This is a genomic window from Rhodococcus sp. no. 34, from assembly GCF_054589475.1.
Window position 1 is genome coordinate 94,715 of sequence record NZ_BAAILK010000024.1, and the last position, 113,587, is coordinate 208,301.

A 113,587-nucleotide genomic window follows, 5' to 3' on the forward strand; every position below is an offset into this window, starting at 1 on the left:
ACGGTGGCCGGGAATCGCGTCGGATGGGATGGTCCTCCGGGATCTGCACCATCACGATCGGTGTCCCGTCCGGGTCGGCGATCCACATCTCGTGTAGACCCCACGGTTCCTGTCTTGCCTCGCGCGCGATCTTGACCCCGGCGAGAACCAGTTCGGTCTGAACGGCAGTGAGGTCCCGGACCTGCAGCCAGATCGCGCCGCGAAAGCCGCCCTCGCCGGTGCCGCCGTGCGCAGCGACTTCGATCAGACCTTGGCCGGCGAAGAAGACTGTGCCGCCGGGATATTCACGAGCGATCGCCAGACCGAGGGTGTCTCGGTAGAAGCTCAGCGTTCGTTCGTACTCGCTCGGGCGCAATATCGTCCGACTGCTCAGAATCTCCACGTCCGACCTCCCTCTCGCACCTACTGTGTCAGAAATACCAGGGATATGGTGACCAGTCGGGATCACGCTTTTCGAGGAACGAGTCACGACCCTCGACGGCCTCGTCGGTCATGTACGCCAAACGTGTTGCCTCACCGGCGAACAGCTGCTGGCCGACCAACCCGTCGTCCTGCAGGTTGAACGCGTACTTGAGCATCCGCTGTGCCTGCGGCGACTTGCCGTTGATCTTGCCGGCCCAGTCGATCGCGACGTTCTCGAGTTCAGCGTGGTCGACAACCTTGTTGACCGCGCCCATCTGATGCATTTCCTCGGCGGTGTACGTCTCACCCAGGAAGAAGATCTCGCGAGCGAACTTCTGGCCCACCATCTTTGCCAGATAGGCGCTGCCGTAGCCGCCGTCGAAGCTTCCGACGTCGGCGTCGGTCTGCTTGAACCGTGCGTGCTCGCGGCTGGCGAGCGTCAGGTCGCACACCACGTGCAGGCTGTGGCCGCCGCCCGCAGCCCAGCCGTTGACCAGGCAGATCACGACCTTCGGCATGAAGCGGATCAAGCGCTGGACCTCGAGGATGTGCAGGCGCCCGGCGCGTGCTTTGTCGACGGTGTCCGCCGTTTCACCTTCGGCGTACTGGTAGCCGCTGCGACCACGGATGCGCTGGTCTCCGCCGGAGCAGAACGCCCAACCGCCGTCCTTCTCGCTCGGTCCGTTGCCGGTCAGGAGCACCGCTCCCACGTCGGAGGTCATCCGGGCGTGATCGAGCGCGCGGTACAACTCGTCGACGGTGTGCGGGCGGAACGCATTACGCACTTCCGGTCGGTCGAAGGCGACGCGAACGGTGCCTTGGCTGACATGCCGGTGGTAGGTGATGTCGGTGAGGTTCTCGAATCCGGGGACAGGGCGCCAGAGCTGCGGGTTGAAGGTCACCTGAGCCACGATAGAGGCACGGCTCGCGCGTCTAACGGATACCTGAGGTAGAACACGTTCCCGGGCGCGCTAACGTGCAGGTCATGAGCGAACAAACCGCAGACGGCACGGAGATCGTCACAGACGGTGAGAAGCGGGGCGGATTTCCACGGTTCCGGCACACTCCCGCAGGTCCGGACTTCGGCCGCTTCGTCGAAGCGATGCGCAGGTTGCAGGACCTTGCCGTCTCGACCAATGTTCCCGACGACGTACTCGCAGACATCGCTACGCAAGCCGAAGAGCTTGCCGATCGGTTGACTCCGTACGAGGTCCCGGAAGGCAAGTCGCCCGCGGGCTCGAACATCCAACTGCCCGGACGCGGCAGCCTCCTCATGCTCCCGTGGATGGTCGAGAAGTTCGACACCGAAGGAGTCCGCAGTACCGGCGTCTTCCGCCGCTACCACCTGGGCGGCAACGGCGCCGCTCACGGCGGTGTCCTGCCCTTGCTGTTCGACGACGTCTTCGGGATGACGGTCCACGCGGGTGGCCGTCCGATCTCCCGCACCGGCTACCTCCACATCAATTACCGCGCGATCACTCCGCTCAATCAACAACTGGTGATCGAGGGGCAGGTGGATCGGGTCGAGGGTCGCAAGACTTTTGTCAGCGCGCGCCTGACCGATCTCGACGGCAAGCTCCTCGCCGACGGTGAGGCGCTCATGATCGAACTGCTTCCGGGACAGCCCTGACATGTTCCCCTCGTTCGACGATCTGATCGCGGACGCCGTGGTGCTCGCACTACCGATGCGAGTTCGCTTTCGCGGCATCACGACTCGTGAGGCCCTGCTCGTTCGCGGCCCGGCCGGGTGGGGAGAATTCGCCCCGTTCGTGGAGTACGACGACGACGAGGCGTCGCAGTGGCTGCTCGCCGGGATCGAGGCGGCGTGGCTGGGTCCGCCGCCTGCGCTTCGTGACGCAGTTCCCGTCAACGCGACCGTGCCGGCGATCGACGCGTCTGCCGTTCCGGAATTGCTGGAGCGGTTCCCCGGAGCCCGGACAGCCAAGGTCAAGGTCGCCGAGAAGGGACAGTCGCTGGCGCAGGACGTCGCCCGGGTGAACGAGGTGCGTCGGCACATCCCGAACGTGCGCGTCGACGCCAACGGCGGGTGGAGCGTGGACGAGGCGATCACGGCCTTGCGAGCGATCACCGATGACGGTGAACTCGAATACGCCGAGCAGCCTTGTGCAAGCGTCGAGGAACTGGTCAGGGTCCGCGCCGCGGGGACCGGTGTGCGGATCGCTGCCGACGAGAGCATTCGCCGTGCCGAGGACCCGCTGCGCGTCGTACGAGCGGGGGGAGCGGACGTCGCCGTCGTGAAGGTGCCGCCGCTGGGCGGAATGCGTGCTGTGGTGGCGCTGTCGGCGCAGCTGGCGGACTACGGGGTGCCGGTGGTGGTCTCGAGTGCGCTGGACACGGCTGTGGGGATGTCAGCGGGGCTGGCTGCCGCGGCAGCGTTGCCTTCGCTTCCGTTTGCCTGCGGTCTCGGTACAGGCGGCCTGTTCATCCGGGATGTCGCGGTCACCGGAGCAGCCGTCGACGGGGCTTTATCCGTTGGTGCCGTCGAGCCTGATCCGGTTCTGCTCGAGACGCTGGCCGCGCCCGCAGACCGGCGCGACTGGTGGTTGGAGAGGGCCAGGCGCTGCCATCGGATACTCGGCAGTAGAGACCAGCCGAATTTCGTATAGTCTCGGGCGCGACCTGATGAACATCAGTGAAGAATGAAGGGATCGAAAGTGGTTGCAGCTCTGAACGAAACCCTGCTCGAGGAATCACGGGTTCCCGCGGTCGTCGCGGACGTGCAGACCTTGATCGACGCAGAGGTTTCGGATAAGTCGGGGGCCTCAGGGCTGGCTCTCAAGGGTGGCTACGGCGCGGTCAAGAAGGTGAGCCCGTCCATCGTGCCGGACGCCGTCACCGCGCTTCTGCCGGCTTTCGTGGCAAAGCTCGAGCCGTACTGGCAGGAATTCTCGGCTTCCGGCGAAGGCAGCTTCGCCGATTTCATCAGCGCCCGCGGTGACGCGGTTGCCGATTCCCTCCTCGAGGTGACGGACGAGCGTATCGAGGGCAGCGACAAGGCCGTCGTCAAGTCGATGTACTCGAAGCTGCGCGGTTCGGCGAAGAAGCATGTGACTGCAGCTCTGCCGCGTCTGGGCGATGTGATCCAGAAGCACGCTGCATAAGCGAACGTAAAACGACGAGTGGCCCGGGAGTTTCTCCCGGGCCACTCGTCGTGTTCGGTGCGTTTGTCAGTGAGCCGAATGTCCGTGGCGCCAGAAGCCGGTGAAGGTGATGTCGGTTTTGGCGAACTTCCGGTCGTTCACGAGGTGCCGACGCAGCCCGGTGGTGAGTGCCTGTTCGCCGGCGACAAAGGTGTACGACGGCCCCTCGGGCAGTTCGGCGGCGCGGACGGTCTCGAGGGTCAGAACACCCGGCGTCGCGTGTTCGTCCTCGCGAACGAGCCAATGCACGTTGACGTTCGCCAACTCCGGAATGTCTTGCTTGTCTTCGATGTTCGGAATCTCGACGAAGACCTCGGCACGCAGGTCTGCGGGCGCGGATTCCAGAATGCCGATGATCGCGGGAAGTGCACTCTCGTCGCCGACGAGCAGTTGCCACTTGGCCTCGGGTGTGGGGTTGTAGATGCAGCCTTCGTCCAAGAGGGCGACCTCGTCGCCGGCCGACGCGGTGTCCGCCCACGCGGATGCCGGGCCGATGTCGCCGTGGTAAGCGAAGTCGATGTCGATCTCCGTGGTCTCGCCGAAGAGACCGGATCCGGCGGCACGGTAGGCGCGAATCGTGTAGTTGCGCACGACGGGTCGCGTGTCCTTGGACATCAACAGGTACTGCGCATACCAGAGATTGCTGGCCGCGCTCGGCAACCGGAGTTCACTCTGGCCGACCTGCGGGATGAACATGCGGAACCACTGATCGGCACCCATCTGAGCGATGGTGGACAGCTCTTCGCCGGCAATGGTCACCCGGATGAAGCTGGGGCTGATTCGTTTGTTCGCCACGACCTGCGCCGACACGATGCTGCGTGAGGCCGGTTTCACGAACTTGGCGCGCTTGGCCATGACTGGTTGCTCCCTGATTAACTGTTACTCGTACCTAATCAGGTAACCCTAACCTGATTTACGGTCGCTGTGGAGTGGTGGGTCTGTCCTTTTCGACGACTTCGGGAGGAAGACCCCACTGCGCTCGGCCAAGTCGGCTCATCGGTGCGATTGCCGCGAAGTCCGGTAGGCCGTCGTCGGCGACAGCCTCGGGACGTACCGCGACCGCGACCACATTTCCCATCACGACAAATGAATTACCGACCTCGATCACCTGGTGGAGCGTGCATTCGATGGCGATCGGGGAGTCGGCGACCCGGACGGGGCGAACCCGCTCGCTCGGCTCGCTACGGATGTTCAACTCGAGAAACTCGTCGGCCTCGGCGTCGTAGAAGGCGGAACTCTGGTTCACCACGTCGGCAAGCCTGGCAGTCGCCAGGTTGATCACGAATTCGCCGGTCGCTTCGATGTTGCGCAGACTGTCCTTGCGTCCGACCGACGTGAACTGCACGATCGGCGGCGCCGAACTTGCCACGGTGAAAAAGCTGTACGGAGCCAGATTGCCGACGCCGTCCGCCGACAGGGTGGACACCCAGGCAATCGGCCGGGGGACCACCGAAGCGGTGAGTAACTGATAGAACCGACGGGGTTCGAGATCGGCTGGATCGAAGAGTGTGCGCACCCACACATAATGCCGCTGTCCCCGCCCCTGGGCATGCTTGCGCCCGAACATCTGACACTCTTGAAGGCGTGAATCCGTCCACTGCACAAGCCACAGCCGTCGTCGACGAACTGGTTCGTGGTGGCGTGCGTGAAGTCGTGCTGTGTCCAGGCTCTCGCAACGCGCCCCTCGCATTTGCCCTCCAGGCCGCCGATCTCGACGGCCGGTTGCGTCTGCACATGCGGATCGACGAGCGGACAGCAGGCTTTCTGGCACTCGGACTGGCAATCGCCGGGAAACGACCGGTCCCCATCGTGATGACTTCCGGGACCGCCGTCGCGAATCTCGGACCCGCTGTCCTCGAGGCCAACTACGCGCGAGTGCCGCTGGTGGTCCTGAGCGCCAACCGGCCGTACGAGATGCTCGGCACCGGCGCCAACCAGACCGTCGAGCAACTCGGGCTCTTCGGCAGTCAAGTCCGGGCCACCATCAGCCTGGGCCTGGCGGAGGACGATTCGACGCAGAACAGCCAGTGGCGCTCGGCGGTATGCCGGGTCCTCGCCGCTGCCCGCGGAACCCGATCCGGAAATGCGGGTCCGGTGCATTTCGACATACCACTTCGTGAGCCGCTGGTGCCGGACGTGCACGTGCAGGGACCGGTCCCGGAGGGCCGTCCCGGCGGTGCGGCCTGGACCACCACCCAGAACGCGACGCTCGATGTTCCGGTCGATCTGGACCTCACCGCAGATACGGTGGTCATTTCCGGACACGGCAGCGCACTTCGGCCTGAGCTGGCCGGCCTGCCGACCGTGGCCGAGCCGACGGCTCCGATGCACGGGATCGCACTGCATCCACTCGCGCTCTCGCAACTCAAGCCCAAGCAGGCGATCATCACCGGCCGCCCGACGTTGCATCGTCAGGTCTCGAAGGTGCTGGCCGACCCGGGCGTCGACGTCTACGCGCTGACTACCGGGCCGCGCTGGCCGGACGTATCCGGCAACGTACTCGCCACCGGAACCAGAGCAGTGGTCACCGGGACTCCCGATCCCGCCTGGATCGCTCGATGCGCCGCGCTGACCGAACACGCCGAAACTGCCGTCCGCAAGCAACTCGACGCCCACCCCAAGGCCACCGGCCTGCACGTGGCAGCTGCTGTGATGGATGCTCTCGCGGACGGCGACCAGCTTCTGCTCGGCGCATCCAACCCTGTTCGCGACGCGGCACTCGTGAGCTATCCCAAGCCCGCCGTGCGGGTGCTGTCGAATCGCGGCGTCGCAGGTATCGACGGCACCGTCTCGGCGGCGGTGGGCGCCGCGTTGGCGTACGAGGGCGGCCGGACCGTCGCTCTCATGGGCGACCTCACCTTCCTGCACGACGCGTCCGGGCTGCTGATCGGGACCGGTGAGCCGAGGCCGAGCGACCTCACCATCGTCGTCGCCAACGACGACGGCGGCGGTATCTTCGAGCTCCTCGAACAAGGCGACCCGCAGTACGCCGGAGTCTTCGAGCGAGTCTTCGGAACTCCGCACGGCATGGACCTGGCCGCGCTCTGTGCGGCCTACCGCGTGCCGCACGCAGCGGTCAACGTCGACGCCCTGGCAACGACGCTGGCGCAACCGGCCAACGGCATTCGTGTGCTCGAGGTCGCGACGGATCGCAGTGGGCTGCGCGAACTCCACGCTTCCGTGCGGGCACAGCTGTGACGCAAACGGTTCTGCGTCGCCTCCGCATCGGTGTGCTGGTGGTTGCGGTCGGCATTTCCGTGCTCGCGGTGATTCTGGTTCTCGGTGCCTGGCGCAACGATCGGACCATCGAATCGAACATGGGGACCGCAACCGCCGAGGTGCTCTCGGCGGGCTCGCTACGTTCGGCGATCAGCTTCGTGACACCGGACGGCGCGAATCACAACCCTGAACTCGGCGTTCTCTACCCCACCAATCTGACTGTGGGACAGCGCATCGAGGTGGAGTACTACAAGACCGAGCCCGATTTGGTTCGGGTAGCAGGACGTAACGCGACGGTGGCGCTGATCCCGGCAGGATCGGTGATCGTCGTGACGTGGCTCCTGGCCGGACCGTCGATCTGGTACCTGCGCAAGCGGGAAGCGGGAGCTCCGGGTTCGGCGCCGGTCGCCTCGAGTTAGTTCGCGCTTCGCCCGAACTTCACACGAACATGACGTGGACTTTTCCTGGCCCTGTCACCGTTCTCGGTGTGAGAGTAGCCATCGTTGCGGAGTCATTCCTGCCGAACATGAACGGCGTCACCAACTCGGTACTACGCGTGCTCGAACACCTCGATCGCACTGGCCACGACGCCATGGTCATTGCGCCGGACACCGTCGGATCCGACACCTCTGCCGCCACCGAACACGAAGGCGTTCAGGTGGTTCGGGTGCCAGCCGTCATGGTGCCCAAAGTCAGTTCACTCCCCGTCGGCCTGCCACAACCACGTCTGACGACGGCCGTGCGGACCTTCGCGCCCGACGTCGTACATCTGGCGTCACCGTTCCTGCTCGGTGCCGGGGGAGTTGCCGTCGCCAAACGCCTCGGAATCCCCACCGTCGCGGTTTACCAAACCGATGTCGCCGGATTTGCCGAAAGCTACGGGCTCGGCGTCACCAGCCGCGCCGCGTGGGCGTGGACCCGTCGAATCCACAAGAGCTGCAACAGGACCCTCGCGCCCTCCACGTCGGCAGTCGACGCCCTCGAAGAGCACGGCATTCCGCGTGTCCACCGGTGGGCCCGCGGCGTCGACGCACAGCGATTCGCGCCTTCGCGTCGTAGCTCGGTGTTGCGGCAGTCCTGGATCGGCGACAGCGACCGCTTGGTGGTCGGCTTCGTCGGCCGCCTCGCGCCCGAAAAGCACGTCGAACGATTGGCGGCCCTGGCCGGCGATCCCAGTGTGCAGATCGTCGTCGTCGGAGACGGCCCGGACCGCGAGAACCTACGACGACTGATGCCGGACGCGATCTTCACCGGACAACTGGGCGGTACCGCGCTGGCCGACGCCTATGCGAGCCTGGACGTATTCGTTCACCCCGGCGAGCACGAGACCTTCTGCCAGGCGGTTCAGGAAGCCCTCGCGAGCGGTGTGCCCGTCGTCGGACCGGACGCCGGTGGCCCGCGTGACCTGATCTCGCATTGCCGCAACGGCTACCTCCTGCCGACGGACAGGTTCACCGAACTCCTGCCAAGCGCCGTGGACGCACTTCGTCAGCGTGATCTGCGGGTGCAGTTCGGCTCCGCGGCGAGGCGCTCGGTGCTGCACCGGACCTGGCTGGCAATCTGCGAAGAGTTGCTCCGTCACTACGAGGACGTGCAGGGCCTCGGGCGGCGAACGGGTGCCAGAGCAGCCTGAACGCCCTCGCTGCCCGAGGGTTGGTAGCGTTTCGGGTGTGGCCACTACACACGGAACCCGAGCAACTCTCGAGAAGCAACCGCACGAAGTAGCGTCGATGTTCGACGACGTCGCGGAGCGATACGACCTCACCAACACCGTGCTGTCCTTCGGCCAGGACAAGGGTTGGCGCAAGGCCACCCGCGAAGCCCTCGACCTCAAGCCGGGCGAGAAGGTGCTCGACCTCGCCGCCGGAACCGGAGTCTCGACCGTCGAACTGGGGCGCTCCGGTGCCTGGTGCGTCGCCACCGACTTCTCCAAGGGAATGCTCAAGGCCGGAATCTCGCGCAAAGTTCCGATGGTCGCAGGTGACGCGATGTACCTGCCCTATGCCGACAACGTGTTCGACGCCGCGACGATTTCCTTCGGCCTGCGCAACGTCTCCGACTTCGAAGCCGGACTGCGTGAGATCGCCCGCGTTACCAAGCCGGGCGGCCGCCTCGTCGTCAGTGAGTTCTCGACGCCCGTCTTCGGGCCCTTCCGCACGGTCTACATGGAGTACCTCATGAAGGCGCTCCCGCAGGTCGCACGCACCGTCAGCAGCAACCCCGACGCCTACGTCTACCTCGCCGAATCGATCCGTGCCTGGCCGACCCAGGAAGAGCTGGCACGGAAGATCGAGGCTGCCGGGTGGAAGAACGTCAAGTGGCGCAACCTCACCGGCGGCATCGTGGCGCTGCATTACGCCACTGCCTGAACTGCTGTGCGCCTTTATCAACCCCCGGCGGTTAATAAAGGCGCACAGCACTTGCTCAACCGAACAGCGGTCGGGAGTCGATCTTTCTCGACGCGGCCCCCGACGCGCGCCAGGCCTTTGCCGTCAGATCGGCGTCGGCGTCGGTGACGAGGTTCCCCATCACCCGAACGGCGACCGTCATCAGTGCCCGTGAGCGCATCGCGATCGGACCCGACGCGGGCAGGAATTGCGGAACCGTCAGCAGGCCTGCGAGCCGGCGCGCGACCGAGAACGCCTGCCCGTAATGCTCCCGAAGCACGGTTGGCCACAGCTCCGTGAGGTCGTCGGCGCCGAGCTGTTCGACCACGAGACGTCCGCCTTCGAGGCCGTAGTCGATACCCTCACCGTTGAGCGGGTTCACGCACGCTGCGGCGTCGCCGATCACGGCCCAGTTGCGTCCGGCGATGTTGGAAACTGCTCCACCCATGGGTAGCAAAGCCGAAGCGACGGAATGTAGTTCGCTGCTCCACTGCCACTCGCTTCGGCGCTGATCGGTGTAGAGGTCCAGCAAGGGTCGCAGGGCACCTGGTGCCGGGCGCTTGGACGTCGCCAGTGTCCCGACGCCGATGTTCACCTCGCCGGTACCGAGCGGGAAGATCCAGCCGTACCCCGCCTGCAACGTGCCCTCCGCGTCCCGCAGTTCCAGATGCGAGGTGATCCACGGGTCGGCGCTGCGCGGCGTCGCGACATACGCGCGTGCCGCGACGCCGTACGCGGTGTCCCGGTGCCACTGCCGTCCCAGCTTCTTGCCGAGCGTCGAGCGAACGCCGTCGGCGATGATCAGCGTCCGACAACGAAGGGTGCTTCGTCCCGAGGGGCCGGCGAGTACGACGGCGGCTACTCGATCACCGTCGAGTTCGACGTCGACAGCCTTGGTGCCCTCGACCATGACCGCGCCCGATTCGACGGCGCACCGGCGAATGGCGTCGTCGAGTTCGGTGCGGGGGATGGCGCTGCCGATCGGCGGGAACGACGTCCCTGGCCACTCGAGTTCGAGTTCTTGTCCGAAGCCGGACAACCGTAGTCCCTTGTTCGTCGTGTGTGACCGAACCCACTCGCCGAGGCCGAGGAGATCCAGTTCGGCTACGGCGCGCGGAGTGAGTCCATCACCACAAGTCTTGTCTCGCGGGAACACGGCAGCGTCCACCAGCACGACGTCTCGGCCGCTGCGGGCGGCCCATGCCGCGGCCGAAGAACCCGCGGGACCTGCGCCGATGACCACAATGTCGGTTTCGGTCGGAAGCGTATCGACGACGGGGGACTGCTCTTCTACGGACACACTCACATCTTCCCAGGCTCGCGATCGCCACCGTGGCGAGGCCGTCCCGAGTGCGAACCGCTAGGTTCACTACCGTGGGAACCGAGCCGTCACTGACGACAGGAATGGGTACTGACATCGTGAGCACCGAAAAGACTGCTGCCGACGCAACCGCATCGAGCACCGTCGTTGCAGGCATCGACCTGGGCGACGAACAGCTCGCCGCAGTAGTGCGTGGTGGACTCTCCGATGTCGAGGAGTTGTTGGTCAGCGAGCTGTCCGACGGAGAAGACTTCCTCACCGAGGCCGCGCTGCATCTCGCGCGAGCTGGTGGAAAGCGCTTCCGTCCGTTGTTCACGATCCTGACCGCGCAACTCGGACCGGTGCCGAACGATCCGTCGATCATCACCGCAGCGACTGTCACCGAACTCGTTCATCTGGCGACGCTCTATCACGACGACGTCATGGACGAGGCGTCCATGCGGCGCGGAGCACCCAGCGCCAACGCCCGCTGGGGAAACAGTGTGGCGATCCTGGCCGGCGACTATCTGTTCGCGCACGCATCACGACTGGTGTCGACGCTCGGACCCGAGGCCGTTCGGATCATCGCCGAAACATTCGCCGAACTGGTCACCGGCCAGATGCGCGAGACGATCGGTGTCAAGAAGGAGCAGGATCCGGTCGAGCACTACCTCAAGGTCGTGTGGGAGAAGACCGGTTCGCTGATCGCTGCTTCGGGACGCTTCGGCGGCACCTTCTCCGGCGCCGACGCAGCTCACATCGAGCGCCTCGAGCGCCTGGGTGACGCCGTCGGCACCGCGTTCCAGATCTCCGACGACATCATCGACATCTCGTCCGTCTCGGCGCAGTCCGGCAAGACTCCAGGCACCGACCTGCGCGAGGGTGTCCACACCCTGCCCGTCCTGTACGCGTTCCGCGAAGAAGGGGCCGACGCAGATCGCCTGCGGGAGCTGCTCGCGGGCCCGGTTACCGAAGATGCCCTGGTAGAAGAAGCTCTCGAACTGCTCGAGCGTTCGCCGGGCATGGTCAAGGCGAAGGCAAAGCTGGGCGAGTATGCCGTCGCGGCGAAAGCTCAGTTGGCTGAGCTCCCGCAGGGACCGGCCAACGAAGCGCTCGTGCGTCTCGTCGATTACACGATCGAACGAGTCGGCTGACACCTCGGCGAATCGGGGCTACCGGGTGGAAACCCCGACAGTCACTGGGTGGGAACCCTGATGACCCTGTCCTTCGTTGACTGAACAGAACCGGTGCATACACCGGGGAGTTCGGGTGAGCCTTCGGCTCCAGCGAGGCAAGAGGTGAGCGGTTTGCACGGCTACGCGAACGGTGCGAAGACATTCGGCTTGTTGGTGGGGATGTCGGCGCTGATCGTCTTCATCGGCTCGCTGTTCAACAGCCCGTTCCTTCTGTGGGGATCCGTTCTGTTTGCCGTCGGCATGAATGCCTACGTGTACTTCAACAGCGACAAGCTGGCGCTTCGATCGATGCGCGCCCAGCCCATCACCGAGGTCGAGGCACCGGCGATCTATCGGATCGTGCGCGAACTCGCCACTACGGCGCACCAACCGATGCCCAGGCTGTACATCAGCCCCACGAACGCCCCGAACGCGTTTGCCACCGGTCGTAGCCCTCGGCACGCCGCGGTGTGCGTGACCAGCGGCATCATGCAGATCCTGAACGAACGCGAACTGCGTGCCGTGCTCGGGCACGAACTCTCCCACGTCTACAACCGGGACATTTTGATCTCGTCCGTGGCCGGCGCGATGGCCAGCGTCATCTCTGGCCTGGCCAACTTCGCGATGTACGCGAGCATCTTCGGCGGCCGAGGGAACGGGCAGGGAAGCAATCCGATCGCGCTGCTGCTCGTCTCCCTACTGGGACCGATCGCGGCAACCGTGGTCAAGCTGGCCGTCTCGCGCTCTCGCGAGTACCAGGCGGATCAATCAGGAGCCGAGCTCACCGGTGACCCGCTGGCGTTGGCGTCGGCGCTGCGCAAGCTCGAGTCTGGCGTCGCAGCCGCGCCGTTGCCGCCTGAGCCCAAGCTCGCGGCGCAGTCCCACCTGATGATCGCCAACCCCTTCAGAGCGGGGGACAAGGTCAGCAAGCTGTTCTCGACGCATCCGCCCATGGCGGACCGGATCGAGCGTTTGGAGAAGATGGCGGGGATGTAGGGGCCTTCGGCCCCTGTGAGCCTTTCTGGTCGTCGGAACTACCAAAAAGGCGCACAGGGGCGCAGCCCCTACTACCGGTAGTTCACGAACTGCAGGGCGATCCCGAAGTCCTCACCCTTGAGCAGGGAGATGACGCCCTGGAGGTCGTCGCGCTTCTTGCTGCTCACACGAAGTTCCTCACCCTGGATCTGCGCCTTGACGCCCTTGGGGCCCTCGTCGCGAATCTTCTTGGTGATCTTCTTCGCGTTCTCGCTGCTGATGCCCTGGACCAAGGTTCCGGACAGCTTGTAGATCTTTCCGGACTGCGCCGGCTCGCCGGCATCGAATGCCTTCAGCGAGATGTCACGACGGATCAACTTCTCCTTGAACACGTCGAGGGCGGCCAGCAGTCGCTCCTCGGTGTCGGCGTTCAACGTGATCGTCTCTTCACCAGACCACTCGATCGACGCTCCCGTGTTTCGGAAGTCGAAACGCGTGGTCAACTCCTTGGCAGCCTGATGCAGGGCGTTGTCCACCTCTTGACGGTCAACCTTGCTCACCACGTCGAAGGACGAATCAGCCACTTCACACTCCCGCTTTCCGGTAGTTCACGAACATCGAGTTCCGCCCACCTTCCATACCGGTGGACACCTCGACGTTATCGGGTCGGCACTGCCCGTTACCACCCGGTTTGCAAAATGGGGGTGTGTTCGTTGTATTCTTCTCACCGCACCGAGGAAGCCGTTTTCGGCCGCCGCACGTCGCGATATACTTGCGAATGCGCCGGATCGAAGCCTGGTGCAAGCACGGCAGATTGCCCGAGCGGCCAATGGGAGCGGACTGTAAATCCGTCGGCTTATGCCTACGTAGGTTCGAATCCTACATCTGCCACACCAAGTCAGCCCCGATTCTCTTTACGAGAGTCGGGGCTGACTTTTTTTGTGCTTGTTCCGAGGTCGGGTGCGCGTTGGTGACGCCGGCGTCGGCTGCGGCTCAGGGGCCTCGGGAGTGCTTCTGGGGATGGCTTCGGGGGAGTGCGGGGTCAAGTTGGTTCCCGCAAAGCCCTCGCCAGCGGCCCCGATCGGTGCAACAATGGGCTCCGGCACCATTTTTGCCCCGATGACCAGCGGATTTGGTGCTGGCGCTCGTTCGTGTGTAATCTTTCGGAGGCTTCAAGAGAGCGGCAACGCACTCCTGAGCCACGCCCCCTTAGCTCAGTCGGTAGAGCGTTTCCATGGTAAGGAAAAGGTCAACGGTTCGATTCCGTTAGGGGGCTCGCTGGATTGTGGTGCCGTGCTTTCCGCGCGACACTCGACACCGAGGCGGTGTAGCTCAGTTGGTAGAGCAAACGACTCATAATCGTTGCGTCGCCGGTTCAAGTCCGGTCACCGCTACACAATATGCATGATCCACCCTGATTGCTCGTAATCAGATACACCCGAAAGAAGGCATCCCGTGGCCTCCTCGACCGACGTTCGGCCCAAGATCACCTTGGCCTGCGAGGTATGCAAGCACCGCAACTACATCACCAAGAAGAATCGGCGCAACGACCCCGATCGCCTGGAGCTCAAGAAGTTCTGCCCCAACTGCGGAACCCACCAGTCGCATCGCGAGTCGAAGTAGTAAGTCCTTAACAGGACGACGATTTTCGCGGAAGACCCTCTCTGGGCCTGCGTCTTCGGGTCCTAGCAAGAAGAGAGTCTCACCGCGTGACAGATTTGCAAGAGAACCAGGCAGCGGCCGAGGTCCCTACGGACCCGGCCGCTCATGCCGTCCAGATGGTCGGTCACCACTATCGTGTCGAAGACTTCTACGAGGTCGGACGCGAGAAGGTGCGCGAGTTCGCTCGCGCCGTCCAGGACGCCCATCCCGCGCACTACGACGAGTCGGCAGCCAAGGGCCTCGGATATGACGGCCTGATCGCTCCCATCACGTTCGTCGCCATCGTGGGTGCCATTGCTCAGCGACGTCTGTTCGAAGAGATCGTCACAGGCTACGACCTGAGTCAGATTCTTCAGACCGATCAGCGTTTGGTGCTGCACAAGCCCATGCAGGTAGGTGACCGACTCTTCTGCGACGTCTTCCTGGATTCGTTCAGGCAGGCCGCAGGTAGCGACATCATCGTGACCAAGAACATCATCACCGATCAGAACGACGAAGCAGTCGTCACCACGTGGACGACGCTTGTTGCTCGAACGGGTGGGGAAGTGGACGAGAACATCGCCCACGCAGTCAAGGACGTGATGATGCATGTCGCTTCGTAAATTTTCCGACGTGAGTGTCGGCGAACTTCTCCCCGAGAAGTCCGTCACCCTGACGCGTGGAAACCTCGCCAACTACGCGGGTGTTTCGGGAGATCCCAATCCGATTCACTTCAGTGACGAGGTCGCACGACTTGCCGGCTTGCCGGACGTCGTCGCGCACGGCATGCTCTCCATGGGCATCGGTGCCGGCTACGTCACCGAATGGCTGGGAGATCCGGGCGCAGTGACCGAGTACAACGTACGGTTCACGAGCCCGGTGATCGTGGCAGCCGACAAGGCTGCCGAGATCGAGTTCACCGCCAAGGTGAAGTCGATCGACGAAGAAAGCAAGACCGCAGTACTGGCAATTGTGGCCAAGTCCGAAGGTAAGAAGATCTTCGGTCGTGCCACTGCCACGGTCCGTCTAGCCTGATCGCAGGGCGGATTGTGTTTGTTCCGGGGCTTTGAAGTACACTGAGATTTCTGGGATTCCTCAGCGCTGCGCGCTGCCCTGAATGTTGCAAGACATTCACCTCGGGTAGCGCGTATGTTGTGTGATCGCAGAACGGTTGATTCAGGCAGGGTCTACCTGTCGAGGTCAACCAAAGGGGCGTAGCTCAACTGGCAGAGCAGCGGTCTCCAAAACCGCAGGTTGCAGGTTCAAGTCCTGTCGCCCCTGCCCCCGGATGCCAGCGACTGAGAGGAACGACGTGAGCGAGGAGCGCGCCAAGCGCGACGCCGACACTTCGGATGCGGAGACTTCACCGTCTGCCGATTCGACCGGTGTCGACGACACTGCAGCTGACGCGACTACGCGTTCCGATCTTTCGTTGGACAAGGACGGTGCCGAGAAGGCTCCCTCCGCATCCAGTGGGGTTTCCAACAAGCCGACCGGCAAGCGCGCTGCACGCGGCGCCTCGGTCAGCGCGTCCACCGTGAAGACTCCGGCCCGGACGGCATCCCGGACATCTTCGGCCAAGCCGACTGCAACGAACCCCGGCAAGAAGCCCAAGGCGAAGAAGGACAACATCTTCAAGCGCCTGCGCAAATTCTTCCGCGAGGTCATCGCAGAACTCCGTAAGGTCATCTGGCCGAACCGCAAGCAGATGATCACCTACACCAGCGTCGTGCTGACGTTCGTGGTCTTCATGGTCGCTTTCATCAGCGGCGTCGATATCGCTGTGATCAAGGGTGTCACCTGGCTGTTCGGCTGATCGCCGTAGCAGTCGGGCGTCTTTGCCTGCGAGCGCGACAAGACCCGACCCGGGTCCGAGTAACGAGAGGAAGCGAGTGCCCCAGTGAGCACCCCCGAGAACGACACGAATGAGGCTTTGGCCGAAGAGCGTGTTTCTGCCGAGGCGGCAGCCGAAGTAGACGTCGTGGTTGCCGAAGGCACCGATGCAGACGTTGCCGAAGGCACTGATGCAGACGCTGCAGCGACCGAGGACGTCATCTCCGACGATGCCGAGAACTCCGACGAGGCCGCTCCCGCCGCCGAGCTCGAGGTCGAGGATCCCGTTGCCGAACTCAAGGCTGCGCTGCGCCGCGCCCCGGGTGACTGGTACGTCATCCACTCGTACGCCGGTTACGAGAACAAGGTCAAGACCAACCTCGAGACTCGCGTTCAGAACCTCGATGTCGGCGACTACATCTTCCAGGTGGAAGTTCCCACCGAAGAGGTCACCGAGATCAAGAACGGCCAGCGCAAGCAGGTCAACCGCAAGGTTCTGCCCGGATACATCCTCGTTCGCATGGAGCTCAACGACGAGTCGTGGGGCGCCGTGCGCAACACGCCTGGTGTCACCGGTTTTGTCGGTGCCACGTCGCGTCCCTCGCCGCTGACCCTCAACGAGGTCGTCAAGTTCCTGCTCCCGCAGCAGGAGCAGAAGAAGCAGCAGGCTGCAGCGGCCGCCGTCGCAGCAGGCGAGGCACCGTCCGAGTCCTTCGGCAAGCCCCTCATCGAGGTCGACTTCGAGGTCGGCGAGTCGGTCACCGTCATGGACGGCCCGTTCGCAACCCTTCCGGCCAGCATCAGCGAGGTCAACGGCGAGCAGCAGAAGCTCAAGGTTCTCGTGTCGATCTTCGGTCGTGAAACCCCGGTTGAGCTCAACTTCAACCAGGTCGCGAAGATCTGACCACCCCAAAACTTGCAATTTGTTCGACGCAAGACACACACCCAAGCTAGAAACTAGGAACTAGAGATGCCCCCAAAGAAGAAGAAGCTCGCCGGGCTCATCAAGCTGCAGATCCAGGCAGGTCAGGCTAACCCTGCACCTCCCGTGGGTCCCGCGCTCGGTCAGCACGGCGTGAACATCATGGAGTTCTGCAAGGCCTACAACGCGGCGACTGAGTCCCAGCGCGGCAACGTTGTGCCGGTCGAGATCTCGGTCTACGAAGACCGGACCTTCGATTTCAAGCTGAAGACCCCTCCCGCCGCCAAGCTGCTCCTCAAGGCAGCCGGCGTCGCCAAGGGCTCCGGCGAACCGCACAAGACCAAGGTTGCCTCGGTGACCATGGATCAGGTGCGCGAAATCGCGAAGACCAAGGCTGAAGACCTCAATGCCAATGACATCGAGCAGGCCGCGAAGATCATCGCCGGCACCGCTCGTTCCATGGGCATCACGGTCCAGGGCTGATAGTCCGCTCCACAGCATTACGTGGGAGGGCCGGCCAGGCCCCGACCACAACTGAACCATTCACCACTGCACAAATAATTCGCTGCAGTGACAAGTAAGGACAGAACAAATGGCAAAGCGCAGCAAGGCGTACCTCGCCGCCGCTGAGAAGATCGACGCAGACAAGCTCTACAGCCCGCTTCAGGCTGCAAAGCTCGCCAAGGAGACGTCGTCCACCAAGATGGATGCAACCGTTGAGGTTGCAGTTCGTCTGGGCGTCGACCCCCGTAAGGCTGACCAGATGGTCCGCGGAACGGTCAACCTGCCCCACGGCACCGGTAAGACCGCTCGCGTCATCGTGTTCGCTGTTGGAGAGAAGGCAGCAGAAGCCGAGGCTGCAGGCGCTGACGTAGTCGGTGCAGAAGACCTGATCGAGCGCATCCAGGGTGGATGGGTCGATTTCGACGCCGCAATCGCGACTCCTGATCAGATGGCCAAGGTCGGCCGCATCGCCCGTGTCCTCGGACCGCGTGGCCTGATGCCGAACCCGAAGACGGGCACCGTCACGGCGGATGTCACCAAGGCTGTCAACGACATCAAGGGCGGAAAGATCAACTTCCGCGTCGACAAGCAGGCCAACCTGCACTTCGTCATCGGCAAGGCATCGTTCGACGATGAGAAGCTGGTGGAGAACTACGGCGCAGCCCTGGACGAGATCCTGCGTGCGAAGCCCTCGTCGGCCAAGGGCCGCTACGTGAAGAAGATCACGGTCTCGACGACCACCGGTCCGGGCATCCCGGTGGATCCGAACCGTACTCGCAACCTCCTCGAGGATGCTGCAGACGCGTAAGCAGTCCGCATACGAACAAGAAGGCCGGCAGGGATCACTCCCTGCCGGCCTTCTTGTCGTTTCGGGAGAGGGTGATCCCTGCCGGTGGTATCGGTCCAACGGTGGTATCGATCTAACGGTGGCATCATCGGGGTATGCACGAAGCGTTCCAGTTCCTCGGAAACTTTTGGTGGCTGATCTTCGTATTCGGCGGCACCATCGGTGGGGCGCTGAAAGGTGTCGCGGTTGCCAACGAAAGGCGGATCGAGCGCCGGCAAGAGCGCTTCCGGCTCAAGCAGCAGACCAAGGTCGCCATCGCGCAGGCCAACGCGCAACATCACGCCGACGAAGAAACGCAGCGCCGAGAGCTGGCCAAGGCCATCGAGCAGCACGATGCGGTCGACGCCCGATGGTTCGCGTACGAGCTCGACCCGGTCACACTGCTCGACACCCCGATGATGACGGACATGCGCGAGCCTTTGACCGCCGAGTTTCATAGAGCCAAATATCGTGCCGATCTGCTTCGCCCAGGCAATCCGGAGACGATGATCGGCAACCAGCAGGCACAAACCGAGTACCGCGAGGCGGTGCACGCTTACGCGATCGCCTTCGAAATCGCGGAAGCTGAGGCGAAGCGCCGCCGACGGAGCGGATTCACCCTCGACGAACAAGAGCGCCTGGTAAGGGCGCAACGTCTGCTGCGACTGGCCATGGACGAGGGCGCGACGCCACAGGAACGTCAGAGTGCGTATCGGAAGGCCCACAAGGAACTCGATGGACTGCTGGTGTTGCCGGACCGAGCTCGGGCAGCAATCGAACACAAGATCGCCAGGGCCATCGGTGCTTGAAGAAACCGGGTGCGTGACGAACCCGATTTGGTTATGCAGCGAGCAGTCAGGTAGTCTTCGACGCGGAGTTCAGTGCTGGTTATGAACTTCACCCCAAAATCATGTTCTACCCAAGACCGTTGGTGATTGCACTCAGTGATGGGTGTGGTTGAAAGTCCGGGAGTGCCCGGCGGCCCACGTAGGTGAACGAGGTAGGGGGATAGCTTGATGTAGTGGTTCTACAGTTTGCCTGGTTATGCACTGCCTCGCTTTGCATCGTTACGCTGATTCGTAAGCCTCTTCTTCATGTTTCCTCTGTACGCCCCGTGCGCTTGCGCCGGGGCGTTTTGCATGTCGCGGACTGTGTCTTCTCGGGTTCACCCCGATGAGGTGCAGCGGTTCCTGAGTGGGACAACGACTGTCACGAGAGGAGGCGAAGTATGGCAAAGCCTGAGAAGGTTTCCGCAGTTGCGGAAATCACCGAGCAGTTCAAGGGTTCGACCGCCGCTGTGGTCACGGAATACCGTGGCCTTTCGGTTGGCAACATCACGACACTGCGACGCGCTCTCGGAGAAGGTGCCACCTACTCCGTCGCCAAGAACACCCTGGTCAAGCGTGCCGCCGCAGAGGCTGGCATCGAGGGCCTTGATGACCTGTTCGTTGGTCCGACCGCCATTGCATTCATCAAGGGCGAACCGGTCGACGCTGCGAAGGCTCTGAAGAACTTCGCTAAGGACAACAAGGCGCTCATCATCAAGGGCGGCTACATGGACGGCGCTGCGCTGTCCGTGGAAGAGGTCAACAAGATCGCGGATCTCGAATCCCGCGAAATCCTGTTGGCAAAGCTTGCCGGCGCGATGAAGGGCAACTTGGCAAAGGCCGCAGGCCTGTTCAATGCTCCCGCTTCGCAGATGGCCCGTCTGGCCGCTGCCCTGCAGGAGAAGAAGGCTGCAGAAGGCGGAGCCGCAGAGGCCCCCGCAGAGGCTGCCACCGAGGCTCCGGCCGAGGCCGAAGCCGAAAGCTGATCCGCACCCGCGCATCACTGCTATAACCCCGCCCGGTCGCGGATCAGCGACATGGGACTTACAGGAAGGACCGCCACAATGGCGAAGCTCAGCACCGAAGAGTTGTTGGACCAGTTCAAGGAGCTCACCCTCCTCGAGCTCTCGGAGTTCGTTAAGGCATTCGAGGAGACCTTCGAGGTCACCGCTGCTGCTCCCGTCGCCGTCGCCGCTGCAGGCGCACCGGCTGCCGGCGCAGAAGCTGCTGAAGAGCAGGACGAGTTCGACGTCGTCCTCGAGTCGGCTGGCGACAAGAAGATCCAGGTCATCAAGGTCGTCCGTGAGGTCGTTTCCGGCCTCGGCCTGAAGGAAGCCAAGGATCTCGTCGAGAGCGCTCCGAAGGCCATCCTCGAGAAGGTTGCCAAGGACGCCGCAGAGGCTGCCAAGGAAAAGCTCGAAGCTGCCGGCGCAAAGATCGTCATCAAGTAAGACGGTTTTCCCGCTGCTCTTCGCGAGTAGTAACGAAGAGGGCCACTCCCCACGGGGAGTGGCCCTCTTTTTTTGAACTTTTTTCGCGGGTGATATGCCGGAATTCATGCAGGTGGGAGGGGTGTCCGAACTAGGCTGTGATCTGAATTATGCTTCTTCCCTACTCGTTAGTAGTATTCGCAGTCACGGGTACCACTCCCATGCGATAGAGTGACCCAACCCACACGGGTGCATGCATGCAACGGACGTCGCGGAGGTAATGGTGGGAGTCGAGGTAGCGGTACAAGGACTGACAAAGTCTTTCGGGTCGCAGAGGATTTGGCAGGACGTGTCGTTGACACTTCCCGCGGGTGAGGTCAGCGCACTGCTCGGGCCTTCGGGTACCGGTAAGTCGGTGTTCCTGAAGTCCCTGATCGGACTGCTCCGCCCTGAACAAGGCTCCATCGTCATCGACGGCACGGACATCCTGCAGTGCTCCTCCAAGGAGCTCTACGAGATCCGCAAGCTGTTCGGCGTTCTCTTCCAGGACGGCGCACTGTTCGGCTCGATGAACTTGTACGACAACATCGCCTTCCCGCTTCGTGAGCACACCAAGAAGTCGGAATCCGATATCCGCAAGATCGTGATGGAGAAGTTGGACCTCACGGGTCTGGTCGGCGCCGAGGACAAGCTTCCCGGTGAGATCTCCGGCGGTATGCGCAAGCGTGCCGGTCTGGCGCGTGCACTCGTTCTCGATCCCGAGATCATCCTCGTCGACGAGCCCGACTCCGGTCTGGATCCGGTGCGTACGACGTACATCAGCCAAACGCTGATCGACATCAACGCCCAGTCGGACGCGACGATTCTGATCGTCTCGCACAACATCAACCTCGCACGCACGGTGCCGGACAACATCGGCATGCTCTTCCGTCGTCAGTTGGTGATGTTCGGTCCTCGTGAGGTGCTGCTCACCTCGGACGAGCCCGTCGTCAAGCAGTTCCTCAACGGAACGATGATCGGTCCGATCGGTATGTCAGAGGAGAAGGACGAGGCTCAGATGGCGCACGAGCAGGCGCTCGTCGACGCCGGTCACCACGCCGGTGGTGTCGACGACGTCGAGGGCATCGTGCCGCAGATGAAGGCCACCCCCGGAAACCCGGAGCGTCAGGCTGTTCGTCGTCGCCAGGAGCGGGTCCGTCAGATCATGCACACCCTCCCAGCTAACGCACAGGCGGCGATTCAGGACAGCCTCGACGAGGTTGACGGAACTGGGCAGTACGATCCCCAGTACGCCGAAGCGAGCGGCTATCAGGGGGAGTGGAACGACAACTCGCAAGACACGCAGGTCATTCCTGCATACGAGGGCGATCCCTACGGAAACACGACACACGGGCAAGGGTAGGCATATCGGATGGGGGTTACCCGCAACTCGGTTCTGAGTCCGGTCAACGGAGCATTAACTCAGGCCGGAAACATCGTCGAACTGTTTGTCGACGTCGTCAGGAATACGTTCCGGCGTCCATTTCAGTTCCGTGAGTTCATCGAGCAGGCCTGGTTCATCGCCAGCGTGACAATTTTGCCGACGGCATTGGTAGCCATCCCTTTCGGCGCCGTCGTCTCACTGCAGACCGGTTCGCTGATCAAGCAGTTGGGTGCAGAATCGTTCACCGGCGCTGCCAGCGTCCTGGCGGTGATCCAGCAGGGTAGCCCCCTGGTGACAGCGTTGCTGGTCGCCGGTGCGGCCGGATCGGCCGTGACGGCCGATCTCGGTTCTCGAACCATCCGTGAAGAGATCGACGCGATGGAAGTCCTCGGAATCAATCCGATTCAGCGCCTGGTGGTTCCGCGTGTACTCGCGATGGTGCTGATCGCTGTTCTGCTCAACGGACTGGTGTCCGTCGTCGGTATCGCGGGTGGTTACTTCTTCAACGTGATCCTGCAGGGCGGTAACCCCGGTGCCTACATCTCGTCGTTCTCAGCTTTTGCGCAGCTACCGGACATTTGGAGCGGTGAGATCAAAGCCGCGGTGTTCGGTGTCATCGCTGGTGTGATCTCCGCGTACAAGGGACTCCACCCGTCCGGTGGCCCGAAGGGCGTCGGTGAGGCGGTGAACCAGGCCGTCGTCATCACGTTCCTGCTGTTGTTCTTCGCCAATCTGATTCTGACGATGGTGTACCTCCAGATCGTGCCGGCGAAGGGATCTTGACCTAAATGACCATCGCACGAGGCCGCGGCGATCAGTTCCTGCTGAAGAGTCGCAAAGTAGCCAGAATTCCAGTGAACGCGTTGGACCGCGCGGGCGAGCAGATGTCGTTCTACGCGCGCGCCATCGCGTGGACCCCGCGCACCCTGCATCGGTATCGGAAGGAGACGCTTCGACTACTCGCCGAAGTGACCTTCGGTAGCGGTGCGCTCGCAGTGATCGGCGGAACCATCGGCGTCATCGCGATGATGTCCGGATTCACCGGTGTCGTCGTCGGCCTCCAGGGCTTCGCCGCTCTGGAGCAGTTGGGTAGCTCGGTCCTGACCGGCTTCCTCTCCGCATACGTCAACACCCGTGAGATCGCTCCGATCGTTGCGGCTCTTGCGCTCTCGGCCACGGTTGGTTGTGGCTTCACCGCCCAACTCGGTGCCATGCGTATCTCCGAAGAGATCGACGCGCTCGAGGTCATGGCAGTTCCGTCGGTGCCGTTCCTGGTCACGACGCGCATGATCGCCGGCTTCGTCGCCGTCATCCCGCTGTACATCGTGGGTCTGCTTGCGGCGTACCTCGCCTCGAGAGTGATCAGCACGGTCTTCAACGGGCAGTCGACGGGTTCCTACGACCACTACTTCAACCTGTTCCTGCCACCGCAGGACGTGCTGTATTCGTTTGCGAAAGTCCTGGTATTCGCCTTCGTGCTGATCCTGATCCACTGCTACTACGGGTTCCATGCCTCAGGTGGTCCCGCAGGTGTCGGCGTGGCCGTCGGCCGCGCTGTTCGCGCCGCAATCGTGACGATCGCCGTTCTCGACTTCTTCCTCAGCCTCGCAATCTGGGGCACCACGACGACAGTGAGGGTGGCCGGATGATCGAGGCTCCGTCAGTCCTGCGCCGCCGTGTGCTCGGACTCGTGTTCTTCGTGGTGTTGGCATTGTTCCTGGCCTTCACCATCGGAACCTTCAACAAGACGTTCAAGGACGTCGTGAAGATCGACCTCGTGACCGACACAGTCGGAAATGCGTTGCCACCCAACGCGGACGTCAAGGTCCGTGGGCTGCTGGTCGGCGAGGTGCGATCCGCGTCGACGAAAGACGGCCAGGTCACCTCGGTCCTCGCGATCGAGCCGGACAAGGCTGATCTCATTCCGTCCAACGTCACGGCGCGTCTGCTCCCGAAGACGCTTTTCGGTGAGCGCTACGTCTCCCTGATCATTCCGGAGGGAACCACCGCGACCCCGATTTCCGCGGGAACGGTGATCCACCAGGACAAGAGCGGCAATGCTGTCGAGGTCGGCGACGTTCTGGACGGACTGCTCCCACTTCTGCAGGCGATTCCGCCGCAGGATCTGGCGAACACTCTCGGTTCTCTCGCGCAGGGTCTGACGGGACGCGGCGCCGAGCTCGGTCTGACGGTCGATCGTCTCGAGGAGATCTTCCGCGGCGTCAATACCGAACTGCCCGCGGTGCAAGAGGATCTGCGCAAGTTCGCGGACTTCTCCCAGACGTACTCGGACGCTGCGCCCGATCTGATCAACGCTCTCGACAATCTGCGGACCACGGGTAACACGGTGGTGCAGAAGCAGGACCAGTTGCGGACACTGCTGGCGTCGCTCACCGTGACATCGTCTGACACCGCAGCCTTCCTCGAAGCGAACTCGTCCTCGATCATCACGCTCGCTGCGGATTCGAAGGAAGCTCTCCAGCTTCTGGCCCAGTACTCTCCGACCTTCGGGTGCACGTTCAAGGGCTTCTCGGACACCGCTCCGGAAGCTGCCAAGATCCTGTCCACCGACGCGCCCAATCCTGGTGTGCGTGCGAGTATTCAGATCGTGAACCCCAAGGGGCGCTACCTGCCCAACCAGGACGAGCCACGGCTCGTCGACAACCGCGGCCCGGTTTGCTACGACAACGTCACCGAGCCCGGTCGTCCGTTCCCGCAGTACCCCGGCGGTTCGTACGGTGACGGTTCCTACCAGGTTCCTTCCCGCAATCCAGGTCCCGCCACCATGGAATTCCTGCCTGCACCCGAGGGCTCCGGACCTCAGTTGTTCTCGACCAACAACAGCGGTCCGGCTCAGCAGGCCGGCTACGCGGGCTCGAAACTCGAAGAGGATACGTTGAAGGTGATCTACGGACAGGCCAACGGTGTTGCGCCGGACGATGTTCCGGCGTGGACCACGATGGTCAGCGCTCCGGCATTCGCAGGTGCGGAGGTGAGCGTCCAATGAGAGGACTCGCAGCTCCGCTGACAAAGCTCATCATCTTCGTTGTGGTGACGGTCCTGGCGACAGGACTGCTGGCAGCCAGTATCGCCAACCTCGGCGGCGGTGGCGGCACCAAGTTCAACGCCGTCTTCTCCGACGTCACTTCGTTGAACGAGGGCGACGAGGTCCGCATTGCCGGTGTTCGTGTCGGCCAGGTCGAGAAGATTGCCATCGTCAACGACAACCAGGCCGAGGTCCAGTTCTCGGTGTCCGACCGTGATTGGTTGCCGGCCAGTTCCATCGCCACCATCCGGTTCCGCAACCTGGTGGGGCAGCGGTACATCTCGCTCTCGCAAGGTGAAGGCAGCCAAGGCAAGAAGATCACCGGCGGCGATACCCTGCCGCTGTCTCAGACGCGCCCGGCAGTCAACCTCACGACACTCTTCAACGGCTTCAAGCCGCTGTTCACCACCCTGAGCGCGGACGACGTCAACAAGCTGTCGTACCAGATCATCCAGGTCTTCCAAGGCGAATCGGGCACCATCAGTGAGCTCGTGCGCAACACCGCGAGCCTGACCAACACCGTCGCGGACAAGGACGCGGTCATCGGCGCGGTGATCAAGAACCTCAACGACGTTCTCGACACCGTCAACGCGAACGACAAGAACCTCGATTCACTGATCGTCAACACCCAGCAACTCGTCACCGGGTTGGCCAACGAGCGTGGGGTGGTCGGTTCGGCCGTCACCTCACTCGCCGGCCTGACCGACGCGACGGCAGACCTGCTCGAGCCGACGCGGCCGTCGATTCAGGGCTCGATCACGGCGCTCAACACATTGGCGACCACACTCAATCGTCGGAGTGACGACGTCAACGCGGTGCTCGAGACCTTGCCGGTCAAGCTCGAGAAGCTCGCACGCGTAGCGAGCTACGGTTCCTGGTTCCAGTTCTATCTGTGCGGAATCGACATCGTTGCCGGTCCAGGACAGTCTGCGTCGCTGAATCTGCCCACCGGCCTGCCGACGGTCAATCAGCCGATTTACACCAACGCGGCCACGCGATGCACTCAAGACGGTATGAGGGAGTTGCAAGGTCGATGAGTAAACGTCGCAGTCCGGCAATGGCCGGAGCCATCGGTATCTTCGTGGTGTTGCTGGCCACTTTGTCCGCGTTCTTCCTCGATTCGCTTCCGTTCGTGGGAGCAGGCTCGTCCTACTCCGCCGAGTTCTCCGAAGCCGCGGGTCTCAAGCCTGGTAACGAGGTTCGTATCGCCGGCGTGAAGGTCGGCAAGGTCACTTCCGTCGATCTCGACGGTGACCGTGTTCTCGTCGACTTCAAGGTCAGTGACGCGTGGGTGGGAGATCAAACCTCTGCGTCCATTCAGATCAAGACCATTCTGGGACAGAAGTACCTCGCACTAGATCCGCGCGGAACCGACAACCTCGATCCCAAGGATCGGATTCCGCTCGAGCGCACCACATCTCCGTACGACGTCGTTCAGGCCTTCTCGGCAGCGGCAGACACCGTCGGCGACATCGACACCGACCAGTTGGCGAAGAGCATGGAGACGTTGTCCCAGGCATTCTCCGAGACACCTGGCGATGTCCGCGCTTCGCTCGACGGTGTCAGTCGGCTGTCGCAGACGATCGCGAGCCGCGATCAGGACTTGCAGAAGCTCTTCGCCGCCACCGGGAAGACGTCGCAGATTCTTGCTGACCGCAACAAGGAATTCACCCAGCTGATCCGAGACGGTGGACTACTGGTGCAGGAACTCAACAATCGCCAGCAAGCGATTTCGCAGCTGCTCACCGGAACCCAACGCGTCTCTCAGCAGCTCACCGGTCTCGTTCGTGACAACGAGGCGGCAATCGGGCCGGCGCTGACGCAGCTCAACGGCGTCATCGACATCCTGAAGGCAAACAACGAGAACCTGGACAAGGCACTGAAGCTCTACGAACCCTTCATTCGCTTGTATGCCAACGTGGTCGGCAACGGCCGTTGGTTCGACCAGGTCGTCGTGAACCTCCTTCCGCCGGGTCTACCGGACATTCCGGGCTACCGTGACCCCGTTCGTACGTTGGGAGGCAACTGATGGCTGATACTGCCGAAGCCGGAAGCGGCTCCAAGAAGCGCTCGGTCGCGATCATCGCCGCTGTTCTGATCGGGTTACTCGTAATCGGTGGCGCGCTGTGGTGGGTGTTCACTCGCGCCGGTACCACCAAGATCACCGCCTACTTCGACAAGTCGGTGGGTATCTACGACGGCTCCGACGTTCGTGTTCTCGGTGTCAAGGTCGGCACCGTCGAATCCGTCGAACCCCAGGGAGATCAGGTCAAGGTCGAGCTGCGTGTCGATCGTGGGATCGACATTCCCGCGGGTGCCAGTGCCGCTCAGATCACGCCGTCGGTGGTTGCCGACCGCTACATCCAGCTGACACCGGTCTTCACCGGCGGCGACAAGATGGCCAGCGGTGCAGTAATTCCGATCGAGAAGACGGCGACGCCCGTCGAGGTCGACCAGTTGTACTCCAGCATCGACGAACTCGCGTCGGCGCTCGGTCCTGAAGGTGCCAACAAGAACGGAGCACTGTCCGATTTCGTCGAGACAGGTGCGGCCAACCTCGAGGGCAACGGTGAAGCGTTGGGAGACAGCATCACCAACCTCTCGGATGCCGCACGGACGCTCAATGATTCGCGTGACAACATCTCGCTCACCATCAAGAACCTGGATACTTTTGTGGGCGCTCTCGCGGCCAACGATCAGCAGGTGCGCCAGTTCAACACTCAGTTGTCGGACCTGACCGGATTCTTGGCAGGTGAGCGCGACGATCTCGGTGCCGCTCTGAACCAGCTCTCGATTGCTCTCGGCGACGTCGCGAAGTTCGTGGCCGACAACCGCGATCAGTTGGTCCAGACAACCGAGGGTCTCGTCGAACCGACACAGACATTGGCGAACAACAAGGAAGCACTGGCCAACACGCTCACCATGCTTCCGCTGGCGATCTCCAACTTGGTCAACTCGTACGACGCCGAATCAGGTGTGCTGGCTTCACGTCTGGCGTTCCCTGATCTTCAGAACCCGGCCGGAGTGCTCTGCAAGTTGATGGACCTCGGCAAACTGTTGCCCGGTGATCCGCGGTTCGAGGCGTTGGGACGGCAGATGCAACCGGCCATCGACCAGTGCGCAAACGTCGCAGCGATGACCGACGCAGCCAATCAGGCTGCAGGCCTGAACCTTCCCTTCGGCATCCTTGCCGGTTCCGAACGACAGATGCAGGTAGTTCCGGGCACTGTGCCCGGCGTCGTGTCACCGCGACTGACCAGTGGAAACGGGGAGGGCGAGTGAAGCGTTCGTTGATAGTCGGCGCCGGATTGTGCGCCGTCCTGATCTCGGCAACCGCCTGCTCGTCCGAGGGGATCTACGCTGTCCCGCTTCCCGGCGGTCCTGATGTGGGTTCCGATCCGATGCACTTGACCATTCAGTTCGACGACGTGCTCGACTTGGTTCCGCAGTCCGCTGTGAAGGTCGACGGCGTTCCCGTCGGTCGAGTCGACGACGTGTCGGTCGGACCGGACGGATGGACCGCGGACGTCGGAATCATCCTCGACTCGTCGGTTGATCTGCCCGCCAACGCAATTGCCGCGGTCGAGCAGACCAACCTGCTCGGCGAGAAGTTCATCCAGCTGTCGGCCCCGCCGTCCGGACCGGACTCTGCGAAGCTGGCCGACGGTGACCTCATTCCGCTGGATCGCACTCGCCACGCCACGGAGATCGAGCAGGTTCTCGGCGCATTGTCGCTGCTGCTCAACGGCGGCGGTGTGGGCCAGTTGCAGCCCATCGTCGAAGAACTCGGTGCCGCGTTCGACGGTCGCGAAGGCAAGACGAGAAGTCTTCTGGAGCAGGCGAACACACTCATCGGTGGACTCAACGAGCAGCGTGACGACATCACACGCGCCCTCGACGGCCTGGATGTGCTCTCGACTCGCGTCAACGATCAGAACGAGAAGATCGGGAAGATTCTCGAGGAACTCCCCGTTGCGACACAGGTTCTCAACGAGCAGCGTCCGCAGCTGACGCAGATGCTCGCTCAGGTGGATCGACTCGGAACAGTGGGAACCGACGTCCTCACACAGTCCAAGGACGATCTGATCGCTGATCTTCAGGCTCTGCGTCCGACGCTGCAGGCGCTCGCAGACTCCGGTGACGACTTCGTGGGGGCACTTCCGTTCCTTCCGACGTTCCCGTTCCCGGACGGTGTCGAGAAGATTGCACAGGGTGGTTCCGTCAACCTCTTCCTGAGTGTCGACCTGCAGATCGGCAATACACTCTCGGGTCTCGGTGTCGGGCAGGGAGAACCGGAATACCGCCAGCCCAAGTTCGGCAATCCCAAGCCGGTGGTCGACCCCTCCAACCCGTACTACAACGGCAACGGGCCGCGACCGGGGTGGCCGACAGTGTCACTGCTGCCGATCGCTCCGATCCTGCCGCAGGTTCCCGTTGTCGCCGGCCTTCCCGCCACAACAGCGGGTGACCCGGCAACGCCGGCGCCCGCGGCGAACCCACTCAACCCCATCCAGGGAATGCTGGAACAGTTCGGAATCGGCGGTGATGGACAGTGAGATCAGCTCTGGTCAGATGGCAGCTCGTCGGCTTTGTCGTGGTTGCGCTCCTGGGTCTCATCTACGTCGGCGCCAAGTACGTGCGCCTGGACAACCTCATGGGGTTCGGTCAGTACACGGTCAAGACCGAATTGGCCACGTCCGGTGGAATTTTCACCAACGCCGAGGTGACGTATCGCGGCGTGCCGGTCGGGCGAGTGGGCGACATGTCGTTGACCGAGGACGGAATTCAGGTCGACCTGAAGATCGACAACAGTGCTCCGGAGATTCCCGCGTCGGCCCGTGCCGTCGTGGCCAACCGCTCCGCCATCGGTGAGCAGTACGTCGACCTTCAGCCCGATACCGACCAGGGACCGTTTCTCGAGGACGGCTCGGTGATCGCGGTGGGGGACACCACAACTCCGATCCCGATCGAGGATGTGCTGACCAGTGCCAACGGCTTGGTCAAGTCCGTGCCCGTCGACGCGCTCCACACCGTCGCCGTCGAACTCGGTGCAGCGTTCAACGGTAAGGGCGAGGACATTCAGGTCCTGGCCGATTCGCTGTCCGGTCTCTCGCAGTCCGGGCTCGACACTCTGCCTCAGACGCTCGCGCTGATTCGGAACAGTGAGACGGTATTGACGACGCAGTCGGATCAGTCCTCCGCGATCAAGCAGTTCAGTACCGATCTCGATGCTGTCACAGCGCAGCTGCGGACCAGTGATCCGGATATCCGTCGCTTGATCGACAACGGCATCCCGGCCAGCGATCAGATCGGTGCTCTCATCAACGAGGCGGGCCCGAGCCTGACGACTGACCTGACCAATCTTGCCGCGACCACCGAGACGCTTGCGCCGCGAACGATCGCGCTGCAGCCGTTCCTGATCTTCCTTCCCGGCCTGGCCGCTGCCGCACCGACGGTTGCTCCCGGCGACGGAACGGTCCATCAGGGCTTGGTGCTGGAGACCAACAATCCGCTCTCGTGCACGGTGGGTTACGAAGGCACCATGGCGATCCTGGACGAGATGAAGCGTCAGAATCCCAATTTCGACGACACCCAGCAGGACTTCCCGCTCAACACCGCCGCGTCGTGTGAGACGCCGCTGGGCAGCGAGACGGGCGTCCGCAGTGCCAACCGCGTGGTGTACGCCGATCCCGACACGATCCAGCCTTGGGACTTCAAGCCGAAGGTCGATCCGGACAAGTTGAACCTCAACCCGATCGCGACGCAGTTGGCGCCGTTGCTCGGAGTGACACCGAAGTAGACCGATCCGAATGTGGTCGAGTTTGTGCAGTTCAGGCTACTGAGTTGTGGCAGTTGACGATTCGCGGCCAGAGGCTGGGCAAAACAGGTAAGTAGGGTAGTGAGTGTGATTCAGAGAAACAGTTCCCCGCAGTCCGGCGGGCCCGAGCAAGTCGAATCGGGAGCGCCGACAACCGGTAGACCGAAGGGGCTGACAGCGTCTCTGATTGCGGTCGGTGTCTTGCTTCTGGCGGCAGTGGTTGCGCTCGGTGTGTTCGGCGTCCCGTACGTTCGGGCGCTCACCACCGACCGCACCACCGCCGAGATGCGTGACGACGCGCTTATCGGTGCGCAGCAAGTCGCGATCAACCTCAACAACGCGGATTCGGCCAATCTCGACCAGTCGATCGAGAACATGCGTTCTTCGGTGACCGGTGACGAGATGACGACGTATCTGCAGACCGTTCAGGATTCCATCACAGACGAGTTGCGTAACTCGGGCTCGAAGGCTGACACCGAAGTCGTTCAGTCCGCGCTGACCGAGCTCAATACCGATGACCGGACCGCCACGGCACTGGTCGTCGTTCGAGTCACCACGACCCAGGGCAACCAGTTCGTCAAGAATCAGCTCGGCATGCGGCTGGGCATGGTCGAGGTCGACGGGGTCTGGAAGGCTCAGTCGGCTGATCCGATCGGCTCTCGGCTCGATCTCGGCTCCGGCACCCTGCCGGCCACCGACGGCTCCACGCCTGCTCCTGACGCAACGCCCGCACCCGGTTCGGGGACCGAGGCACCTGCCTCCGGTGCTCCCGCACCGACAACCGAGGGTGGTGATTCCGGTGGCCAGTAGTTCGTCGAACCTGCACACCGACATCCCTCGAAGGAGAAGCGCGTAATGCCACCCAAACGTCGTACCGGCGGACCGTCCTCCCCGCAGAACCGTCGGCCGAAGATCGCGGGAAGCGCTCGCTCGCTCAACGTCCCCGCGGGGACGTCCGATTCGGATCCGGTCGAGCCCACGATCGAACAGCCGGAAGAAGAAACACAGGAGGCTGTGAAGCCGGAGGTTGCGAAGCCGACGCTCACGAAGGCAGAGTCCGGAGAAATCGAGCCGCCGAAGACGGAAACCGACGCTCCGGAATCCACACCGGGCCCCGATCTGACCAAACCGGCGAAAACCGTCGCAGACGAGCCCAAGGCCCCTGCTACCCCGGAGACGGGCGCGGGGGAGTCGGCGACAACACCTACACAATCCAAGGCCGGTTGGCGCCTGGTCGCGATCCTGGGGGCCGCAGCGGTCATCGTCGCGATCCTCGCCGGCATCGCCTTCTTCAAAGTCGGCGCGAAGACGGACGACATCGCCTGGGTGGACGAAGGCGCCACGGCTGAGGTTCTTCGTGTGACGCCGTCGGCGTTGGCTGCAGTCTTCACGTTTTCTCCCGACACCTTCGACGCCGATTTCGACAAGGGTGTCCAGGGCCTGAACCAGTCGATGCGCGATCAGCTGACGCAGTACAAGGACACGCAGAAGGCCGGCGTCGAACAAACCCAGACGGCAACGACCGCTGATGTCCCGCTGATCGGGATCACACGGCTCGAGAAGGACCGGGCGCAGTTGCTCGCCCAACTGAACGTCAGCTCGACGCAGAACGGCGTGGCGGCAGACTCTCGCTCCGGAATGGTCATCGTGAGTCTGGAGAAGCAGGATGGAAACTGGCTGATCTCGGAGATTCGCGACCAGTAGCTCGGAGATTCGCGACCAGTAGCACCTGCGCACCAGCGCGAAGATCTGGATCGACGCACGATGTCGGTCCAGATTTTTCGTATGTGACGCCGTTGCTGGCTACACTCCCGGTGGCAGTGTTCGAATGCGCGTCACGAATGTTCGAATGCTGCGACACGCGCTCTCGCCCTTGACGGAGCGGTCCGCAAGGTCCACTCTGATCGGTGAACATGCACGGACGAGTGATCGGCAGTCTCACGTCAGTATCTGAATTCGACCCTCAGTTACACCCGACTCGACATTTCCAGAGTAAGGGTGTACTTTTGGACGTTGCGCTGGCTGCCTCCTGTCCACCCCTCGTCTCAACCGCTGCGAAGTCAAGTACTTCTTGCTTTCTGCGACGGGTTTCGTTCGGGTTGTAACCAGCGAAATTCGAAGCAGATACAGCGGCGGTCGCAACAGCACGGAGCGGCCCGCGTGAGGTGCTGGAAGGACGCATCTTGGCAGTCTCTAGCCAGACCAAGGCAGTTTCCGGAATCCCCGGAGCCCCGAAGAGGGTTTCGTTCGCGAAAGTTCGCGAACCCCTCGAAGTTCCCGGGCTTCTTGACGTACAGACAGATTCGTTCGAGTGGCTGATCGGCGCGCAGAGTTGGCGTGAACGAGCAGCGGCACTCGGCGACAATGCAGTGTCCGGTGGTCTCGAGGACATCCTCGCGGAGCTTTCTCCGATCGAGGATTTCAACGGCACTATGTCGCTGTCCTTCTCCGACCCTCGATTCGACGAGGTCAAGGCCTCGACGGACGAGTGCAAAGACAAGGACATGACCTACGCGGCGCCGTTGTTCGTCACCGCGGAGTTCATCAACAACAACACTGGTGAGATCAAGAGCCAGACGGTCTTCATGGGAGATTTCCCGATGATGACCGACAAGGGCACCTTCATCATCAACGGCACCGAGCGTGTGGTCGTCTCGCAGCTCGTGCGTTCCCCCGGTGTGTACTTCGACATGAGCGTCGACAAGAGCACCGAGAAGGATCTGCACAGCGTCAAGGTGATCCCGGGTCGCGGCGCATGGCTCGAGTTCGACGTCGACAAGCGCGACACCGTTGGTGTCCGTATCGACCGCAAGCGTCGTCAGCCTGTCACCGTCCTGCTCAAGGCACTCGGCTGGACCACCGAGCAGATCACGGAGCGCTTCGGCTTCTCCGAGATCCTCATGGCCACGCTGGAGAAGGACAACACCGCCGGCACCGATGAGGCGTTGCTCGACATCTACCGCAAGCTGCGTCCGGGCGAGCCCCCCACCAAGGAGAGCGCGCAGACCCTGCTGGAGAACCTGTTCTTCAAGGACAAGCGCTACGACCTCGCTCGCGTGGGTCGTTACAAGATCAACAAGAAGCTCGGCCTGAACGCGGGTCAGCCGATCGTTGCATCCACGCTCACCGAAGAAGACATCGTCGCCACCGTCGAGTACCTCGTGCGTCTGCACGCAGGTGACACCTCGATGACGGCTCCGGGCGGCGTCGAGGTTCCCGTCGAGGTCGACGACATCGACCACTTCGGCAACCGTCGTCTGCGTACGGTCGGCGAGCTCATCCAGAACCAGATCCGCGTGGGCCTGTCCCGCATGGAGCGTGTGGTTCGTGAGCGCATGACCACGCAGGACGTCGAGGCAATCACGCCTCAGACGCTGATCAACATCCGTCCCGTCGTCGCTGCGATCAGGGAGTTCTTCGGAACCTCCCAGCTGTCGCAGTTCATGGACCAGAACAACCCGCTGTCGGGGCTGACGCACAAGCGTCGTCTGTCCGCCCTCGGCCCGGGTGGTCTGTCCCGTGAGCGCGCCGGCCTCGAGGTTCGCGACGTTCACCCGTCGCACTACGGCCGCATGTGCCCGATCGAGACCCCGGAAGGCCCGAACATCGGCCTGATCGGTTCGCTGTCGGTCTACGCCCGCGTCAACCCGTTCGGTTTCATCGAGACCCCGTACCGTCGCGTCGTCGACGGACAGGTGACCGACGAGGTCGACTACCTGACCGCTGACGAAGAAGACCGCCACGTAGTCGCGCAGGCCAACTCGGCCATCGACCGCGAGGGTCGCTTCACCGACTCGAAGATTCTCGTCCGCCGTAAGGGTGGCGAGGTCGAGTTCGTCGCGTCCTCCGACATCGACTACATGGACGTTTCGCCGCGTCAGATGGTGTCCGTCGCAACCGCGATGATTCCGTTCCTCGAGCACGACGATGCAAACCGTGCCCTGATGGGCGCGAACATGCAGCGTCAGGCTGTCCCGCTGGTTCGCAGCGAGGCACCTCTCGTCGGTACCGGCATGGAGCTGCGTGCAGCTGTGGATGCCGGCGACGTCATCATCACCGAGAAGACCGGTGTCGTGGAGGAGATCTCCGCGGACTACGTCACGGTGATGGCTGACGACGGAAGCCGCAAGACGTACCGGATGCGCAAGTTCGCGCGTTCCAACCAGGGCACGTGCGCCAACCAGCGTCCGATCGTGGACGAGGGACAGCGTGTCGAGGCCGGCCAGGTTCTGGCCGACGGTCCTTGCACCGAGAACGGTGAGATGGCGCTGGGCAAGAACTTGCTCGTCGCGATCATGCCGTGGGAAGGCCACAACTACGAGGACGCGATCATTCTGTCGCAGCGTCTCGTGGAAGAGGACGTCCTGACCTCGATTCACATCGAGGAGCACGAGATCGATGCCCGCGACACCAAGCTCGGTGCCGAGGAAATCACTCGCGACATCCCGAACGTCTCCGACGAGGTCCTCGCCGACCTCGACGAGCGCGGCATCATCCGTATCGGTGCCGAGGTTCGTGACGGCGACGTGCTGGTCGGAAAGGTCACGCCGAAGGGCGAGACCGAGCTGACCCCCGAAGAGCGCCTCCTTCGCGCCATCTTCGGTGAGAAGGCTCGCGAGGTTCGTGACACGTCCCTCAAGGTTCCTCACGGTGAGACCGGCAAGGTCATCGGAATCCGCGTGTTCTCGCGTGACGAAGACGACGATCTGCCTCCCGGTGTCAACGAGCTGGTCCGCGTCTACGTGGCACAGAAGCGCAAGATCCAGGACGGCGACAAGCTCGCCGGCCGCCACGGTAACAAGGGCGTCATCGGCAAGATCCTGCCGCAGGAAGACATGCCGTTCCTCTCGGACGGCACGCCTGTCGACATCATCTTGAACACGCACGGCGTCCCGCGTCGTATGAACATCGGTCAGGTCTTGGAGACCCACCTCGGGTGGATCGGCAAGACCGGCTGGAACGTTCAGATCGCGTCCGACGGCTCTCGTCCCGACTGGGCTGCGACCCTGCCGGAAGAGATGCTGTCCGCTCCGGCCGACTCGAACATCGCCACCCCGGTGTTCGACGGTGCGAAGGAAGACGAGCTCACCGGTCTCCTCGGCGCGACGCTGCCGAACCGTGACGGCGAGCAGATGGTCGGACCCGACGGAAAGGCCACCTTGTTCGACGGCCGCTCCGGCGAGCCGTTCCCGTACCCGGTCTCGGTCGGTTACATGTACATCATCAAGCTGCACCACTTGGTCGACGACAAGATCCACGCTCGTTCGACCGGTCCGTACTCGATGATCACGCAGCAGCCTCTCGGTGGTAAGGCCCAGTTCGGTGGCCAGCGCTTCGGTGAGATGGAGTGCTGGGCGATGCAGGCCTACGGCGCGGCTTACACGCTGCAGGAACTGCTGACCATCAAGTCGGACGACGTGGTCGGTCGAGTCAAGGTGTACGAAGCCATCGTCAAGGGCGAGAACATCCCCGAACCCGGCATCCCCGAGTCGTTCAAGGTGCTCCTCAAGGAGCTCCAGTCGCTCTGCCTCAACGTGGAGGTGCTGTCCTCGGACGGCGCGGCCATCACGATGGCGGACGGCGACGACGAGGACTTGGAGCGGGCCGCAGCGAACCTGGGCATCAACCTGTCCAGGAACGAAGCTGCGACGGTCGACGACCTCGCGAACTAGGTTTCGGTCCCCGGGTTGCTCTTGAGAGAGCGGCCCGGGGGCGTAGTTCACATTTGAATTGGCAGTCAGGTTGCCGGGTGACCGGCAACCGTAACCCCAACGGGGAAAGGAAGTTACGTGCTCGACGTCAACTTCTTCGATGAACTCCGCATTGGCTTGGCCAGTGCAGAGGACATCCGCAATTGGTCCTACGGCGAGGTCAAGAAGCCGGAGACCATCAACTACCGCACGCTCAAGCCCGAGAAGGACGGCCTCTTCTGCGAGAAGATCTTCGGCCCCACTCGGGACTGGGAGTGCTACTGCGGTAAGTACAAGCGTGTCCGCTTCAAGGGCATCATCTGTGAGCGCTGTGGCGTCGAGGTCACTCGCGCCAAGGTTCGTCGTGAGCGCATGGGTCACATCGAACTGGCCGCACCGGTCACGCACATCTGGTACTTCAAGGGTGTTCCGAGCCGTCTCGGTTACCTGCTCGACCTGGCTCCGAAGGATCTCGAAAAGATCATCTACTTCGCTGCCTACGTCATCGTCGGTGTCGACGAGGAGCTCCGTCACAACGAGCTGTCCACCCTCGAAGCCGAGATGCAGGTCGAAAAGAAGACCGTCGCAGATCAGCGCGACGCCGATCTCGAGGCACGTGCGCAGAAGCTCGAAGCCGACATCGCCGAGCTCGAGGCAGAGGGCGCGAAGTCCGATGTCCGCCGCAAGGTCAAGGACGGCGGCGAGCGCGAAATGCGTCAGCTCCGTGACCGCGCGCAGCGTGAGCTGGATCGTCTCGACGAGATCTGGACCACCTTCACCAAGCTGAGCGTCAAGCAGCTCATCATCGACGAGCTCCTGTACCGCGAGCTGGTCGACCGTTACGGCGAGTACTTCACGGGTGCGATGGGCGCAGAGTCCATCCAGATCCTGATGCAGAACTTCGATCTCGACGCCGAGGCAGAGTCTCTCCGCGAGACCATCCGCAGCGGCAAGGGCCAGAAGAAGCTGCGTGCACTCAAGCGCCTCAAGGTGGTTGCGGCATTCCAGACCAACGGCAACTCGCCGATGGGCATGGTCCTCAACGCTGTTCCGGTGATCCCGCCGGAGCTTCGCCCGATGGTTCAGCTCGACGGTGGACGTTTCGCGACGTCCGACCTCAACGACCTGTACCGCCGCGTCATCAACCGCAACAACCGCCTCAAGCGACTGATCGACCTCGGTGCTCCCGAGATCATCGTCAACAACGAGAAGCGGATGCTGCAGGAGTCGGTCGACGCCCTGTTCGACAACGGTCGTCGTGGACGTCCGGTCACCGGACCGGGTAACCGCCCGCTGAAGTCCCTGAGCGATCTGCTCAAGGGCAAGCAGGGTCGCTTCCGTCAGAACCTGCTCGGTAAGCGCGTCGACTACTCGGGTCGTTCCGTCATCGTCGTCGGTCCTCAGCTCAAGCTGCACCAGTGTGGTCTGCCCAAGCTGATGGCTCTCGAGCTGTTCAAGCCGTTCGTGATGAAGCGTCTGGTCGATCTGAACCACGCGCAGAACATCAAGTCGGCAAAGCGCATGGTCGAGCGCAAGCGCGTCCAGGTGTGGGACGTCCTCGAAGAGGTCATCGCCGAGCACCCCGTGCTGCTCAACCGTGCACCTACGCTGCACCGTCTGGGTATCCAGGCATTCGAGCCGCAGCTCGTCGAGGGCAAGGCCATTCAGCTCCACCCGCTGGTGTGTGAGGCCTTCAACGCCGACTTCGACGGTGACCAGATGGCTGTTCACCTCCCGCTGTCGGCAGAGGCACAGGCCGAGGCACGCATCCTGATGCTGTCCTCGAACAACATCCTCTCGCCTGCTTCGGGTCGCCCGCTCGCCATGCCGCGTCTGGACATGGTCACGGGTCTGTTCCACCTGACCCGTCTCGACGAGGGTGTCACCGGTGAGCTCGTTGCTCCGACCAACGACGAGGCAGAGCAGGGCGTGTACTCCTCGCCCGCCGAGGCTCAGATGGCAGTCGACCGCGGCGCGCTCTCGGTTCAGGCTCAGATCAAGGTGCGTCTGACGGAGCAGCGTCCGCCGCGCGACCTCGAGAACGAACTGTTCCCCGAGGGCTGGAACTACGGTGACGGCTGGACCGCCACCACGACACTCGGCCGTGTGCTCTTCAACGAGCTGCTTCCGGCGGACTACCCGTTCGTCAACGAGCAGATGCCGAAGAAGCGCCAGGCGACGATCATCAACGATCTCGCCGAGCGGTACCCGATGATCGTGGTTGCTCAGACCGTCGACAAGCTCAAGGACGTCGGGTTCTACTGGGCCACCCGTTCGGGTGTCACGGTCTCGATCTCCGACGTGCTCGTGCCGCCGGAGAAGCCTGCCATCATCGAGGACTTCGAGGCTCAGGCCGACAAGATCGAGAAGCAGTACCAGCGTGGTGCTCTGGACAAGAAGGAGCGCAACAGCGCTCTGGTCACCATTTGGCAGGAAGCGACCGACAAGGTCGGCAAGGCCATGGAGGCTCACTTCCCCGACAGCAACCCGATCCCGATGATCGTGAAGTCCGGCGCAGCCGGCAACATGACTCAGGTTCGCTCGCTCGCCGGTATGAAGGGCCTGGTGACAAACCCGAAGGGTGAGTTCATCCCGCGTCCGATCAAGTCTTCCTTCAAGGAAGGCCTGACCGTTCTCGAGTACTTCATCAACACGCACGGTGCTCGTAAGGGTCTGGCCGATACCGCACTCCGCACCGCCGACTCGGGTTACCTGACCCGTCGTCTGGTGGACGTTTCGCAGGACGTCATCGTCCGCGAGGTCGACTGTGGAACAGAGCGCGGCATCGTCACCACGATCGCCGAGAAGCAGGCCGACGGCACGATGATCCGCGATGCTCACGTGGAGACCAGCACGTACGCCCGTACCTTGGCGGCCGATGCAGTCGACGCGAACGGCACCGTCATCGTCGAGCGTGGCCACGATCTCGGTGACCCCGCGATCGATGCTCTGCTCGAAGCCGGCATCACGACGGTCAAGGTCCGCTCGGTCCTGACCTGCACCACCGGCACCGGCGTTTGCGCCACTTGCTACGGCCGCTCGATGGCCACCGGCAAGCTGGTCGACATCGGTGAGGCTGTCGGTATCGTCGCCGCACAGTCGATCGGTGAGCCCGGTACCCAGCTGACCATGCGTACCTTCCACCAGGGTGGTGTCGCAGGAGATGACATCACCGGCGGTCTGCCGCGTGTCCAGGAGCTGTTCGAGGCACGTGTGCCCAAGGGCAAGGCTCCTATCGCGGACGTCACCGGTCGGGTACAGCTCGAAGACGGCGATCGTTTCTACAAGATCACCATCGTTCCGGACGACGGCGGCGAAGAGGTTGTCTACGACAAGCTCAGCAAGCGTCAGCGTCTGCGTGTCTTCAAGCACGCCGACGGTCGCGAAAGCCTCTTGGCTGACGGTGACCACGTCGAGGTCGGACAGCAGCTCATGGAAGGTGCTGCCGATCCCCACGAGGTCCTGCGAGTCATGGGTCCGCGTCAGGTTCAGATCCACTTGGTCAACGAGGTCCAGGAGGTGTACCGGAGCCAGGGTGTGTCGATCCACGACAAGCACATCGAGGTCATCGTGCGCCAGATGCTTCGTCGCGTGACGATCATCGATTCCGGTGCCACCGAGTTCCTGCCCGGTTCGCTCACCGAGCGCGCCGAGTTCGAGTCGGCAAACCGCCGCGTTGTCGCCGAGGGTGGCGAGCCCGCAGCCGGCCGTCCGGTGCTCATGGGTATCACGAAGGCGTCGCTCGCGACGGATTCGTGGCTGTCCGCGGCATCGTTCCAGGAGACCACTCGTGTCTTGACCGACGCGGCTATCAACTGCCGCTCGGACAAGCTGATCGGTCTGAAGGAAAATGTCATCATCGGCAAGCTGATCCCTGCCGGTACCGGTATCAACCGTTACCGCAACATCCAGGTTCAGCCCACCGAAGAGGCACGCGCCGCTGCTTACGCAGTGCCGTCGTACGACGACCAGTACTACAGCCCGGACGGCTTCGGCCAGAACACCGGTGCTGCAGTTCCGCTGGACGACTACGGCTTCAGCAACGACTACCGCTAGTCGGGTAGTCGCATGTGACGACTACCGCTAGACGGGTAGTCGCATGTGACGACTACCGCTAAGCGTTAGTTCGTAGAAAATCCCCCCACTTCGAAAGAGGTGGGGGGATTTTTCATGTCAGGAGTGGGACGTTTTCAGGAGTTGCTGCCGCTGAGGTCCGGGATGACGATCTCCTGGACGGCCCACTTGTTCCCGTCGGGGTCGGCGAAGTAGATGAACCGCCCCCAGGCCTGGTCGTCGATCGGGCTGATGTCGATGCCGCGGCTCTTGAACTCGCGCTCGGCCTCTTCGATGTCTTTGACCACTACCTGCATGCCGACGACCGAGCCGGGCTCGGCGTCGGTGATTCCCTTGCCGATGCAGATCGAGCAGGCCGAACCGGGAGGGGTCAGCTGGACGAATCGCAGGTCTTCGCTGACCGTGTGATCGTGGTCGGCATTGAATCCGAGGCGGACGTAGAAGTCCTTGGCGCGGTCGATGTCGGTGACGGGAATGGCGACCAGTTCGAGCTTGATGTCCATGACGTGCCCTTCATGTGATGGTGAATTCCGGCGACAGGTCCAGTGTTGCGGGTATTGCGGTCAGAAACGGTCCTCGTTCGGCGTCCGGATGAAACTTTCCGAATTCCTTGTTGCTCCGAGGGTGCTTCTCTCACTGCTCGACCGATCCCGAACCAGGAGCGGATACCCCGACTCCGCAGCTCTGACGCATTCCGTCGAACGTGCCGCGCACGCCGACGCTCTCGGCTACCACCGGTTCTGGGTGGCCGAGCATCACGCGGTGCCCGGGATCGGGAGCGGGTCGCCGGCAGTACTGCTTGCCGCGATCGGCGCGCATACGCGCGATATCAGACTCGGCAGCGGTGGGGTCATGCTGCCGAATCACCAACCGCTGATCGTCGCCGAGCAGTTCTTGATGCTGGAGGCTCTGTACCCGGGGCGAATCGATCTCGGCCTCGGCCGATCGCTGGGATTCACAGAGCCCGTACGTCAGGCACTACGACGCAGCAAGGACGCTCCGGACACGTTTGTGTCGGACCTGGACGAGGTGAGGCGTTATCTGGACGGTTCCGCCGCAGTGACGGCACGGCCGGCGTCGCAGACTGGAGTCCCGATCTTCGTGCTCGCCACGCGCACAGGCTTGAAAGTGGCAGCGCAGCTGGGGCTTCCGGTGGTCGTGGGCGGGCCGATACTCGGAATCGGTAGCACCGACCGGGTGGATGCGTTGGACGAGTACCGCCGAGCCTTCCGGCCCACCGACGCTCATCCCGAACCCTATGTGGTGGTTTCACTCGAAGTGGCGGTTGCCGATACCACCGACGCGGCGCGTGAGTTGCTGATCCCGGAGGCGTACGCGCTCGCTGAATCGTCACGGACAGGGGAGTTTCCGCCGCTCGTGTCGCCGGACGAGATCAGGCGCGCCCCGCGCAGTGATCGAAACGCCAGGCGCATCGAGTCGTTCACGGCTTCGGCGCTGCACGGGACGCCCGTCGAGGTGAAGCAGCAGCTTCACGATCTGGCCGAGCGAACCGGTGCCGACGAATTGCTGGCGTCCACGTCGACGTACGACCGTGACGCGCTTGCACTTTCGGACCGCCTACTGCGTGAGGTGGTTTAGCAGTGTGGTTGATCTAACGAGGCACGTGAAACTCGAGCAGAGTGGCGACGGAGTCGTCGAGTTCGGTCCACGGCACCGGTACGGAGAGGACGGCGATCGCCGAAGTCGGGAACTTGTCGCGGATACGTTGCGCCGCTTCGGAGTTTTCGTTCGATGCGAGATCGAGTGCAGTCCAGGGAATTCCGGGTTCGTGTCCGACGATCAGGAGCGTCTTGACGTGGTCGGACGTGGTTCGCGCAGCTGCAATGACGTCTGCGGGTGAGCCGCCGTAGATGGACTTCTCGAACCCGGCGGGAGCTTCGATTCCCGTCGAGGCAAGGGTTTCGACGGTCCGCCGGGAGGTGGAGCACAGAACGGCGTCGACGGGCGGGACGTTTTCGCGGATCCATTCGCCGCCGATGCGGGCCTCGCGCAGGCCCCGTTCGGCGAGCGGACGCTCGTGATCACGGATGCCCTCGGGGTAGCTGGACTTGCCGTGTCGCATGAGGACGAGGGTGCGGTGGTCGGCCATGCGTTCACGGTATCCGCTTTGTGCCCGTCAGTCCGGTTACTCTGGATGGTCAGGACCTTGAAGGAGGTTTTCGATGGCCGGTAAGAAGCTCGATCGAACTAATGCCCGAACTGCACTCGAGGTGGTACGCGAAAGCCCCACCATCGCTTTCATCACCGTTGCCCCGGCAGTGGTCGTGTTCGGCGTGGTGTGGTGGCTCTTCGGTTTCTGGGCCGCGATTCTTCTTGCGTTGGTGTTCGGTGTCGCGGCTGTCGCGACCCAGAAACTGCGTTAGAGGGCGCTCACCTGCGCAACTGCGCGGAGCGCTTCGCCGACCAGGAACCAGACCGTGACGGTCTTGTCGTCGACGCGGCTGCGCAGGACGACGTCGTCGCTGGAGACGATGGGGGAGAGGTACTCGATCAGTGCTCGATGCGGAACTGTCCGTAGTTCGGTGCGAGCGCTGAGGACCTCTTCGACTGCCTGCCAGTAGACGGCGTTGTTGACGTGGTCGAACGGGTCGATATCCGTGGCGCGCAGAGCGAACGGCGTGTCCAGAACACCCGCGCCGTCCGCCTCCGGTGCGTTCTCGGCGAGTACCCGCTTCCACTTCAGGCGATGCTCGTCGGTGGATTCCTCCAGTGGCCGCATGAAGTCGTCACTCATCCGCGTGGGCATGCCCGACTCGGCGCTGATGTTGATCCAGAAGCCTTCGGTTTCCATCAGCGCGCCGTTGCTGCCGTCGAAGCGCACACGCATGTTCGCCCATCTCGTGGAGAAGCCGGAGCACCAGCGAGTCATCGTCAACTCTTCCGGCCAGATCGCCGGGCGTACGACGTCGACGACCGTACGACGCACTATCCAGAGCGGATGGGTGTCGATGGCTCCCGCGGCCTCGATGTTGTCGTTGCCGATGTCCTGCAGGTAGCGGGCGACGGCGTCGAGCCTGACCTGCTTGGCGACGTCGATGTCGCCGGTGCGGACCGGGCGGGACTTGACGAAGATCGGTCCTCGGTCCGGCTGTTGCGCGAGCGTGAGATCTGGGTTCACGTGAGATTCCTGTTCGCTGGAGTGAGCCGATTCTGTCAGGCTTTTCAGCGAGTGGCGATTATCTGCTTTCCGCAGCCGGAGCCGTCGACCATTCGTGCCACGGCGACGGCGGTGTCGGCAAGGGGATGAACGGAGTCGATCACCGGGGTGATGTCACCTGCGTCGATCATCTGCGTCAGGACCTCCAGATCGTCGGCGTTCTCCGAAGCGATGAAGGTGCCCATTTTCTGAGATATGAACGGAGACAAGCACTGTGCGCGTATTTGGCGATCGGTTCCGCCGAGCCACCGTCCGCCGTTCTCGCCGCCGACGATCACCAGCGTTCCGGTGCGTGTGAGCGCCCGTCGAAGATCTCGCAGTCGGCGGTTGCCGCCGGTGTCGATGATGACGTCGTACCGATGCGATCCGTCGGTGGCGTCGTCGACGCGGTAGTCGAGAACCTCGTCGGCACCGATGGAGCGGACGGTATCGGTTTTCGAGGTGCTGCACACGCCGGTGACGTGAGCGCCCATGGCTTTTGCCACCTGCACCGCGTAGATCCCGACGCCACCGGATGCGCCGAGTACGAGGACGGATTGGCCCGCCTGCACGCGGCCGTGGTCGCGCACGGCTTGCAACGCTGTGAGGGCGGAGACCGGCACCGCTGCTGCTTGTGCGAACGACAACCGTGCAGGTTTTGCGGCAATCTTCGTCTCGAGTGCGCGTGCGTACTCCGCGAACGAACCGACCGCGATCCCGTATACCTCCTGGCCGACTGCCACGCGGGTCACCGAACTGCCGACGGCCTCGACTCGGCCGGATACGTCCAGTCCGCGGACTCGGTTCCTAGGTCTGCGCAGCCCGAAACCCGCGAGGCGCAACGGATATGGCAGTCCGGCCATGAGATGCCATGCCCCGCGGTCGACGGACGCGGCCTCGACGCGTATCAGCACTTCGTTGTCGGCGACAGTGGGGCGCGGAATGTGGTCGAGGTAGAGAACGTCGGCCTCGCCGTAGCGATCCTGTACGACGGCGGTCATCAGTTCCTTCGGCATGCGAGTCTCCGTTCGTCGAATACTTACAGCGTAAGTATTGCACTTACGGTGTAAGTTCTGTCAACGTGGAGAAGCGCGCAAGATTGACCCGAGACGACGTCGTACACGCTGCTGTCGCGCTTGCCGATTCCGTCGGAATCGATTCGATGACCATGCGGAAGCTGGGCACCGAACTGGGCGTCGAAGCGATGTCTCTGTACAACCATGTTTCGGACAAAGGGGATCTGCTCGACGGAATGGTCGATGCGGTCTTCGCGGAGATCGATCTGCCGACGCCGGGACGCCCGTGGCGCACGGAACTTCACGTGCGAGCGGTATCGACAAGGGAAGTGTTGGGGAGGCACCCGTGGGCAACTCCGTTGATGGAGTCCCGAACGACGCCTGGTCCCGCGACCCTGCGCCACCACGATGCCGTCATCGGAACGCTACGCGCCGCCGACTTTCCCGTCGCCCTTGCTGCGCATGCCTTTTCGATCATGGATGCGTACATCTACGGCTTCGTGCTGCAAGAAGTGAGCTTGCCGTTCGAAACAGCGCAGGAAACGACGGAACTGGCGAAGGCGATCATGGGCTCGTTCGAGAGCGGTCAGTATCCGCACCTGGCCGAGTTGACCACCGAGCACGTCCTTGCTCCGGGATACAGCTACGCCGCCGAATTCGCTTTCGGTCTCGATCTGATTCTCGACGGACTCGAACGTCTGCACATCGGGAGCGAACGATGATCTGACGTGAGTACCGGGTTAAAGTCGAGAAAACCGGGTTACCGGTCCAGACTTCAGATGTCCCGAAGAGGAGCTTGCTGTGCGCGCCATGGTGGTTACGGAACTGTCCGGTCCCGAAGGAATTGTCGCGCAGGAGGTTCCCGAGCCCGCAGCCGAAGGTCTTGTTCTCATCGATGTGAAGGCAAGTGGCGTCTGCTTTCCGGACCTGCTCATCACCTACGGCAAGTATCAGATCCGCCCGGAACCGCCGTTCATTCCCGGCGCGGAGATCTCGGGCGTCGTGGTCTCCGCGCCGGAAGGGTCGGGTTTCGCTCCGGGCGATCGTGTTCTCGCGGCCGCGTATCTGGGTGGGTATGCAGAGCGGATTGCCGTCAACCCGGCTCAGGTACTCCGAATTCCGGACGGACTCGCCTTCGACGAGGCGGCCTCGCTGATCATCAACTATCAGACGATGGAGTTCGCGCTCGCTCGTCGCGCGAAGATCGTCGCGGGGGAGACTGTCGTCGTGCTCGGCGCTGCAGGCGGAGTCGGAACGGCAACCATCCAGCTGGCCAAGGCGCACGGTGCCCGGGTGATCGCCGTGGTACGACGCGAGGGCGTCGATGACTTCTTGCGTGAGCTCGGTGCCGACGAGGTGGTCGCGCTGGCTCCGGGATGGGGAGAGCGGATTCGGGAACTGACCGACGGCGTCGGCGCTCAGATCGTGGTGGATCCGGTGGGCGGCGATGCGTTCGACGACGCGGTCCGGGTTCTGGCACCCGAAGGACGACTCGTGGTGATCGGATTCGCCGGCGGCGGTATTCCCGAGGTAAAGGTGAACCGGGTGCTGTTTCGCAATATCAGCATTGTCGGCGCGGCATGGGGTGAGTTCACGCGTACCAATCCCGAGGCGGTAGCCGAGGTACACGCATCGCTGGTAGAACACGTCCGAAACGGCTTGCGTCCGCTGGTCAAGGCACGGTATCCGCTTGCCGACGCAGCAGTTGCCCTGGCTGATCTCGAAAGCGGCAAAGTTCTCGGAAAGGCCATCTTGCTGCAGGAATGATTCTTCGCAACGTGATGGTGGTCACCAAATAATAAGTTGCAACATGTTTTCATTTGGGCAATAGTTGCAACCGCACTACCATTTGCCAGGTGATCGCTTCCGATTCTGATGACCTGTATGGAGCACTCGACGAGTTGTTCACTCGCCTGATGAGCGCCGGTGATTCGGAGTCGATCGATGCGTTGATCGAACTGGATCTCTCGTTCTCTCAGGTGCGTGTGCTGTTCGTACTTGCACAACGTGATGCGGCGATCCCGATCAACGAGGTTGCCGACGAGCTTCGGCTCTCGGTGGCAGCTACGGGGCGGAACATCGATCAGCTCGTGAACATGGGTCTGGTCGATCGCCGTGAAGACGAGCGGGACCGACGCGTCAAGCGGGTTTCCTTGTCGGAGGCCGGTCGTAAGGTGACGACCAACCACATCGAGTGCAAGCGCGGCCAGCTTCGCGAATTCGCGTCGCGTGTTCCTGAGCCAGAGCGGATTCGTTTGTTCGAGGCTCTCAAGCCCATTCTCGCGGGTGACTATCTGCGAGCACTTAACCAGGAGACTTCGCGATGACATCGCCGAACGCGCCGGCACCGGCGTCCGACAAACTTGACGGGGCGGTCCTCAAGATCGCTTCCGTGGTGGTGCTCGGCGCCATCATGTCGATTCTCGACGTAACCGTGGTGAGCGTCGCGCTCACCACTTTTGCCGAGGACTTCGAAACTTCGTACGCCACCGTCGCGTGGACGATGACGGCCTACACGCTCGCCTTGGCGACGGTCATTCCGGTTACCGGTTGGGCTGCCGACCGTTTCGGCACCAAGCGCCTGTACATGACGGCCCTGGTGCTGTTCGTACTCGGTTCGGTCGCTTGTGCGATGGCGTGGGACATCACCTCGCTCATCGGCTTCCGCGTGCTCCAGGGTCTCGGCGGCGGCATGTTGATGCCGCTCGGTATGACGATCATGACCCGGGCCGCCGGTCCGGACCGTGTCGGTCGTGTCATGGCAGTTCTCGGTATCCCGATGCTGCTCGGTCCTATCGGCGGCCCGATTCTCGGTGGTTGGCTGATCGAGGCCGCGAGCTGGCACTGGATCTTCCTGATCAACTTGCCGATCGGCATCATCGCTCTGGCTGCTGCGTTCATCATTCTGCCGTCCGACAAGGCGAAGCCTTCGGAGTCCTTCGACTTCCTCGGCATGATCCTGCTGTCGCCCGGCCTGGCGCTGTTCCTGTTCGGTGTGTCGTCCATCCCTGAGGTGGGAACCGTCGCGTCCGCTCGGGTTCTGGTGTCGGCCGGTATCGGTCTGGCACTGATCATCGCCTTCGTGTTCCACGCGCTCAACAAGGATCACCCGCTGATCGACCTGCACCTGTTCAAGAACCGTCAGTTGACCACCGCCGTCATCACGACGTCGCTGTTCATCGTCGCGTTCATGGGCGCCGGGTTGCTGTTCCCGAGCTACTTCATTCAGGTCGGCGGTCACACCACGCTCGCTGCCGGATTGTTGATGGCTCCGCAGGGTCTCGGCGCTATGGTCACCATGCCCATCGCTGGTCGACTGGTCGACAAGATCGGCCCGGGCAAGATCGTCCTGACCGGTTTGCCGTTGATTCTGATCGGCTTGGGTGTGTTCACACAGGTTGCCTCGGATTCCCCGACGTGGCTGCTGATGGGTGCCTTGTTCGTCATGGGCCTCGGTATGGGTTGCACCATGATGCCGCTGATGACCGCAGCTATCGTGACGCTCTCCAACGAGCAGATTGCTCGCGGCTCCACCCTGATGAACATCGTTCAGCAGACCGCAGGTTCGATCGGTACCGCCGTGATGTCGGTGGTCTTGACCAACCAGCTTCTCGATCGTGGCCTCGACACGACGATGGTCGGTGCGGCCTCGCACATTCCGACCGAACCGGGAAGTCCGCAGGAGTCTGCTGCGAATTCGATTCTCAGTGCGGCGTCGGATGCCTTCGGTAACACCTTCCTCGTTGCCACTGTGCTGATCGTCCTGACCCTCATCCCGGCGTTCTTCCTGCCGCGGAGCAAGACCACCAGGCCGGTGGCCGAGGGCGAGACGGCAACGCCGATCGTTATGCACTGACCGCTTTTCGGTAGATCGTTCGTCCAGGTGAGGGCGGCACACATCTTGTGTGCCGCCCTCACCTTTTTGCCGTGGAATACAGCTGGATGGTTGAATGTTTGATCAGTTACATGCAAACGCATGGATCTAGTTCGCGGAGGAGCAACCATGCAGTTCGGAATCTTCACGGTCGGTGACGTCACCACTGATCCCACGACGGGGGCGACCCCGACAGAGCACGAGCGCATCAAGGCCATGACGACCATCGCCAAGCACGCCGAGGAAGTCGGTCTCGACGTCTTCGCGACCGGCGAGCATCACAACAAGCCGTTCGTGCCGTCATCTCCGACCACGATGCTCGGATACATCGCGGCCCAGACCGAGAAGATCACGCTCTCCACGTCCACGACGCTGATCACCACCAATGACCCGGTGAAGATCGCCGAGGATTACGCGATGCTTCAACACCTCGCCGAGGGGCGCGTCGATCTGATGATGGGTCGCGGAAACACCGCGCCTGTGTACCCGTGGTTCGGCAAGGACATTCGCGCCGGTATCCCGTTGGCGCTCGAGAACTATCAACTTCTTCGCCGGCTCTGGGACGAGGAGGTCGTGAACTGGCAAGGGGAGTACCGCACTCCACTCCAGGGATTCACGTCCACACCGCGCCCGCTGGACGGCGTCGCGCCGTTCGTGTGGCACGGCTCGATCCGCAGCCCCGAGATCGCGGAGATCGCGGCGTATCACGGCGACGGATTCTTCGCGAACAACATCTTCTGGCCGAAAGAGCACTACATCGAGCTGATCAATCTTTACCGCCGGCGTTACGAGCATTACGGCCACGGGTCCGCGGATCAGGCGATCGTCGGTCTCGGTGGTCAGGTCTTCGTGCGCAAGAACAGTCAGGACGCGGTCAAGGAATTCCGTCCGTATTTCGACAATGCTCCGGTGTACGGCCACGGGCCCTCACTCGAAGAGTTCACCGAGCAGACGCCGCTGACCGTCGGTTCCCCTGAACAGGTCATCGAGAAGACGTTGGCGTTTGCCGATTTCTTCGGTGACTACCAGCGCCAGCTGTTCCTGATGGATCACGCCGGACTGCCGCTGAAGACGGTGCTCGAGCAGCTCGATCTGCTCGGTGAGGAAGTTGTTCCGGTTCTGCGCCGTGAGTTCGCGGCCAGGCGACCAGCACATGTGCCGGACAACCCGCCCACTCACGCGTCGATGAAGGCGGCTCGTGAGGCAAGCAGTGTCACTGCCTGACGAGCAACTGCCTGAGGTTCCGGTCAGCACCACCGAACTCGCCACCGACGCCTGGGAAGCCTTGTTTCGCGCCCAGGTGTCGGTGCTGCGGCGGCTCTCTGCCGACGACGTCTGGGATCAGGTGTCGATGCGCGAGTACGACGTGCTGTTCACGCTGAGTCTTGCGCCGAGTAGTTCCCTTCGCCTGCATGACCTGAATCGGGAGATATTGCTGAGCCAGCCTTCGCTCAGTCGCCTGGTGGAACGGTTGGAGGGCGAAGGTCTGGTAACGAGAAGTGTTGATCCACAGGATCGCCGCGGGACGATCGTGCAACTCACCGAAACGGGTGCAGCGCTGCAGAAATCAGTGGGTCGCCGTCATGCCGCGAGCATCCGCCGCCACGTCGGACCGGCCCTGGACGCGGATGAACTTCGACTGTTGGCCGAATTGTGCACGCGTCTGCGTCTCGCGCAGTCATGACTGGAGGCAGGATGGACGATATGAGCAACCTCGAAGCGCAGCCCGTCGAGCAGGAATGCGAAGGCCATCCGGCGGAGAGCGAGATTCAGATCCTCACCCCGCGCGACGTACCGCTCGGTGGCCCGCGGGCCATGCGAGTGCGACGCACCCTCCCGCAACGCGAGCGTTCGCTGATCGGGGGATGGTGTTTTGCAGATCATTACGGTCCGGATGACGTCGGCTCAGGACCGGGCATGCATGTGCCGCCGCATCCGCATACCGGTTTGCAGACGGTGAGTTGGCTGTTCACCGGAGAGATCGAGCACCGTGACAGCATCGGTTCCCATGCGATGGTGCGGCCGGGTGAACTGAATCTGATGACGGCCGGGAGTGGGATCGCGCACTCCGAGGTGTCGACGCCGAATACGAAGGTTCTGCACGGGATGCAGTTGTGGGTGGCCCTGCCGGATGCGGCGCGCGATACCGCACCCGCGTTCGTTCACTATCGACCGGAGCCGGTGACCACCGATGGTGTCACGCTCAGTGTGTTCCTCGGTTCGCTCGCCGGTGAAACGTCTCCGGTGTCTACCTTCACCGAATTACTCGGTGCCGAGGTGATTCTCGATCCTGGGGCCGAGATCGCCCTCGATGTCGATCGTTCACATGAGCACGGCGTGATCGTCGATCAAGGATCGGTTGTTCTGCGTGGTACCACTGTCGGCTGGGCCGAGTTGGGTTATCAAGCACCGGGTTTCGGAAAACTGACTTTGCGCAATCCGGGATCCGAACCGGCTCGACTGCTACTTCTCGGCGGGAAACCGTTGGGCGAGCAGGTCATCATGTGGTGGAACTTCATGGGCCGTACACACGCAGAGATCGTCGAGTATCGACGCAAGTGGCAGGCCGAGCTTGCCTCCGGATTCGACGGCAGCGTCCCGGACCGGCGTTTCGGCGTCGTGCCGGGATACGACGGTCCGGCGCTCCCGGCACCCGAGTTGCCGAACAGTACGTTGCGGCCCCGAGGCTAGTCGTTGCTCTTGCTGCTACCGGCCGCGAGCGTCGTTTCGATCAGGCTTGTTCGATGTCCTGGTGAGCCTTCGCGAGCATGATGTAGCCGGCGCCGTTGGCGGTGATACCGGCCTTTTCGCCTTCGGAGAGTTCACGTTTGACCTTGGCGGGCACGCCGGCGACCAGTGATCCAGGCGGGATTTGCATCCCCTGAGACACGACGGCGCCGGCTGCAATCAGTGACCCCGAGCCGATGTGTGCGCCGTTGAGCACCACGGCACCCATGCCGACGAGAACGTCGTCTTCGACGGTGCACCCGTGCAACACTGCGTTGTGGCCGACCGAGATTCGTTCGCCCAGCACTGCGGGGAACGTCGGGTCGGCGTGCACGGTGCAGTTGTCCTGAATGTTGGTGTCAGCGCCGATGGAGATCGATTCTGCGTCGCCGCGGATAACCGCGCCGTACCAGATGCTGGCTCCCGCAGCGATGGTCACCGCGCCGACAACGGTGGCGTTGGGTGCGATGAACGCACTTTCGTCGATCTGCGGGGTGTTACCGAGAACGGTGGCGATGATCGGGTTGGTCATGGTTCTCCTGTGCGTTGGAATGACGTGCTCTGACGGTACCTGGACTACTTCGCTGTGGGTTTTCGATTCATGACGACTGTGCCGACGCCCGCGGCCACCACCAGTGCGATGGCCACGAGTGTGAACGCGTCGAGCGTTTGCCCGATCACGAGGACTCCGGCCAGTGCGGCCGCTGCGGGTTCGAGGGCGATGAGGACGGCAAAGACTTTCTTGGCTAGAGAGCGCAGCGCCCACATTTCCAAGCTGTACGGGATGACGGACGAGAGGACGGCGACGGCTGCGCCTGCGGCGAGCATCGTCGGATCCAGCAGTTCACTTCCGCCCGAGACGACGCCGAAGGGCAGCGTCAATACGGCCGCGACGATGCTTGCGCCTGCCAACCCGTCGGCGCTCGGGAGCGTCGCGGCCAGGTGGGAACCGGCCACGATGTATCCGGCCCACGCAGTAGCGGCGATCAACGCGAACATCACCCCGATCGGGTCCAAACCGGATTCGCCGTGATCGCCCAACCCGAGCAGCAACACTCCGCCGAAGGCGAGCAGCACCCATGCTCCGTCGGCCCACCGACGAGACAGAACTGCGGCCAGGGTGAGCGGTCCGAGGAACTCGATGGTGACGGCCGTTCCGATGGGCACCGTGTCGAGGGCGAGGTAGAAGGCGCCGTTCATCACGGCGAGGGCGATGCCCAGCGCGAAGATGCCTTTGCGCTGCCGGTTCGACCATCTGCTCCATCGCGGGCGGACGATGACGCCGAGGATGATCGCGGCGATCGTCAGCCGCAGCGTCGTGGCTCCGGCCGGCCCGATCTGCGAGAACAGTGTCGTCGCGAATGCCGCTCCGAACTGGAGCGACAGTATCGACGTGAGGACTGCTCCGACCGGCAGTAGCTGACTGCCGGCCTTCATTCTCCGGTGAACTCGGGACTTCGACGCTCGAGCATCGCGGCGACGGCTTCGTGGTGATCTCGGGTGTGGTGGGCGATCGACTGCATGGCGGCCGAGAGTTCGAGCAAGCTCTCGAGGCTCTGGTGCTGGCCCTCGCGGAGGAGCTTTTTGGTCATGCGGAGTACCTGCGGGGGATTGGCGGCTACTCGAGCTGCCAAAGCGTGCGCAGCGGAAAGCAATTCCTCGGGCTCGGTCACCTGCGAGACCAGACCCCAGTCGAGTGCTCTCGCAGCATCGATCGGTTCACCGGTGAACGCCATCTCGGCCGCGCGGGCGTTGCCGATCGCGCGGGGGAGCAGCCACGCTCCGCCGTCGCCGGGGATGAGTCCTACCTTGACGAAACTCTCGGCGAAGACTGCGGCGGTCGAGGCGATGCGGAGGTCGCACATGAGTGAGAGGTCGCAGCCCGCTCCGATGGCCGGGCCGTTGACCGCCGCGATGGTCGGCACCTCACACGTGTACAGCGCGAGCGGGATGCGTTGGATGCCGTGCCGGTAGCCCTGGCGGATCTCGCCGGGTGCGCCACCGAACATGCCCTCCTTGTCTCGCATGTGCTTGACGTTGCCGCCGGAGGAGAAGGCCGATCCGGCCCCCGTCAGAATGACCGTGCGCACACTCTGATCTCGGTTGACCGCGGTGACTGCGTCTTCGAGGGCCTCGATCATGTCGATCTCGGAGATCGCATTGCGGGTGTCCGGGCGATTGAGGGTCCACGTGACCACATCGCCGGTTCGCGAGATCAGTACGGCGTCGCTCATGGGTGCTCCTGGTTGTCGATGGCAGTTGAGCTCAGTCTCTCACCACAGGAATTCGCAATAACAATCATTCGTGCTTGATTTTTATGGATGTGAGTGTGATGCTGGTCGCATGGCCGAACTTCAGACGTTCATCGATGACTTGCGGGCCGAAGGCGAGAGCCTCGACGCCCTGGTTGCGGATCTGCCCGAGGAGAAATGGGCGACAATGACGCCTGCGGAAGGGTGGACCATCGCACATCAGATCGGGCACCTGCACTGGACGGACAGTGCAGCGATCCTGGCGATCACCGACCCGGACGGGTTCGCGGAGCAGTTGAAGGCGGCGTTCGTGAACCCGGCAGGGTTTGTCGACGACGGTGCTGCCGAACAGGCGGCCCGCCAGCCGGCGGAGTTGCTCGCCGATTGGCGAGCGGGGCGCACCGCTCTCGTCGAGGCGCTCACCGCCGCCCCGGCCGGAACCAAGTTCCCCTGGTACGGCCCGCCCATGGGCGGTGTCTCCATGGCTACCGCGCGACTGATGGAGACGTGGGCGCACGGGCAGGACGTTGCCGACGCACTCGGCGTCGAACGCGCTCCGACGGCGCGCATCAAGAACATCGCTCACCTGGGTGTGCGGACGCGAAACTTCGCGTACTCGGTCAACGAGAAGACGCCGCCCGCCGACGATTTCCGGGTTGAGTTGACCGCGCCGGACGGGTCGCTCTGGACCTGGGGGCCGGAAGATGCGCCGCAGAAGGTCACCGGGCCGGCGTTGGACTTCTGCTTGCTGGTCACCCAGCGTGCCAATCGCGCCGATCTCGATCTGGTCGCCGTGGGTGCCGACGCGGACGAGTGGCTCGGGTTCGCGCAGGCCTTTGCCGGACCCAGCGGTGAGGGACGAGCCGCCGTCGGATCCAGCGGTGAGGGACGAGCATCGAAGGTGGGCAAATGAGTTCGGTACGGATCGGTAACTGCTCCGGGTTCTACGGCGACCGCGTCTCGGCGATGCGCGAGATGCTCGAGGGCGGCGAACTCGACTACCTGACCGGCGACTACCTGGCCGAACTGACGATGTTGATCCTCGGGCGGGACCGGATGAAGGACCCGGCGCTCGGCTACGCGAAGACGTTCCTGCGGCAGGTGGAGGACACGCTCGGCCTTGCGCTCGACAAGGGGGTGAAGATCGTCGCGAATGCAGGCGGTCTCAACCCGGCCGGACTGGCCGACGCGTTGCGCGAGGTCAACACCAAGCTGGGGTTGAACGCAAAGATCGCCCACGTCGAGGGCGACGATTTGATCTCTCGGGCAGACGAACTCGGACTCGGCTCCCCACTGACGGCCAACGCGTACCTCGGCGCCTGGGGCATCGTCGAAGCATTGTCGGCCGACGCCGATGTCGTGGTCACCGGACGTGTCACCGACGCTTCGGTGATCGTCGGTCCGGCCGCTCACCATTTCGGTTGGAAGCGAGATGATTTCGATCAGCTTGCCGGTGCTGTCGCGGCGGGCCACGTCATCGAGTGCGGAACCCAGGCCACCGGCGGCAACTACGCGTTCTTCACAGAGATTCCCAATCTGGGTCGGCCTGGCTTCCCGATCGCCGAGATCAACGCGGACGGATCTTCGGTCATCACCAAGCACGCCGGAACGGACGGCGAGGTGAGCGTCGGCACGGTGACGGCGCAGCTGCTGTACGAGATCACCGGTGGACGCTATGCAGGCCCGGACGTGACGACCCGCATCGACAACGCAGTGCTCACCCAGGAAGGCCCGGACCGGGTGTTGATCAGCTGCGTCACGGGCGAGGCTCCGCCGCCGCAGTACAAGGTCTCCCTGAACACGCTGGCCGGGTTCCGTAACGAGGCCACCTTCATCCTCACGGGTCTCGACATCGAGGCCAAGGCCGATCTGGCGAAGACTCAGCTCGAATCCTGGCTGACGAAGAAGCCCGCCGAACTGGTCTGGACTCTCGCTCGCACGGATCATCCGGATTCCGACACCGAGGAAACCGCGAGTGCGTTGCTGCGCTGCGTGGTTCGCGATTCCGACCCCAAGGTGATCGGTCGCCCTTTCTCCGCGGTTGCGGTGGAAATGGCACTTGCCAGCTACCCCGGCTTCTCGCTGACGGCTCCGCCGAGCAACGGCCAACCGTACGGAGTGTTCACCCCCGGCTACGTCGACGCGGGATCGGTGCCGCACGTGGCCGTACTGCCGGACGGCACGCGCGTGGACATCGCTCCGTCCACGTTGACGCAGGACCTCGAACCCGTCGGCGAACCGGAGCGTCCGGAGCCGTTGCCGCCACAGACGTCGCTGTCGGTACCACTCGGCACGATCGCCGGTGCCCGTAGCGGCGACAAGGGCGGAAATGCCAACGTCGGCGTCTGGGTTCGCACGGACGATCAGTGGAAGTGGTTGGCGCACACACTGACCGTCGAGATGCTCAAGGAACTGCTACCGGAAGCAGCAGACCTGAACGTCACTCGCTACCAGCTTCCGCACCTTCGTGCCGTCAACTTCGTGATCGAGGGAATCCTCGGTCAGGGTGTCGCCTCGCAGGCGCGGTTCGATCCGCAGGCCAAGGGAATTGGTGAATGGCTGCGTTCGCGCCACATCGACATCCCGATTTCGCTACTCCCCGTAACTGACGAGAAAGAGGATTCACGGTGACCGTGTGGACCACACCGGAAAGGCTTGCGCTTCGCGAGACCGTACGCGGATTCGTGAACCAGGAGATTCTGCCGCATCTGACGCAGTGGGAGCGAGACGGCGAGATTCCGCGCGAATTGCACCGCAAGGCAGGCGCTCTCGGACTCCTCGGGGCCAGCGCACCCGAATCGGCCGGTGGTGAGGGCGGCGACGCCGTCGACTCCATCGTGATCTGTGAGGAGATGCATCAGGCAGGTGCGTCGGGCGGGCTGTTCGCATCGCTCTTCACCTGCGGCATCGCGGTGCCGCACCTGATCGCGGCCGGCGACGAGGCGCAGATCGAGAAGTGGGTCAAGCCGACCCTGCGCGGCGACAAGATCGGCTCGCTCGCCATCACCGAGCCCGGCGGAGGCAGCGACGTCGGGCACCTGACAACTACAGCCAAGCGCGACGGCGATCATTACGTCGTGAACGGCGCCAAGACGTTCATCACCTCCGGCGTTCGAGCGGACTTCGTCGTTACAGCGGTGCGCACCGGTGGTCCCGGCGCGGGTGGTGTATCACTGCTCGTGATCGAGAAGGGCACACCGGGATTCACCGTCTCGCGCAAACTCGAGAAGATGGGCTGGCGCGCATCCGATACCGCGGAACTCTCCTTTGTCGACGCCCGGGTTCCGGTGGAGAATCTGGTCGGTGCAGAGAACAGCGGCTTCGCGCAGATCGCCCAGGCATTTGTCTCCGAGCGGGTAGCGCTCGCCGCGCAGGCGTATGCCAGTGCAGAACGTTGCCTGGAGCTGACGCTCGAATGGTGCCGCGCCCGTGAGACTTTCGGTCGCCCCCTGATCAGTCGGCAGGCCGTCCAGAACACCGTCACCGAGATGGCCCGCAAGATCGACGTCGCCAAGGTGTACACGCACTCGGTGATCGAGCGGTACATGGCCGGTGACGGCGATCTGATCGCCGAGGTGTGCTTTGCGAAGAACACGGCAGTCGAGACGGGCGAATGGGTTGCGAACCAAGCTGTTCAGCTGTTCGGCGGCCTCGGATACATGCAGGAAAGCGAAGTGGAGAGGCAGTACCGGGACATGCGAATTCTGGGAATCGGTGGCGGAACCACCGAAATCCTCACCGGCCTCGCGGCCAAGCGATTGGGGTATCAGTCATGAGTGTCATCCGGTCAACACTGGACACCAATTCCGAGGTGTACAAGACCGCAACTTCGACCATGAACACCAAGCTCGCCGAGATCGAGGTCGAGCACGCCAAGGCGTTGGCGGGTGGCGGCGAGAAGTACACCGAGCGGCACCACAAGCGGGGAAAGCTCCTGGCACGCGAGCGGATCGAACTCCTGCTCGATCAGGATTCACCGTTCCTCGAACTGTGTCCCCTCGCTGCGTGGGGGAGTGACTTCCCGGTCGGCGCCAGCACCGTGGTCGGTATCGGCGTCGTCGAAGGTGTCGAATGCCTGATCGTCGCCAACGATCCCACCGTGCGCGGCGGCACCAGCAACCCGTGGACGCTGCGTAAGGGTTTCCGCGCCAACGACATCGCCATGCAGAACCGACTCCCGGTGATCTCCCTCGTAGAGTCCGGCGGCGCAGACTTGCCGACGCAGAAAGAGGTGTTCATCCCGGGCGGGCGTATGTTCCGTGACCTCACTCAGCTGTCCGCAGCCGGAATCCCCACCATTGCACTGGTCTTCGGTAACTCGACGGCCGGCGGTGCGTACATCCCGGGCATGTCCGACCACGTCGTGATGATCAAGGAACGCTCCAAGGTGTTCCTCGCAGGCCCGCCGCTGGTCAAGATGGCCACCGGTGAGGAATCCGACGACGAGGCACTCGGCGGCGCCGAAATGCACGCTCGCAAGTCCGGGTTGGCCGACTACTTCGCCGCCGACGAGCAGGACGCGATCCGCATCGGGCGCTCGATCGTCAAGCGGCTCAACTGGACCAAGAAGGGGCCGGCGCCGCGCGCGGAGATCATCGAACCGCTCGAGGATCCGGAAGAGTTGCTCGGCATCGTTCCGGCCGACCTGAAGATCCCGTTCGATCCGCGTGAGGTCATCGCCCGTATCGTCGACGGTTCCGACTTCGACGAGTTCAAGCCGCTCTACGGCTCCTCCCTCGTGACCGGGTGGGCCGAGCTCAACGGCTACCCGATCGGCATCCTGGCGAACGCACGTGGAGTGCTCTTCAGTGAGGAATCACAGAAGGCCACGCAGTTCATCCAGCTCGCCAATCGTTCCAACACGCCGTTGCTGTTCCTGCACAACACCACCGGGTACATGGTGGGTAAGGAATACGAGGAGGGCGGCATGATCAAGCACGGATCGATGATGATCAATGCGGTTGCCAACTCCAAGGTTCCGCACATCTCGATCCTGCTCGGAGCGTCCTACGGCGCCGGTCACTACGGCATGTGCGGACGCGCGTTCGATCCGCGGTTCCTCTTTGCGTGGCCCAGTTCCAAGTCCGCCGTGATGGGCGGTGCGCAGCTCGCCGGCGTCATCTCCATCGTGGGACGCGCTGCTGCCGAGGCGCGCGGCCAGGTCTTCGACGAGCAGGCCGACGCCGGCATGCGCGCGATGATCGAGAACCAGATCGAGGCCGAGTCACTCCCGATGTTCCTGTCGGGTCGTCTGTACGACGACGGCGTCATCGATCCCCGAGACACCCGCACCGTGGTGGGAATGTGCCTGTCGGCCATCGCCACCGCCCCGATCGAAGGCACCGAGAACTTCGGCGTCTTCCGTATGTGAGGCACGCCGTGACAATCACTTCAGTACTGGTCGCCAATCGTGGCGAAATCGCCCGCCGTGTCTTTGCAACCTGCCGCAAGAACGGAATCGGCACGGTCGCGGTATTTTCCGACGCAGATGCCGACAGCCCGCACGTCGCCGAAGCCGATGCTTCGGTTCGCCTGCCGGGTAACACGCCTGCCGAGACCTACTTGCGGGGTGAGCTCGTCATCGCCGCCGCCAAGGCTTCGGGCGCCGACGCGATTCACCCCGGATACGGATTCCTCTCCGAGAACGCGGAGTTCGCGCGCAGCGTCATCGACGCGGGACTGACGTGGATCGGCCCGCCCGTCGAATCCATCGAGCTCATGGGGTCGAAGGTCGAGTCCAAGAAGATCATGGACGCCGCCGGAGTGCCGGTGCTCTCCGAACTCGATCCCGCCGCGGTGACCGAGGCTCATCTGCCGGTGCTGATCAAGGCGTCGGCGGGCGGCGGCGGACGCGGAATGCGTGTCGTTCGTGAATTGTCGGCGCTGGACGGCGAACTGGAAGCGGCGCGGCGTGAGGCGCAGTCCGCTTTCGGCGACCCGACAGTCTTCTGTGAGCGTTACCTCGAGACCGGTCGGCACATCGAGGTTCAGGTCATGGCCGACCGCCACGGTGCGGTGTGGGCGGTGGGGGAGCGCGAGTGCTCGATCCAGCGTCGGCATCAGAAGGTGGTCGAAGAGGCCCCGTCGCCGCTCGTGCAACGCATCCCCGCCATGCGCGACAAGCTGTTCGACGCCTCGCGGCTCGCCGCCAACGCCATCGGTTACGAGGGGGCAGGAACCGTTGAATTCCTGGCTGACGAAAAAGGCGACTTCTTCTTCCTCGAAATGAACACGCGTTTGCAGGTGGAGCATCCGGTCACCGAGTGCACCACTGGACTCGATCTGGTGGAACTGCAATTGCAGGTCGCTTCAGGTGAAGCACTTCCGGACGATCAGCCGGAGATCCGTGGGCATTCGATCGAAGTGCGCCTGTACGCCGAGGACCCCGCCAAGAACTGGCAGCCGCAGAGCGGAACCGTCCACCACATCGAGTTGCCCGGTGACCCGCAAGAATTCAGTGTTCTGCGTGAGCAGGGCGTTCGCCTCGACTCCGGCGTCGTCGACGGCAGTGTTGTCGGCGTCCACTACGACCCGATGTTGGCCAAGGTCATCTCGTACGCGCCGACGCGGACCGCAGCTGCCCGGCTGCTCGCATCGACGCTGGCGCGCACCAGGATTCACGGGCTGCGCACCAACCGCGACCTGCTCGTCAACGTCCTGGCCCACCCCGCCTTCATTGCCGGAGACACCGACACTGCCTTCTTCGAGACTCACGACCTCGAGAAGCTGTCTACGCCCTTGGCCGATACCGCCGCCGAAAAACTCTCGGCGCTGGCGGCGGCACTTGCCGATGCCGCGCACAACCGGGCGTCGGCCCGCGTCATCGGCCGCTTGCCCAGCGGGTGGCGCAACCTCCCGTCGCAGCCGCAGAGCAAGAGCTATTCCACTGCGTCGGGCGAGTACGACGTCCGCTACTCCCTGAGCCGAAGCGGCGTGCTGAGTGCAGAAGGCTTCGACGACGTGCGCCTGGTATCGGCAACTGCGACCCGGGTAGTGCTCGAGCAGAGCGGAGTACAGCGCTCGTTCGACGTTGCGGCCTACGGGAGTGAGATTTTTGTCGACTCCTCGCTCGGACCCGTCGCGTTGACGGCAGCACCGCGCTTCGTGGATCCGTCGGCAGAAGTCGCCGCCGGTTCGTTGCTCGCTCCGATGCCGGGATCGGTCATCCGCCTCGGTGCCGCACTCGGTGACACCGTCACCGCCGGCCAGCCGATTCTGTGGCTGGAGGCCATGAAGATGGAACACACCGTCACCGCGCCGACTGCCGGTGTCCTGGTGGAACTTCCGGTCGCCGTCGGCCAGCAGGTCGAGGTCGGATCGGTACTCGCACGTGTGGAAGAACCCGCTACAGAAGAGGAAGCATGATGAGTTTCATCGAAACCGAAGAGCAGAAGGAACTGCGGGCATCCGTTTCCAAACTGGGTGAGCGCTTCAACTACGTCGACTACGTGCTGCCCAAGGCGCGAAAGGGGGAGCCGCTCACCGAATTGTGGAACGAGGCGGGCAAACTCGGATTCCTGGGCGTCAACCTGCCGGAGGAATACGGCGGCGGCGGTGCAGGCATCTACGAACTCGCGCTGGTGCAGGAGGAATTGGCGGCGCAGGGTGCCGGTCTGCTCCTGGTTGTCGTATCCCCGGCCATCTGCGGCACCATCATCGGCAAGTACGGCACGGCGGAGCAGAAGCAGCAGTGGCTACCCAGCCTCGCCGACGGCTCCAAGATCATGGCGTTCGGAATCACCGAGGCCGACGCTGGTTCCAACTCTCATCAGATCACCACGACGGCACGCAGGGATGGCGACGACTGGATCCTGAGCGGCAACAAGATCTACATCTCGGGTGTCGATCAGGCTGACGCGGTCCTCGTCGTTGCGCGGACCGAGGACTCCAAGACGGGCAAGCTCAAGCCCGCTCTGTTCATCGTCCCCACGGATTCTCCCGGATTCGTGAAGACGCAGATGGAGATGGACATCATCGAACCGGACCACCAGTTCATCCTCTTCCTCGACGACGTCCGTCTGCCGGCCGACGCTCTGGTCGGCGAAGCCGATGCCGCCCTGATGCAGTTGTTCGCGGGCCTCAACCCCGAGCGCATCCTGGGTGCGTCGATGGCCATCGGCATGGGCCGTTACGCCCTGAACGCCGCAGTGAAGTTCGCCAACGAGCGCACGGTGTGGAAGACGCCGATCGGCGCGCACCAAGGTATTTCGCATCCACTCGCGCAGGTGAAGATCGAACTCGAGCTCGCCAAGCTGATGATGCAGAAGGCCGCGGTGCTCTACGACAGCGGTGACGATTTCGGTGCTGCCGAAGCCGCGAACATGGCAAAGTACGCCGCTGCCGAGGCCAGCATCAAGGCGCTCGATCAGGCGATCCAGACGCATGGCGGCGCAGGACTGACGAAGGAATACGGACTGGCCGCCATGCTCGGTGCGGCTCGTATCGCCCGTGTCGCGCCGGTGAGCCGCGAGATGATCCTCAACTTCGTCTCACAGCATTCCCTCGGTCTGCCACGGTCCTACTAGGAAGAGGCGACTCATGACGGATCAGGACAAGCCATACGTACGGTACGAAGTATCGGGCGGTGCTGCCACGATCACTCTCGATTCACCCCACAACCGCAACGCGATTTCGACGCGGTTGGTCACGGAGTTGCAGGCTGGGTTGACGGTGGCTGCCGCCGATCCGGCAGTTCGAGCGGTGGTACTCACCCACACCGGTGGAACATTCTGTGCGGGAGCCGATCTCAGTGAGGCCTCCGGTTCGTCCGCATCACCGGAGGACGCCGTCAAGGAGCGAGGACGGGGGATGCTGACACTCTTGCGCAGCATTCTCGAGCTTCCCAAGCCGGTGATCGGGCGGATCGACGGTCACGTCCGGGCCGGAGGCATGGGTCTTGTCGGGGCGTGCGACATCGTCGTCGCCGGACCGGCGAGCACCTTCGCGGTGACGGAATCACGGTTGGGTTTGGCGGCGTCCATCATTTCGCTCACGGTCCTGCCGAGGCTCGACCAGCGATCTGCGAGCCGCTATCTGCTCACCGGCGAGAAGTTCGGCCAGCACGAGGCCGAATCCATCGGACTCGTCACCTCCGCGTCGCAGGACACGGGGGAGTCGATCACCGAACTGCTCGGCACCTTGCGCCAATGTTCACCGCAGGGACTTGCCGAATCGAAGTGGATCACGACGCGTTCGGTCCTGGCTGGATTCGACCGGGACGGCGAGGAGATGATCGCGCAGTCGGCTCGGCTGTTTTCCTCTGACGAGGCTCGTGAGGGCATGATGTCTTTCTTGCAGAAGCGTCCAGCAGCCTGGGCGCAGTAGAAACTGCGCAGCTGGGACACAGAAGCGCTGGAACACAGAAGTAGAAGGGATGGCGGCGCGATGACTCGAGAGCCCAAGCAGGACCGAAGTCGAGTCACGCGCTCCCACCTGCTCGAAGTGACTGTGGAGTGTCTCGCCGAACTCGGGTGGAGCGCAACGACGATGAGCGTCGTCGCGCAGCGTGCCGGGGTGTCCAGAGGCGCGATGCAGCATCACTTCCCGACCCGCGAGGACCTCATCACCGCGGCGCTCGAGGTGATGTTCGACGCCCGGATGGATCAGGCACGAAAGGAATCGACCGACCTTCCGGTGGGTGCCGGACGAACCGAGGCGATCATTTCGCGGTTGGTGGAGTACTACACCGGGACTCTGTTCAAAGCAGCACTGCAGGTGTGGACGGCCGCTGCCTCCGACCCCGACCTGCGTGCCCGCGTACTGCCCCTCGAGGAACGATTCGGGCGCATCGCGCACCGCATGGCCGTCGAGAGTCTGGGTGTCGACGACTCCGACCCGGTGACGCACCGCTTGGTACAGGCGACCCTGGACCTGGCCCGCGGGCTGGGGCTGGCTGATGTCTTGACAGACGACTCGCGCCGACGCACCGAGGTGGTCAAACAGTGGGCGGCGCAATTGGATTCCACGCTTGTTCGGGTACCGGTGGCAACTCCCTGAATCGGTAGCGGCGGGGCCGGCGCCGGTGCTCTCGACGCGCACGTGGCGTGTGTCGGGGGCCACCGAGAAGTACAGTCGGCTCCATGGCCGCACGCACTCTCACTTCGATCGGGACTTCGGTATTGGTCTCGGCTGCCGTGCTCTCGGCTGTGGTCGGCTGCAGCTCCGGTGACGGGTCCGTCGATCAGCCGGGCGACGGTGCGGGTTCGCAGGCACTCGCACCTACGGATCCGGGCCCGATGTTCGCCGAATGCGGCTCGGTGACCGACGAGGAAGTTGTCAACGCCTTCAATCTCGGCGCTTTTGCGACGACGACGCGCAACGGCGTCGGGTGCCAGTGGGAAGTCGCCGGTTCGAACGGTCCGAGCGTCAGTTTCTCCTGGTACCGCGGTAGCCCGATCGGCCGCGAACGGGCCGGGTCCGACCTGCTCGGACGTCCTGCCGACGACATCACGATCGGTGGACACCAGGGCTTCATCGCGTCCACGGCAGGTTCGTTGTGCGAGTTGGGTATCGCGTTCGGCGGAGACTTCGTGCACTGGTCGATCACCTACGGTTTGCTGCCACCGACCGCGGATCCATGCACGGTGGCGCGGGATCTGATGGAAAAAACAGTTTCGAGGGCACAGTGAAGTTCGAGGGCGCCGTGAAGCGCGTAAGGATCGGACTCGCCTTGGCGGGGTCGCTGGTTCTGCTGACAGGCTGCGGCTCGGTGGTCACCGGGACTCCTCGTGCGGAGGGCAGCTACGGCGGTAGTGACAGCCAGGAATTCGCGAACGTCCTCCAAGAATGCGAAGCCGTCACCGACGAGCAGATCGCCGGTGCCGTGGGTGCCGACGCCGTCGGGCGTGGGTTCTTCGGCGCTATCTGCCGTTGGGACGGCATCGGGACCGCGGGTCCGATCAAGATCACCTTCAACTGGTTCGAGACGGGCACCCTCGATCACGAGCGCGCTGCATTCGAGCATCTGGGATACGTGGTGGCGAAAATCGACATCAACGGCAGTGGCGGGTACCAGGTTCGCCAGCCGGCCGATCCGCAGAGCTGCGGGGTGAGCGCGAGCGCACCGGCCGGGGGAGTGTTCGGTTGGTGGGTCACCGAGCCGCAAGGCGGCGCGGATCCGTGCGAGGCTGCGGCAAAGCTCGGCGCGTTGACGTTGAACCGCAGCATCTGATCGCGACCGGTCCGGCTGCGTGGTCTGAGTGTGCAGCCAGAGTGTCTGGTCAGAGCGTGAGGTCACTATCACCGTGGCCTCGCTTTGACCTCGTGGCGCGCCGACAGGTATCGTTATGGGTCGTGTCCGGCATGCCCGGGCCGATCTGTGTGCCTAGCTAGGTATTGCCGTGCGCGCGTTCGAGCAGAAACTGCTGATGAACGAGCATCCGGCTGCCTGTGTGGGGGTATGCGACACGCCCGACCTCGGGGGCAGTGCGCGGCATGAAAGTGCTGAGTACAGACTCTGAGGTGGGTGAGGAGCAGCAGCTCTCTTGCTCCAACTGCTAGATCCCTAATTTCAGAACAGCCACGTTTTCGAACGGCCCGAGTTCGCTCGAGCAGTCTGTTCGTCACAAGAAAGCCGGTAAATGCCAACCATCAACCAGCTGGTCCGCAAGGGTCGCCGCGACAAGACCGCCAAGGTCAAGACGGCAGCCCTCAAGGGCAGCCCGCAGCGTCGTGGCGTGTGCACTCGCGTGTACACCACCACCCCCAAGAAGCCGAACTCCGCGCTCCGTAAGGTCGCACGTGTTCGCCTCACGACTTCGGTCGAGGTCACCGCGTACATCCCCGGTGAAGGTCACAACCTTCAGGAGCACTCCATGGTGCTCGTCCGTGGCGGTCGTGTGAAGGACCTCCCGGGTGTCCGTTACAAGATCATCCGCGGCTCCCTCGACACCCAGGGTGTCAAGGGTCGCAAGCAGGCACGCAGCCGCTACGGCGCCAAGAAGGAGAAGAGCTAATGCCACGTAAGGGCCCCGCTCCGAAGCGCCCGCTCATCAACGACCCGGTTTACGGTTCCCCGTTGGTGACGCAGCTCGTCAACAAGATCCTGCTGGACGGCAAGAAGTCCACCGCAGAGCGAATCGTGTACCAGGCTCTCGAGCAGGCACGCGAGAAGACCGGCACCGATCCGGTCGTCACCCTCAAGCGCGCCCTGGACAACGTCAAGCCTGCACTCGAGGTTCGTAGCCGCCGCGTCGGTGGCGCTACCTACCAGGTGCCGGTCGAGGTTCGCCCCGGTCGTTCCACCACGCTGGCACTGCGCTGGCTGGTCACCTTCTCGCGTGCACGTCGTGAGAAGACCATGGTCGAGCGTCTCGCCAACGAGCTCCTCGATGCCAGCAATGGCCTCGGTGCAGCTGTGAAGCGTCGCGAAGACACTCACAAGATGGCCGAAGCCAACAAGGCATTCGCCCACTACCGCTGGTGATGTAAAGCGTCGGAGCAACTGCCATCGGGTGGGGCTCCGACGCTTGTCGCCGTTGGCGGCCTGATCATCGCGACGGATTCCGGACGCAGGTGGCCAGGTTCGCCTCGGCAGAGACATAATTGAAAGACCATGGCCCTGACGGTGGAACACACCGATAAGGCCGACACCCGAAAACCAAGCAACGAGCGGGGAAGAAACCTGTGGCACAGGAAGTGCTGACTGACCTGAACAAGGTCCGCAACATCGGCATCATGGCGCACATCGATGCCGGCAAGACCACCACCACCGAGCGCATCCTGTTCTACACCGGTGTCAATTACAAGATCGGTGAGACGCACGACGGTGCGTCGACGACGGACTGGATGGAGCAGGAGAAGGAACGCGGCATCACGATCACGTCTGCCGCCGTGACTTGCTTCTGGAACAACAACCAGATCAACATCATCGACACCCCCGGCCACGTCGACTTCACGGTCGAGGTGGAGCGGTCGCTGCGCGTGCTCGACGGCGCAGTTGCTGTCTTCGACGGTAAAGAGGGTGTCGAGCCGCAGTCCGAGCAGGTTTGGCGTCAGGCTGCCAAGTACGACGTTCCGCGCATCTGCTTCGTCAACAAGATGGACAAGATGGGCGCGGACTTCTACTTCACAGTCCAGACCATCATCGACCGCTTGGGCGCGAAGCCGCTCGTTCTCCAGCTGCCCATCGGCGCTGAGGACGACTTCGACGGCGTCGTCGACCTGGTCGAGATGCGTGCCATCACCTGGCGCGGCGTAGTTCCGACCGGTGCACTGCCGACCATCGAAGAGATCCCCGCGGACCTCGTCGAGAAGGCTGCCGAGTACCGCGAGAAGCTGCTCGAAACCGTTGCCGAGTCCGACGAAGCTCTCATGGAGAAGTACTTCGGCGGCGAAGAGCTCACGGTCGAGGAAATCAAGGGCGCCATCCGCAAGATGACGGTCGCTTCCGAGCTGTACCCGGTCATCTGTGGCTCCGCGTTCAAGAACAAGGGCGTTCAGCCCATGCTCGACGCAGTCATCGATTACCTGCCGAACCCGCTGGACATCGGCGAGGTCGTCGGCCACAAGCTCGGTGACGAAGAAGTAGAGATCACTCGCAAGCCGAGCAAGGAAGAGCCGTTCTCGGCTCTCGCCTTCAAGATCGCTGCTCACCCGTTCTTCGGCAAGCTGACCTTCGTCCGCGTGTACTCGGGTCGTATCGATCCGGGCGCTCAGGTGCTCAACGCAACCAAGGGCAAGAAGGAGCGCATCGGAAAGCTCTTCCAGATGCACGCCAACAAGGAGAACCCGGTAGACGAGGCCGTAGCCGGCCACATCTACGCGATGATCGGCCTCAAGGACACCACCACCGGTGACACCTTGTGCGATCAGGCGAGCCCCATCGTCCTCGAGTCGATGTCGTTCCCCGCGCCGGTCATCCAGGTCTCCATCGAGCCCAAGACCAAGTCCGACCAGGAGAAGCTGGGCGTCGCGATCCAGAAGCTCGCCGAAGAGGACCCGACCTTCTCGGTCGAGCTCGACGAAGAGACCGGTCAGACCGTCATCGGCGGTATGGGCGAGCTCCACCTCGACATCCTCGTCGACCGCATGCGTCGCGAGTTCAAGGTCGAGGCGAACGTCGGTAAGCCGCAGGTTGCGTACCGCGAGACCATCACCAAGAAGGTCGAGAAGCACGACTACACCCACAAGAAGCAGACGGGTGGCTCGGGCCAGTTCGCAAAGGTCATCATCGCTCTGGAGCCTTTCGTGGGCGAAGACGGTGCTACCTACGAGTTCGAGAACAAGGTCTCCGGCGGACGTATCCCGCGCGAGTACATCCCCTCCGTGGATGCCGGTGCGCAGGACGCGATGCAGTACGGTGTTCTCGCCGGCTACCCGCTCGTGAACCTGAAGCTGTCGCTGCTCGATGGTGCTTACCACGACGTCGACTCCTCGGAAATGGCGTTCAAGGTTGCCGGTTCGCAGGCACTGAAGGAAGCCGCCCGCAAGGCCGGCCCCGTCATTCTCGAGCCGCTCATGGCTGTCGAGGTCACAACGCCCGAGGAGTACATGGGCGACGTGATCGGCGACCTCAACTCCCGCCGTGGCCAGATCCAGGCCATGGAGGAACGCAGTGGTGCCCGTGTCGTGAAGGCGCTGGTTCCGCTCTCGGAGATGTTCGGTTACATCGGTGACCTGCGGTCGAAGACCCAGGGCCGAGCGAACTTCTCCATGGTGTTCGATTCCTACGCAGAGGTTCCCGCGAACGTCTCGAAGGAAATCATCGCCAAGGCGACGGGCGAGTAAGCACAGCGAGCTCCCCAGCCCGCGCCGGCAAGTAACCTCGGTTTCTTCCGGCACGAAGCACGACCTAGTAACAACCAACCGCACTGCTGCATACGGCAAGCAACAACAGTCCAGGAGGACACAAAGTGGCGAAGGCGAAGTTCGAGCGGACGAAGCCGCACGTGAACATCGGCACCATTGGTCACGTCGACCACGGCAAGACCACGACGACGGCGGCCATCACCAAGGTTCTCGCGGATGCATTCCCCGACCTGAACGAGGCTTCGGCCTTCGATCAGATCGACAAGGCTCCCGAGGAAAAGGCTCGTGGCATCACGATCAACATCTCGCATGTTGAGTACCAGACGGAAAAGCGCCACTACGCGCACGTCGATGCACCGGGTCACGCCGACTACATCAAGAACATGATCACCGGCGCAGCTCAGATGGACGGCGCTATCCTCGTCGTCGCAGCTACCGACGGCCCGATGCCCCAGACGCGCGAGCATGTCCTGCTCGCTCGCCAGGTTGGCGTTCCTTACATCCTCGTCGCCCTGAACAAGGCCGACATGGTTGACGACGACGAGATCCTCGAGCTCGTCGAGATGGAGGTCCGCGAACTGCTGGCCGCTCAGGAATTCGACGAGGAAGCCCCCGTCATTCCGATCTCGGCACTCAAGGCACTCGAGGGTGACCCGAAGTGGACGCAGTCCATTCTCGACCTGATGGCTGCTGTCGACGAGTCCATCCCGGACCCGATTCGTGAGACCGAGAAGCCCTTCCTCATGCCCGTCGAGGACGTCTTCACGATCACCGGCCGTGGCACCGTTGTCACCGGTCGTATCGAGCGTGGCGTTGTCAACGTCAACGAAGAGGTCGAGATCGTCGGCATCAAGGAAACCTCGACCAAGACCACGGTCACGGGTATCGAGATGTTCCGCAAGCTGCTCGACTCGGGCCAGGCCGGCGACAACGTCGGACTGCTCGTTCGTGGCATCAAGCGCGAAGATGTCGAGCGTGGACAGGTTGTCGTCAAGCCGGGCACCACGACTCCCCACACGGAGTTCGAGGGCCAGGCATACATCCTGTCGAAGGACGAGGGCGGCCGCCACACCCCGTTCTTCAACAACTACCGCCCGCAGTTCTACTTCCGTACCACGGACGTTACGGGCGTCGTGACGCTGCCTGAGGGCACCGAGATGGTCATGCCCGGTGACAACACCGAGATGTCCGTCAAGCTGATCCAGCCTGTCGCCATGGACGAGGGCCTGCGCTTCGCAATTCGCGAAGGCGGCCGTACGGTCGGCGCCGGCAAGGTTGCCAAGATCATCAAGTGAGACTCTTGTCTCGCTAGCTGATTCACAGCACTGAAAAGGCGCTCATTCCCTTCGGGGAGTGAGCGCCTTTTCTGTGTCTTTGATCGAGTGGCCTGTGATCGAGTGTTCGGTGATCGGGTGCCTGCGTGCTTCTTACTTACTTGTTGGCTTCCACCCGGTCGAGGTGCAGCAGAACCTGTACTGCGACGGTTGAGCCGTCGAGGCTGCGCCTGGTTGCGCCGGCGATGCGTTCGGCCGAAGCGGTGAATCCGGCGACGTCGATCGACGGATCTGCAGTGACGACAATCGACAGCGTCGGCAGTCCGCGATCGACCGTCGCTTTGCTCTTGGTGCTCCGCACGCCGGTCAGTTGAGCGAGTTCGGCCGCTACGCCGTCAGCGACGGGTCCGAGATCCACGCTGACGTCGGTACCGGATTCGTTGTGCCGCAATGTGACTGCGCTCGTACGGCGCCGGCGAAGGTTCAGGTACAACAGCCCGAAACCGGCGAAGACGCAGAGGACGAAGGTGCCCGACAGTACCCAGTGCCACCAAGGCTCCTCCGGAAGGCCGAAGAGGACCTCCCGATCGAGGCGTGACACCCAGGTTCGAATCAGCGACGCGCCCGCGTCCCACGCGATGGCGTATGCGCCCGCCGCGAGGAGTGCGATTCCGACGATGAGGACGATGATCCGATCGACCGCGGAGATCCAACGGTTCACGAGGCGTCCTTTCGTCGTACTACAGTTTCTCGCACGACAACCGAAAGTTGCAGTGGCCGCTGCAGTATCGCGAGGTGGGGCCGAACCGCCGCGTCGACGGCTGCGGCAAGTTCAGCTCGATCGCCACCGGTCGATTCGATGTGAACCTTGACGTGTTTACGGTCGACGCTGGTGTGAGCCGAGCCGACGCCGGGAACGACCGCTGCGTGGCTACTGCACAGACGTGCAATGTCAGTCGGCCGCATCCACACCGTCGATGCGCTCGGGTTCCCGAGTGGGACATGGGTTTTCGCACGGCGTTTGATCGCCGACATTATCAGGACAACACCCGCGACAACGGCAGCGATCGCCACCGGAAGTAGCCACGGTTGCCAGTGCAGACGAGACGTCCACTCCACGGAGTTTCGGATCCAGGGTGCCGATTCGAAAGTTCCACGGTTGATGAACCATTCGCGCGAGACAACGAAGGCGAGTGCGAGTAGACCACACGCGATGACGAAGGCCGAAACCGCGGCCGCCGGGTTCGCAGAGGGGACCCGCGGCGGAATCGGATCCGAGAGTGCCTGCTGTGCCGGGCCCTCCGCGATCTCGACGCCGGAAACACAGGAGTCGTCAGAACCCTCGGTTGCCGCGATCATCACGTTCATGTCGTGGAGTGGAAGCCCGGTCAGCGATTCGACGCTGCGACCGACTTCCGTTCGCACCCGGCCGGTCAACTCGGTGACCGAACACGGCCAGGACACGGCGAGGAAGAGATTGATCGCGACGGCGTCGCTACCCATCGAGATGTCGGCTCGCGGAAGATCGCGTCCGGTCAGGCGGGTCAAGCCACCGGACTGGCGGACCACCCCCGGGACGTTCACCGCTGCGGCCGTGGCGATCTTGGCCATCGCACGGTCCTTGATGACCAAGGAGCCGCGTAGGCCAGGATCGTCCGCTGCGCTGGGATCGGACGGCTCAGCCACGGCCACGGCTTCGGAGGATCGCGCCGAGGTCGAGATGTCCGTCGCGGTGTGCTCCGATCGCCATACCGGCGGCGCCGAGCAGGACTGCGAAGACGAAACCGCTGAACCCACCCATGATTCCGGCGAGTGCGAGGAGCAGACCGACCAGCAGTCCGACGGTGGTGCTGTTCATGTCAGTTCCCTTCTCGAATGTTCGGTGCAATGTCTGTGACGGTGGCAGGCTCGGTGACTGCATTTTCGGCATCAACGGGTAGATATCCCGCTGTCGACAGGTCGCCGACGGTCACGTTCACCGGTACGTCGACCAATCTCGCCACCACCGCTCGTACGCGTTCGGCGACGCTGCGAACGTCTGCCGGATAGTGAACGGAAATGTGTACAGCACAGGAGTTTTCGTCGACGACGACGCCGGTGATGCGGCGTCCGGGGAGGTAGGTTCCCACTTCGCCGAACTGTCCTCCGTGCAGATCTGCCACTTCCGGGATGGCAAGAACCGCGTCGGCGACTACCTCGGCCGCGTCGATCTCGCGGCCGGCGTCGGCGGTACTCACTGAACCCTCGGCTTGGCTTCCGGATCGGTACTGCCGCCGCTCTCTGCATCCTCGAAGAGCATGACGTCGAAGACGGTGATGTTGACCTCGGTGACCTCGAGACCCGTCATGCTTTCCACTGCGGCAATGACGTTGCGGCGGATACCTACCGCCAGTTCGTGGAGTGCGACGCCGTACTCGGCGACAATGCCGATGTCGATGGCGGCTTGTTTCTCGCCTACCTCCACCGCCACGCCCTGGGCATGGTTGACGCGGGCGCCCGGTATGCGGTCGCGAAGTGCCCCCACCGCACGCGCTGTGCCCCCGCCGACGTCGTACACGCCGTTGATCTCGCGGGTCGCGATACCGGCGATCTTGGCGACCACGGCGTCGGCGATGATCGTCTTACCCTGGGTGCTGACTAGTTCCGCGCCACCGTCGGCGCCGAATCGGACGCTGTTCTTTTCACTGGAATCGCTGGTCATGGGGGCTCCCTGCTCATGTGTCAGTGCGTGCGTCTGAAGTACCTCCAACTGTAGTGACTGGTAGGTGACCATGCGGGATGCACCACACCTACTCCGGCATTTGGTATGGCAGAGTCGGAGGCAAATAGTGACGGCGTTCATAGTGAGCGCTGCAAGTGACGTGGGTCGGACAGGGTGGTACGTGGTGGCACGGATAGTGATCGTGGGTGCGGGTTTGTCGGGACTGCGGACCGTCGAGGAACTGCGACGAGCTGGTTTCGAAGGTGAATTGACGCTCGCGGGTGGGGAAACGCATCTGCCCTACGACAGGCCTCCGTTGTCGAAGGAAGTGATCCGCGGCGACAAGGACGAGACGACCTTGCGTCCGGCCGAGTTCTACGTCGAGAACAAGGTCGATCTCAAGCTCGGTTCGCCGGCAACCTCGGTGGACACGGTCGCCAAGTCGGTGGCGTTCGCCGACGGATCCACCCTGGACTACGACGAGTTGGTCATCGCGACCGGACTGACTCCGCGTCGCATCGCCGGCCTTCCGGAGTTGTCCGGAGTGCACGTTCTGCGCTCCATCGAGGAAGCGTTGGCCCTCCGCGCCGACCTTGCTCCCGGTAAGCGTGCGCTGATCGTCGGGGCCGGCTTCATCGGCTGCGAACTGGCCGCGAGCATGAAGTCTCACGGCGTCGACGTCGTGTTGCTCGAACCCCAGCCGACGCCGCTGGCGTCGGTGCTCGGCCCCACCGTCGGCGCCCTCGTCGAACGTCTGCATCGGAACGAGGGCATCGACGTCCGAGTCGGTACGGGCTTGACCTCGCTGTCCGGCGACGGAGCGGTTGCCGCTGCGACCTTGAGCGACGGTTCGGAAATCCCGGTCGACGTGGTCGCGATCGGAGTCGGTTCGGTGCCGGTCACGGGATGGCTCGACGGTTCGGGGATCGAACTCGACAGCGGAGTGCTCTGCGACGGCGTCGGCCGCACCAGCACCGAACACGTCTGGGCGGTCGGCGACGTCGCGTCCTGGCAGATCGGAGATCGACGCAAGCGTGTCGAACACTGGACCAATGCTGGGGACCAGGCCAAGATCCTGGCGGGAGCGATCACCGGAACGGGTGATCCGGATGCGCCGGCGCAGGTTCCGTACTTCTGGAGCGATCAGTACGATGTCAAGATCCAGGCATTGGGGACCGTCGCACCCACGGACACCGTTCACATCGTGAAGGACGACGGCCGAAAGTTCGTCGCATACTACGAGCGCGACGGTGTGCTGGCAGCTGTCGTCGGCGGCGGTAGCGCGGGAGCTGTGATGAAGATGCGCGCGAAGATCGCAGCCGGCACGCCCATCTCGGACGTGTTGGAGTCCACACCGGCCTGAACGGATGAGGCAGGACCGGTTCCGAGACGATAGATTTGTGCGGTGATCGTTGCACTCATCGACTCGGGACTGGGCCTGCTCCCTACCTCTGCGTGGCTCAGACGCCTGCGCCCGGATCTCGATCTTGTGCTGTCCCTCGATCCGGACGGCGCCCCCTGGGGGCCCAAGCCCGAGCCGTGGGTCGTCGACCGGGTACTCGGTGCGGTGCGGCGGAGCCTCGATCGTGGGGCTCAGGTCATCGTTCTTCCATGCAATACCGCGAGCGTCACCGCTCTCCCACACGTCCGCGAACTGGTCGGGCCGGGTGTGCCGGTCATCGGAACGGTGCCCGCGATCAAGCCCGCGGCCGCCGCGTGCGATTCAGTGGCGATCTGGGCTACCGCCGCGACGACTGCCAGCCGGTACCAAGCCGATCTGATCGAACAGTTCGGCAACGGCGCCAAGGTCGTCGGGGTGCCGTGCCACGGCCTGGCCGATTCGATAGACCTCGGTGATCGTGCAGCCGCACTTGCAGCTATCGAATCCGCAGTGACACGGACGCCGGACGACGTCAACGGCGTTGTCCTCGGCTGCACGCACTACCCACTGCTCGCGGACGAAATCGCAGCGCGGCTACCCGCCGGCGTCACACTCTTCGACAGTGCCGAAGCCGTTGCACGACAGACCCTGCGGCGGATCGACGGGCTCGGTGACGCGGGTGAAGGATCGGGAACCGTCGAGGTTTTCGTGAGTGGTCGTCCGGGCGCGCTACCGCCCAGCGCCGAAGCCTTCGACGCCGGGCGGTTGTTGGGCGCGATCAAAGCCTGATCCAACCTGTATTCAGCCATTCATCAACGGGCAGCTACTCCGCTCTGTCAATGGGCGGCTACGCCGCTCCGTCAATGTGCGGCTACGCCGCCGTGACCCCCGTGATGCATCCGCGCACTCATCACCGGCATCGCACTCACCGCGACCACAACGGTCAGGACCCCGACCACCCAGGCCGTCCAAGACGCACCGCGTAGAGCGTCGAAGCTCATGACCCAGGGTGAAATGAACATCAAGACGCCGAAAACGCCCATCGCGTAATCCGCCATGGCCATGTCCGGACGTGCCATGTGCGCCAGACCCGACAGTGCAACCAGGACACCCAGGACGACGAGTGACCACATTGCCCGATCGGTGGTGTCGAGCCACATCGGCGAGAGAGCCGCAAAGACGCCGAGAACCACCGCGACGGCATCTTGCATTCGATTCCACGACTTCATGACGAGACCTCCAAAGACGAGAGTGTGTCCACCTGTAGTACACGCCCGCGGCAGATCGAGATCAACTCTCCGCCAATTGCATTCGCGTTGCAGTTAGAGGCGATGTGGAGGCTCGAATATCAAGATTTGTGACTATTCGTCCGGATTGCCACGAGCCCGCGCGGAGCGCTGGCCGCGATATGTCCCGAGAGTGCCATGAGGGTGAGAGTGGTGAATGCGATAGCGGCGGTGATCATGGGTGGTCCTTTCACTGACTGTCCTCGAGTGTCGTCTGCCGACCTGTGGCCGAGCAGGGCACACGGTGTGAGGACGCTGAGAGAATCGAAGAGTCCGCACAGACGACCCGTGAGAAGGTTCTGGGGTGACGCAATCGAGTGCCCAGGACGTGATCGAACAGTTGGCCGACCTCGCGGATCCCGCGGATGCCGTCCAGCTACAGAAGTTCTTCAAGACAGCGCCGGGGGAGTACGGCGAGGGTGACGTCTTCATCGGTGTGCGAGTACCGAAGACGCGTTCGGTGGTGAAGAAGCATGTCGGTCTCGAGTTGCCTCAGGTACGCCTCCTTCTCGACAGCGACGTCCACGAGCATCGGTTGGCCGGTCTGTTGATCCTGGTTGCTCGATTCGAAAAGGTCAGTCGCCCAAAATTTTTCGACGACGAGAGTCGCGCCCGCATCGCCGACTTCTATCTCAGCGCTGTCGAGGACGGGCGGGTGAACAATTGGGATCTCGTGGATTCGTCCGCCGGACAGATCCTCGGCGGCTGGCTGTACGACCGAGATCGCCGGCTGATCTTCGAGCTTTCCGATTCGGGTGACCTGTGGCGACGACGGGTGGCGCTGCTGACGACTTACGGATTCATCACTCGCGGCGACGGGTCGACCACGCTCGAGCTTGCCGCGCAGGTGCTGGGTGATCGACGAGACTTGACCCAGAAAGCGATGGGCTGGATGCTCCGCGAGGTGGGCAAGCGGGTGGACCGGGATTTGTTGACCGGTTTCCTCGCGAAGAATGCAGCAGACATGGGACGCACGGCGCTGAGCTACGCGTGCGAACACCTGACCGCAGAAGAGCGAGCGCACTTCCGGGCGGCCCGCTAGCGAAGTACCGCTCGGTAGGTTGTGGGACGATTCTCGGTATGCCCGCCACCCGTGTCGAGGCGTCTCGAATTGTGACGATCGGTTCACTGATCGCTGCCGGCGTCGCAGCTCTGTGTTATCTCGTGTACTCCGTTCGAGCCGTCGAACCCGTTGATTTTCTCGTCTACCGCTACGCTGCCCAGGCGTTCGCAGCGGGATCGAACATCTACGAGGGCAATCTGTCCGGCCCGTTGATCGTCGAAGAGGGTATGCCGTTCACCTACACCCCATTCGCGGTGATCTTCCTCTGCCCGACTGTCCTCTTCGACTGGTGGACTGCCTATCTGCTGTGGTCGGGATTGTGCATCGCGGCGTTGGTGTGGACGGTTGCGAGGTTCACTCCCGCTCGCGTCCCCAAGCGGCCGCTCGTCATGGCGGCATTGGTCCTGGCCGTGTCGGTGACCCCCATCGTCAGTGCGCACATCTCATTCGGCCAGGTGAACTTGGTGCTGATGGTGCTCGTACTGCTCGACGTGACTCGCCGAGAGGATTCGAGATTCGGCCGGTGGTTTCCGCGAGGACTGCTGATTGGCGTCGCGGCCGCGATCAAGCTGACTCCGGCTCTCTTCATCGTCTACTTCGTCGTCACGAAGCAGTGGCGACTCGCGATCTGGAGTTCGATCGGATTTGCCGCGGCGACCGCCGTCGCAGCAGTGGTGGACCCGGTCGTCAGCTGGACCTTCTGGTCGGACGTCGTCTGGAACCTCAGCGACCGGGTGGATTTGAGCGGGCAGGCGATCGCGAGTGCCGGCAACAGTTCGCTGCAGGGCGGACTTGCCGCGCTGGGCCCATGGACAGCGTCTCTGGCGATGCCGTCGACCGTGCTGTGCGCGGGGGTAGCGCTATGGATCGCCCGAGATGTCTATCGCGTCGGGCGAGCGGTCGATGCGGCGTTGGTGATCGGATTGAGCGCGCCGATTCTTTCGCCGATCAGCTGGATTCACCACTGGGTGTATCTCGTGCCTGCTGCCGTCACGGTTCTCTTTCGGCTTCGATCGCCGCTGCAGTTCGGTGCGGCCGCTCTGGGGTTGGCCATCGTCTACTGCGGGCCGAGTATGGGACAGCAGTTCATCGAGACGTCGCCGCTCCTGCTGCCGTTCGGGTTGCTCCTTCGTGAGGGTTTCCTGATCGTGACCCTCGCACTGATTCTTGCGCTGTGGCGGTTGCCCACAACGGCGCCGGTGTGGGTTTCGCGGCGGGACTCGGAAGATGACTCGGGAGACTCCGAACATGACAAAGCCCCCGATTCCGCAGGGAATCAGGGGCCGTCATGCATCGAGGCAGGGTTCAGAACTCGATCTTCAGGTGATCGGTGATCGGCTTCGCCTGGCAACCGAGGATGTAGCCGTTCGCCACGTCCTCGGCGTCGAGGATTTCGGAGTTGTCCATCTGAACTTCGCCTTCGGTGACGGTGCAGGCACACGACCCGCACTCGCCTTCCTGGCAGGAGTACGGCACGTCGAGGCCCTTGGCGAGCATGATGTCGACGAGCGTCTGCTTGCGCGGCCAGACGAGGGTGTGGGTTTCACCGTCCAGTTCGACCTCGACGGTTGCGGCGTCGGCTGCTTCCTCGTCGGAGACCTCGGCTACCTCGACGTCACGGAACGGGTCACCCGCGAGTGAATTGAAGACCTCGGCGTGAACCTGCGTGCGGGGCATGCCGGCCTCTGCCAGTGCCTTGTGGACGGCGTCCATGAAGGGGCCTGGACCGCACATGAAGGCCTCGTACGCGACAAATGGCTTGGCCAGTGTCGCCAACTGTGAGACGGCGGGGAGTCCCTGCACGGTTTCGATCCAGTGGACAACGGTGAGGCGGCCGGGGTGTTGCGCTGCCAATTCGCGAAGTTCGGCGCCGAAGATGACGGACTTCTCGTCGCGGTTCGCGTAGATCAGCACGACGTTGCCGCTGCCCTGCGTGAGGGCGGACTTGAGGATCGAGATCACCGGAGTGATACCGCTGCCTGCACCGAAGAGCAGGAAGTCGTGATCGAGCGACTTGGGCGTGAAGACACCTGACGGCGGCAGCACTTCGATGGTGTCGCCGACCTGGAGCTTGTCGCACAACCAGTTGGAGCCGTAGCCGTCGACGGTTCGCTTGACGGTCACCTTGGGGGCGTCGTCGGTGAAGGGTGAACTGGCCAGCGAGTAGCAGCGTGCGACCGAGCCGGTCTGATCACTCGGGATGCGCAGGGTCAGGAATTGACCTGGCTTGTAGTCGAACTTGTCCTTCAGTTCTGCGGGAATCTCGAACACCAGCGACCGGGCGTCGGAAGTCTCTTCGATGACTCCGGACACGGTGAGTACCGCCGATCGCGAGCTGTGCGGTACCTCGACTGTCGTCATCGCGAAGCTAGTCCTCTCGTGAAGCTGGGTAAAGCGCAGGTCAGTGAAGTGCAACATCTAGAACGTGTTCTAGTTCAATGTTAGCAGTGATGAAAAGCTACTGGGGATCGTAGTCGCCGAGCAACACGTTCCCGATCAGCGGGAACCACGGCGGTCTGATCCAGCCGTCCTGGCAGTCCGGGGTGGCGTCGACCTGCCCGAACGGGCGGTTCGTGAGCGGCGTCCGGGCGGTTGAGCTGCCGAAGTCTGTGCACGGGCTGTTTGTCGGTACACAGTGGGAACCAGGTGAGACGCCGGTCACAAAGATTCGGCTCGAATCCCTCCCGCAGTCACATTCGTGCACATCCCTGAGGAGATACCGATGGCTATCGAGCTCAACCAGATCTGGGACTTTCCCATCAAGGAGTTCCACCCCTTCCCTCGCGCCCTGATGGGTGTGGGCGCTCACGACATCATCGGGGTGGAGGCCAAGAACCTCGGCTTCAAGCGCACCCTTCTGATGACGACCGGTCTGCGCGGTTCGGGCATCATCGAGGAACTCGTCGGCAAGATCGAGTACCAGGGTGTCGAGGTCGTGCTCTACGACAAGGTCGAGTCGAATCCCAAGGACTACAACGTCATGGAGGCCGCGGCTCTCTACCAGAAGGAGAAGTGCGACTCGATCATCTCGATCGGCGGTGGTTCGAGCCACGACGCCGCCAAGGGCGCTCGCGTCGTGATCGCACACGACGGTCGCAACATCAACGAGTTCGAGGGCTTCGCCAAGTCCACCAACAAGGAGAACCCGCCCCATATCGCCGTATCCACCACGGCCGGAACGGGTTCCGAGACGTCGTGGGCGTACGTCATCACCGACACGTCGGACATGAACAACCCACACAAGTGGGTGGGCTTCGACGAGGCGACCATCGTCACCCTGGCGATCGACGATCCGCTGCTCTACTACACCTGCCCTCAGCATTTCACCGCGTACTGCGGCTTCGACGTACTCGCGCACGGCAGTGAGCCTTTCGTGTCTCGTCTCGATTTCGCGCCTTCGCTCGGTAACGCGATCTACTCGGTCGAGTTGGTCGCGAAGAACCTGCGCGAGGCCGTCTTCGAGCCGCGCAACCTCAAGGCCCGCGAGGGAATGATGAACGCGCAGTACATTGCCGGGCAGGCCTTCAACTCCGGTGGCCTCGGCATCGTTCACTCGATCTCGCACGCGGTCAGTGCCTTCTTCGACAGCCACCACGGTCTGAACAACGCAATCGCGTTGCCGCGTGTGTGGGAGTACAACCTGCCTTCGCGCTACGAGCGCTACGCCCAGTTGGCCGGCGCACTCGGTGTCGACACTCGCAACCTCACCACGGTTCAGGCCGCAGATGCTGCCGTCGAGGCTGCCATCCGTCTGGCCAAGGACGTCGGTATCCCCGACAACTTCGGTCAGGTTCGCACCGACTCGTACGCGAAGAACCAGATGAACACCAAGAAGTACGAGGGCCGTGGTGATGTCATCAAGGGTGACGAGAAGACTGTGCGCGCCATCTCCGAGCACATTCAGGACGACTGGTGCACCCCGGGCAATCCCCGTGAGGTCACCGTGGAGTCGATGATCCCGGTTGTCGATCACGCTATCAACAAGTCGTACTTCTAGCAGGGCCTTCGGCCCCGTGCGCCTTTTTGGTAGCCCGCACTACCAAAAAGGCGCACAGGGGCTTGCCCCCCATGAAAGGTATTCCATGTCCGGTCGCAGTTTCTCCAGCGGAATCGAAGTGAAAGATGCTCTGCGAGAGCAGGACTACATTGCCGATGACGAGTTCGCGGTAGTCGTTCATCTGGCGACGGCGCTGGGGCGCCCGCTCCTGCTCGAAGGTCCGGCCGGTGTCGGCAAGACGGAACTGGCGAAGTCTCTGGCTGCGATCGGGGGCCGCAAACTGGTGCGATTGCAGTGCTACGAAGGGCTGGACGACAATCGCGCCCTGTACGAATGGGACTACGCGAAGCAACTCCTGCACGTGCAGATGCTCCGCGACCGGATCAGCGATCAGGTTTCCGAATTCGACAGCGTCGCCGAAGCGTCCAAGTTTCTGGCCGATCAGGATTTCGGTTTGTACTCCGAGAACTTCCTGTCCGTACGACCGCTGCTCGAAGCAATCCTCTCACCCGATCCGGTAGTGCTTCTGGTCGACGAGGTAGATCGCACCGAGGAATCGATGGAAGCACTGCTCCTCGAGATTCTCGCCGAACAGCAGATCACCATTCCCGAGGTCGGTACGTTCGTTGCCCGCTCGCAGCCCTGGGTCATCCTGACGTCCAACGACACCCGCGAGCTCTCACCCGCGCTCAAGCGTCGTTGTCTGCATTACCATCTCGGCTATCCGACGTCGGAGCGTGAACGCGAGATCGTCACGGCCCGAGCGCCGGAGGTGGATTCGGCTACGGCCACCGAGGTTGTCGAATTGGCTCGCATCCTGCGTGACCTCCCGCTGCGCAAGAGTCCGTCCATCTCGGAGGTCATCGACGCGGCCAGAGCGGCAACAGTGCTCGCGGCCGGCGGATTCGACACCGCTTCCGACGCCAAGGTGCGCGACATCCTGCTCACGGCGTTGCTCAAGTACTCGTCCGATGTGACGCTGGCCAAGGAACGATTCGACGGAAAGCGTCTCGAATCACCGTCGCGTGACGGTGGCGAGCCGATCGAGCGGGCCACGGTGGCAAGCAAACCCGCCAACACGACGACGGCCGTGTTCCGGGGCACGGGTGGACGTGACCCTCATCAACAGGGAATCCGCGGCGGCAGCGGAATCCGTTCGACGCGATGACGACGCTCGGTGGCCTTGCCGTGTGGCAACCGTCGTTTGTTCTCGACGTGGTGTCCGCGAGTTTCGGCCGATTGCTGAGGGCGGCCGGAGTTTCCGCGTCACCGGCCGAGGTCATCGAGGTTCGGCGTGTTCTCGCGATGGTCGGCGCTTCGGATCGTGAGACGTTGCGAGCATGTCTTCGGGCAGTGTGCGCCAAGTACTCTCACGAGCAGGCCGGTTTCGATCGGGCGTTCGACGCGCTGTTCCGGCCGGCCGCAGGCAAAGCGCACGGCGAGCGGATGGGTTCGCGCGCCGAGGTGGCGGACGGTCTGCCCACCGCGCTGGGGATCGACGAGGATCAAGAAGTTGGTCGGTACGCCGAGTACAACGAGCGTGCGGCCGAGGTCGGCGACTACTTCGACACTCCGGAAGCGGAGAAGGGCTTCAACCCGCACAAGGACGACGACGATGTGTCGATGACGTCGAGCGATGCCGAACTGTCGGTCGATACCGGTTCGGAGACCGGTCGACGCGGAGTCAGTTACACGGTCGACGTGGACCGTGCAGCATCGGCGGTGGTCGGTGACCTGAGCACCAGTGTTGCTGCAGCAGTGGTCGGCTCGCTGTCCTGGGACGATCCGACGTCGATCCTCGCCTGGTTGGATGCCTACGACCCGAGCAAAGCGTATGCAGATGTCTCCGACGACGGGCCGTTGACGCAAGCACAATTGAACCGGCTCGTCGAGGCGGTCGAAGCGTTCGTGCAAGCACTCTCGGCCGCTGCACTCGCCGAAACCGCTCCCGATGCGCCCGACAGTGAATCTGCCGCGGGCGCAACGCACAACGACATCGAACTCGCGTGCCACGAAGTGCTTCGGCGAATGAGAGGACCGTCCAGACCTCGGCCCCGTGAGCGCTCTCGTGGGCATCTCGACATGCGGCGCACGGTGCGTTCGAGCCTGCGCACCGACGGGATACCCTTCCATCTCGTCGTGAAAGCTCCTCGCCCCGATCGTGTTCGACTACTTCTCATCGCCGACGTGTCGCTGTCCGTGCGCCCCATCACCGCGTTCACTCTGCGCTTGGCTCAGGCACTGCATCGCCGGGCAGATCGTTGTGAAGTCCTCGCCTTCGTCGATCGTCCGGTCGACGTGACCGACACCCTTCTCGCCAGTAGTGGTGACGGCGCACTGGCCGCGGTACTCGCGCACCCGGGTCTGGATCTGGAAGCCAGCAGCGATTACGGGCGGGTGCTCACAGAATTGTTGGACGAGCACGGAAACACCTTGAACTCACGGACGTCTGTCATCATCGTGGGCGACGGTCGGTGCAACGGGTTGCCCCCGCAGGCGGACAAGCTCGAGGAACTCCGCCGAAAGGTCCACCGTCTGGCATGGATCACGCCTGAACCGCAGCGTTACTGGAACCAGGCATCGTGCGCGATGCCGGAGTATTCGGAGATCTGCGACGAGGTTGTTGTTGCCCGAGATGCCGCGCAACTGATGGCAAAGGCCGCCGAGCTGGGGCACGCACTTCGCTGATGTCAGTGCACTTCACCGATGTCACTGCGCGATCTGTCGTGAACTAGTTTGATCTCATGTCCGAAATCAGGGGATCGATCTGGCGACCGATCGCGGCGCTGACAGTGCTCGGCGCCGTGTGTGGGGTTGTGGCGCTCGGCGTGTTTCAGTGGTGGTGGAAGTCGTTGGCGTCACCGCACATTCTCACCGGAGGATCCTATCGGGAGCCGTTTTCCGAACCGACATACACCGGACCCATATTCATGGACATCTTTCCGGCAGAACCTGCCCCGTGGCTGTACTCGGGACTGGTCCTCGGACCGACGGCGGTCGGCTTGCTCGCCGGGATCGTGTTCGTGGTGTTCGTCCGGTGTAATCGTGCGCAGAACCGCACGATTGCACCGGACGAATCATCAGAGCGCTAGCAACGCGCGCGAGCGCAGGCGAGGGTCTGCCAACGGACGTAGCGCCAAGCGCAGCAAGACCAAGACGTTGTCGTCGCCGGCAATCCTGTTGACTTTCAACGTATTGCACTCGACACACTGGTGAACGAGCATCCATTCACCGTCTTGCCGGACCGACAGGCAGAGCGCCGCCATGGCACCTCGGCACTGTTGTGCTCGGTCGCCCGGAACGCGACCGTCCACGTGGCGGCTGGCCAGACAGTTCGGGCAGTGGTTCCGATGAGCGGTACCCGGCGCCGCAGTGGAGATGTCCAAACGGCATGTGAGACAACGGAAGCTCGATCCTTGTTCTCCGCCGATTCCGTGCAGTACGTGCTTGGCCCGTTGCGGTGCCCGCCGCGGGCGGGTGCTGGGATTCCTACGTGGCATCTGATTCCCCCTCACAATTCGCCGAAGGCTTCGAGCGGGAAGGGCGGTTGCGCGAGCGGCCGCACTGCCATTCTCATCAACAACAACTGGTTGTCGTCTCGGCTGACGGGGTTGGAGGTGAGCTCGAGGCACTGTGCGCAGCGGTGGATGATCATCCAATCGCCACTGCGCAGTACTGCGATCGAAATGGGAGCCATCCGCATTCCGCAGTCCGACGGTCCACCTTCCACCTGGTCGAACAGGTGTCGGGAATGCAGGCAACTGGGGCAGTGGTTTCGGCGATCACCATCGGGGCCGTAGGTCATGACTGTGAGTCCGCACTGAATGCACGAGAAGGTGTCGGTTTTCGAGATGGAATTGTGTGATTGAGGCACTGGAGAACTCCTAGCTGAGTGAACAAAGCAGTAGGAGCAGGCCGAGGGGGCCTCGCGGCTGTCAGTCCGACGTTTGGAGGATCAGCATGTGACCCTCGAGGTTGCCGGCAGTGCAGGGGCGGGAGGCGCGCTCGGCGCGGGCTGGGTCATAAACACCTTCTGAATCGGTTCTACGGGCCACTCTGGCCGCAACCGAAAGTACAGCGGGACCTTCTCGCCGCGCCATTCATTTTCCCGAGACGCCTTACCTGCCCGAACGGGTAGGTAAGCGCCTCTCCTTCGGTGGGTGTGCCCCGACTGCTGTCCGCGTAGGCTCGGGGCCAGCGATTGTAAGGTGGATCACACCAGTTTGTGCACGTGGGAGTTGATGCGCTGAGAGCGACGGATGCGAAATCCCGACCGGAGATCTCAGAGCAGCGAGAGGAGAGTGGGGTCGTGTCCGTGGCATACCCGGATGCTGTGAACCACGGTGTTCATCGCCGCGGCACTGCTGCTCGACTGGTCAAATTTCACGCCCCCGAGATCGTCTTCGGTATCGGTTCCCTGGTCGAGGCAGCACACGCGACTCTGAGGTTCGGCGGGTTCCGACCATTCCTGGTCACCGATCCCGGTCTGATCGACGCGGGATGGGTCAGCGAACTCGAAGACCATCTCACGGAGCAGGGATTGACGGCGACGGTGTGGTCAGGGCTGACGCCCAATCCCAAGGACTTCGAGATCGCGGCCGGTTTCGAGGTGTACCAGGAAGGTGAGTGTGACGTCATCATCGCGCTCGGCGGCGGTTCCGTCATCGACGCGGCTAAGGGTGTAGCCGTCCTCGCTGCCAACGGTGGCAACATACTCGACTACGAGGGGGTAGATCAGGCGACCAAACCGATCCCGCCGTTGGTGATGGTTCCCACCACGTCCGGCACGGGCGCGGACGTGTCGCAGTTCTGCATCGTCACGGACACGACCCGCGGCACCAAGATCACCATCATCGGCCGGGCGCTGGTGCCAGATGTGACGGTCATCGATCCGCGGTTGCTCACGACGATGCCCGAGTGGCTCAATGCGGCAACAGGATTGGACGCATTGACGCACGGAATCGAAGCCTTCGTCTCACTGGCGCACAATCCGTTGACCGATCATCACGCGCTCCGCGCGGTCGGCCTCGTGACCGAGAATCTGGTGCACACGATCCAGGACCCGATGGAGATGGAAGCTCGATCGGTGATGGCGCAGGCGAGCCTCGAGGCCGGGTTGGCGTTCACCAACGCGATACTCGGAGCCGCGCACGCCATGAGCCATCAGGTGGGCGGCATGCTCGACCTTCCGCACGGCGTCATCAACGGAATTCTCTTGCCCCACGTCATCCGGTTCAATTCCACCACGGACGCCGCCCCCTTTGTCGCCATCGCTGCGGCACTGAGTCTTCCCGAGCAACGCGGCACCCCGGAGGAAGCAGCGCTGGCGGTGGCCGACCGGGTCGAGCGTCTCGCCCGGGAGGTCGGTGTGCCGAAGGGGCTGGGGGAGTTGGGTGTTCGCGAGGAAGACCTGAGTAGGCTCGCCAGCTTCGCGTTGCTCGACGCCTGCATGTCCACCAATCCCAGGGAAGCGACGCAGGAACAGATGGTGGCGTTGTTCCGAGGTGCCTTGTGAAGATGGACGCTGTGAAGATGGACGCTGTGAAGAGGGACGCTGTGAAGAGGGACGCTGTGAATTGGTGCAGGCGATGACCGCGGACCTGTCCCGGCTCACCGGATTACGATCGGGTAAGAGTTCGTTCTACCCGCAGTATCGCGGTGCGGCCGAGCGCCTCGAACGCGTCGTGCATGCCTTGGAGTTGATCTCGCGGGCTTTGGTGCGCACCGTCGAGGGGCCGGAAACCCTCGTCTGCGCGGTCGCGGAAGCTGCCCGTGCGCATCTGAGTGCCAACTGGATTGTCTTCGCCTTGGCTGACGGAACATTGCCCGACGCCGGACCGCGGCGACTGGTTCTCGGCCCGGACGCCACCCCTTTTCTGGTCGACAACGTCGAGGGACCGCCACTTCCGGAGGATGTCGTCGAATGCCTCGACGACATCCGGTACGGAAGAATCGAATCCAACTCGGTGATCGACGCGCACTACGCGTTTGTGCCGATCGTGCTCGGTGGCGGCGTGGTAGGTGCCTTTGCAGCCTGGACGCCGGCCAACCGAACCCTCGACACGACGGACGGAGCCGTGCTCAGCATTCTGGCCAGCCAGACTGCTGTGGCTCTGCAGAATTCGGCGCTCTATCAGCGCGGACAACTACTGCTCGAGCGTGCCGAAGATGCGTATGCGGAGGCCAATCGTACTGCAGCCGACCTTGCGGTGCGCAACAGCGAATTGGAGTCCACTCAGCGTCAACTCGGAGTGGCGCACCGGCACCAAGTGGTCGACGACGAACGTCACCGGATCGCCCGCGAACTGCACGACAGTGTGACACAGGCGGTGTTGTCGGCGGGCATGCAGATCGAGGTCTGCCGGAGCGACATCCCGGAGGCTGAACGCAGTGAAAGACTGGACTTGGCAAAGGATTTGACCAGGAGGGCGGTCGAGCAGCTTCGTTCGGCGATCTACGCGCTCAATCATTCCTCGGACGCGGACCGGACGTCGTTGCCCGAGATGCTCGAGCAGCTCGGCGTGGTTCACATGCCGGACGAGTTGGCGGTCAGCGTTCGCGTCGGCGGTACCCCGACCGAACTTCCGGGCGATGCCGAACACGCTCTTCTCCGGATCGCTGGGGAAGCGCTTTTCAATGCAGCGGTCCATGCTCACGCGAATCGGGCGGTGCTACGTCTGACCTATCGGGCGGACTCCGTGTTGCTGTCGGTCTCCGACGACGGTGACGGCGACCCTGCGCGAATGCGTCTGATCCTCAAACTCGCAGCCACCAACGACGTCGACGGCCGCCATCGCGGTCTCGCGAACATGCAGGCGCGAACACTCGAGTTGGGTGGTGCGCTCGAAGTACGGCGCGCGCGGATCGGTGGGATTCAGATTCTCGTGCGACTACCACTGCCGTTCGACTCGGGCATAGAAAACCTTTGCTCCACAACTGAAATCGAGAGCGAGGAATCATGACCACTGCGCGTCCCGTCATCACCCGCGGAGCATCGCCGGTTCAGGGATTGGTTCGAATCGTCCTGGTCGACGACCATGCAATTCTGCGGCAAGGGCTCCGCTCGGTTCTCGAGCGCGAAAGCGATCTCGAGATCGTGGGGGAGGCGTCGTCCCTCGCCGAGGCACTCGCCGTGGTCGACAAGGTCGGCCCGGACATCGTCCTGATGGATCTCAAACTCTCCGCCAGTTCCGACTACGAGGGACTGACCCTGTGTGGCCAGCTGTCCTCGGCGCATCCCGGCCTCGGACTGTTGGTTCTCACCACGTTTCTCGACGATCAACTGGTGGTGCGAGCGGTGCACGCGGGTGCTCGCGGCTATGTCGTCAAAGACGTCGACACCACCGAATTGGTGCGTGCGATCAGGGCGGTCTCGCGGGGTGAGAGTGCGTTCGATTCGCGCAGCGCGTCAGCTGTCGTGCGATCGCTCAACGGGCAGTCGTCGTCGAAAGAACGATTGACCGATCGCGAACTCGAAGTGCTCAGACTCCTCGCAAACGGCTTGTCCAACATCAAGATCGGTGAGAGATTGTTCATCTCACCGACCACCGTCAAGTTTCACGTCAGCAACATCATGCGCAAACTCGAGGTGAGCCGTCGAGCAGAGGCCGTCTACGCCGCGAGTAAGCAAGGTCTGATCTAGCTCCGCTCGGAGACCGTCCAGGCGCGCAGCGCTTGATGCTGTACGAGGAGCACGCTCGAACGAGTTGTGCGCAGAGTCGACGCGGTCATCTCGGCAGTCAGACCCACTGCGATTCGTAGTACCAGAACCTCACGTTGGTCGTCGGTCAGGCGACGCGGGCGTTTGAATTGTCCGTCGATGTTGCGTGACTGGGGAATTGACGCAATTCGTCGAGAGGCCAACTCGTACGCGAAGGTCTCGATGCGTGTGTCGGCCGAGATCGTGTCGGACATTCGTGTGACGACGTCCAGGGTGCATTGGTGGGCGAGATCGTCGGCGAACGTCGCGACGGGCGTCCCGAGGAGTCTGGCGCGATAGTAGAGAACGACGCGAGGGTGCAACCGGGCCAGTAGTTTCGACAGTGCATGGTGATCACCGGCGAATGCCTCGGCGGCGGTGCGATTCAGGGAAATCGATCGTTCACAGGTTTCGGGTGAAGCGGTACGCGCGAAGGGTGGAGTCGGTGAAGTGTTCGCGCCCCTGATCGACAGCTTCATCAGCAACTCCTCGATTACACCGCACCTGACCATGCTGGAACGAGAATTGAGGTACCCCGCCGAAATTGCGGGTAAACCTGAAGCTACCTGCCAGGTGTCCGGTCTTTTCGCCGGGAGCGCCAGTCCGCGAGCATTCGCGGCATTTCCGCGGCCATGAAGTCGAAGAAGTCGCGCAGATCTGCCATTCGATCGCCGGCGGTTGTTCCTTCACCGAGGACTCGTATGCCCTCGTCCGCAACTGCCGAGACCTGGTAGAGCGAGGACTGTTTCGTGACAAACGCGTCGGCCCACATGTCGACGCTGACGCAGTAGTGCTGACGCCGCGATCCGGGGACGGCCACACGCTCGATCAATCCGACTTGCTGGAGGTATCTGACGGCTCCGGAAATGGCGGCGGGGCTCACTCCCAACCGAGATCCGAGATCTCCTGGCGTGGACGAGGGTGTCTCGCTGGTCATCAACGCGGCCCAGATGCGGGCGGGCATCGGCGGAAAACCCATGTCGCTCAGTACGAGTGAGAGTCGCTCGACATAGTGTCGGCTCTCGTCCGGTGCAACGGTGTGGCTGGTGTCGGTCATCGGAACCCTTCGATCTTTCCGTCTTTTCTATCTTCACACATTTGTGAAATCGGCGTACGGTCAAATTCATGGGTGCGGCAATTTCAGTAAAAAGCCTCGTCAAGACCTTCGGTACCACCCGCGCGCTGGACGGCCTCGACCTCGACGTCTCGACGGGTGAAGTGCACGGATTCCTGGGGCCGAACGGTTCCGGAAAGTCCACCACTATTCGGGTGCTCCTCGGCCTGCTCCGCTCGGACTCCGGAGACGCAACCGTTCTCGGCGGCGATCCGTGGCGAGACGCTGTTACTTTGCATCGACGTCTCGCCTATGTGCCTGGCGACGTGAATCTGTGGCCCAACCTCACCGGCGGTGAGGCTATCGATCTGTTGGCGGGCCTGCGCGGTGGCCTGGACCGAAAACGCCGCAGCGAGTTGCTCGATCGCTTCGAATTGGACCCGACCAAGAAGGCGCGCACGTACTCGAAAGGTAACCGGCAGAAGGTTGCACTCGTGGCCGCGTTCTCGTCCGACGTCGACCTGTACGTCCTCGACGAACCCACATCGGGGCTCGACCCGTTGATGGAGGCGGTATTCCAGGACTGCGTCGAGGAGGTGGCTCACGCCGGAAAGACGGTACTGCTGTCGAGCCATATCCTCGCCGAGGTCGAAGCGCTGTGCGATCGCGTGAGCATCATCCGCGACGGGCGAACGGTGGAAGAGGGAACACTGTCCGAACTCAGGCATCTCACGCGCACGTCCGTCGCGGCGGAGACGCAGCGTCCGATCGGTGGACTCGACGGACTCGGCGGTGTCCACGACGCGGTGATCGACGGTAACCACGTCACCTGCGAAGTCGACAGCGCGCAACTCGGACCACTCATGACGTACTTGGTCGGATTCGGAATCGTGGCGCTCACTTCCACTCCGCCGACTCTCGAAGAACTTTTCTTGCGGCACTACGGTGACGAACGGGCCAGGGAGACTTCGGTACACCTGCGAGCCGAGACCGGAGTACGGCCATGACCGTTGTTGTCGAGGCCGCTTCACCGGTACCGGCCTCGGCAAGTCAATTCACCGGCACACGCCGACTGGTTCGGCTGGCTTTGCGGCGGGACCGAATTCAGCTCTCCGTGTGGGTTATCTCCATCGTCTTGTTCATGCTGCTGGTTGTCGCCAGTGTGACCGGGCTGTACTCGACACCCGAGGAATTACGAAACATCGCAGTCAGTTCCGCGGTATCGCCGGTCGCGCTGGCGACCAACGGGATCGTGTCCGGTGATTCGCAGGGCGCGATAGTCGCCAGTCAGTCGGTGCTCGTGTTCGCGTTGGTGGCCGCATTGATGAGCACCCTCGCGGTGGTTCGCCATACGCGACAGAACGAGGAGACCGGCCGAGCCGAGATGATCGGTGCAGCGGTGGTAGGTAGACGAGCGCTCCTGACCTCCGCACTGATCGTAACGGTCGGTGCGAACGTCGTTCTGGCACTGGGAATTGCACTGGGATCGATCGCCGTCGGTTTGCCTGTCGTCGGTTCGTTCGCGTTGGGCGCCTCGATAGGTGGGACCGGAATCGCGTTTGCCGGAGTGGCAGCCGTGACGGCGCAGATCACCGACGGTGCTCGTACGGCCAACGGCCTGGCGGGTGCCGCGATCGGCGTTGCCTTCATGCTGCGCGCGATCGGCGACGTGAACAGTACGGTCGTCGACGACGGAACTCGCGTTGTGAGCGGTTGGTTGTCGTGGCTCTCGCCGATCGGATGGGCACAACAGATCAGACCTTTCGACGACGACGCCTGGTGGATCCTGTTGTTGCTGATCGGATTCGCGGCTGTGCACGTGGTGGTGGCTTTTGTTCTCATCGGCCATCGCGATCAGGGAGCGGGACTCGTTCAGCCCCGACCCGGCCCGCCAGTCGCGGCATCGTGGCTACCGTCGGCTTGGGGCCTGGCGTGGCGCATGCAGCGAATGACGATGTTCTGGTGGATCTTTGCCGTTGTCATACTCGGGTTCGCGTACGGCGCTGTGGGCAACGAGATCGACGCGATGGTGGGATCGTCGCAGCAGACCGCGGAGATGTTCGAGAAACTTGGCGGCGGATCGGATCTGGTGGATTCCTACTTGGCCACTGCTCTGGGGCTCACGTCGATAGTCATCGCGGCGTATTCGGTCCAGAGTCTTCTCCGGATGCGGGGCGAGGAAACATCGGGACGGCTCGAACCGTTGCTGGCAACGTCTTTGTCGCGGTGGAGGTGGATGCTTTCCCACCTGGGTGTGGTTGTGGGCGGCGTGATCCTCGCGCACGTCTTGATGGGTGCCTTCACCGGTTTTGCCTTCGGGCTCGTCACGGACGACATCGGCGGCAACACACTTCGTATGACTGGCGCCGCGTTGGCCTATCTGCCTGCGGTGCTCGTAGTCATGGGGTTGGTGTCGTTGGCTTTCGGACTGTTTCCGACGTACGCGTCGGCGCTCTCCTGGGGAATCTTGGCGGCATGCATCGTGCTCGGGCAACTCGGCACGTTGCTGAAGCTTCCGCAGGTAGTGCTGGATCTGTCGCCCTTCACCCACGTGCCGGGTGCCCCTGCCGAGCCGGTGACAGTTCTGCCACTGCTGACAATGATCGTTGTGGCAGTGGTGCTTTCGACAGCATCGCTTGTTACGTTCCGTCGTCGCGACCTCCAGGTGTAGGAGAGCTGAACTCAACTAAGAATTCGACGAAGCTGGCGAGCTCGAGCAGCAAGTCGTCCGGTCGAGTCGAATAGTTCGGATTCGTCAACACAGAGAGTGTCCGTCGCCCAGGCAGTCCCGTGGCGTAGGCGATACCACGGTGACAGTGTTCGGGGATCTGCCGTGAGGTACTCCGGGGTGAAATGCGCGGTGAACTCGATGGTCGGTATGGCCACGGGCATCGTCAGTGTCGCGAACAGTCCGGGCGGAAGCGCGTCGAGAAGGACCGCGGCACGCTCTTGGGCCGTGAAATCGAGGTCTGTGAGCAGGCGGATCCAAACGTCGAATTCAGGGGAGTCGCCACCGGCGAACGGCCTCGCGGAATTGATCGGCCGGATGTCGAGGTGCTGGGCGAACGGCACAAAATCCACCGGGATCTCCAGCGGCGGCAGGGTTGACGGGTCGGCCGGAGCCGGTTCGGCGACAGGGGCGGACATTGTTGTAGCTCCTATGTCGCGGGCCAACCGAACGAGAGCGGATCCCGAACCGGTCAGCGTGACGTGGCAACTGACGGTCCGCCCGCCCCGCATCTCGCCGACAGTCAACCCGGCCGGCCCAGGAGGAACGGGGCGGTCCAGGTGCGCCGTGACTGCCAGCGGTTCGGCTCCGGACGCGTCGGCCGCCACTCGCAGCATCCGTGCAATTGCGAGTCCGCCCTGGATGCCGTCGAAACTCCGCCAACTGGAGTCGAATTCGGTGTGATGACGCGCTGCGTCGGTCGACGGCGCGGCCGCCACTGATGCCTGACTAGTAATTGCCATAGTCAGCACCCTAGATGCTGACTATGGCTATGGCAAGCTAGGGTCTATTCGGGAGTGCTGGACGACCCACCGAAGAGCATGTAGATGAGGATCTGAAGAATGCCGAGAGGATTGATCTCGCCGAGGCTGCTCATGTGTGAGGAACTCCTGATTGCAGGGATGGGTATTGTTGCGTCGCAACGTCACTGAAAGTACGGCAATTCAGACAATGCGGTGCGGAATTTACCGATAATTCACTGTCCGCGAGTCGGGCGACAGTGCAGGTAGGCGTCAGTGACTACGTCGAGAACGCGATTGCCGTCTGCATCGACCAATTTCGCTGTGATGGTGACCAATCCCCGCGCGCGATTGTCGAACACGACGTTGTCGACGGTGACCTTTCCGCTCAGGGTGTCACCGGGGCGAAGCGGACGGAGGAAGCTCACGTCGCGCATGGTTTTCCCGGCGATCACGTTCCACTGGTCGTAGAGACTGGCGACCACCAACTTCTGGCAGATCGACAGGGTGTGCAGCCCGCTGGCGATCAACCCGCCGAAGACGCCGGACTCGGCGGCTTCCTTGTCGACGTGAAACCACTGGGGATCCCACTGAGTTGCGAACTCGACGATTTCCTCTTCGGTCACCGAATACGAACCCAATGGGATCACTTGGCCGATCTCGAGATCCTCGGCGAACACTGCGCGTTTGTGAAGGGCGGCCGAATCGTTCATGGTTGTGAAAATCTCCTGCGTGTTCCGGGTGTACTCGGAACATACTCTCGCAGTGTGTTCGAGTCGGTCTCCGGTGTCGTCGGGCAATGCAGGGTCACTAGAATCGCCACATGGTCGACGACGCGAAAATCGAGCCGAGGGCGCTGGTAGGAAAGTGGCACTTCGAGCGGGACATCGTCGACCGCCTTTCCGGTTCCACCAAGCATGTATTCGGCGAGACCACTATCTCCGACGCCGGTGACGGTCGGATGCGCTGGTACGAGAGCGGCACGCTGCGTGACGGCGACCTGGAATTACCCGTGTTCCGAACTCTGTTCGTTGCCGAGCGCGGCCTCGAGTGGGCCGTGACATTCGAAGACGGCAGAGAGTTCCACGACTGGGCGCCGGGGGAGGAAGTCGAGCACCTGTGCGGTGCGGATACCTACCGCGGGCGAATCGACGTCACTGCCGGAGATCGATCGACCTGGACTGTCGTCTGGACCGTGACGGGGCCGAGCAAGGACTACACGATGACCACGCATCTCACCCGGCCCTGATCACATCGCTCGCCAGTTACTCGACGCCGATCGTCACCTCGGTGGACTTCACGAATACCGTTGCGGCTTGGCCTGGTTCAAGATCGAGATCCAGTGCGGCATCGCGGGTGATCGACGAGGTCACAATCTGATTCCCGCCGTCCAACTTCACCTTGACCGTCGCCATGACGGTGCCGAGGTTGACCTCGGTGATGGTGCCGGTGAGTTGATTTCGTGTGGACAGTCGCATCGCTGAACTCCTGTGCTCTCGGGTGGGTGTTCTTCGACCATAATGCGATGGTCGCGTGTCTACCCAGCGATTCCGCAGGTGCGGACATGCGGGCGCCGCCGGTGCGCGAATATTGTCGGGCGGTGGAGGTAGATTCCGGTCATGACTGAACCCGTGAAAGGCCCGGCGTCGTATTTTCCGTCGATCGAGAAGAAGTACGGTCGGCCGATCGGTGAATGGCAAGAGCTGATCAGAAGCTCAGACCTCACGAAGCACATGGAATTGGTCAACTGGTTGAAGTCGGAGCACGGTATGGGTCATGGGCACGCGAATGCGCTTGTCGCCCATACGCTGAAAGAAGGGTAGTTCTTTTCAGGCGGCCGAAGCGTCCAGCACCAACCAGCCGCCGTGATGCTCGAATACCTCGAACGGCACACGGCTCTGCCGGCCGACCGCACGCAGTGACTCGAGATCGAAAGTGCGGATGTGGCCGTGGCACGCGGTGGCTTCGTCTTCGAAGGGGACGGCAATGACGACCCGTTGACGCGCGATCCGGAGTGCTTGCGCGATCACGGCCTCGCCGACTGCGTCGTCGACGTGTTCGAGGAGATGAATCGCGGTGACGGTGTCGGCGCTGTTGTCCGGTGCCGGTACTTCACCCGCGTCGCAGATCACCGTGTCGATCGTGATGCCGAGTTCGGGGGCAACCGCGTCGAGCAGGATCATCGTTCCGGGCAGGATGTCCGTGGCGGTCACGTCCATTCCGGCGCGCGCGAGCCGCAGGGGCAGGAAACCGAAGCAGGAACCCAGATCGAGCACGGAACCGCGGACCAGCTCTTCGGCTTTGTCGTGAATCGGCGCGAAATCTGCAGTGCCGTCCAGTAGTTCGGCAAGTGAGTTCCGGTAGTAGGTGGTCCAGGATTCGAGAGCGCCGTCCACGGTGGAGCGAACCAGGCCGACCATCGTCAACTCGAATTCGTCCTGACCGAACTCCGCGTCCTGGATCGACGAGGTGACTCCGGCGACGAGTCGCTCACTCAGATCGGCGGGAGTGAGGGAGTGCTTGACGTGGAGGCGACCGCCTCGGCGATCGAGCGAGATCGGACCGGACTCGACGCGTTCGACGGTGACATGCCCGAACGACCACAAGCCCGGCGTCGACGGCGCCAGGGAATCCAGGACGGGTTCGTTCGTGATGGTGGACATGATCGCCTTTCTCGGGTGGTGATGCTTTCTCAGGTGCTGATACCGGTCCGCAGGGACTGCGTACCTGTTTTCAAGAGTTCCGGTAGCTCGAGTGAATCGTCGGTGAGCCACTGCTCGTACGCCGACATCGCGACCCCGAGCAGAAGATAGCCGACCGTGCGTGGGCCGTGATCGCTCGGCTCGAGATTCATTCGGCGTGCGACGTAGTCGGCGACCACCTGCCGCCAACCTTCGTACATCACCACAGAGTATGCCTGAAGCGTCGGAACTTCGAGGATCAATTCCATCCGTTTGCGATGTACCGCAGTCTCTTCCGGTGGGAAGGTGTTGAACGTCAACAATGCGGATTCGAGTGCGTCGACCAACGGAATATCAGCGGGCAGTGAATCCAGGTGCTCGCGCATCTCGTCGAGATGTCCGTCGAAGTCTCCCCAGGGAACGGCGTTCTTGGACGGGAAGTAGCGAAAGAAAGTCCGACGCGCGATGCCGGCGGCGTCGGCTATCTGGTCGACGCTCACCTCGTTGAAGCCGACTGTCGAGAACAGTTCGATCCCGATCGTGCTGATTCCCTCCTTCGTTGTGGAGGGGCGACGACCTATCCGAGCGGACGGTTTCTTGCGGCTACGCATACTTTTTTCGCTCCATGTGTGTCATTCTGCACTCGATGCCATTACAGTGGTGAACCGAGTCACAGTGAAGTCCCACTAGTGACCACCAACTCCCAGGTTGGAAGTCTGATCTACAGACTTCCAGACGGAGTGCGACCGCAGGAGGAATCCATGTCAGATCGTGACAACAAGGCGCTCGAGAACGACCTCGTCGAGGAGTCCCTCGTGGAGGAAGTTTCCATCGACGGCATGTGCGGCGTGTACTGACCGTGTCTGCTTTGGATCTCGATGCGGGGTGGAAACTCCACCCGCAGGTAGCGCTTCGCCCCGAACCTTTCGGGGCGTTGCTCTACCACTTCGGAACACGCAAGCTGTCGTTCCTGAAGAACACGACCATCGTTGCGGTGGTCAAGGCGTTGCCAGACCATCCTGATGTCCGGTCCGCACTACGTGCGCAAGGCATCGAAGATGACGCGGCTCCCCAATATGCCCGCGCGCTGAGCACTCTCGCCGACTCGCACATGATCGTGCCTGTCTGAGCCAGACGCTCGCCCCCACGTGCGGAACAGTCCTTCCGCACGTTCGCCCGCTTCATTTCTTCGCGAGGACACAGCCATGACCTCAGTTCTTGAACAGCCCTCCCCGCCCGCCAAGGTGGGTCGCCTCGTCGATCAGTTCGAACTCGGACTCGACGCCCCCATCTGCCTGACGTGGGAACTCACCTACGCCTGCAACCTGTCCTGCGTGCACTGCCTTTCGTCGTCGGGTCGTCGTGACCCCAACGAGCTGAGCACCGAACAGTGCAAGTCCATCATCGACGAGCTGCAGCGTATGCAGGTTTTCTACGTCAACATCGGTGGCGGCGAGCCGACGGTACGCTCCGACTTCTGGGAGCTCGTCGACTACGCGACCGACCACCAGGTTGGTGTGAAGTTCTCCACCAACGGCGTGAAGATCGACAAGAAGGTCGCGGCGCGCCTCGCAGCCAGTGACTACGTCGACGTGCAGATTTCCATCGACGGTGCCACCGCTGAGGTCAATGACGCTGTGCGCGGGCCTGGTTCGTTCGCGATGGCCGAGCGCGCTCTCGCGAACCTGAAGGAGGCCGGCTTCAAGGACGCCAAGATTTCGGTGGTCGTCACGCGGCACAACGTCAGTCAGCTCGACGAGTTCAAGGCTCTCGCGGACAAGTACGACGCGACCCTGCGCATCACTCGACTGCGTCCTTCGGGCCGCGGCGCCGACGTGTGGGACGACCTGCACCCGCGTCCGGAGCAGCAGCGTGAGCTCTACAACTGGCTGGTCGCCAATGGCGAAGGCGTCTTGACGGGCGACTCGTTCTTCCACCTCTCCGCCTTCGGCGATGCACTGCCCGGTCTCAATCTCTGTGGTGCGGGCCGCGTCGTGTGCCTGATCGACCCGGTCGGTGACGTGTACGCATGCCCCTTCGCGATTCACGAGCAGTTCCTCGCCGGAAACATCGTGAAAGACGGTGGATTCCAGGAAGTCTGGCAGCACTCGGACCTGTTCGAGGAGCTGCGCTCGCCCCAAACCGGTGGCGCCTGCAGCAAGTGCAACCACTACGACTCCTGCCGCGGCGGCTGCATGGCGGCCAAGTTCTTCACCGGACTGCCGATGGACGGACCTGACCCCGAGTGCGTCATCGGCAACGGTGAAATGGCACTGGCGTCGGCGGGCGAGGTCCCGAAGTCCAGTGTCGACCACTCCCGTTCCGGTCAACGTAAGACCCCACGTGCATCGGTGCCACTGACACTGATGATGCGTCCGCCCGCCAAGATTTGTGACGAAAACCCGCTTGCGGGAATGCAGTAACTACTGCGCGATACCGACAGTGCGGCGAAAGCTGCACCCCAGAGAGGTCAGTTCAATGGCTAAGAATGCTTTCTTCGAGACGGTGGCAGAAGCACAGCGCCGTGCGAAGAAGAGGTTGCCCAAGTCCGTGTACGCGGCGTTGGTAGCGGGATCCGAGAAAGGGCTGACGGTCGACGACAACGTCGCGGCATTCAGCGAATTGGGTTTCGCTCCCCACGCTGCCGGGCTGTCGGACAAGCGCGAAATGTCCACCACCATTATGGGCCAGGACATTTCGTTGCCCGTCATGATTTCACCGACCGGTGTGCAGGCAGTGCACCCCGACGGTGAAGTAGCGGTAGCCCGTGCGGCTGCAGCACGGGGAACAGCCATCGGACTGAGTTCTTTCGCCAGCAAGTCCATCGAAGAAGTTGCCGCGGCCAACCCGCAGGTCTTCTTCCAGATGTATTGGGTCGGCAGCCGCGACGTGCTCCTGCAGCGTATGGAGCGCGCTCGCGCTGCCGGTGCCAAGGGCCTGATCATCACCACCGACTGGTCCTTCTCGTACGGTCGCGACTGGGGCAGCCCGTCCATCCCCGAAAAGATGGACCTCAAGGCGATGTTCCAGTTCGCACCCGAGGGAATCATGCGCCCGAAGTGGTTGCTCGAGTTCGCCAAGACCGGCAAGATCCCGGACCTGACCACCCCCAACCTCGCGGCTCCCGGCCAGCCTGCACCGACGTTCTTCGGCGCATACGGCGAGTGGATGCAGACTCCGCTTCCGACGTGGGAAGACATCGCCTGGCTTCGTGAGCAGTGGGGTGGACCGTTCATGCTCAAGGGCATCATGCGCATCGACGACGCCAAGCGAGCTGTCGACGCCGGTGTCTCCGCTATCTCGGTCTCCAACCACGGTGGTAACAACCTCGACGGCACCCCGGCGCCGATCCGTGTGCTCCCGGGCATTGCCGAGGCCGTGGGCGATCAGGTGGAAGTTGTTCTCGACGGCGGCATTCGACGCGGCGGCGACGTCGTCAAGGCGCTCGCACTCGGAGCCAAGGCCGTCATGCTCGGGCGCGCCTACCTGTGGGGCCTCTCGGCCAACGGCCAGGCCGGTGTCGAGAACGTGCTCGACCTCATGCGGATGGGCATCGACTCGGGGCTGATGGGCCTCGGCCACTCGTCCATCACCGAACTGAGCCCGGCGGACCTGGTGATTCCGGAAGGCTTCACACGCACATTGGGTGCCAGCTGAGATTACGGCTCCGATAGAGCTGTGAGTTGACACTCGACGAACACACGACCCTGGCCGGACGCCTCGTCCGGTCCAGGGTTGTTTTCGGTCCGCACGAGACCAATCTTGCTGTGGGACGCTCGCTTTCCGATCGGCACCGTGCGTACTACCAGCGCCGCGCCGAGGGCGGAACCGGGATCGTCGTCACCGAAGTGGCCTCGGTATCGGAGAACGACTGGCCGTACGAGCGGGCACCGTTGGCGTCGGAATGTGGCCCGGGGTGGCAGTCGATCGCGGCTGCATGTGCTCCGTACGGAGCGCTGGTTCTGGCCGGGCTCGGTCATACCGGGATGCAGGGATCGAGCGCATACTCCCAGTCGGTGCTGTGGGGACCGTCCAGAGTGGCCGACCCGGTGACGCGTGAGTTGCCGATGGCAATGGGGCAGGCGGAAATCGACCAGTTGATAGCCGGCTTCCGTGAGGCGTCGGCGCTGGCCGTCGCTTCGGGAATGGACGGAGTGGAACTCGATGCCGGTCCTCGAAGCATTCTGCGACAATTCCTTTCGGGTCTGACCAACACTCGGCAAGACCGATACGGTAGCGATCGCGTTGCTCTTGTTCGCGAGGTCATCTCGGCAGTGCGCGAGGAAGTCGGGTCGGATCACGTTGTCTCCCTGCGGTTGTCCTGTGGCGAGGAAGCTCCATGGGCGGGCCTGACGCCCGATCTTGCCATCGGTATCGCGCGTGAAGTGTCTCCGTTCCTCGATCTCCTTGTCGTCGTTCGTGGCGGACTCTATTCGTCTGACCGGTACCGCCCCGATTTTCACTGCCCGCCGAACTTCAACCTCGATCTGTGCCGTGAGATCAAGGCCGCTCTGTCGATTCCTGTTGTCGTGCAGGGGAGCGTCGTGGACATCGCCGACGCTCACGCGGCGCTGGAAGTAGGTGAGTTCGTCGAGATGACCCGGGCCCAGATCGCAGACCCGGACCTGGTCGTGAAAGCCGCGCGCGGCGATCGTCCCCGGCCGTGTGTGCTCTGCAATCAGACGTGCCTCGTGCGTGATCCTCGCAATCCTGTCGTGACGTGTGTCGGGAATCCGAGCGCGGGTTTCGAGACGGTGGACCCCGATGAGCGAGAGCAGATTTCGACACCGGGAGCCGTGCTGGTCGTGGGGGGTGGCCCCGCTGGGATGGAAGCCGCACGGATCTCGGCGGTGGCGGGGCACTCGGTCACACTCGTCGAGAGTTCATCGCAGTTCGGCGGCATGATCCGAACTTTTGCGCGAGGTGACGGCCGTAGCCGGTTCGCACTCCTCGCGCAGTGGCTGGAGGACGAATGCCGTCGTAGCGGCGTGACGATGCGGACCGGGGCGGCGCTCGACGCCCAAGGCCTGGGTGACGCACGCAGCCGGGGCGAGTTTGTTGTCGTTGCCACCGGTAGTGCTGCGAGGCCGCCGACGTATCCGGTCGACGATTCGGTTCGGTGGTTGGATGCGTCGGAAGCCTTCGAGAAGTTGAGCACCGTGGGGCCGGGTCCGGTCGCGCTGATCGATCCCCTCGGTGGACCGATCGCGGTGGCGTTCGCAGAAGCACTCGCGGCCCATGGCATCTCCGTCTCGATTGTGACTCCCGACAGCATTGTCGGTTCGAGGCTCGGTGCGAGTGGGGATCTGGTCGGCGCCAACACGCGCATCCAGCAGGCCGGGATCACCAGGGTGCTCGCGTCACGTGTCACCGAAATCGCTCGAGGGGCCGTCTGCGTCGAACACGTCCATACCGGCGAGCGGTCACAGCTCGAGTGCGAAGTGGTGATCGACTGCTCGCCTCCTCTGCCGAACGAAACGCTGAAGGAAGAGGCCGACATTCAGGTGGGCGACTCGGTTGCCCCGAGAACTGTTCTCGAATCCATCCGCGAAGGGCGCTTTGCAGGGTTTACTACTAGAACGAGTTTCAATTCTGCAGAGAGGGCTATCTCATGACACAGGGTTCAGTTCGTTCGCTCGAAGGTCGCGTTGCTTTCATCACCGGCGCAGCGCGCGGTCAAGGACGTGCGCACGCGGTCAAGATGGCGCGCGAGGGGGCAGCGATCATCGCGGTCGACGTATGCGCGTCGGTGGCGTCGGACAATTCCTACGACGCAGCAACTTCCGAGGACTTTGCCGAGACGATACGTCTGGTGGAAGCGGAGGGCGGGAAGATCCTCGCCCGCGAGGTCGATGTCCGTGACGGCGCAGCGCTCACCGCGGTGGTCAAGGACGGCGTCGAACAGTTCGGACGTCTCGACATCGTGGTCGCCAACGCCGGGGTCTGCAACTGGAATCGATTCTGGGAAATGTCGGACGAGCAGTGGGAAACGCTGATCGACATCAACCTGACCGGAGTCTGGAAAACCCTCAAGGCCTCGGTGCCGGCGATCATCGAGGGTGGGCGCGGTGGATCGATCATCGTGGTCAGTTCGGTGGCCGGACTCAAGGCGCTGCCCGGACAGGCGCACTACGCGAGCGCCAAGTTCGGTCTCGTCGGTCTGACGCAGGCAGCGGCAAAGGAACTGGGGGAGTACAAGATCAGGGTCAACTCGATCCACCCTTACGGAGTAAATACGCCGATGGGGGTCGACCAGGGCGCGCTCGAGGTATTCGCAAAGTTTCCGCAGTACCTTCCCAACTTCACTCCGATCCTCTCGGACATCGCGTTCGCCGAACCCGACGAGATCGCCGATACCGTTCTGTGGCTCGCGGGTGACGGTTCACGCACCGTCACGGCAAGTCATATCGCTCTCGATCAAGGAAACTCCAAGGTCTGATGACGCCGTACCCGCGCCTCTTCGCGCCACTGCGCCTGGGCAACCTGACACTCCGCAATCGGGTCGTGTTCTCCGCACACCTGACCAATTACGCGGAGAACGGGTTGCCGACGGAGCAGCACGCGAGCTATTACGAGGCGCGGGCCCGCGGCGGTGCGGGTCTGATCATCACCGAGGAACACTCGACGCATCCTTGGGATCGACCGTACGAGAAGATGATTGCGGGCTATCGGCCCGAAGCGATCGAGGGATACCGGCGGATCACCGACGCCGTTCATGCACATGGTTCGTCGATTCTCGCGCAGATCAACCACAATGGGGGCCAGGGCGCTGGAACCTATTCGCGATCGCCGCTGTTGGCGCCGAGCGCCGTCGCCGATCCGTTGTTCCGCGAGGTGCCCAAAGCTGTCGACGACGCGGACATCGCCGAGATTCTCGCAGGGTTCGCCCTTGTTGCCCGCAATTGCGTCGCCGGTGGCTTCGACGGGGTGGAATTGCAGGCGTCGCAGTCGTCCATAGTGCGCGCGTTTCTCGCCCCCTCGACCAACGTGCGCACCGATCGCTACGGCGGGGGCGTGGCACATCGTGCACGGTTCCTTCTCGAAGTGCTCGGGGTACTGCGTAAGGCCATCGGCCCGGATCGTGTCCTCGGTGTGCGCCTGAGTGGATACGAGGGAACGCGGGGTGGCATCGAACTGTCCGACGCAGTAGCCACCGCTCAACTCATCGAAGCTGACGGTCACGTCGACTACATCAATACCACCGTCGGAATGGCCACGGAAACACTGCATCTGGTCGAAGCATCGATGGCTGTACCCACCGGCTACGCCAACTTCGTCCCGTCTGCGATCAGGGAGGTCGTCGATCTTCCAGTCGTCGGAGTCGGCCGTTTCAAGACGCCGGAGCAAGCCGAAGCCGCACTCGAGGACGGTGTATGCGATCTGGTGGGAGTAGTTCGCGGGCAGATCGCCGATCCGGATTTTGTGAACAAGGCGCGTGCTGGTCAATCGGTACAGGTGCGAACCTGCCTGTCCTGCAACCAGGAATGCGTCGGGCGGATGGGTCTGGGACGTTGGTTGGGGTGCACCGAAAATCCGCGCGTCGGTCGGGAATCGGTACCGCTGCCGATGCCGCGGCGACGGGGCCGCACGGTGGTGGTGGTCGGTGGCGGCCCCGCCGGCCTGCAAGCTGCGGCTACAGCGGCCCAGCTAGGTCATGCGGTGACGCTGTTCGAGCGTGAACGAAGACTTGGGGGACAGATTCTTACCGCCTCGGTGGTACCGGCTCGCCGTGAGCTCGCCGACCTCGTCCGGAATCTCGAATCTGAGTGTCGCCGAAGCGGTGTGACGATCGAGCTGGGCGCTGGAGCTGATCTCGCGATCGTGGAGGAGCGCGCGCCCGAGGTGGTCGTGATTGCAACCGGAGCGCGGCCTTTACGCCCAGCGTGGGCGGGTGGATCAGAGCGTGTGGTGGGTGTTCGAGACGTTCTCGACGGCAAGATTCTGCCGAGTGGAACGGTGCTCGTCTACGACGAACTGGGATTCCATCAAGGTACGTCGGTGGCTGAGTTCCTCGCTGATCGAGGCTGTGCCGTCACGATCGCGACCAACGGCATGGTGGTCGCGCAGGACCTGAGCATCACCCTGGATTTCGAGGGGTGGAACCGCCGGGCGTTCGAGAAGTCGATCGTGCAACGGACAGATCTGATGGTGACTTCGGTGAGTGCTGGGGCCTCGCCGCTCGTGAGCTTGGTTCACCTTCCGACGGGTGTGACCGAGGAAGTTGCAGTCGACTGGGTGGTCTTCGCGACACAGCAGGAACCTGTCGACGAGTTGTGGAACACCTTGCAGGGAAGCTGTTTCGAGAAATTTCGCATCGGTGACGCCTTGTCTCCGAGGCGTTCGCACGCGGCCGTCATCGAGGGGCATCGGGCCGCGTTGGCGATATAAGTCGTCCGTTTTGTCTCTGGTTCTCGAAAGTATGTTCGATTAAACTTTGAGCATGGACAGTCGGGATGCGTGGCAGCTGGATGGTGAGGACCTCAAGGGTGAGGTTCTGGATCTGGTGCGTGTCCGGCACGAGTTGCAGTCGCGGATGGTGTTGCTGATCGTGGAGATGTTTTCCCGGGAGGTTCTTGGCGGGAAGGGTTTTCGGGCGATCGCGCTGTGGTTGCACGGGTCGACGAATCTGGAGATCGGTGAGTGCAGCCTGCTCGTCGGCTTGGCGCGGTTGTTGATGCTCGAACCTGTTGTCGCGGATGCGTTTCATCGTGGTGACGTTGATGCGTTGAAGGCGCGGCAGGTGGCGTCGTTCTGTCAGCATCCGCCCAAGAACATGACCCTGGCGGATGTGGACAAAGCCCGCGGGATTCTGTTGGGTTTGGCGTCGAAGAACATTGCGGATTGTGATGCGGTGCGGGCGGCGATTCGGCGGATCGAGAAGCAGTACGGCAAGCGTGAGGACGGTGTTCCGGTCGGCGAGGATTCGGAGCGGAATGAGTTCTACGCCTCGAAAGGCTTGTACGGCAGGGTGACTGTGAAGGGTGATCTGGATGCTGTGAACGGGGCCCGTCTGATCACGTTGTTGTCGAGTCTGTCCGCTCCGACGCCGGAGAAAGACGGTGTCAAAGACGCCCGCACTCCGGCGTTACGGCGGGCGGATGGGTTTTGCGAGTTGTTGCGCCGGTATGAGCGGGCGGGGTTGGGTCCGATCGAAGGTGGGGTGAAACCGCACATCACGGTGACCGCGTCGGCGAAGGACGTGACGGATCTGCAGGCCTTGAAAGACCTCCTGCCGTCCACTGAGGAGTTGGGGTTTGCGTGGACGGATTGGGTGGGTCCGATCAGTATCGATACTGCCCGGATGTTGGCGTGCGACTGCACCGTGACGCGGATTTTGTTGGATGAGAATGGTGTTCCGCTCGAGTGCGGTAAGGAAGCGAGAACGGCGACGGTTCCGCAGCGGCGGGCGTTGGCGGTTCGAGATGGTGGGTGTGCGTTTCCGGGGTGTGGGACGCCGTCGGGGTGGTGCGATGCTCATCATATTGTTCACTGGAATGATGGCGGCCCAACGGATCTCGACAATCTGATCTTGTTGTGTGGTCATCATCATCGGACGCTGCATCACACCGAGTGGCGGGTGGAGATCGGCCCGGATCGGAAGACGGTGTTCTATCCACCGATGTCGGTTGATCCGTATCAGCATCCGATCGGCGGGAACAGCCCACCGACAGCAGCCTGAACGGGCATATTTGAAAATGGCAGCGTGTGTACCGGGGACGAGGCATGCCCCGGGGCACACGCATGCTGTGTTTCGGGGTGGCAGTTTCGGGGTGGTAGAGCCGGGGTCAGGCTATACATGAGCGATGAAACGCAAGGGACCATTCTGGGATGTGGTCGATGGGCATTCCCGCCCTCTCCGGCAGCGACATACTCGGTTGGACACTTCGCGCGATAGATCCTGAGTCCTCTACGTTCGAAGTGGGATTCACTCATGGTCCCGCATTCTTGGTCCCGCATCGGTAGCCACTCTCGAACCCGACCAGTTCGCGCGGACAGCGTCGTTGCATGTTCAATTCCCCGAGCGTGCCCTCCCCGGCGCACACATCGGGCGTGGCCGTGTCGTGAGACGTGATGTATCCCTCGCTTTTCTTGCAGGAGAACTTCTGACCGAAACCGGAACTGCCGTCGCAACAGTTAATGCCACCACCACAATCCGATCGATTCGGGTGGAGCCGAGTGCTTGAGGAGCTGTGCACAATACGATCGGGGGATGAGTTCTCCGCGTGACCTTGCTGCCATCCCGAGTCCGGCGCTCGAGGGCACTGCGCTCACCGTCGTGGTCCCGGTCGGTTCTTTCGAACAACACGGACCGCACCTGCCTCTCGATACCGACACCCGGATCGCGAGAGCAGTCGCACAGGCTCTGCCCGACGTTGTCGTGGCCCCGGCCATCGAATACGGGGCGAGCGGCGAACACGAAGGGTTTGCCGGCACGATTTCGATCGGTGCCGAGGCTATGGAAACCCTCGTCGTCGAATACGGAAGGTCGACGTTCAGATGGACGAAGCGGGTGCTGTTCGTCAACGGCCACGGCGGAAATGGTCCCGCGCTGGCCAAAGCTGTGGCACTTCTTCGATACGAGGGACGTGACGCCGCTTGGGTGCCGTGCGCTGTTGCGGGTGCCGATGCGCACGCGGGGCACACTGAAACGAGCCTATTGCTGCACCTTTCGCCCGATTTGGTGCACATGAGCCTTGCTGAGACAGGAAATTTGTCTCCTATCGCGGACCTGATGCCAGGAATGCGTTCGGGCGGTATGGTCGCTGTGTCGCAAAACGGCGTTCTCGGCAATCCAGTCGGGGCTACCGCCGAAGACGGCGCATACATCTTCGGTGAGTTGGTAGGACGCGTGACGGATGGACTGGCCCGGTGGGAGCCTGGTCCAGATGGGAGGCTTCGGTGACGACCACGACCGAGTGGGGGCGGACGGTCCACCTGCGACGGCTTTCGAGGCTGCGACGAGTTGCAGCACGACGGGCTACGTCCCTTACGATCATCTGATGCGACCAGCAAGACTCCCCGACGGCTTCGGCATTCGGTTGGACCCCAAGGTGCGCACGTACTCGGGTGGCCGGGTACTCATCGGCGGATCTCCGACGCGGATGCTCAAGCTGGCGCCGACGGCTGCGGCGATGATCGGTGACGGCTTCCTCGAGGTGGTCGATCAGCAGAGCGCTGCGGTTGCTCGACACCTTCTCGATTCAGGTGTCGCGAATCCTCGTCCGATGTCGACGCCGTCCGCTGCCGATGTCACGGTCGTGATTCCGGTCAAGGACAACCAGGCCGGCGTCGAACGCCTATTGCCCGTCCTCAAGGATCTGACCGTCATCGTTGTCGACGACGGTTCGGAAGTGCCGGTGGAGCCCCGTCGCGCCTGCCCGGGCACCGGCACCATCACAGTGGTCCGGCACGAGAGTGCCCGCGGACCCTCGGCAGCGAGAAACTCGGGATTGCGTTCGGCCCAAACACGTTTCGTAGCTTTTCTGGACTCCGACGTCATACCGCGTGCCGGTTGGCTCGAGTTGATGTTGGGCCACTTCAGCGATCCGGGGGTTGCCCTTGTTGCACCCCGCATCGTCGCCCTCGATCCGTACGGGACGGCGCTGGCGCGGTACGAGAACATGCGATCGTCTCTCGACCTCGGACGTAAGGAAGCTGCGGTGAAGTCGGGCAGTCCGGTCGCCTATGTCCCCAGCGCCGCCGTGATCGTCCGGCGCGACGTGGCACTCGAATGCAATGGTTTCGACGAGAGTCTCGAAGTAGCCGAGGACGTCGATTTCTGCTGGCGACTGCAGGCTGCGGGTTGGCGACTGAGGTACGAACCGGTTGCGCATGTCGCCCACGATCATCGAGTTCAGTTCGACAAGTGGTTCGCCAGGAGAGCGTTCTACGGCACGGGTGCGGCGCCGTTGGCTGCAAGACACGAGGGTTCGGTTCCGCCGATGGCGATGTCGTTCTCGACGCTCTTCGCGTGTATCGCCGCTGCAACACTGACCCGTTCCGGTCTTGCCGGCGCACTCGGCGCTTTGCTGTTTACCGTTTACCGGCTGCGAAAGATGTTCACCGGCCTGAGTCAACCCACCCGGATCGCGGCGATCCTCACCGCGCAGGGAGTTGTCGGCGGATTCTGGCAACTCGCCTCGGCAATGTGTCGTCACTACTGGCCCGTGACGCTCCTGGCGGTGATCGCCTCCCGTCGAATTCGGCGGCTGGCCGTCGCTGCGGCAGTCACCGAAGGTTTGGTGGACTGGTATCGCCACCGTGAGCCAGGCGGGCTGGGACCGGTTCGGTACGTCTTCTTCAAACGAGCCGACGACATCGCGTATGGAGCCGGACTCTGGCGTGGCGCATTCGACGCCCGCGACTGGGCGGCGCTGAAACCTCGAATCACCAAGTGACAGAAGCCGACTACGCAGATTTCCTGGTTGTCGGTGGTGGCACGTGTGGTTGCGTGGTCGCAGCCAGGCTCAGTGAAGATCCATCCGCCACGGTGATGCTCCTCGAATCGGGAAGCGGATATCGATCGGCGCTCGAACTCCCGGACGTCCTGGGTGATCCGTACCGACTGCCGGTCGGACCTGCGAGCGAATACACGTGGACCTATCCGGTCGAACTGACGCCGCGTCGGGCGTCCACAATTGCGCGGGGGCGGACACTCGGTGGATCCGGAGCCGTCAACGGTGCGTACTTCACCCGCGCGACCCGTGCTGATTTCGAGAATTGGCCGAGTTCATGGCGATACGACGACGTCTTGCCGTACTTCAAGAAGTCCGAAACGGATCGTGATTTCGAGGGCGAGTTCCACGGGACCGCCGGACCGATCCCGGTCGAGCGTCGAGCGTGGGACCAACTACATCCACTGAGCGGCGAGTTTCATGCGGCAGCGCTCGGAGCAGGCTTTCCCGACGACGTCGACAAGAATGCGCCGGACTCGTTCGGGGTGGGCCGAGTGCCACTGAACGTGTCGGATCATCGTCGGATCAGTACGGCGATCGGGTATCTGATGCCGGCGTTGCACCGGCCGAATCTGCGGGTGGAATCCGGAGTGAACGTCATTCGTATCGCGTTCTCGGGTACCCGTGCGATCGGCGTCGACGTTCTCGGCGACGGCAATGTCCGACGCATTCGTGCCGACCATGTGGTCGTGTGTTCGGGTGCGGTGGCGACACCGCACATTCTCCTGAATTCCGGTGTTGGTCCAGCGGAACAACTTGTAGGGCAGGGAGTTTCCGTCGTTCTCGATCGACCGGGCGTCGGACAGAACTTCGTCGACCACCCGGAAGTGCTGCTGCCGTACTATTTTTCGAAGCCCCGCACGATTCGATCGCAGACTCCGGTGCTGGAGACAGCCCTCAACCTCGCTGAGATCGAAATCCGTCCGTACACCGCATCTTTCACAGACCTGGTTCCCGGTGTGCCTCGCATGGACCACGGCGTCGGAGTGGTCCTCATGGCGCCGCACAGCCGGGGAAGCATCGAACTGGCATCGCGGGATCCCGCTGGGGCGCCGCGTATTCGGTACAACTACGTCGCGTCGGCGCACGATCGAGCTGCCATTCGGGAAGGGATGCGGATCGCCGAGAATCTTCTCGAGTCGATCGCCGAGACGGGGTTGATCGATCGCCCCGTCGTGGAGTACACCGATGAGTGGGTCGAATCCCGCCTGGGAACGTCGCTGCATATGTCCGGTAGTTGCGTGATGGGTGCCGAGGCGGACCCGTTCGCAGTCGTCGACGGTCGGTGCCGTGTGATCGGCGCGCAAGGACTCAGTATTGTTGACACGTCAATCCTGCCGACGATCCCGACCCGCGGCCCGCATGCGACCGCGGTGATGGTTGCGGAACGAGCAAGCGCCATTCTGCTCGGTGACGAGTGACCGCGAGGGGCAGCAGGCTGGGTCGGCAGTCATACCGAATGGTCGTTCTCGCCTATGGGCTGTGATCGGCGTTACAGTGGTCCACGGAGCGGAGGAACGCAAAATATGGCACGTGAACAGGCTGTGCCCGGCAACCCGTGGGTGGCGGTCAGGCCAGGCGATGACGTCGCGTTACTCGCGCGGCGACTTTCGTCTGCCCATCAGTCGTTCATCGATGCCCGCGGCGTGCCCGGCCAGGGGCTGACCGACGACTCCCATGTCCGCTCGGTCGTACTCGAGTCCTGGATGCGTAGCCGCAACAAGGGGGTAAATCCCGATGTGGTCGGCAACCCTGAGATGCTCGAAGGGTTGGAGCTCGAAAAATATCGCTCCGCGCATCCCATGTCACTGATCCGTCCGGTGATTCGGAAACTCCTGGTGGAAGATGCTGCCGAGACCGGACTACTGATCGCGATCAGTGACGCACACGGTCGACTGCTCTGGGTGGAGGGTGACAACTCGGCCAAGGACAAGGCGTTGTCCATGAACTTCGTCGAAGGCGCCGATTGGAGCGAAGATCGTGTCGGCACCAATGCGCCGGGAACGGCGCTTGCTCTCGATCACTCCGTACAGATTTTCGGATCCGAGCATTTCAACCGAACCGTGCACGACTGGAGTTGTTCGGCCGCACCCGTCCACGATCCCACCACTGGTCAAATCCTTGGTGCCATCGACATCACCGGTGGTCCCAGGGTTGCGGTTCCCGAAGTGCTGTCACTGATCCGTGCAACTGTCGCGGCCGCCGAATCGGAATTGCGATTCCATCTCTTGAACTCGCCCATCCCGCTCAGTGCCACGGCTCCGCGCCTCGAAACATTCGGTGCCGGCCGGCCGATGCTGGTTCGCGGCGGTGACCGCATCCCGATTTCGCAGCGTCACGCCGAGATTCTCCTTCTGCTTTCCGAACACCCGGAGGGTCTCAGCTCCGACCACCTTGCGGTCCTGCTCGACGAGGGGGAGCTCGACGCAGTGACCATTCGCGCGGAAATGTCGCGGCTTCGTAAGGTTTTCGGTGCCGACCGGCTGGCTTCGCGCCCTTATCGGATCATCACGGAGTTCACGACAGATGTCGGCGATGTGCGGGCAGCGTTGGATCGAGGCGACGCAGCGACGGCGATGAAACTGTATTCGGGCCCGGTGCTGGCGGGCTCGGCGTCTCCCGGCATCGAAGAGGTGCGGGAAGAACTACGCACCAGGGTCCAGGCAGCTCTGCTGCGTGGAGGTGACGCCAACCTTCTGGCCCGGTGGACCACGTCGGTACACGGCCGCGAAGACTCCGTCGTGTGGGAGGCCTACCTGTCCACGTTGGATCCTCAATCTCCGCTGTATTCGCAGGTCCAGGCAAGAATTGATCTCCTCGACCGCCAGTTGGGCATCTGAGAATCATCTGCGTTTCTCGCACGCAACGTACTTGCAACGTTGCAACTCCTAGTGTTGTGAATCACACCCCACCGGGGGGTGGGATTGCAGTCACCGATTTGGTGGGTGCGCCCAGGAAGATCACGTTTACATAGGAGCTTGCAATGACCGTGTACGCCCGCCCAGGTACCGCCGACGCGATCATGTCCTTCCAGTCTCGATACGACAACTGGATCGGCAACGAATGGGTTGCTCCGGTCAAGGGTCAGTACTTCGAGAACCCGACACCGGTGACCGGACAGAATTTCTGTGATGTGGCTCGTTCCACCGCAGAAGACATCGAACTCGCTCTCGACGCAGCGCACGCAGCAGCTCCGGCCTGGGGCAAGACCTCGGTCGCCGAGCGCGCGATCATCTTGAACAAGATCGCTGATCGTATGGAGGAGAACCTCGAATCCATCGCACTCGCCGAGTCGTGGGACAACGGCAAGCCGATCCGCGAGACCCTCAACGCCGACATTCCGCTCGCCATCGATCACTTCCGATACTTCGCGGGAGCTATTCGCGCACAAGAAGGTTCGCTCTCGGAGATCAACTCCGACACCGTGGCGTACCACTTCCACGAGCCGCTCGGCGTAGTCGGCCAGATCATTCCGTGGAACTTCCCGATCCTCATGGCCGTGTGGAAGCTTGCTCCCGCCCTCGCTGCCGGCAATGCCATCGTGCTCAAGCCTGCCGAGCAGACGCCAGTCTCGATCCTGCACCTCATCGGCATCATCGGTGACCTGCTGCCTGCCGGTGTTCTCAACATCGTCAACGGCTTCGGCGTCGAGGCCGGAAAGCCGCTCGCGTCCAGCCCGCGTATCAAGAAGATCGCGTTCACCGGTGAGACCACCACCGGTCGCCTGATCATGCAGTACGCGTCGCAGAACCTCATCCCCGTCACTCTCGAACTCGGTGGCAAGAGCCCCAACATCTTCTTCTCCGACGTCCTCGCCTCTAACGACGACTACCAGGACAAGGCACTCGAGGGCTTCACGATGTTCGCCCTCAACCAGGGCGAGGTCTGCACCTGCCCGTCACGTTCGCTGATCCAGGAAGACATCTTCGACGAGTTCCTCGCGATGGCAGCCATCCGCACCAAGGCTGTGCGCCAAGGGGATCCGCTCGACACCGACACCATGATCGGTGCCCAGGCCAGCAACGATCAGCTCGAGAAGATCCTCTCGTACATCGAGATCGGCAAGGCCGAAGGCGCCAAGGTCATCACCGGTGGTGAGCGAGCCGAACTCGGCGGAGACCTGTCCGGCGGCTACTACGTCCAGCCGACGGTGTTCACCGGCAACAACAAGATGCGCATCTTCCAGGAAGAGATCTTCGGACCCGTCGTCTCGGTCACCTCGTTCAAGGACTACGACGAGGCCATCGAAATCGCCAACGACACGCTCTACGGTTTGGGCGCCGGTGTCTGGTCCCGCGACGGCGGAGTTGCTTACCGCGCAGGCCGCGACATCCAAGCCGGTCGCGTCTGGACCAACACGTACCACCAGTACCCGGCACACGCCGCTTTCGGTGGATACAAGCAGTCCGGCATCGGCCGCGAGAACCACCTGATGATGCTCTCGCACTACCAGCAGACCAAGAACCTCCTGGTCAGCTACGCCCAGAAGGCTCAGGGCTTCTTCTGATCTACCCACCGGTACCCGTGAGCCCCTCGCTGCGGGTGCCGGTGAGCAAGACTGCAACACGCGAAACCTGCACAAACACACGGAGGTTGGAATGAGCGCCACGGACACACCCGATACCGGCGCCGTTCCACCCCGGTTGGTGACCACCGCTGGGGCGGCTGACCTCCTGCGCCGCCTCAGCGGGACTCACGGCGAACTGATGATGCATCAATCCGGCGGATGCTGCGACGGCTCGGCCCCGATGTGTTATCCCTCAGGCGAATTCATCGTCGGGGACCGTGACGTACTACTCGGAATCGTCGATCTCCGACTTGCTGTCGGAGAGACTCCCGAAGACCTTCCCACCGGAACCGACGCTGTACAGGTCTGGATTTCCGGATCACAGTTCGAAGCCTGGAAGCACACCCAGTTGGTGCTGGACGTCGTGCCCGGCCGCGGCAGTGGATTCAGCCTGGAGTCTCCTGAAGGATTCAGATTCCTCAGTCGAGCAAGGGCATTCACACCGGACGAAAACGAAGCACTCGGCGCGTCGAGCATTCTCGTGGGCGCTGATTGGGAAGCGGGCGTGCGTCCTTTGCCCCCGACGGTTCCCCAGGTGGTCGCCGAGGCCGTCGATGCCTGCCCGGTGCCGGGCGCGGCCGCCCGATCCTGAGAACGGCAGCCTGAAGAAGATCTGAACAGACTCGGGGCCGCTCACATGACAGCCAGTTAACAGCACGGTCATCTCCAGGCGACCTTCTCCGTACATCGCCCACATACCGTTCATTTCACGCGACGCATCCACCGTGCGTCGTCTCATTCTTGACCGATTCAGAGGATGGACATGTCTCTTTCCGACCACGCAACCGGCAAAAACGCCGGTGCCGCGGGTGCACACCACGACGGCGCAGACTTCCATGCGGAAGACAATTCGTACCTGGAGAAACGAACACTCCGAAAGGGAACAGCAGGGTGGGTGCTGCTTGCGGGGTTGGGTGTCAGCTATGTGATTTCCGGTGACTACGCCGGCTGGAACAACGGTCTGGCCGAAGGTGGTTTCGGTGGCCTTCTCATCGCGGCGGTTGTCATCGCGGGTATGTACCTGGCGATGGTGCTCGGTATGGCCGAGATGTCGTCGGCACTTCCGGCTGCGGGCGGGGGGTACACGTTCGCCCGACGGGCCATGGGGCCCTGGGGCGGATTTGCCACCGGCACAGCGATTCTCATCGAGTACTCGATAGCGCCCGCAGCGATCGCGACCTTCATCGGTGCGTACGTCGAGTCGCTGAACCTGTTCGGGATCACCGACGGCTGGTGGGTGTACCTCGCGGTGTACGCGATCTTCATCGGCATTCACCTCACCGGCGCCGGTGAGGCACTCAAGGCGATGTTCATCATCACCGCCATTGCACTCGTCGGCCTGGTCGTGTTCGCGGTTTCGGCTGTCGGCCTTTTCGATTCGTCCAACCTCACCGATATCGCCGTCGACACCAGCGCAGTCGGATCGTCGTCGTTCCTGCCATTCGGTCTGCTCGGAATCTGGGCCGCCGTGCCCTTCGCGATCTGGTTCTTCCTTGCCGTCGAAGGTGTACCGCTGGCCGCCGAGGAAGCACGT

Annotated in this window: 114 protein-coding genes and 4 tRNA genes (1 of these 118 only partly in view); 89 read left to right on the forward strand and 29 right to left on the reverse strand. The window is 62.9% G+C overall.

The annotated features are described in order from the left end of the window. A partial coding sequence (locus ACYP01_RS08350; protein WP_459679393.1) for a VOC family protein occupies positions 1-382 on the reverse strand: 382 nt, incomplete at its 3' end. A 28-nt stretch (positions 383-410) separates the two neighbouring features. Then, entirely contained in the window at positions 411-1,304 is an 894-nt protein-coding gene (locus ACYP01_RS08355) for a 1,4-dihydroxy-2-naphthoyl-CoA synthase (protein ID WP_024487301.1), read from the reverse strand. Between the two features lie 83 nt (positions 1,305-1,387). On the opposite strand from ACYP01_RS08355, the gene ACYP01_RS08360 reads away from it, so the two are divergent. Genes ACYP01_RS08360 through ACYP01_RS08370 form a run of 3 tightly spaced genes read left to right on the forward strand, consistent with a single transcriptional unit; the run spans position 1,388 to position 3,524 of the window. Continuing rightward, the gene (locus ACYP01_RS08360) at positions 1,388-2,032 is read left to right on the forward strand and encodes a PaaI family thioesterase (RefSeq protein WP_037129937.1); all 645 of its coding nucleotides are present in this window, start codon (positions 1,388-1,390) and stop codon (positions 2,030-2,032) included. Between the two features lies 1 nt (position 2,033). Then, a complete protein-coding gene (locus ACYP01_RS08365; RefSeq protein WP_459679396.1) occupies positions 2,034-3,029 on the forward strand; it encodes an o-succinylbenzoate synthase in 996 nt (331 codons plus the stop codon). A gap of 48 nt (positions 3,030-3,077) precedes the next feature. Next, positions 3,078-3,524, forward strand: a complete 447-nt coding sequence (locus ACYP01_RS08370) for a DUF6918 family protein (RefSeq protein ID WP_003941973.1) — start codon at positions 3,078-3,080, stop codon at positions 3,522-3,524. Positions 3,525-3,590: 66 nt separating this feature from the next. Here ACYP01_RS08370 and ACYP01_RS08375 read toward each other — a convergent pair whose 3' ends face one another. Both ACYP01_RS08375 and ACYP01_RS08380 read right to left on the reverse strand, forming a co-directional pair. Continuing rightward, positions 3,591-4,418 (reverse strand): siderophore-interacting protein, encoded by an 828-nt coding sequence (locus ACYP01_RS08375; RefSeq protein WP_047268902.1) that lies wholly within the window; start codon positions 4,416-4,418, stop codon positions 3,591-3,593. Between the two features lie 58 nt (positions 4,419-4,476). Further along, positions 4,477-5,079, reverse strand: coding sequence for a flavin reductase family protein (locus ACYP01_RS08380; protein WP_037129934.1), 603 nt, complete (start codon positions 5,077-5,079; stop codon positions 4,477-4,479). Between the two features lie 68 nt (positions 5,080-5,147). On the opposite strand from ACYP01_RS08380, the gene menD reads away from it, so the two are divergent. From menD to ACYP01_RS08400, 4 genes are all read left to right on the forward strand, one after another. Further along, positions 5,148-6,761, forward strand: a complete 1,614-nt coding sequence (menD, locus tag ACYP01_RS08385; RefSeq protein WP_459679399.1) for a 2-succinyl-5-enolpyruvyl-6-hydroxy-3-cyclohexene-1-carboxylic-acid synthase — start codon at positions 5,148-5,150, stop codon at positions 6,759-6,761. Beyond that, the gene (locus tag ACYP01_RS08390; RefSeq protein ID WP_192712113.1) at positions 6,758-7,201 is read left to right on the forward strand and encodes a DUF3592 domain-containing protein; all 444 of its coding nucleotides are present in this window, start codon (positions 6,758-6,760) and stop codon (positions 7,199-7,201) included. The genes menD and ACYP01_RS08390 overlap by 4 nt, the downstream gene beginning before the upstream one ends. 68 nt (positions 7,202-7,269) lie before the next feature. Further along, entirely contained in the window at positions 7,270-8,415 is a 1,146-nt protein-coding gene (locus ACYP01_RS08395; RefSeq protein WP_459679402.1) for a glycosyltransferase family 4 protein, read from the forward strand. A 37-nt stretch (positions 8,416-8,452) separates the two neighbouring features. Next, a complete protein-coding gene (locus ACYP01_RS08400) occupies positions 8,453-9,151 on the forward strand; it encodes a demethylmenaquinone methyltransferase (RefSeq protein WP_003941879.1) in 699 nt (232 codons plus the stop codon). A gap of 55 nt (positions 9,152-9,206) precedes the next feature. Here ACYP01_RS08400 and ACYP01_RS08405 read toward each other — a convergent pair whose 3' ends face one another. Continuing rightward, positions 9,207-10,469: a geranylgeranyl reductase family protein gene (locus tag ACYP01_RS08405; RefSeq protein ID WP_459679405.1), complete on the reverse strand. Its 1,263-nt coding sequence runs from the start codon at positions 10,467-10,469 to the stop codon at positions 9,207-9,209. A 104-nt stretch (positions 10,470-10,573) separates the two neighbouring features. Here ACYP01_RS08405 and ACYP01_RS08410 point away from each other — a divergent pair, with 104 nt between their 5' ends. Then, entirely contained in the window at positions 10,574-11,623 is a 1,050-nt protein-coding gene (locus ACYP01_RS08410; RefSeq protein ID WP_037129929.1) for a polyprenyl synthetase family protein, read from the forward strand. A gap of 153 nt (positions 11,624-11,776) precedes the next feature. Then, on the forward strand, positions 11,777-12,640 hold the full coding sequence (gene htpX, locus ACYP01_RS08415; protein WP_029254860.1) for a zinc metalloprotease HtpX: 864 nt from the start codon (positions 11,777-11,779) through the stop codon (positions 12,638-12,640). Positions 12,641-12,711: 71 nt separating this feature from the next. On the opposite strand, the gene ACYP01_RS08420 is transcribed toward htpX, so the two are convergent. Further along, complete coding sequence (locus ACYP01_RS08420; RefSeq protein WP_003941854.1) at positions 12,712-13,203, reverse strand: YajQ family cyclic di-GMP-binding protein; 492 nt, start codon at positions 13,201-13,203, stop codon at positions 12,712-12,714. A 224-nt stretch (positions 13,204-13,427) separates the two neighbouring features. On the opposite strand from ACYP01_RS08420, the gene ACYP01_RS08425 reads away from it, so the two are divergent. From ACYP01_RS08425 to ACYP01_RS08555, 27 genes are all read left to right on the forward strand, one after another. Continuing rightward, positions 13,428-13,510, forward strand: a tRNA-Tyr gene (locus tag ACYP01_RS08425). A gap of 312 nt (positions 13,511-13,822) precedes the next feature. Continuing rightward, positions 13,823-13,895: transfer RNA gene (locus tag ACYP01_RS08430), tRNA-Thr, on the forward strand. 45 nt (positions 13,896-13,940) lie between these two features. Then, a tRNA-Met gene (locus ACYP01_RS08435) sits at positions 13,941-14,013 on the forward strand. 61 nt (positions 14,014-14,074) lie between these two features. Next, on the forward strand, positions 14,075-14,242 hold the full coding sequence (rpmG, locus tag ACYP01_RS08440) for a 50S ribosomal protein L33 (protein ID WP_003941903.1): 168 nt from the start codon (positions 14,075-14,077) through the stop codon (positions 14,240-14,242). An 86-nt stretch (positions 14,243-14,328) separates the two neighbouring features. After that, positions 14,329-14,883: a (3R)-hydroxyacyl-ACP dehydratase subunit HadA gene (gene hadA / locus ACYP01_RS08445; RefSeq protein ID WP_019744315.1), complete on the forward strand. Its 555-nt coding sequence runs from the start codon at positions 14,329-14,331 to the stop codon at positions 14,881-14,883. Beyond that, entirely contained in the window at positions 14,870-15,295 is a 426-nt protein-coding gene (gene hadB, locus ACYP01_RS08450) for a (3R)-hydroxyacyl-ACP dehydratase subunit HadB (protein ID WP_003941909.1), read from the forward strand. The genes hadA and hadB overlap by 14 nt, the downstream gene beginning before the upstream one ends. A 173-nt stretch (positions 15,296-15,468) precedes the next feature. Beyond that, a tRNA-Trp gene (locus ACYP01_RS08455) sits at positions 15,469-15,541 on the forward strand. 31 nt (positions 15,542-15,572) lie between these two features. Continuing rightward, on the forward strand, positions 15,573-16,076 hold the full coding sequence (gene secE / locus ACYP01_RS08460; protein WP_003942030.1) for a preprotein translocase subunit SecE: 504 nt from the start codon (positions 15,573-15,575) through the stop codon (positions 16,074-16,076). 84 nt (positions 16,077-16,160) lie between these two features. After that, a complete protein-coding gene (nusG, locus tag ACYP01_RS08465; protein WP_003942049.1) occupies positions 16,161-16,997 on the forward strand; it encodes a transcription termination/antitermination protein NusG in 837 nt (278 codons plus the stop codon). Between the two features lie 66 nt (positions 16,998-17,063). Next, positions 17,064-17,498 (forward strand): 50S ribosomal protein L11, encoded by a 435-nt coding sequence (rplK, locus tag ACYP01_RS08470; protein ID WP_003941896.1) that lies wholly within the window; start codon positions 17,064-17,066, stop codon positions 17,496-17,498. Positions 17,499-17,607: 109 nt separating this feature from the next. Beyond that, positions 17,608-18,327, forward strand: coding sequence for a 50S ribosomal protein L1 (gene rplA / locus ACYP01_RS08475; protein WP_003941982.1), 720 nt, complete (start codon positions 17,608-17,610; stop codon positions 18,325-18,327). A 134-nt stretch (positions 18,328-18,461) separates the two neighbouring features. Then, on the forward strand, positions 18,462-19,154 hold the full coding sequence (locus tag ACYP01_RS08480; protein ID WP_283552066.1) for a hypothetical protein: 693 nt from the start codon (positions 18,462-18,464) through the stop codon (positions 19,152-19,154). A 419-nt stretch (positions 19,155-19,573) separates the two neighbouring features. Further along, positions 19,574-20,158, forward strand: coding sequence for a 50S ribosomal protein L10 (gene rplJ, locus ACYP01_RS08485; protein ID WP_003942074.1), 585 nt, complete (start codon positions 19,574-19,576; stop codon positions 20,156-20,158). A 78-nt stretch (positions 20,159-20,236) separates the two neighbouring features. After that, positions 20,237-20,623 carry a 50S ribosomal protein L7/L12 gene (rplL, locus tag ACYP01_RS08490; protein WP_003941857.1) on the forward strand — a complete coding sequence of 129 codons (387 nt, stop codon included), beginning with the start codon at positions 20,237-20,239 and terminating at the stop codon, positions 20,621-20,623. 259 nt (positions 20,624-20,882) lie between these two features. Then, entirely contained in the window at positions 20,883-22,004 is a 1,122-nt protein-coding gene (locus tag ACYP01_RS08495) for an ABC transporter ATP-binding protein (RefSeq protein WP_007728450.1), read from the forward strand. Between the two features lie 9 nt (positions 22,005-22,013). Further along, positions 22,014-22,808 (forward strand): MlaE family ABC transporter permease, encoded by a 795-nt coding sequence (locus ACYP01_RS08500; RefSeq protein ID WP_003942038.1) that lies wholly within the window; start codon positions 22,014-22,016, stop codon positions 22,806-22,808. Positions 22,809-22,813: 5 nt separating this feature from the next. Beyond that, on the forward strand, positions 22,814-23,674 hold the full coding sequence (locus ACYP01_RS08505; RefSeq protein WP_003941894.1) for an MlaE family ABC transporter permease: 861 nt from the start codon (positions 22,814-22,816) through the stop codon (positions 23,672-23,674). Next, positions 23,671-25,032, forward strand: a complete 1,362-nt coding sequence (locus ACYP01_RS08510) for an MCE family protein (protein ID WP_003942007.1) — start codon at positions 23,671-23,673, stop codon at positions 25,030-25,032. Before ACYP01_RS08505 ends, ACYP01_RS08510 begins: the two co-directional genes overlap by 4 nt. After that, complete coding sequence (locus tag ACYP01_RS08515) at positions 25,029-26,108, forward strand: MCE family protein (RefSeq protein ID WP_003941932.1); 1,080 nt, start codon at positions 25,029-25,031, stop codon at positions 26,106-26,108. The genes ACYP01_RS08510 and ACYP01_RS08515 overlap by 4 nt, the downstream gene beginning before the upstream one ends. Further along, on the forward strand, positions 26,105-27,100 hold the full coding sequence (locus tag ACYP01_RS08520) for an MCE family protein (RefSeq protein WP_003942053.1): 996 nt from the start codon (positions 26,105-26,107) through the stop codon (positions 27,098-27,100). Before ACYP01_RS08515 ends, ACYP01_RS08520 begins: the two co-directional genes overlap by 4 nt. Beyond that, the gene (locus ACYP01_RS08525) at positions 27,100-28,353 is read left to right on the forward strand and encodes an MCE family protein (RefSeq protein ID WP_003941941.1); all 1,254 of its coding nucleotides are present in this window, start codon (positions 27,100-27,102) and stop codon (positions 28,351-28,353) included. Before ACYP01_RS08520 ends, ACYP01_RS08525 begins: the two co-directional genes overlap by 1 nt. After that, on the forward strand, positions 28,350-29,627 hold the full coding sequence (locus ACYP01_RS08530) for an MCE family protein (protein WP_003941859.1): 1,278 nt from the start codon (positions 28,350-28,352) through the stop codon (positions 29,625-29,627). Before ACYP01_RS08525 ends, ACYP01_RS08530 begins: the two co-directional genes overlap by 4 nt. After that, on the forward strand, positions 29,624-30,871 hold the full coding sequence (locus ACYP01_RS08535) for an MCE family protein (protein ID WP_007728444.1): 1,248 nt from the start codon (positions 29,624-29,626) through the stop codon (positions 30,869-30,871). The genes ACYP01_RS08530 and ACYP01_RS08535 overlap by 4 nt, the downstream gene beginning before the upstream one ends. Before the next feature lie 99 nt (positions 30,872-30,970). Then, positions 30,971-31,699 carry a hypothetical protein gene (locus tag ACYP01_RS08540; RefSeq protein ID WP_007728440.1) on the forward strand — a complete coding sequence of 243 codons (729 nt, stop codon included), beginning with the start codon at positions 30,971-30,973 and terminating at the stop codon, positions 31,697-31,699. A gap of 45 nt (positions 31,700-31,744) precedes the next feature. Continuing rightward, entirely contained in the window at positions 31,745-32,593 is an 849-nt protein-coding gene (locus tag ACYP01_RS08545; protein ID WP_064113963.1) for a superantigen-like protein SSL4, read from the forward strand. Positions 32,594-33,054: 461 nt separating this feature from the next. Beyond that, positions 33,055-36,561, forward strand: a complete 3,507-nt coding sequence (gene rpoB / locus ACYP01_RS08550; RefSeq protein WP_003942068.1) for a DNA-directed RNA polymerase subunit beta — start codon at positions 33,055-33,057, stop codon at positions 36,559-36,561. A 117-nt stretch (positions 36,562-36,678) separates the two neighbouring features. Then, positions 36,679-40,635, forward strand: a complete 3,957-nt coding sequence (locus ACYP01_RS08555) for a DNA-directed RNA polymerase subunit beta' (RefSeq protein ID WP_459679418.1) — start codon at positions 36,679-36,681, stop codon at positions 40,633-40,635. 134 nt (positions 40,636-40,769) lie between these two features. Here the strand turns inward: ACYP01_RS08555 and ACYP01_RS08560 are convergent, their stop codons facing one another. Continuing rightward, on the reverse strand, positions 40,770-41,156 hold the full coding sequence (locus ACYP01_RS08560; protein ID WP_003942070.1) for a glyoxalase superfamily protein: 387 nt from the start codon (positions 41,154-41,156) through the stop codon (positions 40,770-40,772). Positions 41,157-41,244: 88 nt separating this feature from the next. Between ACYP01_RS08560 and ACYP01_RS08565 the strand changes: the two genes are divergently transcribed. Then, on the forward strand, positions 41,245-42,252 hold the full coding sequence (locus tag ACYP01_RS08565; protein WP_042921030.1) for an LLM class flavin-dependent oxidoreductase: 1,008 nt from the start codon (positions 41,245-41,247) through the stop codon (positions 42,250-42,252). A gap of 13 nt (positions 42,253-42,265) precedes the next feature. Here ACYP01_RS08565 and ACYP01_RS08570 read toward each other — a convergent pair whose 3' ends face one another. Beyond that, positions 42,266-42,763, reverse strand: a complete 498-nt coding sequence (locus ACYP01_RS08570; protein ID WP_007728426.1) for a SixA phosphatase family protein — start codon at positions 42,761-42,763, stop codon at positions 42,266-42,268. A gap of 73 nt (positions 42,764-42,836) precedes the next feature. Here ACYP01_RS08570 and ACYP01_RS08575 point away from each other — a divergent pair, with 73 nt between their 5' ends. Beyond that, positions 42,837-43,037: a hypothetical protein gene (locus ACYP01_RS08575; protein ID WP_003941897.1), complete on the forward strand. Its 201-nt coding sequence runs from the start codon at positions 42,837-42,839 to the stop codon at positions 43,035-43,037. On the opposite strand, the gene ACYP01_RS08580 is transcribed toward ACYP01_RS08575, so the two are convergent. Beyond that, a complete protein-coding gene (locus tag ACYP01_RS08580; RefSeq protein WP_083291738.1) occupies positions 43,034-43,792 on the reverse strand; it encodes an acyl-[acyl-carrier-protein] thioesterase in 759 nt (252 codons plus the stop codon). The two genes, ACYP01_RS08575 and ACYP01_RS08580, sit on opposite strands and share 4 nt — an antisense overlap. A 44-nt stretch (positions 43,793-43,836) precedes the next feature. After that, positions 43,837-44,826: an NAD(P)-dependent alcohol dehydrogenase gene (locus ACYP01_RS08585; RefSeq protein WP_218679928.1), complete on the reverse strand. Its 990-nt coding sequence runs from the start codon at positions 44,824-44,826 to the stop codon at positions 43,837-43,839. 65 nt (positions 44,827-44,891) lie between these two features. Here ACYP01_RS08585 and ACYP01_RS08590 point away from each other — a divergent pair, with 65 nt between their 5' ends. From ACYP01_RS08590 to ACYP01_RS08620, 7 genes are all read left to right on the forward strand, one after another. Further along, the gene (locus ACYP01_RS08590) at positions 44,892-45,548 is read left to right on the forward strand and encodes a TetR/AcrR family transcriptional regulator (RefSeq protein ID WP_003941871.1); all 657 of its coding nucleotides are present in this window, start codon (positions 44,892-44,894) and stop codon (positions 45,546-45,548) included. A gap of 79 nt (positions 45,549-45,627) precedes the next feature. Next, positions 45,628-46,593: an NADPH:quinone oxidoreductase family protein gene (locus ACYP01_RS08595; RefSeq protein ID WP_003941986.1), complete on the forward strand. Its 966-nt coding sequence runs from the start codon at positions 45,628-45,630 to the stop codon at positions 46,591-46,593. An 89-nt stretch (positions 46,594-46,682) separates the two neighbouring features. After that, positions 46,683-47,153: a MarR family winged helix-turn-helix transcriptional regulator gene (locus tag ACYP01_RS08600; protein ID WP_003941890.1), complete on the forward strand. Its 471-nt coding sequence runs from the start codon at positions 46,683-46,685 to the stop codon at positions 47,151-47,153. After that, positions 47,150-48,682, forward strand: a complete 1,533-nt coding sequence (locus ACYP01_RS08605) for a DHA2 family efflux MFS transporter permease subunit (protein WP_003942006.1) — start codon at positions 47,150-47,152, stop codon at positions 48,680-48,682. The genes ACYP01_RS08600 and ACYP01_RS08605 overlap by 4 nt, the downstream gene beginning before the upstream one ends. A gap of 147 nt (positions 48,683-48,829) precedes the next feature. Further along, a complete protein-coding gene (locus tag ACYP01_RS08610) occupies positions 48,830-49,924 on the forward strand; it encodes an LLM class flavin-dependent oxidoreductase (RefSeq protein ID WP_459679424.1) in 1,095 nt (364 codons plus the stop codon). Next, positions 49,911-50,384: a MarR family winged helix-turn-helix transcriptional regulator gene (locus tag ACYP01_RS08615; protein ID WP_082931433.1), complete on the forward strand. Its 474-nt coding sequence runs from the start codon at positions 49,911-49,913 to the stop codon at positions 50,382-50,384. Before ACYP01_RS08610 ends, ACYP01_RS08615 begins: the two co-directional genes overlap by 14 nt. Before the next feature lie 20 nt (positions 50,385-50,404). After that, entirely contained in the window at positions 50,405-51,391 is a 987-nt protein-coding gene (locus tag ACYP01_RS08620) for a pirin family protein (RefSeq protein WP_058038176.1), read from the forward strand. A 40-nt stretch (positions 51,392-51,431) separates the two neighbouring features. Here ACYP01_RS08620 and ACYP01_RS08625 read toward each other — a convergent pair whose 3' ends face one another. The 3 genes from ACYP01_RS08625 to ACYP01_RS08635 are packed head-to-tail and all read right to left on the reverse strand — an operon-like array spanning position 51,432 to position 53,661. After that, complete coding sequence (locus ACYP01_RS08625) at positions 51,432-51,959, reverse strand: gamma carbonic anhydrase family protein (RefSeq protein ID WP_003941993.1); 528 nt, start codon at positions 51,957-51,959, stop codon at positions 51,432-51,434. Between the two features lie 44 nt (positions 51,960-52,003). After that, positions 52,004-52,864: an EamA family transporter gene (locus tag ACYP01_RS08630; protein WP_007728407.1), complete on the reverse strand. Its 861-nt coding sequence runs from the start codon at positions 52,862-52,864 to the stop codon at positions 52,004-52,006. Next, on the reverse strand, positions 52,861-53,661 hold the full coding sequence (locus tag ACYP01_RS08635; RefSeq protein ID WP_003942035.1) for a crotonase/enoyl-CoA hydratase family protein: 801 nt from the start codon (positions 53,659-53,661) through the stop codon (positions 52,861-52,863). The genes ACYP01_RS08630 and ACYP01_RS08635 overlap by 4 nt, the downstream gene beginning before the upstream one ends. Before the next feature lie 109 nt (positions 53,662-53,770). Here ACYP01_RS08635 and ACYP01_RS08640 point away from each other — a divergent pair, with 109 nt between their 5' ends. From ACYP01_RS08640 to tuf, 14 genes are all read left to right on the forward strand, one after another. Then, a complete protein-coding gene (locus tag ACYP01_RS08640; RefSeq protein WP_003941918.1) occupies positions 53,771-54,592 on the forward strand; it encodes a TIGR03084 family metal-binding protein in 822 nt (273 codons plus the stop codon). Beyond that, a complete protein-coding gene (locus ACYP01_RS08645; RefSeq protein ID WP_459679428.1) occupies positions 54,589-56,310 on the forward strand; it encodes an acyclic terpene utilization AtuA family protein in 1,722 nt (573 codons plus the stop codon). The genes ACYP01_RS08640 and ACYP01_RS08645 overlap by 4 nt, the downstream gene beginning before the upstream one ends. Then, a complete protein-coding gene (locus tag ACYP01_RS08650; protein ID WP_007728404.1) occupies positions 56,307-57,455 on the forward strand; it encodes an acyl-CoA dehydrogenase family protein in 1,149 nt (382 codons plus the stop codon). Before ACYP01_RS08645 ends, ACYP01_RS08650 begins: the two co-directional genes overlap by 4 nt. Continuing rightward, complete coding sequence (locus ACYP01_RS08655; RefSeq protein ID WP_003941989.1) at positions 57,452-59,050, forward strand: acyl-CoA carboxylase subunit beta; 1,599 nt, start codon at positions 57,452-57,454, stop codon at positions 59,048-59,050. The genes ACYP01_RS08650 and ACYP01_RS08655 overlap by 4 nt, the downstream gene beginning before the upstream one ends. Before the next feature lie 8 nt (positions 59,051-59,058). After that, the gene (locus ACYP01_RS08660) at positions 59,059-61,044 is read left to right on the forward strand and encodes an acetyl/propionyl/methylcrotonyl-CoA carboxylase subunit alpha (protein ID WP_459679431.1); all 1,986 of its coding nucleotides are present in this window, start codon (positions 59,059-59,061) and stop codon (positions 61,042-61,044) included. Further along, the gene (locus ACYP01_RS08665; RefSeq protein ID WP_003942033.1) at positions 61,044-62,204 is read left to right on the forward strand and encodes an acyl-CoA dehydrogenase family protein; all 1,161 of its coding nucleotides are present in this window, start codon (positions 61,044-61,046) and stop codon (positions 62,202-62,204) included. Before ACYP01_RS08660 ends, ACYP01_RS08665 begins: the two co-directional genes overlap by 1 nt. A 13-nt stretch (positions 62,205-62,217) precedes the next feature. Beyond that, on the forward strand, positions 62,218-63,003 hold the full coding sequence (locus ACYP01_RS08670) for an enoyl-CoA hydratase family protein (protein WP_459679435.1): 786 nt from the start codon (positions 62,218-62,220) through the stop codon (positions 63,001-63,003). A 60-nt stretch (positions 63,004-63,063) separates the two neighbouring features. Beyond that, positions 63,064-63,675: a TetR/AcrR family transcriptional regulator gene (locus ACYP01_RS08675; RefSeq protein WP_003942008.1), complete on the forward strand. Its 612-nt coding sequence runs from the start codon at positions 63,064-63,066 to the stop codon at positions 63,673-63,675. A gap of 83 nt (positions 63,676-63,758) precedes the next feature. Continuing rightward, on the forward strand, positions 63,759-64,307 hold the full coding sequence (locus ACYP01_RS08680) for a DUF3558 domain-containing protein (RefSeq protein WP_003941874.1): 549 nt from the start codon (positions 63,759-63,761) through the stop codon (positions 64,305-64,307). Next, positions 64,304-64,849, forward strand: coding sequence for a DUF3558 domain-containing protein (locus ACYP01_RS08685; protein WP_058227502.1), 546 nt, complete (start codon positions 64,304-64,306; stop codon positions 64,847-64,849). The genes ACYP01_RS08680 and ACYP01_RS08685 overlap by 4 nt, the downstream gene beginning before the upstream one ends. A gap of 409 nt (positions 64,850-65,258) precedes the next feature. After that, positions 65,259-65,633 carry a 30S ribosomal protein S12 gene (gene rpsL / locus ACYP01_RS08690; protein WP_003941908.1) on the forward strand — a complete coding sequence of 125 codons (375 nt, stop codon included), beginning with the start codon at positions 65,259-65,261 and terminating at the stop codon, positions 65,631-65,633. Next, positions 65,633-66,103 (forward strand): 30S ribosomal protein S7, encoded by a 471-nt coding sequence (gene rpsG, locus ACYP01_RS08695; RefSeq protein WP_003941856.1) that lies wholly within the window; start codon positions 65,633-65,635, stop codon positions 66,101-66,103. Before rpsL ends, rpsG begins: the two co-directional genes overlap by 1 nt. Before the next feature lie 200 nt (positions 66,104-66,303). Further along, the gene (gene fusA / locus ACYP01_RS08700; protein WP_003942073.1) at positions 66,304-68,406 is read left to right on the forward strand and encodes an elongation factor G; all 2,103 of its coding nucleotides are present in this window, start codon (positions 66,304-66,306) and stop codon (positions 68,404-68,406) included. A gap of 125 nt (positions 68,407-68,531) precedes the next feature. Further along, a complete protein-coding gene (tuf, locus tag ACYP01_RS08705; RefSeq protein ID WP_003941926.1) occupies positions 68,532-69,722 on the forward strand; it encodes an elongation factor Tu in 1,191 nt (396 codons plus the stop codon). Between the two features lie 136 nt (positions 69,723-69,858). On the opposite strand, the gene ACYP01_RS08710 is transcribed toward tuf, so the two are convergent. The 5 genes from ACYP01_RS08710 to ACYP01_RS08730 are packed head-to-tail and all read right to left on the reverse strand — an operon-like array spanning position 69,859 to position 72,402. Beyond that, positions 69,859-70,422 (reverse strand): hypothetical protein, encoded by a 564-nt coding sequence (locus ACYP01_RS08710; protein WP_003942084.1) that lies wholly within the window; start codon positions 70,420-70,422, stop codon positions 69,859-69,861. Beyond that, complete coding sequence (locus ACYP01_RS08715; RefSeq protein WP_459679440.1) at positions 70,419-71,393, reverse strand: DUF6286 domain-containing protein; 975 nt, start codon at positions 71,391-71,393, stop codon at positions 70,419-70,421. The genes ACYP01_RS08710 and ACYP01_RS08715 overlap by 4 nt, the downstream gene beginning before the upstream one ends. Further along, positions 71,380-71,559: a hypothetical protein gene (locus tag ACYP01_RS08720; protein ID WP_003942043.1), complete on the reverse strand. Its 180-nt coding sequence runs from the start codon at positions 71,557-71,559 to the stop codon at positions 71,380-71,382. The genes ACYP01_RS08715 and ACYP01_RS08720 overlap by 14 nt, the downstream gene beginning before the upstream one ends. A gap of 1 nt (position 71,560) precedes the next feature. Further along, positions 71,561-71,938 (reverse strand): hypothetical protein, encoded by a 378-nt coding sequence (locus tag ACYP01_RS08725; RefSeq protein WP_042453130.1) that lies wholly within the window; start codon positions 71,936-71,938, stop codon positions 71,561-71,563. Beyond that, positions 71,935-72,402, reverse strand: a complete 468-nt coding sequence (locus ACYP01_RS08730) for an Asp23/Gls24 family envelope stress response protein (RefSeq protein ID WP_003941912.1) — start codon at positions 72,400-72,402, stop codon at positions 71,935-71,937. The genes ACYP01_RS08725 and ACYP01_RS08730 overlap by 4 nt, the downstream gene beginning before the upstream one ends. Positions 72,403-72,586: 184 nt before the next feature. Between ACYP01_RS08730 and ACYP01_RS08735 the strand changes: the two genes are divergently transcribed. Beyond that, the gene (locus ACYP01_RS08735; RefSeq protein ID WP_459679443.1) at positions 72,587-73,765 is read left to right on the forward strand and encodes an NAD(P)/FAD-dependent oxidoreductase; all 1,179 of its coding nucleotides are present in this window, start codon (positions 72,587-72,589) and stop codon (positions 73,763-73,765) included. A 42-nt stretch (positions 73,766-73,807) separates the two neighbouring features. Then, positions 73,808-74,572: a glutamate racemase gene (locus ACYP01_RS08740; RefSeq protein WP_070162580.1), complete on the forward strand. Its 765-nt coding sequence runs from the start codon at positions 73,808-73,810 to the stop codon at positions 74,570-74,572. 71 nt (positions 74,573-74,643) lie between these two features. Here ACYP01_RS08740 and ACYP01_RS08745 read toward each other — a convergent pair whose 3' ends face one another. Beyond that, on the reverse strand, positions 74,644-75,012 hold the full coding sequence (locus ACYP01_RS08745) for an SPW repeat domain-containing protein (RefSeq protein ID WP_003941901.1): 369 nt from the start codon (positions 75,010-75,012) through the stop codon (positions 74,644-74,646). A gap of 361 nt (positions 75,013-75,373) precedes the next feature. On the opposite strand from ACYP01_RS08745, the gene ACYP01_RS08750 reads away from it, so the two are divergent. Both ACYP01_RS08750 and ACYP01_RS08755 read left to right on the forward strand, forming a co-directional pair. After that, on the forward strand, positions 75,374-76,111 hold the full coding sequence (locus tag ACYP01_RS08750; protein ID WP_042453138.1) for a DNA alkylation repair protein: 738 nt from the start codon (positions 75,374-75,376) through the stop codon (positions 76,109-76,111). A gap of 38 nt (positions 76,112-76,149) precedes the next feature. After that, complete coding sequence (locus ACYP01_RS08755) at positions 76,150-77,466, forward strand: glycosyltransferase family 87 protein (protein ID WP_459679447.1); 1,317 nt, start codon at positions 76,150-76,152, stop codon at positions 77,464-77,466. On the opposite strand, the gene ACYP01_RS08760 is transcribed toward ACYP01_RS08755, so the two are convergent. Next, complete coding sequence (locus tag ACYP01_RS08760) at positions 77,438-78,493, reverse strand: ferredoxin--NADP reductase (protein ID WP_003941851.1); 1,056 nt, start codon at positions 78,491-78,493, stop codon at positions 77,438-77,440. The genes ACYP01_RS08755 and ACYP01_RS08760 overlap by 29 nt on opposite strands. A 361-nt stretch (positions 78,494-78,854) precedes the next feature. Here ACYP01_RS08760 and mdo point away from each other — a divergent pair, with 361 nt between their 5' ends. The 4 genes from mdo (at position 78,855) to ACYP01_RS08780 (ending at position 83,221) form a co-directional block, all read left to right on the forward strand. After that, complete coding sequence (mdo, locus tag ACYP01_RS08765; RefSeq protein ID WP_003942095.1) at positions 78,855-80,129, forward strand: NDMA-dependent methanol dehydrogenase; 1,275 nt, start codon at positions 78,855-78,857, stop codon at positions 80,127-80,129. A gap of 85 nt (positions 80,130-80,214) precedes the next feature. After that, entirely contained in the window at positions 80,215-81,297 is a 1,083-nt protein-coding gene (locus tag ACYP01_RS08770; RefSeq protein WP_042921005.1) for a MadB family AAA-type ATPase, read from the forward strand. Further along, on the forward strand, positions 81,294-82,817 hold the full coding sequence (gene madC, locus ACYP01_RS08775) for a MadC family VWA domain-containing protein (protein WP_459679451.1): 1,524 nt from the start codon (positions 81,294-81,296) through the stop codon (positions 82,815-82,817). Before ACYP01_RS08770 ends, madC begins: the two co-directional genes overlap by 4 nt. A gap of 56 nt (positions 82,818-82,873) precedes the next feature. Beyond that, complete coding sequence (locus ACYP01_RS08780) at positions 82,874-83,221, forward strand: hypothetical protein (protein WP_003942036.1); 348 nt, start codon at positions 82,874-82,876, stop codon at positions 83,219-83,221. Here ACYP01_RS08780 and ACYP01_RS08785 read toward each other — a convergent pair. Both ACYP01_RS08785 and ACYP01_RS08790 read right to left on the reverse strand, forming a co-directional pair. Next, positions 83,210-83,629: an RNHCP domain-containing protein gene (locus tag ACYP01_RS08785; protein ID WP_037129880.1), complete on the reverse strand. Its 420-nt coding sequence runs from the start codon at positions 83,627-83,629 to the stop codon at positions 83,210-83,212. The genes ACYP01_RS08780 and ACYP01_RS08785 overlap by 12 nt on opposite strands. Positions 83,630-83,640: 11 nt before the next feature. Then, positions 83,641-84,003, reverse strand: coding sequence for an RNHCP domain-containing protein (locus tag ACYP01_RS08790; RefSeq protein ID WP_314675594.1), 363 nt, complete (start codon positions 84,001-84,003; stop codon positions 83,641-83,643). Positions 84,004-84,438: 435 nt separating this feature from the next. Between ACYP01_RS08790 and ACYP01_RS08795 the strand changes: the two genes are divergently transcribed. The 3 genes from ACYP01_RS08795 to ACYP01_RS08805 all read left to right on the forward strand — a co-directional run bounded on the left by ACYP01_RS08795 (position 84,439) and on the right by ACYP01_RS08805 (position 87,771). Then, entirely contained in the window at positions 84,439-85,644 is a 1,206-nt protein-coding gene (locus tag ACYP01_RS08795) for an iron-containing alcohol dehydrogenase (RefSeq protein WP_003942060.1), read from the forward strand. A 73-nt stretch (positions 85,645-85,717) separates the two neighbouring features. After that, entirely contained in the window at positions 85,718-87,091 is a 1,374-nt protein-coding gene (locus ACYP01_RS08800; RefSeq protein ID WP_459679454.1) for a MadS family sensor histidine kinase, read from the forward strand. Continuing rightward, the gene (locus ACYP01_RS08805; protein WP_003942005.1) at positions 87,088-87,771 is read left to right on the forward strand and encodes a MadR family response regulator transcription factor; all 684 of its coding nucleotides are present in this window, start codon (positions 87,088-87,090) and stop codon (positions 87,769-87,771) included. The genes ACYP01_RS08800 and ACYP01_RS08805 overlap by 4 nt, the downstream gene beginning before the upstream one ends. Here ACYP01_RS08805 and ACYP01_RS08810 read toward each other — a convergent pair. Beyond that, positions 87,768-88,307, reverse strand: a complete 540-nt coding sequence (locus ACYP01_RS08810; protein WP_042921062.1) for an RNA polymerase subunit sigma — start codon at positions 88,305-88,307, stop codon at positions 87,768-87,770. The genes ACYP01_RS08805 and ACYP01_RS08810 overlap by 4 nt on opposite strands. Positions 88,308-88,390: 83 nt before the next feature. Then, on the reverse strand, positions 88,391-88,885 hold the full coding sequence (locus tag ACYP01_RS08815; protein ID WP_003941885.1) for a GbsR/MarR family transcriptional regulator: 495 nt from the start codon (positions 88,883-88,885) through the stop codon (positions 88,391-88,393). A gap of 68 nt (positions 88,886-88,953) precedes the next feature. Between ACYP01_RS08815 and ACYP01_RS08820 the strand changes: the two genes are divergently transcribed. Beyond that, entirely contained in the window at positions 88,954-89,889 is a 936-nt protein-coding gene (locus ACYP01_RS08820; RefSeq protein WP_003942009.1) for an ABC transporter ATP-binding protein, read from the forward strand. Then, on the forward strand, positions 89,886-91,553 hold the full coding sequence (locus tag ACYP01_RS08825; protein WP_459679457.1) for an ABC transporter permease: 1,668 nt from the start codon (positions 89,886-89,888) through the stop codon (positions 91,551-91,553). Before ACYP01_RS08820 ends, ACYP01_RS08825 begins: the two co-directional genes overlap by 4 nt. Before the next feature lie 11 nt (positions 91,554-91,564). Here ACYP01_RS08825 and ACYP01_RS08830 read toward each other — a convergent pair whose 3' ends face one another. After that, a complete protein-coding gene (locus ACYP01_RS08830) occupies positions 91,565-92,353 on the reverse strand; it encodes a thioesterase family protein (protein ID WP_003941978.1) in 789 nt (262 codons plus the stop codon). 233 nt (positions 92,354-92,586) lie between these two features. Continuing rightward, positions 92,587-93,063, reverse strand: a complete 477-nt coding sequence (locus tag ACYP01_RS08835) for a MaoC/PaaZ C-terminal domain-containing protein (protein WP_054826161.1) — start codon at positions 93,061-93,063, stop codon at positions 92,587-92,589. Between the two features lie 110 nt (positions 93,064-93,173). Here ACYP01_RS08835 and ACYP01_RS08840 point away from each other — a divergent pair, with 110 nt between their 5' ends. Next, complete coding sequence (locus ACYP01_RS08840; protein ID WP_042920992.1) at positions 93,174-93,599, forward strand: DUF6314 family protein; 426 nt, start codon at positions 93,174-93,176, stop codon at positions 93,597-93,599. A 16-nt stretch (positions 93,600-93,615) separates the two neighbouring features. Here the strand turns inward: ACYP01_RS08840 and ACYP01_RS08845 are convergent, their stop codons facing one another. Beyond that, complete coding sequence (locus ACYP01_RS08845; protein WP_003942061.1) at positions 93,616-93,828, reverse strand: TOBE domain-containing protein; 213 nt, start codon at positions 93,826-93,828, stop codon at positions 93,616-93,618. A 141-nt stretch (positions 93,829-93,969) separates the two neighbouring features. Between ACYP01_RS08845 and ACYP01_RS08850 the strand changes: the two genes are divergently transcribed. Further along, positions 93,970-94,173 carry a DUF4287 domain-containing protein gene (locus ACYP01_RS08850; RefSeq protein ID WP_007728313.1) on the forward strand — a complete coding sequence of 68 codons (204 nt, stop codon included), beginning with the start codon at positions 93,970-93,972 and terminating at the stop codon, positions 94,171-94,173. 6 nt (positions 94,174-94,179) lie between these two features. On the opposite strand, the gene mftM is transcribed toward ACYP01_RS08850, so the two are convergent. Then, entirely contained in the window at positions 94,180-95,013 is an 834-nt protein-coding gene (mftM, locus tag ACYP01_RS08855; RefSeq protein WP_042453167.1) for a mycofactocin oligosaccharide methyltransferase MftM, read from the reverse strand. 29 nt (positions 95,014-95,042) lie between these two features. Further along, positions 95,043-95,642 carry a mycofactocin system transcriptional regulator gene (gene mftR / locus ACYP01_RS08860; protein WP_003941984.1) on the reverse strand — a complete coding sequence of 200 codons (600 nt, stop codon included), beginning with the start codon at positions 95,640-95,642 and terminating at the stop codon, positions 95,043-95,045. 150 nt (positions 95,643-95,792) lie between these two features. On the opposite strand from mftR, the gene mftA reads away from it, so the two are divergent. The 15 genes from mftA to eat all read left to right on the forward strand — a co-directional run. Next, on the forward strand, positions 95,793-95,888 hold the full coding sequence (gene mftA, locus ACYP01_RS08865) for a mycofactocin precursor MftA (RefSeq protein ID WP_063836238.1): 96 nt from the start codon (positions 95,793-95,795) through the stop codon (positions 95,886-95,888). Beyond that, positions 95,873-96,160: a mycofactocin biosynthesis chaperone MftB gene (gene mftB, locus ACYP01_RS08870; RefSeq protein WP_007728309.1), complete on the forward strand. Its 288-nt coding sequence runs from the start codon at positions 95,873-95,875 to the stop codon at positions 96,158-96,160. Before mftA ends, mftB begins: the two co-directional genes overlap by 16 nt. A gap of 76 nt (positions 96,161-96,236) precedes the next feature. Next, entirely contained in the window at positions 96,237-97,454 is a 1,218-nt protein-coding gene (mftC, locus tag ACYP01_RS08875) for a mycofactocin radical SAM maturase (RefSeq protein ID WP_003942089.1), read from the forward strand. Between the two features lie 55 nt (positions 97,455-97,509). Next, positions 97,510-98,688, forward strand: a complete 1,179-nt coding sequence (gene mftD, locus ACYP01_RS08880; protein WP_003942047.1) for a pre-mycofactocin synthase MftD — start codon at positions 97,510-97,512, stop codon at positions 98,686-98,688. Between the two features lie 26 nt (positions 98,689-98,714). Beyond that, a complete protein-coding gene (locus ACYP01_RS08885) occupies positions 98,715-100,646 on the forward strand; it encodes a mycofactocin system FadH/OYE family oxidoreductase 1 (protein WP_459679465.1) in 1,932 nt (643 codons plus the stop codon). After that, a complete protein-coding gene (locus ACYP01_RS08890; RefSeq protein ID WP_003941966.1) occupies positions 100,643-101,470 on the forward strand; it encodes a mycofactocin-coupled SDR family oxidoreductase in 828 nt (275 codons plus the stop codon). Before ACYP01_RS08885 ends, ACYP01_RS08890 begins: the two co-directional genes overlap by 4 nt. Then, positions 101,470-103,419, forward strand: coding sequence for a mycofactocin system FadH/OYE family oxidoreductase 2 (locus tag ACYP01_RS08895; RefSeq protein WP_459679467.1), 1,950 nt, complete (start codon positions 101,470-101,472; stop codon positions 103,417-103,419). Before ACYP01_RS08890 ends, ACYP01_RS08895 begins: the two co-directional genes overlap by 1 nt. 52 nt (positions 103,420-103,471) lie before the next feature. Continuing rightward, complete coding sequence (locus tag ACYP01_RS08900; RefSeq protein WP_459679469.1) at positions 103,472-104,710, forward strand: HNH endonuclease signature motif containing protein; 1,239 nt, start codon at positions 103,472-103,474, stop codon at positions 104,708-104,710. A 531-nt stretch (positions 104,711-105,241) separates the two neighbouring features. Continuing rightward, positions 105,242-105,934, forward strand: coding sequence for a mycofactocin biosynthesis peptidyl-dipeptidase MftE (gene mftE, locus ACYP01_RS08905; RefSeq protein ID WP_459679471.1), 693 nt, complete (start codon positions 105,242-105,244; stop codon positions 105,932-105,934). 97 nt (positions 105,935-106,031) lie between these two features. Continuing rightward, a complete protein-coding gene (mftF, locus tag ACYP01_RS08910; protein ID WP_007730153.1) occupies positions 106,032-107,429 on the forward strand; it encodes a mycofactocin biosynthesis glycosyltransferase MftF in 1,398 nt (465 codons plus the stop codon). Continuing rightward, positions 107,426-108,907 carry a mycofactocin dehydrogenase MftG gene (gene mftG, locus ACYP01_RS08915; protein ID WP_459679474.1) on the forward strand — a complete coding sequence of 494 codons (1,482 nt, stop codon included), beginning with the start codon at positions 107,426-107,428 and terminating at the stop codon, positions 108,905-108,907. The genes mftF and mftG overlap by 4 nt, the downstream gene beginning before the upstream one ends. Before the next feature lie 105 nt (positions 108,908-109,012). Beyond that, positions 109,013-110,326, forward strand: coding sequence for a sigma-54-dependent transcriptional regulator family protein (locus ACYP01_RS08920; protein WP_003941954.1), 1,314 nt, complete (start codon positions 109,013-109,015; stop codon positions 110,324-110,326). Positions 110,327-110,469: 143 nt separating this feature from the next. Beyond that, a complete protein-coding gene (gene adh / locus ACYP01_RS08925) occupies positions 110,470-111,993 on the forward strand; it encodes an aldehyde dehydrogenase (protein WP_007730158.1) in 1,524 nt (507 codons plus the stop codon). Between the two features lie 91 nt (positions 111,994-112,084). After that, the gene (locus tag ACYP01_RS08930; RefSeq protein ID WP_003942021.1) at positions 112,085-112,645 is read left to right on the forward strand and encodes a DUF779 domain-containing protein; all 561 of its coding nucleotides are present in this window, start codon (positions 112,085-112,087) and stop codon (positions 112,643-112,645) included. Between the two features lie 165 nt (positions 112,646-112,810). Further along, positions 112,811-113,587, forward strand: the 5' portion of a protein-coding gene (eat, locus tag ACYP01_RS08935; protein WP_149357742.1) for an ethanolamine permease. It continues 696 nt past the right edge of the window; 777 of the gene's 1,473 nt are visible here — the first part of the coding sequence; the start codon lies at positions 112,811-112,813; the stop codon falls past the right edge of the window.

Coding starts and splice junctions, on each gene's coding strand:
- ACYP01_RS08365 (WP_459679396.1), top strand. CDS start 2,034: ATGTTCCCCTCGTTCGACGATCTGATCGCGGACGCCGTGGTGCTCGCA.
- ACYP01_RS08900 (WP_459679469.1), top strand. CDS start 103,472: ATGGACAGTCGGGATGCGTGGCAGCTGGATGGTGAGGACCTCAAGGGT.
- madC (WP_459679451.1), top strand. CDS start 81,294: ATGACGACGCTCGGTGGCCTTGCCGTGTGGCAACCGTCGTTTGTTCTC.
- ACYP01_RS08620 (WP_058038176.1), top strand. CDS start 50,405: ATGAGCAACCTCGAAGCGCAGCCCGTCGAGCAGGAATGCGAAGGCCAT.
- ACYP01_RS08525 (WP_003941941.1), top strand. CDS start 27,100: ATGGCTGATACTGCCGAAGCCGGAAGCGGCTCCAAGAAGCGCTCGGTC.
- ACYP01_RS08815 (WP_003941885.1), bottom strand. CDS start 88,885: ATGACCGACACCAGCCACACCGTTGCACCGGACGAGAGCCGACACTAT.
- ACYP01_RS08800 (WP_459679454.1), top strand. CDS start 85,718: ATGACCGCGGACCTGTCCCGGCTCACCGGATTACGATCGGGTAAGAGT.
- rplJ (WP_003942074.1), top strand. CDS start 19,574: ATGGCAAAGCCTGAGAAGGTTTCCGCAGTTGCGGAAATCACCGAGCAG.
- ACYP01_RS08760 (WP_003941851.1), bottom strand. CDS start 78,493: ATGACGACAGTCGAGGTACCGCACAGCTCGCGATCGGCGGTACTCACC.
- ACYP01_RS08410 (WP_037129929.1), top strand. CDS start 10,574: ATGGGTACTGACATCGTGAGCACCGAAAAGACTGCTGCCGACGCAACC.
- ACYP01_RS08810 (WP_042921062.1), bottom strand. CDS start 88,307: ATGAAGCTGTCGATCAGGGGCGCGAACACTTCACCGACTCCACCCTTC.
- mftE (WP_459679471.1), top strand. CDS start 105,242: ATGAGTTCTCCGCGTGACCTTGCTGCCATCCCGAGTCCGGCGCTCGAG.
- mftM (WP_042453167.1), bottom strand. CDS start 95,013: ATGTCCACCATCACGAACGAACCCGTCCTGGATTCCCTGGCGCCGTCG.
- ACYP01_RS08745 (WP_003941901.1), bottom strand. CDS start 75,012: ATGAAGTCGTGGAATCGAATGCAAGATGCCGTCGCGGTGGTTCTCGGC.
- ACYP01_RS08680 (WP_003941874.1), top strand. CDS start 63,759: ATGGCCGCACGCACTCTCACTTCGATCGGGACTTCGGTATTGGTCTCG.
- ACYP01_RS08720 (WP_003942043.1), bottom strand. CDS start 71,559: ATGAACAGCACCACCGTCGGACTGCTGGTCGGTCTGCTCCTCGCACTC.
- ACYP01_RS08785 (WP_037129880.1), bottom strand. CDS start 83,629: ATGCCACGTAGGAATCCCAGCACCCGCCCGCGGCGGGCACCGCAACGG.
- mdo (WP_003942095.1), top strand. CDS start 78,855: ATGGCTATCGAGCTCAACCAGATCTGGGACTTTCCCATCAAGGAGTTC.
- ACYP01_RS08625 (WP_003941993.1), bottom strand. CDS start 51,959: ATGACCAACCCGATCATCGCCACCGTTCTCGGTAACACCCCGCAGATC.
- ACYP01_RS08505 (WP_003941894.1), top strand. CDS start 22,814: ATGACCATCGCACGAGGCCGCGGCGATCAGTTCCTGCTGAAGAGTCGC.
- ACYP01_RS08560 (WP_003942070.1), bottom strand. CDS start 41,156: ATGGACATCAAGCTCGAACTGGTCGCCATTCCCGTCACCGACATCGAC.
- ACYP01_RS08605 (WP_003942006.1), top strand. CDS start 47,150: ATGACATCGCCGAACGCGCCGGCACCGGCGTCCGACAAACTTGACGGG.
- ACYP01_RS08375 (WP_047268902.1), bottom strand. CDS start 4,418: ATGGCCAAGCGCGCCAAGTTCGTGAAACCGGCCTCACGCAGCATCGTG.
- ACYP01_RS08730 (WP_003941912.1), bottom strand. CDS start 72,402: ATGACCAGCGATTCCAGTGAAAAGAACAGCGTCCGATTCGGCGCCGAC.
- ACYP01_RS08630 (WP_007728407.1), bottom strand. CDS start 52,864: ATGAAGGCCGGCAGTCAGCTACTGCCGGTCGGAGCAGTCCTCACGTCG.
- ACYP01_RS08920 (WP_003941954.1), top strand. CDS start 109,013: ATGGCACGTGAACAGGCTGTGCCCGGCAACCCGTGGGTGGCGGTCAGG.
- mftD (WP_003942047.1), top strand. CDS start 97,510: ATGGCTAAGAATGCTTTCTTCGAGACGGTGGCAGAAGCACAGCGCCGT.
- ACYP01_RS08515 (WP_003941932.1), top strand. CDS start 25,029: ATGAGAGGACTCGCAGCTCCGCTGACAAAGCTCATCATCTTCGTTGTG.
- ACYP01_RS08635 (WP_003942035.1), bottom strand. CDS start 53,661: ATGAGCGACGCCGTACTGATCTCGCGAACCGGCGATGTGGTCACGTGG.
- ACYP01_RS08770 (WP_042921005.1), top strand. CDS start 80,215: ATGTCCGGTCGCAGTTTCTCCAGCGGAATCGAAGTGAAAGATGCTCTG.
- ACYP01_RS08545 (WP_064113963.1), top strand. CDS start 31,745: ATGCCACCCAAACGTCGTACCGGCGGACCGTCCTCCCCGCAGAACCGT.
- ACYP01_RS08640 (WP_003941918.1), top strand. CDS start 53,771: ATGGCCGAACTTCAGACGTTCATCGATGACTTGCGGGCCGAAGGCGAG.
- rplL (WP_003941857.1), top strand. CDS start 20,237: ATGGCGAAGCTCAGCACCGAAGAGTTGTTGGACCAGTTCAAGGAGCTC.
- mftA (WP_063836238.1), top strand. CDS start 95,793: ATGTCAGATCGTGACAACAAGGCGCTCGAGAACGACCTCGTCGAGGAG.
- mftC (WP_003942089.1), top strand. CDS start 96,237: ATGACCTCAGTTCTTGAACAGCCCTCCCCGCCCGCCAAGGTGGGTCGC.
- ACYP01_RS08520 (WP_003942053.1), top strand. CDS start 26,105: ATGAGTAAACGTCGCAGTCCGGCAATGGCCGGAGCCATCGGTATCTTC.
- ACYP01_RS08805 (WP_003942005.1), top strand. CDS start 87,088: ATGACCACTGCGCGTCCCGTCATCACCCGCGGAGCATCGCCGGTTCAG.
- ACYP01_RS08495 (WP_007728450.1), top strand. CDS start 20,883: ATGGTGGGAGTCGAGGTAGCGGTACAAGGACTGACAAAGTCTTTCGGG.
- mftF (WP_007730153.1), top strand. CDS start 106,032: ATGCGACCAGCAAGACTCCCCGACGGCTTCGGCATTCGGTTGGACCCC.
- ACYP01_RS08585 (WP_218679928.1), bottom strand. CDS start 44,826: ATGCCGAAGGAACTGATGACCGCCGTCGTACAGGATCGCTACGGCGAG.
- ACYP01_RS08755 (WP_459679447.1), top strand. CDS start 76,150: ATGCCCGCCACCCGTGTCGAGGCGTCTCGAATTGTGACGATCGGTTCA.
- ACYP01_RS08895 (WP_459679467.1), top strand. CDS start 101,470: ATGACGCCGTACCCGCGCCTCTTCGCGCCACTGCGCCTGGGCAACCTG.
- ACYP01_RS08670 (WP_459679435.1), top strand. CDS start 62,218: ATGACGGATCAGGACAAGCCATACGTACGGTACGAAGTATCGGGCGGT.
- ACYP01_RS08655 (WP_003941989.1), top strand. CDS start 57,452: ATGAGTGTCATCCGGTCAACACTGGACACCAATTCCGAGGTGTACAAG.
- ACYP01_RS08850 (WP_007728313.1), top strand. CDS start 93,970: ATGACTGAACCCGTGAAAGGCCCGGCGTCGTATTTTCCGTCGATCGAG.
- ACYP01_RS08780 (WP_003942036.1), top strand. CDS start 82,874: ATGTCCGAAATCAGGGGATCGATCTGGCGACCGATCGCGGCGCTGACA.
- rplK (WP_003941896.1), top strand. CDS start 17,064: ATGCCCCCAAAGAAGAAGAAGCTCGCCGGGCTCATCAAGCTGCAGATC.
- ACYP01_RS08480 (WP_283552066.1), top strand. CDS start 18,462: ATGCACGAAGCGTTCCAGTTCCTCGGAAACTTTTGGTGGCTGATCTTC.
- ACYP01_RS08825 (WP_459679457.1), top strand. CDS start 89,886: ATGACCGTTGTTGTCGAGGCCGCTTCACCGGTACCGGCCTCGGCAAGT.
- ACYP01_RS08565 (WP_042921030.1), top strand. CDS start 41,245: ATGAAACTTTCCGAATTCCTTGTTGCTCCGAGGGTGCTTCTCTCACTG.
- rplA (WP_003941982.1), top strand. CDS start 17,608: ATGGCAAAGCGCAGCAAGGCGTACCTCGCCGCCGCTGAGAAGATCGAC.
- ACYP01_RS08675 (WP_003942008.1), top strand. CDS start 63,064: ATGACTCGAGAGCCCAAGCAGGACCGAAGTCGAGTCACGCGCTCCCAC.
- hadB (WP_003941909.1), top strand. CDS start 14,870: ATGTCGCTTCGTAAATTTTCCGACGTGAGTGTCGGCGAACTTCTCCCC.
- ACYP01_RS08610 (WP_459679424.1), top strand. CDS start 48,830: ATGCAGTTCGGAATCTTCACGGTCGGTGACGTCACCACTGATCCCACG.
- ACYP01_RS08360 (WP_037129937.1), top strand. CDS start 1,388: ATGAGCGAACAAACCGCAGACGGCACGGAGATCGTCACAGACGGTGAG.
- mftR (WP_003941984.1), bottom strand. CDS start 95,642: ATGCGTAGCCGCAAGAAACCGTCCGCTCGGATAGGTCGTCGCCCCTCC.
- ACYP01_RS08570 (WP_007728426.1), bottom strand. CDS start 42,763: ATGGCCGACCACCGCACCCTCGTCCTCATGCGACACGGCAAGTCCAGC.
- ACYP01_RS08840 (WP_042920992.1), top strand. CDS start 93,174: ATGGTCGACGACGCGAAAATCGAGCCGAGGGCGCTGGTAGGAAAGTGG.
- ACYP01_RS08835 (WP_054826161.1), bottom strand. CDS start 93,063: ATGAACGATTCGGCCGCCCTTCACAAACGCGCAGTGTTCGCCGAGGAT.
- ACYP01_RS08665 (WP_003942033.1), top strand. CDS start 61,044: ATGAGTTTCATCGAAACCGAAGAGCAGAAGGAACTGCGGGCATCCGTT.
- rpsG (WP_003941856.1), top strand. CDS start 65,633: ATGCCACGTAAGGGCCCCGCTCCGAAGCGCCCGCTCATCAACGACCCG.
- ACYP01_RS08820 (WP_003942009.1), top strand. CDS start 88,954: ATGGGTGCGGCAATTTCAGTAAAAAGCCTCGTCAAGACCTTCGGTACC.
- ACYP01_RS08830 (WP_003941978.1), bottom strand. CDS start 92,353: ATGGCAATTACTAGTCAGGCATCAGTGGCGGCCGCGCCGTCGACCGAC.
- ACYP01_RS08645 (WP_459679428.1), top strand. CDS start 54,589: ATGAGTTCGGTACGGATCGGTAACTGCTCCGGGTTCTACGGCGACCGC.
- ACYP01_RS08575 (WP_003941897.1), top strand. CDS start 42,837: ATGGCCGGTAAGAAGCTCGATCGAACTAATGCCCGAACTGCACTCGAG.
- ACYP01_RS08845 (WP_003942061.1), bottom strand. CDS start 93,828: ATGCGACTGTCCACACGAAATCAACTCACCGGCACCATCACCGAGGTC.
- ACYP01_RS08510 (WP_003942007.1), top strand. CDS start 23,671: ATGATCGAGGCTCCGTCAGTCCTGCGCCGCCGTGTGCTCGGACTCGTG.
- ACYP01_RS08930 (WP_003942021.1), top strand. CDS start 112,085: ATGAGCGCCACGGACACACCCGATACCGGCGCCGTTCCACCCCGGTTG.
- adh (WP_007730158.1), top strand. CDS start 110,470: ATGACCGTGTACGCCCGCCCAGGTACCGCCGACGCGATCATGTCCTTC.
- ACYP01_RS08500 (WP_003942038.1), top strand. CDS start 22,014: ATGGGGGTTACCCGCAACTCGGTTCTGAGTCCGGTCAACGGAGCATTA.
- ACYP01_RS08890 (WP_003941966.1), top strand. CDS start 100,643: ATGACACAGGGTTCAGTTCGTTCGCTCGAAGGTCGCGTTGCTTTCATC.
- rpsL (WP_003941908.1), top strand. CDS start 65,259: ATGCCAACCATCAACCAGCTGGTCCGCAAGGGTCGCCGCGACAAGACC.